This is a genomic window from Sphingosinicella xenopeptidilytica (assembly GCF_042676985.1).
In the GTDB taxonomy this organism is placed as follows: domain Bacteria; phylum Pseudomonadota; class Alphaproteobacteria; order Sphingomonadales; family Sphingomonadaceae; genus Sphingosinicella; species Sphingosinicella xenopeptidilytica.
Genome location: NZ_JBHTIK010000002.1, coordinates 282562 through 394786, shown reverse-complemented (window position 1 = coordinate 394786; position 112225 = coordinate 282562). Strand labels below are relative to the sequence as shown.

The 112225-nt window shown below is 66.4% G+C and carries 111 protein-coding genes (2 of these 111 running past the window's edge); 42 read left to right on the top strand and 69 right to left on the bottom strand.

The genetic code is table 11. The features are described 5' to 3' along the window. The 5 genes from lptG to ACFQ00_RS04745 all read left to right on the top strand — a co-directional run. A protein-coding gene (gene lptG, locus ACFQ00_RS04765) for an LPS export ABC transporter permease LptG (protein WP_381486960.1) crosses the window boundary here: on the top strand, positions 1-388 show its 3' portion. 722 nt of this gene lie to the left of the window's left edge; only the last 388 of its 1110 coding nucleotides appear in the window; its start codon lies off the left edge, out of view; its stop codon occupies positions 386-388. A gap of 47 nt (positions 389-435) precedes the next feature. Further along, positions 436-1923, top strand: coding sequence for a lipopolysaccharide biosynthesis protein (locus ACFQ00_RS04760; protein ID WP_381486957.1), 1488 nt, complete (start codon positions 436-438; stop codon positions 1921-1923). Positions 1924-1935: 12 nt separating this feature from the next. Continuing rightward, entirely contained in the window at positions 1936-3102 is a 1167-nt protein-coding gene (locus ACFQ00_RS04755; RefSeq protein WP_381486954.1) for a hypothetical protein, read from the top strand. A 74-nt stretch (positions 3103-3176) separates the two neighbouring features. Next, positions 3177-3950 (top strand): sterol desaturase family protein, encoded by a 774-nt coding sequence (locus ACFQ00_RS04750; RefSeq protein WP_381486951.1) that lies wholly within the window; start codon positions 3177-3179, stop codon positions 3948-3950. Positions 3951-3958: 8 nt separating this feature from the next. Further along, on the top strand, positions 3959-5104 hold the full coding sequence (locus ACFQ00_RS04745; RefSeq protein ID WP_381486949.1) for an N-acetyltransferase: 1146 nt from the start codon (positions 3959-3961) through the stop codon (positions 5102-5104). Here ACFQ00_RS04745 and ACFQ00_RS04740 read toward each other — a convergent pair. From ACFQ00_RS04740 to ACFQ00_RS04700, 9 genes are all read right to left on the bottom strand, one after another. Next, complete coding sequence (locus tag ACFQ00_RS04740) at positions 5101-5871, bottom strand: exodeoxyribonuclease III (protein ID WP_381486945.1); 771 nt, start codon at positions 5869-5871, stop codon at positions 5101-5103. The genes ACFQ00_RS04745 and ACFQ00_RS04740 overlap by 4 nt on opposite strands. Positions 5872-5921: 50 nt before the next feature. Further along, positions 5922-6251: an iron-sulfur cluster insertion protein ErpA gene (gene erpA / locus ACFQ00_RS04735; RefSeq protein ID WP_374599315.1), complete on the bottom strand. Its 330-nt coding sequence runs from the start codon at positions 6249-6251 to the stop codon at positions 5922-5924. A 63-nt stretch (positions 6252-6314) separates the two neighbouring features. Next, complete coding sequence (locus ACFQ00_RS04730) at positions 6315-7457, bottom strand: M23 family metallopeptidase (protein WP_381486941.1); 1143 nt, start codon at positions 7455-7457, stop codon at positions 6315-6317. 108 nt (positions 7458-7565) lie between these two features. Continuing rightward, positions 7566-8363, bottom strand: a complete 798-nt coding sequence (locus ACFQ00_RS04725) for a ferritin-like domain-containing protein (RefSeq protein WP_381486939.1) — start codon at positions 8361-8363, stop codon at positions 7566-7568. Then, positions 8356-8817, bottom strand: a complete 462-nt coding sequence (locus ACFQ00_RS04720; RefSeq protein WP_381487852.1) for a peroxiredoxin — start codon at positions 8815-8817, stop codon at positions 8356-8358. Before ACFQ00_RS04720 ends, ACFQ00_RS04725 begins: the two co-directional genes overlap by 8 nt. Further along, a complete protein-coding gene (locus ACFQ00_RS04715; RefSeq protein WP_381486936.1) occupies positions 8817-11579 on the bottom strand; it encodes a bifunctional [glutamine synthetase] adenylyltransferase/[glutamine synthetase]-adenylyl-L-tyrosine phosphorylase in 2763 nt (920 codons plus the stop codon). Before ACFQ00_RS04715 ends, ACFQ00_RS04720 begins: the two co-directional genes overlap by 1 nt. Before the next feature lie 14 nt (positions 11580-11593). Then, positions 11594-12340: a NepR family anti-sigma factor gene (locus tag ACFQ00_RS04710; protein WP_381486933.1), complete on the bottom strand. Its 747-nt coding sequence runs from the start codon at positions 12338-12340 to the stop codon at positions 11594-11596. 24 nt (positions 12341-12364) lie between these two features. Continuing rightward, entirely contained in the window at positions 12365-12505 is a 141-nt protein-coding gene (locus tag ACFQ00_RS04705; RefSeq protein WP_374594443.1) for a hypothetical protein, read from the bottom strand. 69 nt (positions 12506-12574) lie between these two features. Beyond that, the gene (locus ACFQ00_RS04700; protein ID WP_381486929.1) at positions 12575-13369 is read right to left on the bottom strand and encodes a response regulator; all 795 of its coding nucleotides are present in this window, start codon (positions 13367-13369) and stop codon (positions 12575-12577) included. Positions 13370-13498: 129 nt separating this feature from the next. On the opposite strand from ACFQ00_RS04700, the gene ACFQ00_RS04695 reads away from it, so the two are divergent. Together ACFQ00_RS04695 and ACFQ00_RS04690 are read left to right on the top strand one after the other, a co-directional pair. Then, positions 13499-15172, top strand: coding sequence for a sensor histidine kinase (locus ACFQ00_RS04695; RefSeq protein ID WP_381486926.1), 1674 nt, complete (start codon positions 13499-13501; stop codon positions 15170-15172). Between the two features lie 254 nt (positions 15173-15426). After that, positions 15427-15522: an entericidin A/B family lipoprotein gene (locus ACFQ00_RS04690; protein ID WP_381487849.1), complete on the top strand. Its 96-nt coding sequence runs from the start codon at positions 15427-15429 to the stop codon at positions 15520-15522. A 25-nt stretch (positions 15523-15547) separates the two neighbouring features. Here the strand turns inward: ACFQ00_RS04690 and tatC are convergent, their stop codons facing one another. The 8 genes from tatC to argS all read right to left on the bottom strand — a co-directional run bounded on the left by tatC (position 15548) and on the right by argS (position 22047). Beyond that, positions 15548-16324, bottom strand: coding sequence for a twin-arginine translocase subunit TatC (tatC, locus tag ACFQ00_RS04685; protein ID WP_381486923.1), 777 nt, complete (start codon positions 16322-16324; stop codon positions 15548-15550). Then, the gene (gene tatB / locus ACFQ00_RS04680; protein WP_381486920.1) at positions 16321-16650 is read right to left on the bottom strand and encodes a Sec-independent protein translocase protein TatB; all 330 of its coding nucleotides are present in this window, start codon (positions 16648-16650) and stop codon (positions 16321-16323) included. Before tatB ends, tatC begins: the two co-directional genes overlap by 4 nt. 23 nt (positions 16651-16673) lie before the next feature. Further along, positions 16674-16901 carry a twin-arginine translocase TatA/TatE family subunit gene (locus ACFQ00_RS04675; RefSeq protein ID WP_381486917.1) on the bottom strand — a complete coding sequence of 76 codons (228 nt, stop codon included), beginning with the start codon at positions 16899-16901 and terminating at the stop codon, positions 16674-16676. Between the two features lie 82 nt (positions 16902-16983). Continuing rightward, positions 16984-17622, bottom strand: coding sequence for an SMC-Scp complex subunit ScpB (scpB, locus tag ACFQ00_RS04670; RefSeq protein WP_381486914.1), 639 nt, complete (start codon positions 17620-17622; stop codon positions 16984-16986). Further along, positions 17619-18380 carry a segregation and condensation protein A gene (locus tag ACFQ00_RS04665; protein ID WP_374594458.1) on the bottom strand — a complete coding sequence of 254 codons (762 nt, stop codon included), beginning with the start codon at positions 18378-18380 and terminating at the stop codon, positions 17619-17621. Before ACFQ00_RS04665 ends, scpB begins: the two co-directional genes overlap by 4 nt. After that, a complete protein-coding gene (nagZ, locus tag ACFQ00_RS04660; protein WP_381486910.1) occupies positions 18377-19384 on the bottom strand; it encodes a beta-N-acetylhexosaminidase in 1008 nt (335 codons plus the stop codon). The genes ACFQ00_RS04665 and nagZ overlap by 4 nt, the downstream gene beginning before the upstream one ends. A 7-nt stretch (positions 19385-19391) precedes the next feature. Next, positions 19392-20309: an SPOR domain-containing protein gene (locus ACFQ00_RS04655; RefSeq protein WP_381486908.1), complete on the bottom strand. Its 918-nt coding sequence runs from the start codon at positions 20307-20309 to the stop codon at positions 19392-19394. Position 20310: 1 nt separating this feature from the next. Then, positions 20311-22047, bottom strand: coding sequence for an arginine--tRNA ligase (gene argS, locus ACFQ00_RS04650; RefSeq protein ID WP_381486905.1), 1737 nt, complete (start codon positions 22045-22047; stop codon positions 20311-20313). Positions 22048-22257: 210 nt separating this feature from the next. On the opposite strand from argS, the gene ACFQ00_RS04645 reads away from it, so the two are divergent. Beyond that, a complete protein-coding gene (locus tag ACFQ00_RS04645) occupies positions 22258-23919 on the top strand; it encodes a GGDEF domain-containing protein (protein ID WP_381486902.1) in 1662 nt (553 codons plus the stop codon). On the opposite strand, the gene ACFQ00_RS04640 is transcribed toward ACFQ00_RS04645, so the two are convergent. The 20 genes from ACFQ00_RS04640 to ACFQ00_RS04545 form a co-directional block, all read right to left on the bottom strand. After that, positions 23920-25080: a deoxyguanosinetriphosphate triphosphohydrolase gene (locus ACFQ00_RS04640; RefSeq protein WP_381486899.1), complete on the bottom strand. Its 1161-nt coding sequence runs from the start codon at positions 25078-25080 to the stop codon at positions 23920-23922. Then, positions 25080-26366 (bottom strand): SPOR domain-containing protein, encoded by a 1287-nt coding sequence (locus ACFQ00_RS04635; RefSeq protein ID WP_381486896.1) that lies wholly within the window; start codon positions 26364-26366, stop codon positions 25080-25082. The genes ACFQ00_RS04640 and ACFQ00_RS04635 overlap by 1 nt, the downstream gene beginning before the upstream one ends. After that, on the bottom strand, positions 26363-27490 hold the full coding sequence (locus ACFQ00_RS04630) for a CaiB/BaiF CoA transferase family protein (protein WP_381486893.1): 1128 nt from the start codon (positions 27488-27490) through the stop codon (positions 26363-26365). Before ACFQ00_RS04630 ends, ACFQ00_RS04635 begins: the two co-directional genes overlap by 4 nt. A gap of 130 nt (positions 27491-27620) precedes the next feature. After that, positions 27621-29114 (bottom strand): cell division protein FtsZ, encoded by a 1494-nt coding sequence (gene ftsZ, locus ACFQ00_RS04625; protein ID WP_381486891.1) that lies wholly within the window; start codon positions 29112-29114, stop codon positions 27621-27623. 114 nt (positions 29115-29228) lie between these two features. Continuing rightward, positions 29229-30500: a cell division protein FtsA gene (ftsA, locus tag ACFQ00_RS04620; protein WP_381486888.1), complete on the bottom strand. Its 1272-nt coding sequence runs from the start codon at positions 30498-30500 to the stop codon at positions 29229-29231. Beyond that, entirely contained in the window at positions 30497-31378 is an 882-nt protein-coding gene (locus ACFQ00_RS04615; RefSeq protein ID WP_381486885.1) for a cell division protein FtsQ/DivIB, read from the bottom strand. The genes ftsA and ACFQ00_RS04615 overlap by 4 nt, the downstream gene beginning before the upstream one ends. Further along, positions 31375-32283: a D-alanine--D-alanine ligase gene (locus ACFQ00_RS04610; RefSeq protein WP_381486882.1), complete on the bottom strand. Its 909-nt coding sequence runs from the start codon at positions 32281-32283 to the stop codon at positions 31375-31377. Before ACFQ00_RS04610 ends, ACFQ00_RS04615 begins: the two co-directional genes overlap by 4 nt. Continuing rightward, a complete protein-coding gene (murB, locus tag ACFQ00_RS04605; RefSeq protein WP_381486879.1) occupies positions 32280-33188 on the bottom strand; it encodes a UDP-N-acetylmuramate dehydrogenase in 909 nt (302 codons plus the stop codon). Before murB ends, ACFQ00_RS04610 begins: the two co-directional genes overlap by 4 nt. Further along, a complete protein-coding gene (murC, locus tag ACFQ00_RS04600; RefSeq protein ID WP_381486876.1) occupies positions 33185-34597 on the bottom strand; it encodes a UDP-N-acetylmuramate--L-alanine ligase in 1413 nt (470 codons plus the stop codon). Before murC ends, murB begins: the two co-directional genes overlap by 4 nt. Further along, on the bottom strand, positions 34594-35727 hold the full coding sequence (gene murG / locus ACFQ00_RS04595; protein ID WP_381486873.1) for an undecaprenyldiphospho-muramoylpentapeptide beta-N-acetylglucosaminyltransferase: 1134 nt from the start codon (positions 35725-35727) through the stop codon (positions 34594-34596). Before murG ends, murC begins: the two co-directional genes overlap by 4 nt. Then, the gene (locus ACFQ00_RS04590; protein WP_381486870.1) at positions 35724-36887 is read right to left on the bottom strand and encodes an FtsW/RodA/SpoVE family cell cycle protein; all 1164 of its coding nucleotides are present in this window, start codon (positions 36885-36887) and stop codon (positions 35724-35726) included. The genes murG and ACFQ00_RS04590 overlap by 4 nt, the downstream gene beginning before the upstream one ends. After that, entirely contained in the window at positions 36884-38218 is a 1335-nt protein-coding gene (murD, locus tag ACFQ00_RS04585) for a UDP-N-acetylmuramoyl-L-alanine--D-glutamate ligase (RefSeq protein WP_381486867.1), read from the bottom strand. The genes ACFQ00_RS04590 and murD overlap by 4 nt, the downstream gene beginning before the upstream one ends. After that, complete coding sequence (mraY, locus tag ACFQ00_RS04580) at positions 38215-39285, bottom strand: phospho-N-acetylmuramoyl-pentapeptide-transferase (RefSeq protein ID WP_381486864.1); 1071 nt, start codon at positions 39283-39285, stop codon at positions 38215-38217. The genes murD and mraY overlap by 4 nt, the downstream gene beginning before the upstream one ends. Position 39286: 1 nt before the next feature. After that, on the bottom strand, positions 39287-40654 hold the full coding sequence (locus ACFQ00_RS04575) for a UDP-N-acetylmuramoyl-tripeptide--D-alanyl-D-alanine ligase (protein ID WP_381486861.1): 1368 nt from the start codon (positions 40652-40654) through the stop codon (positions 39287-39289). After that, positions 40651-42066 (bottom strand): UDP-N-acetylmuramoyl-L-alanyl-D-glutamate--2,6-diaminopimelate ligase, encoded by a 1416-nt coding sequence (locus ACFQ00_RS04570; protein ID WP_381486858.1) that lies wholly within the window; start codon positions 42064-42066, stop codon positions 40651-40653. Before ACFQ00_RS04570 ends, ACFQ00_RS04575 begins: the two co-directional genes overlap by 4 nt. Before the next feature lie 3 nt (positions 42067-42069). Next, complete coding sequence (locus tag ACFQ00_RS04565; protein ID WP_381487846.1) at positions 42070-43683, bottom strand: peptidoglycan D,D-transpeptidase FtsI family protein; 1614 nt, start codon at positions 43681-43683, stop codon at positions 42070-42072. Between the two features lie 80 nt (positions 43684-43763). After that, positions 43764-44279 (bottom strand): hypothetical protein, encoded by a 516-nt coding sequence (locus ACFQ00_RS04560; RefSeq protein WP_381486855.1) that lies wholly within the window; start codon positions 44277-44279, stop codon positions 43764-43766. Then, positions 44276-45220, bottom strand: coding sequence for a 16S rRNA (cytosine(1402)-N(4))-methyltransferase RsmH (rsmH, locus tag ACFQ00_RS04555; protein ID WP_381486852.1), 945 nt, complete (start codon positions 45218-45220; stop codon positions 44276-44278). The genes ACFQ00_RS04560 and rsmH overlap by 4 nt, the downstream gene beginning before the upstream one ends. Then, on the bottom strand, positions 45217-45690 hold the full coding sequence (locus tag ACFQ00_RS04550; protein ID WP_381486848.1) for a division/cell wall cluster transcriptional repressor MraZ: 474 nt from the start codon (positions 45688-45690) through the stop codon (positions 45217-45219). The genes rsmH and ACFQ00_RS04550 overlap by 4 nt, the downstream gene beginning before the upstream one ends. A gap of 285 nt (positions 45691-45975) precedes the next feature. Then, positions 45976-46239 carry a hypothetical protein gene (locus ACFQ00_RS04545; protein ID WP_381486845.1) on the bottom strand — a complete coding sequence of 88 codons (264 nt, stop codon included), beginning with the start codon at positions 46237-46239 and terminating at the stop codon, positions 45976-45978. A 196-nt stretch (positions 46240-46435) separates the two neighbouring features. Between ACFQ00_RS04545 and ACFQ00_RS04540 the strand changes: the two genes are divergently transcribed. Next, positions 46436-47719 (top strand): acyl-CoA dehydrogenase family protein, encoded by a 1284-nt coding sequence (locus ACFQ00_RS04540; RefSeq protein WP_381486842.1) that lies wholly within the window; start codon positions 46436-46438, stop codon positions 47717-47719. Beyond that, positions 47719-49230 (top strand): acetyl-CoA acetyltransferase, encoded by a 1512-nt coding sequence (locus ACFQ00_RS04535; RefSeq protein ID WP_381486839.1) that lies wholly within the window; start codon positions 47719-47721, stop codon positions 49228-49230. Before ACFQ00_RS04540 ends, ACFQ00_RS04535 begins: the two co-directional genes overlap by 1 nt. Positions 49231-49304: 74 nt before the next feature. Here ACFQ00_RS04535 and ACFQ00_RS04530 read toward each other — a convergent pair whose 3' ends face one another. Then, positions 49305-50138 (bottom strand): THxN family PEP-CTERM protein, encoded by an 834-nt coding sequence (locus ACFQ00_RS04530; RefSeq protein WP_381486836.1) that lies wholly within the window; start codon positions 50136-50138, stop codon positions 49305-49307. Positions 50139-50441: 303 nt separating this feature from the next. Between ACFQ00_RS04530 and ACFQ00_RS04525 the strand changes: the two genes are divergently transcribed. Both ACFQ00_RS04525 and ACFQ00_RS04520 read left to right on the top strand, forming a co-directional pair. Then, positions 50442-51602 (top strand): 6-phosphofructokinase, encoded by a 1161-nt coding sequence (locus tag ACFQ00_RS04525; RefSeq protein WP_381486833.1) that lies wholly within the window; start codon positions 50442-50444, stop codon positions 51600-51602. A gap of 62 nt (positions 51603-51664) precedes the next feature. Continuing rightward, positions 51665-52357 carry a head GIN domain-containing protein gene (locus ACFQ00_RS04520; protein ID WP_381486830.1) on the top strand — a complete coding sequence of 231 codons (693 nt, stop codon included), beginning with the start codon at positions 51665-51667 and terminating at the stop codon, positions 52355-52357. Positions 52358-52364: 7 nt separating this feature from the next. Here ACFQ00_RS04520 and ACFQ00_RS04515 read toward each other — a convergent pair whose 3' ends face one another. The 4 genes from ACFQ00_RS04515 to ACFQ00_RS04500 form a co-directional block, all read right to left on the bottom strand. Then, complete coding sequence (locus ACFQ00_RS04515; RefSeq protein ID WP_381486827.1) at positions 52365-53129, bottom strand: response regulator; 765 nt, start codon at positions 53127-53129, stop codon at positions 52365-52367. A gap of 4 nt (positions 53130-53133) precedes the next feature. Continuing rightward, positions 53134-54540: a magnesium transporter gene (gene mgtE / locus ACFQ00_RS04510; protein ID WP_381486824.1), complete on the bottom strand. Its 1407-nt coding sequence runs from the start codon at positions 54538-54540 to the stop codon at positions 53134-53136. 88 nt (positions 54541-54628) lie between these two features. Beyond that, entirely contained in the window at positions 54629-54844 is a 216-nt protein-coding gene (locus tag ACFQ00_RS04505; protein ID WP_381486821.1) for a DUF2061 domain-containing protein, read from the bottom strand. Positions 54845-54911: 67 nt separating this feature from the next. Next, entirely contained in the window at positions 54912-55661 is a 750-nt protein-coding gene (locus tag ACFQ00_RS04500) for a GGDEF domain-containing protein (protein WP_381486818.1), read from the bottom strand. A 134-nt stretch (positions 55662-55795) separates the two neighbouring features. Here ACFQ00_RS04500 and purE point away from each other — a divergent pair, with 134 nt between their 5' ends. Next, positions 55796-56284, top strand: coding sequence for a 5-(carboxyamino)imidazole ribonucleotide mutase (purE, locus tag ACFQ00_RS04495; protein ID WP_381486815.1), 489 nt, complete (start codon positions 55796-55798; stop codon positions 56282-56284). Continuing rightward, a complete protein-coding gene (locus ACFQ00_RS04490; RefSeq protein WP_381486812.1) occupies positions 56281-57345 on the top strand; it encodes a 5-(carboxyamino)imidazole ribonucleotide synthase in 1065 nt (354 codons plus the stop codon). Before purE ends, ACFQ00_RS04490 begins: the two co-directional genes overlap by 4 nt. Here the strand turns inward: ACFQ00_RS04490 and ACFQ00_RS04485 are convergent. From ACFQ00_RS04485 to ACFQ00_RS04450, 8 genes are all read right to left on the bottom strand, one after another. Beyond that, positions 57326-57541 (bottom strand): ribbon-helix-helix domain-containing protein, encoded by a 216-nt coding sequence (locus ACFQ00_RS04485; RefSeq protein WP_381486809.1) that lies wholly within the window; start codon positions 57539-57541, stop codon positions 57326-57328. The two genes, ACFQ00_RS04490 and ACFQ00_RS04485, sit on opposite strands and share 20 nt — an antisense overlap. Before the next feature lie 3 nt (positions 57542-57544). After that, the gene (gene phbB / locus ACFQ00_RS04480; RefSeq protein ID WP_381486806.1) at positions 57545-58267 is read right to left on the bottom strand and encodes an acetoacetyl-CoA reductase; all 723 of its coding nucleotides are present in this window, start codon (positions 58265-58267) and stop codon (positions 57545-57547) included. 61 nt (positions 58268-58328) lie between these two features. Beyond that, positions 58329-59348, bottom strand: coding sequence for a ferrochelatase (gene hemH, locus ACFQ00_RS04475; RefSeq protein WP_381486803.1), 1020 nt, complete (start codon positions 59346-59348; stop codon positions 58329-58331). Continuing rightward, positions 59348-61612 carry a xanthine dehydrogenase family protein molybdopterin-binding subunit gene (locus ACFQ00_RS04470; protein ID WP_381486800.1) on the bottom strand — a complete coding sequence of 755 codons (2265 nt, stop codon included), beginning with the start codon at positions 61610-61612 and terminating at the stop codon, positions 59348-59350. The genes hemH and ACFQ00_RS04470 overlap by 1 nt, the downstream gene beginning before the upstream one ends. 44 nt (positions 61613-61656) lie before the next feature. Beyond that, on the bottom strand, positions 61657-62229 hold the full coding sequence (locus ACFQ00_RS04465) for an HD domain-containing protein (RefSeq protein WP_381486797.1): 573 nt from the start codon (positions 62227-62229) through the stop codon (positions 61657-61659). A gap of 13 nt (positions 62230-62242) precedes the next feature. After that, positions 62243-63964 (bottom strand): class I adenylate-forming enzyme family protein, encoded by a 1722-nt coding sequence (locus ACFQ00_RS04460; protein WP_381486793.1) that lies wholly within the window; start codon positions 63962-63964, stop codon positions 62243-62245. 1 nt (position 63965) lies between these two features. Beyond that, entirely contained in the window at positions 63966-65102 is a 1137-nt protein-coding gene (locus ACFQ00_RS04455; protein ID WP_381486790.1) for an acyl-CoA dehydrogenase family protein, read from the bottom strand. Between the two features lie 9 nt (positions 65103-65111). Beyond that, a complete protein-coding gene (locus tag ACFQ00_RS04450) occupies positions 65112-66299 on the bottom strand; it encodes an acyl-CoA dehydrogenase family protein (protein WP_381486788.1) in 1188 nt (395 codons plus the stop codon). Between the two features lie 103 nt (positions 66300-66402). On the opposite strand from ACFQ00_RS04450, the gene lgt reads away from it, so the two are divergent. The 7 genes from lgt to ACFQ00_RS04415 all read left to right on the top strand — a co-directional run bounded on the left by lgt (position 66403) and on the right by ACFQ00_RS04415 (position 72945). Continuing rightward, positions 66403-67242 (top strand): prolipoprotein diacylglyceryl transferase, encoded by an 840-nt coding sequence (gene lgt / locus ACFQ00_RS04445; protein WP_381486785.1) that lies wholly within the window; start codon positions 66403-66405, stop codon positions 67240-67242. Beyond that, on the top strand, positions 67239-68249 hold the full coding sequence (locus ACFQ00_RS04440; protein WP_381486782.1) for a class I SAM-dependent methyltransferase: 1011 nt from the start codon (positions 67239-67241) through the stop codon (positions 68247-68249). The genes lgt and ACFQ00_RS04440 overlap by 4 nt, the downstream gene beginning before the upstream one ends. Beyond that, on the top strand, positions 68246-68770 hold the full coding sequence (locus ACFQ00_RS04435; RefSeq protein WP_381486779.1) for a GNAT family N-acetyltransferase: 525 nt from the start codon (positions 68246-68248) through the stop codon (positions 68768-68770). The genes ACFQ00_RS04440 and ACFQ00_RS04435 overlap by 4 nt, the downstream gene beginning before the upstream one ends. Then, positions 68767-69531, top strand: a complete 765-nt coding sequence (gene pgeF, locus ACFQ00_RS04430) for a peptidoglycan editing factor PgeF (protein ID WP_381486776.1) — start codon at positions 68767-68769, stop codon at positions 69529-69531. The genes ACFQ00_RS04435 and pgeF overlap by 4 nt, the downstream gene beginning before the upstream one ends. Before the next feature lie 101 nt (positions 69532-69632). Then, entirely contained in the window at positions 69633-70565 is a 933-nt protein-coding gene (locus ACFQ00_RS04425; RefSeq protein WP_121052045.1) for a ribose-phosphate pyrophosphokinase, read from the top strand. Position 70566: 1 nt separating this feature from the next. After that, complete coding sequence (locus ACFQ00_RS04420) at positions 70567-71133, top strand: DNA-3-methyladenine glycosylase I (protein WP_381486772.1); 567 nt, start codon at positions 70567-70569, stop codon at positions 71131-71133. Positions 71134-71151: 18 nt separating this feature from the next. Further along, the gene (locus tag ACFQ00_RS04415) at positions 71152-72945 is read left to right on the top strand and encodes an ABCB family ABC transporter ATP-binding protein/permease (protein WP_381486769.1); all 1794 of its coding nucleotides are present in this window, start codon (positions 71152-71154) and stop codon (positions 72943-72945) included. Here ACFQ00_RS04415 and ACFQ00_RS04410 read toward each other — a convergent pair whose 3' ends face one another. Beyond that, positions 72946-73743, bottom strand: a complete 798-nt coding sequence (locus tag ACFQ00_RS04410; RefSeq protein WP_381486766.1) for a PEP-CTERM sorting domain-containing protein — start codon at positions 73741-73743, stop codon at positions 72946-72948. It abuts the gene before it with no gap. A 259-nt stretch (positions 73744-74002) separates the two neighbouring features. On the opposite strand from ACFQ00_RS04410, the gene ACFQ00_RS04405 reads away from it, so the two are divergent. Then, on the top strand, positions 74003-74488 hold the full coding sequence (locus tag ACFQ00_RS04405) for a pyridoxamine 5'-phosphate oxidase family protein (protein WP_381486763.1): 486 nt from the start codon (positions 74003-74005) through the stop codon (positions 74486-74488). 64 nt (positions 74489-74552) lie between these two features. Then, positions 74553-75332, top strand: coding sequence for a hypothetical protein (locus tag ACFQ00_RS04400; protein WP_381486761.1), 780 nt, complete (start codon positions 74553-74555; stop codon positions 75330-75332). A gap of 4 nt (positions 75333-75336) precedes the next feature. On the opposite strand, the gene ACFQ00_RS04395 is transcribed toward ACFQ00_RS04400, so the two are convergent. Both ACFQ00_RS04395 and ACFQ00_RS04390 read right to left on the bottom strand, forming a co-directional pair. Then, positions 75337-76821 (bottom strand): replicative DNA helicase, encoded by a 1485-nt coding sequence (locus ACFQ00_RS04395; protein WP_381486758.1) that lies wholly within the window; start codon positions 76819-76821, stop codon positions 75337-75339. Between the two features lie 170 nt (positions 76822-76991). Beyond that, positions 76992-79313 (bottom strand): patatin-like protein, encoded by a 2322-nt coding sequence (locus ACFQ00_RS04390; RefSeq protein ID WP_381486755.1) that lies wholly within the window; start codon positions 79311-79313, stop codon positions 76992-76994. Positions 79314-79421: 108 nt separating this feature from the next. Here ACFQ00_RS04390 and ACFQ00_RS04385 point away from each other — a divergent pair, with 108 nt between their 5' ends. Beyond that, complete coding sequence (locus tag ACFQ00_RS04385) at positions 79422-79853, top strand: MAPEG family protein (protein WP_381486753.1); 432 nt, start codon at positions 79422-79424, stop codon at positions 79851-79853. Positions 79854-79863: 10 nt separating this feature from the next. Here the strand turns inward: ACFQ00_RS04385 and cysS are convergent, their stop codons facing one another. The 3 genes from cysS to radA are packed head-to-tail and all read right to left on the bottom strand — an operon-like array spanning position 79864 to position 83324. Further along, the gene (gene cysS, locus ACFQ00_RS04380) at positions 79864-81243 is read right to left on the bottom strand and encodes a cysteine--tRNA ligase (RefSeq protein WP_381486750.1); all 1380 of its coding nucleotides are present in this window, start codon (positions 81241-81243) and stop codon (positions 79864-79866) included. Positions 81244-81285: 42 nt separating this feature from the next. Continuing rightward, the gene (locus ACFQ00_RS04375; protein ID WP_381486748.1) at positions 81286-81921 is read right to left on the bottom strand and encodes a CvpA family protein; all 636 of its coding nucleotides are present in this window, start codon (positions 81919-81921) and stop codon (positions 81286-81288) included. A gap of 17 nt (positions 81922-81938) precedes the next feature. Beyond that, a complete protein-coding gene (radA, locus tag ACFQ00_RS04370; protein ID WP_381486745.1) occupies positions 81939-83324 on the bottom strand; it encodes a DNA repair protein RadA in 1386 nt (461 codons plus the stop codon). Between the two features lie 158 nt (positions 83325-83482). On the opposite strand from radA, the gene alr reads away from it, so the two are divergent. Genes alr through ACFQ00_RS04350 form a run of 4 tightly spaced genes read left to right on the top strand, consistent with a single transcriptional unit; the run spans position 83483 to position 86509 of the window. Beyond that, positions 83483-84505: an alanine racemase gene (gene alr, locus ACFQ00_RS04365; protein WP_381486742.1), complete on the top strand. Its 1023-nt coding sequence runs from the start codon at positions 83483-83485 to the stop codon at positions 84503-84505. Next, complete coding sequence (locus ACFQ00_RS04360) at positions 84502-85287, top strand: MlaE family ABC transporter permease (protein WP_381486739.1); 786 nt, start codon at positions 84502-84504, stop codon at positions 85285-85287. The genes alr and ACFQ00_RS04360 overlap by 4 nt, the downstream gene beginning before the upstream one ends. Further along, complete coding sequence (locus ACFQ00_RS04355) at positions 85284-86042, top strand: ABC transporter ATP-binding protein (RefSeq protein WP_381486736.1); 759 nt, start codon at positions 85284-85286, stop codon at positions 86040-86042. Before ACFQ00_RS04360 ends, ACFQ00_RS04355 begins: the two co-directional genes overlap by 4 nt. 29 nt (positions 86043-86071) lie before the next feature. Next, positions 86072-86509, top strand: coding sequence for an iron-sulfur cluster assembly scaffold protein (locus ACFQ00_RS04350; RefSeq protein WP_381486733.1), 438 nt, complete (start codon positions 86072-86074; stop codon positions 86507-86509). Here the strand turns inward: ACFQ00_RS04350 and ACFQ00_RS04345 are convergent. Next, complete coding sequence (locus tag ACFQ00_RS04345) at positions 86493-86966, bottom strand: methyltransferase family protein (protein WP_381486730.1); 474 nt, start codon at positions 86964-86966, stop codon at positions 86493-86495. The genes ACFQ00_RS04350 and ACFQ00_RS04345 overlap by 17 nt on opposite strands. Before the next feature lie 79 nt (positions 86967-87045). Between ACFQ00_RS04345 and ACFQ00_RS04340 the strand changes: the two genes are divergently transcribed. Beyond that, positions 87046-88863, top strand: a complete 1818-nt coding sequence (locus ACFQ00_RS04340; RefSeq protein ID WP_381486728.1) for a monovalent cation:proton antiporter-2 (CPA2) family protein — start codon at positions 87046-87048, stop codon at positions 88861-88863. Here the strand turns inward: ACFQ00_RS04340 and ACFQ00_RS04335 are convergent. Next, the gene (locus tag ACFQ00_RS04335) at positions 88860-89741 is read right to left on the bottom strand and encodes a LysR family transcriptional regulator (protein ID WP_381486725.1); all 882 of its coding nucleotides are present in this window, start codon (positions 89739-89741) and stop codon (positions 88860-88862) included. The genes ACFQ00_RS04340 and ACFQ00_RS04335 overlap by 4 nt on opposite strands. A gap of 130 nt (positions 89742-89871) precedes the next feature. Here ACFQ00_RS04335 and ACFQ00_RS04330 point away from each other — a divergent pair, with 130 nt between their 5' ends. The 5 genes from ACFQ00_RS04330 to ACFQ00_RS04310 all read left to right on the top strand — a co-directional run bounded on the left by ACFQ00_RS04330 (position 89872) and on the right by ACFQ00_RS04310 (position 94343). Continuing rightward, a complete protein-coding gene (locus tag ACFQ00_RS04330) occupies positions 89872-91371 on the top strand; it encodes a CoA-acylating methylmalonate-semialdehyde dehydrogenase (protein WP_381487843.1) in 1500 nt (499 codons plus the stop codon). A gap of 4 nt (positions 91372-91375) precedes the next feature. Continuing rightward, positions 91376-91768 (top strand): RidA family protein, encoded by a 393-nt coding sequence (locus tag ACFQ00_RS04325; RefSeq protein ID WP_381486722.1) that lies wholly within the window; start codon positions 91376-91378, stop codon positions 91766-91768. After that, positions 91765-92913 (top strand): acyl-CoA dehydrogenase family protein, encoded by a 1149-nt coding sequence (locus ACFQ00_RS04320; protein WP_381486719.1) that lies wholly within the window; start codon positions 91765-91767, stop codon positions 92911-92913. The genes ACFQ00_RS04325 and ACFQ00_RS04320 overlap by 4 nt, the downstream gene beginning before the upstream one ends. Beyond that, complete coding sequence (locus tag ACFQ00_RS04315) at positions 92913-93245, top strand: DUF423 domain-containing protein (RefSeq protein WP_381486716.1); 333 nt, start codon at positions 92913-92915, stop codon at positions 93243-93245. The genes ACFQ00_RS04320 and ACFQ00_RS04315 overlap by 1 nt, the downstream gene beginning before the upstream one ends. Positions 93246-93317: 72 nt before the next feature. Next, complete coding sequence (locus tag ACFQ00_RS04310; RefSeq protein ID WP_381486713.1) at positions 93318-94343, top strand: NADP-dependent oxidoreductase; 1026 nt, start codon at positions 93318-93320, stop codon at positions 94341-94343. Here ACFQ00_RS04310 and ACFQ00_RS04305 read toward each other — a convergent pair. The 5 genes from ACFQ00_RS04305 to ACFQ00_RS04285 all read right to left on the bottom strand — a co-directional run bounded on the left by ACFQ00_RS04305 (position 94340) and on the right by ACFQ00_RS04285 (position 98637). After that, positions 94340-95866, bottom strand: coding sequence for a methyl-accepting chemotaxis protein (locus ACFQ00_RS04305; RefSeq protein ID WP_381486710.1), 1527 nt, complete (start codon positions 95864-95866; stop codon positions 94340-94342). The genes ACFQ00_RS04310 and ACFQ00_RS04305 overlap by 4 nt on opposite strands. Continuing rightward, positions 95863-96168: a hypothetical protein gene (locus ACFQ00_RS04300; protein WP_381486708.1), complete on the bottom strand. Its 306-nt coding sequence runs from the start codon at positions 96166-96168 to the stop codon at positions 95863-95865. Before ACFQ00_RS04300 ends, ACFQ00_RS04305 begins: the two co-directional genes overlap by 4 nt. A gap of 67 nt (positions 96169-96235) precedes the next feature. After that, the gene (locus ACFQ00_RS04295; RefSeq protein WP_381486705.1) at positions 96236-96877 is read right to left on the bottom strand and encodes a trimeric intracellular cation channel family protein; all 642 of its coding nucleotides are present in this window, start codon (positions 96875-96877) and stop codon (positions 96236-96238) included. After that, positions 96874-97812, bottom strand: coding sequence for a metal-dependent hydrolase (locus ACFQ00_RS04290; protein ID WP_381486702.1), 939 nt, complete (start codon positions 97810-97812; stop codon positions 96874-96876). The genes ACFQ00_RS04295 and ACFQ00_RS04290 overlap by 4 nt, the downstream gene beginning before the upstream one ends. Before the next feature lie 48 nt (positions 97813-97860). Beyond that, a complete protein-coding gene (locus tag ACFQ00_RS04285) occupies positions 97861-98637 on the bottom strand; it encodes a class II aldolase/adducin family protein (RefSeq protein WP_381486697.1) in 777 nt (258 codons plus the stop codon). A gap of 151 nt (positions 98638-98788) precedes the next feature. On the opposite strand from ACFQ00_RS04285, the gene ACFQ00_RS04280 reads away from it, so the two are divergent. Then, positions 98789-100411, top strand: coding sequence for an alkaline phosphatase D family protein (locus ACFQ00_RS04280; protein WP_381486694.1), 1623 nt, complete (start codon positions 98789-98791; stop codon positions 100409-100411). 337 nt (positions 100412-100748) lie between these two features. Here the strand turns inward: ACFQ00_RS04280 and aroB are convergent, their stop codons facing one another. Beyond that, complete coding sequence (gene aroB / locus ACFQ00_RS04275) at positions 100749-101837, bottom strand: 3-dehydroquinate synthase (protein WP_381486691.1); 1089 nt, start codon at positions 101835-101837, stop codon at positions 100749-100751. Next, on the bottom strand, positions 101834-102412 hold the full coding sequence (locus ACFQ00_RS04270; RefSeq protein ID WP_381486688.1) for a shikimate kinase: 579 nt from the start codon (positions 102410-102412) through the stop codon (positions 101834-101836). The genes aroB and ACFQ00_RS04270 overlap by 4 nt, the downstream gene beginning before the upstream one ends. Before the next feature lie 101 nt (positions 102413-102513). Here ACFQ00_RS04270 and ACFQ00_RS04265 point away from each other — a divergent pair, with 101 nt between their 5' ends. The 4 genes from ACFQ00_RS04265 to ACFQ00_RS04250 are packed head-to-tail and all read left to right on the top strand — an operon-like array spanning position 102514 to position 106254. After that, positions 102514-102654 (top strand): hypothetical protein, encoded by a 141-nt coding sequence (locus tag ACFQ00_RS04265; RefSeq protein WP_381486685.1) that lies wholly within the window; start codon positions 102514-102516, stop codon positions 102652-102654. Beyond that, positions 102635-104410, top strand: a complete 1776-nt coding sequence (locus ACFQ00_RS04260; RefSeq protein ID WP_381486682.1) for a hypothetical protein — start codon at positions 102635-102637, stop codon at positions 104408-104410. Before ACFQ00_RS04265 ends, ACFQ00_RS04260 begins: the two co-directional genes overlap by 20 nt. A 41-nt stretch (positions 104411-104451) precedes the next feature. Beyond that, entirely contained in the window at positions 104452-105300 is an 849-nt protein-coding gene (locus tag ACFQ00_RS04255; protein ID WP_381487840.1) for a tyrosine recombinase, read from the top strand. A gap of 9 nt (positions 105301-105309) precedes the next feature. Beyond that, positions 105310-106254 carry an acetyl-CoA carboxylase carboxyltransferase subunit alpha gene (locus tag ACFQ00_RS04250; RefSeq protein WP_381486679.1) on the top strand — a complete coding sequence of 315 codons (945 nt, stop codon included), beginning with the start codon at positions 105310-105312 and terminating at the stop codon, positions 106252-106254. 12 nt (positions 106255-106266) lie between these two features. On the opposite strand, the gene phaR is transcribed toward ACFQ00_RS04250, so the two are convergent. Beyond that, positions 106267-106809, bottom strand: coding sequence for a polyhydroxyalkanoate synthesis repressor PhaR (gene phaR / locus ACFQ00_RS04245; RefSeq protein WP_381486677.1), 543 nt, complete (start codon positions 106807-106809; stop codon positions 106267-106269). Here phaR and ACFQ00_RS04240 point away from each other — a divergent pair. From ACFQ00_RS04240 to ACFQ00_RS04230, 3 genes are read left to right on the top strand one after another with little or no spacing between them, the layout of a single operon-like run. After that, positions 106808-107896, top strand: a complete 1089-nt coding sequence (locus ACFQ00_RS04240; RefSeq protein WP_381486674.1) for an alpha/beta hydrolase — start codon at positions 106808-106810, stop codon at positions 107894-107896. The genes phaR and ACFQ00_RS04240 overlap by 2 nt on opposite strands. A 39-nt stretch (positions 107897-107935) precedes the next feature. Continuing rightward, entirely contained in the window at positions 107936-109105 is a 1170-nt protein-coding gene (locus ACFQ00_RS04235) for an acetyl-CoA C-acetyltransferase (protein WP_381486671.1), read from the top strand. A 13-nt stretch (positions 109106-109118) separates the two neighbouring features. Next, entirely contained in the window at positions 109119-109868 is a 750-nt protein-coding gene (locus tag ACFQ00_RS04230) for a methyltransferase domain-containing protein (protein WP_381486668.1), read from the top strand. On the opposite strand, the gene ACFQ00_RS04225 is transcribed toward ACFQ00_RS04230, so the two are convergent. From ACFQ00_RS04225 to ACFQ00_RS04215, 3 genes are all read right to left on the bottom strand, one after another. After that, on the bottom strand, positions 109759-110040 hold the full coding sequence (locus ACFQ00_RS04225; RefSeq protein ID WP_381486666.1) for a hypothetical protein: 282 nt from the start codon (positions 110038-110040) through the stop codon (positions 109759-109761). The genes ACFQ00_RS04230 and ACFQ00_RS04225 overlap by 110 nt on opposite strands. Positions 110041-110116: 76 nt before the next feature. Next, positions 110117-111334 carry a spinster family MFS transporter gene (locus ACFQ00_RS04220; protein ID WP_381486663.1) on the bottom strand — a complete coding sequence of 406 codons (1218 nt, stop codon included), beginning with the start codon at positions 111332-111334 and terminating at the stop codon, positions 110117-110119. Positions 111335-111378: 44 nt separating this feature from the next. Then, positions 111379-112225, bottom strand: partial view of a TonB-dependent receptor gene (locus tag ACFQ00_RS04215; protein WP_381486660.1) — the 3' end only. Its footprint extends 1466 nt past the window's final position; 847 of the gene's 2313 nt are visible here — the last part of the coding sequence; its start codon lies off the right edge, out of view; its stop codon occupies positions 111379-111381.

Below are 112225 nucleotides of genomic sequence, written 5' to 3'. Positions count from 1 at the left end.
TATCGAGCCCGACCGCTTCACGATGCGCGCACCCGATCCGGACCGGACGAACATCGCCGACCTCTGGAAGCAGACACGGCTTCTGGAATCGGTGGGGCGCGGCACGGATTCGCTGCGCGTCGCGCTCTATCACAAGGTTTCGCTGCCGCTTTCGGCCGTGCTGATGCCGTTGCTCGGCGCAGTGACGGCGTTCGGCCTTGCCCGATCGGGCAAGCTCTTCGCGCGCGCCGTCGTCGGCATGGCGCTCGGCTTTGCGTATTTCGTCGCCGACAATTTCATGGTGGCGATGGGCGAGTTCGGCTCCGTACCGCCGTGGGCGGCGGGCTGGGCGCCGTTCCTGCTGTTCTTCCTCGTCGGCGAAGCCGTGTTGTTCAGGACCGAGGAATGACGCGTACCGACAGTTCGGGCGGGAAGAGAATCAGCAAGAAAACGGTTGTGAAAAGTGCAGGCGTCGTGGCGATGGCCCGGCTCGGCGCACTGATCGAAGCCGTCGCACAGCCCGCCTACGTCTGGATGTTCGGCCTCGCCACCTACGGCATCTATATGGCGCTGTGGGCGGCTGTGAATATCGTGTCGAACGTCGCCGATCTTGCCATGACGAGCGCCATGCAGCGCGCCATCCCGCAGGCGACGACCGAAGAACGCGCGCACAGCGCCCTGAAGACCGCGCTCATTCTCGGCATGGTGCCGAGCATCGTGATCGCGATCGGCGTCAGCCTGTTCGCGTCGCCGGTCGCGGCGATGTTCAATGCCGCGCCGAAGGACAGGGACTCGCTCGTGCTCGCCGTCACCGTGTTCGCGTGGGCGCTGCCGATGTGGACCTTCGTCGAACTCGCGACATCGGCGTCGCGGGCACGCAAAGCGTTCGGGCCGGAAGTGCGCCTCAGGATCTTCTGGGAACAGATCGTCCGGCTGCTCATGGCCGGCGCCGCATGGCTCGCTGGGTGGATGACGATGGGCCTCATCATCGCGCATCTTGCCTCGCTCGCGATCACCGCCCTGCTCGGCTGGAGGCTGCTCAGCCGCTATTACGATGTGCGCCTGCTGATCCGCGCGCCGTTCGACCGGGAGGTATTTCGCGATCTCCTCGCCACCGGGTTTGGCATCCTACCCGCCAATATTGCCGCGCGTGCCTTTTCCGACGTGCCGCCGCTGCTCCTCAATATGATGCTGCCGGGCGCGGCGGGGGCCAGTGCCGCCGGGCTCTTCGGCATTGCGCGCAAGATCGCCTCGATCCCGCTCATCGTGCGCCACAGCCTGCATTATGTCATCCAGCCGCTCGCCGCCGAACAGGCCATGCACGACAAGCAGCACATCAACCCCATCTACGGCTTTGCCTCGCGCCTTTCGATGATCCTGCTGCTGCCGATGTCGCTGCTTCTGGCGCTGCTCGCAGGACCGATCCTCCTGCTGTTTCCGCCAGAGGCCGCAGCAGCGGCCCCTCTCATCGTGGTGCTGACGCTGGCGCGCGGTATCAACTCCATCGCGGGGCCCGCGAACGGCATCCTCCAGATGCTGCAGCCGCGCATCCTGCCGACGGCGAACGCCGTACTCGGCATCGCCGTGTGGGCTCTCGTCACATGGCTGCTGTGGAACGGCAACGGAGCGCTGGCGATGGCGTGGGGTGTCGCCTGCGGCGTGTTCGTCATGGAATGGCTGGCGCTCATAGAACTCTGGCACACGGACCGCATCCACCCGTTCGCACCTCCGTTCGCAGCGGGTCTTGGGTTGATGGGGGGACTGACGCTACTGATATGGGCCGCCCTCGGCAGCCACCAGCCATTTCCCTTGTGGCTCGACATCGTCCTGCCTATCGTTGCGGCGTTGGTTCTGGTCTGGCTCGGCCTGCGTTTCGTGCTGACGGCACGCGAGCGGCAAAGCCTCGGCAGGATCGGGACAAGACTCGGGCTAAACCAGCCCTGAACAGGACGTGGCATGAGCCAGAGACGTGTCGCTTTCCTGTTCGTCGGCGGCGCCCATCAAGTGCTCCACAGCGCGTCGGTAGCCGCGGAGCTTGGCCGCGATCCGCGCTTCGACGTCACCTGTTTCGTCGCGCAGGAAGAGGAACGCGGGATGCTGGAGCAGATCGCGCGCGCATGGCCCGATTCGCGCCTCTCCATCACGGATCTTCCCGCGCCGCTCTGGTCCTCCCTCATCGGACGGCTCTGGCCGAAACTGCGGGCGATGAAGCTGCCCCGCCTGCTGGCGAACCGGAAGCGTCTGTTTGCCTTTGATGCGATCGTCCTCACCGAGCGGACATCGACCATCCTGAAAAAGCTGCCCGGCTGCCCGCCGCTGATCCACATCCCGCACGGCGCCGGAGACCGGGCGCGCGGGTTCGAGCCGCGACTTCGGCTGTTCGACCTCGTCATCGTATCGGGTGATAAGGACGCACACCGGATGACGGGCGAAGGCCTTGTCGCGGAGTCGCGCATCGCAGTTTCCGGTTCGACCAAGCTCGATGCGCTGGATCGGCTCGGCGTGAACAGGCCGAAGCTGTTCGACAACGACAAACCTGTGGTACTCTACAACCCGCATTTCGAAATCGCGCTCAGCTCGTGGCCGCGCTGGGGGCAGCAGATTATCGACGCTTTTGCGGCTCAATCCGATTTCAACCTGATCGTTGCGCCCCACATCCGCCTGTTCGAGGGCGCGTCAGCAGCGGACCGCGCAGCGCTGGAGGCGCGTGCCATCCCCGGCCGCATCATCGTCGACGCCGGCTCGGCGCGCTCGTGCGACATGACCTATACCAACGCCGCCGATATCTATGTCGGCGATGTCAGCAGCCAGGTTTACGAGTTCCTTGCCCGCCCCCGCCCCTGCGTGTTCCTCGACAGCACGGGCGCAGACTGGAAGGATGATCCGAACTACGCCTTCTGGCATCTCGGCGATGTGGTGACGGACCTGTCCGACGTTCTTTCCGCCACTGCACGCGCGGCCGCGACACACACCGCCTACAGCGCGCGTCAGAACGCCGCTGTATCCGCCGCCGTTGGCGGCAATTGGCACGGAGCATCGGCACGGGCAGCGGCGGCGATCGCGGGGTTTGTTACCGGCGCACCCGCATCCGGGGCACTGGCATCGACCACAGTGCGGTCCTAAATATGCCGTATTGCCGCGAAATAGAGACGGTATCAGGCTGCGGCTAGTGCCGTGAATTGTGCAGGATCTTAGGTATGCAGATGCTCAAGGGCTATCGGCTCGGCATGTGGAGCAAGAGCCACAACCTCTCGAAGATGACGTTCCGCGAGCTCGTCGTCGCCTATTTCCAGTACTACGCGATTCAGGCGTATCTGCTGCTGGCGGTGGCATCGCTCTATGTGGCGTGGGCCTACCCGACGACGCTGCTGCGCGGTGGAATCTCGGCCGCGATCGCCATCGCGGCCTATCCGCTGGCGTGGTTCCTGCTGCACCGCTACGTGCTCCACAGCCGCTGGATGTTCAAATCGCCGCTGACGGCGCGGACGTGGAAGCGCATCCACTACGATCACCACCAGGACCCAAACCACCTCGAGGTGCTGTTCGGCGCGCTCTACACGACGCTGCCAACCATCGCGATCGTCACGATTCCCGTCGGCTACGCGATCGGCGGCATCGGCGGCGCTGCGTGGGGCTTCGGCGCGGGCCTGCTCACCACCTGTTTCTACGAGTTCTGCCACTGCATCCAGCATCTTTCCTACAAACCCCGGTCGCCCTGGCTCGTGGAAATGAAGACGCGCCACATGGAACACCACTTCCATGACGAGGACGGCAACTTCGGCATCACCAACTTCGTGTGGGACAAGCTGTTCGGCACCTACTACCAGCGTGGCGAGCGCCCGGAGAAGAGCGAGACGGTGTTCAACCTCGGCTACACGACCGAGGCTGCCGAGAAGTGGCCGTGGGTGGCCTCGATGTCCGGCGGCGTCGCCGAGGGCCATCCGCGCCAACGCATGAAAAAAGCGGCCTGATTCTCGGCATGGGGGGCGGCATCGACATCCGGCCGGTCGCGAGCACGGCCGACCGCAAGACGTTCATCGACCTGCCGTGGACGCTCTACGCGCACGATCCGAACTGGGTGCCGCCGCTGAAATCGGAGATCGCCGGCCTTATCGGCGGCGCGAAGAGCAATCCGTGGTTCGAGCACGCCGAGGCCGCATTCTGGCTCGCCTACAAGGACGGGAAACCGGTCGGGCGCATTTCCGCGCAGGTCGACCAGCTCGTTCTCCAGCACATGGGCGCGGGCACCGGCCAGTTCGGCATGTTCGAATGCATCGACGATCCGGCGGTTGCCACGGCGCTGCTGGAGACGGCGGAAACCTGGCTGCGGCAAAAGGGCATGACGCGGTCGCTCGGCCCGTTCAGCCTTTCGATCTGGGATGAACCCGGCCTCCTCGTCAGCGGCTTCGAACTGCCGCCGACGGTGATGATGGGGCACCACCTGCCCTACTACGAAGCGCTGATCGAAGATCGCGGCTACGCCGGCGTGAAAGACCTACACACCTACGAATTGCCGATCGCCACCGGCTTCCCGCCCGCGTTCAACCGGATCGTTGCGGCGGCGGAGAAATCCAGCCGCATCCGTATGCGCAATGTCGACAAGTCGCGTTTCGATTCCGAGGCCGCGCTGATCCTCGATATCCTGAACGATGCCTGGTCCGACAACTGGGGCTTCATCCCGCTGACCCCTTCGGAAGTGGCGTATGTCGGCAAGAAGCTGAAGCCGATCGTCTTCGAGGACCTGATCCGCATCTGCGAGGTGGACGGCGAACCGGTCTCCTTCATGATCACGCTGCCGGACGTCAACGAGATGACCGCCGACCTCGACGGCAAGTTGCTGCCGTTCGGCTGGGCGAAGCTGCTGTGGCGGCTGCGCGCGCCGAAGGTGCGCCGTATGCGTGTGCCGCTGATGGGCGTGCGCAAATCGATGCAGGGCAGCCGCCTCGCCAGCTTCATGGCGCTGATGATGGTGGAGCACATCCGCCGCGCCGCCGTGAGCGTTTATGGCGCAACGCAGGGCGAACTCGGCTGGGTGCTCGACGACAACGGCCCGATGAAATCGATCGCCGAGATCATCGAATCGAAGATCACGAAGACGTACCGGGTCTACGAAAAAGCGCTTTAGGCGATTTCGATCCAGACCGGCGCGTGATCGGAGGCTTTTTCCGCGCCCCGTGCTTCCCTGTCCACGGTCGCGTTGGTCAGCCGGTCTGCGACACGCGGGCAAAGCAGGAAGTGATCGATGCGCAGGCCCGCGTTCCGCGGCCAGCAACCCGCCTGATAGTCCCAGAACGTATAGAGATGATCGTCTGCCGGATGCACGGCGCGCAGCGCTTCCGTCCAGCCCTGATGGACGATGCGGCGTAGTGCGGCACGGGATTCCGGCTGCACGAGCGCGTCGTTCGCCATCGCCTTCATACTGAACACGTCGCGGTCTTCGGGCGCCACGTTGTAGTCACCGGCAAGCACCGTGGGCGTTTCGGAGGCGAGCAGCAGTGCCGCGCGCGCCTCCAGCCGCTTCATCCATGCGAGCTTGTAGTCGAACTTCGGCCCCGGCTGCGGATTGCCGTTCGGCAGGTAGATGGACGCGATGCGAACACCGTTCACATCGGCTTCGAGGTAACGCGCCTGCTCGTCCGCGTCGTCGCCGGGAAGCCCGCGCTGCACCTCCGTCGCCGGCTCGCGGCTGAGGATGGCGACGCCGTTGAAGCTCTTCTGGCCGTGAACGAGGACATGGTAGCCAAGCGCCTCGATGTCTGCTGCCGGGAAGCGCTCGTCGACGCACTTCACCTCCTGCAAGCAGGCGACGTCCGGCTTTCGGCTTTCCAGCCATTCGAGAAGGCGCGGCAGGCGCGCGGCGATTCCGTTGACGTTGAAGGTGGCGATGCGCATGGCGCAGGGCTAACGCCCCGCGCGCGCCGGGTCAAACCGGGAAGCCCGGATCAAACCGAGAAGGACGTACCGCAGCCGCAGCCCGACGCTGCGTTTGGGTTGCGCACCTGAAAGGACGCGCCGCCGAGGCTTTCGACGAAATCGACTTCCGACCCTTCCAGAAGATCGAGGCTGACCGGATCGACGACGAGCTTCACGCCCGAGGTTTCGGTGGTGAGATCATCCGCCGCGATCGCGGTTTCGAGGCCGAAGCGATATTGGAACCCCGCGCAGCCGCCGCCTTCCACGGAAAGCCGCAGGATCGCGGGCACGCCGCCCTGCCGGGTGGCGATGGCGGCAACGCGCGCCGCGGCGGCTTCGGTGAGATGAAGTGCGCTCATGCCCTAGAGATAGGGGTTTGCGGTGAGCGGTTCAATGACGCGCACTGCAGATGACAGGAACGATCAGTTCCCGGTCGGCTCCACCGGACCACCGACCGCGATGGTGCCGGCGCTCTGCTGCGCCGCGAGCACGCGGTCGCCGGCTTCGAGGAACGGCATCGGGTTCACCTGGCTGCCATCGATCAGCACCTCGTAGTGAAGATGGCTGCCCGTGGAACGGCCCGTGGAGCCCATGCCGCCAATCTGCTCGCCGCGGGCGATGCGATCGCCCTTCTTCACGTCGATGCGCGACATGTGGCCGTAGCGCGTGACGATGCCGGCGCCGTGGTCGATCTCGACATATTTGCCGTAACCGCCCGGATGATAGCGCGCATCGATGACAACGCCGTCCGCCGCCGCGTGGATCGGCTCGCCGACCGGGCCTGCGAGATCGACGCCCTTGTGCATCGCTGTGTCGCCCGTGAACGGATCATAGCGAACGCCGTAGCCCGAGGTGTAGGTGTAGGCCTTCACCGGCTTCAGCGACGGAATGGCGCTCATGCCCTTTTCGAGCAGATCGAGCTTCTGCCAGCTGACGAACAGCGCCTTGAACTGCGGCTCGGCGCCCGCGAGCGGCGAATCCGCCTTCTCTTCGGGGCCGCCCATGCCGAACGTCGACTGTTTTAGAAAACGCGCAGGCTGAAGGCCGAGACGGCGAATGAGCGCGCTCGATTTCTCGAAGCGGGCCTCGGCAGCCGTGCGGGCGTGATCAGCAAGCGCAAGCTGTGCGCGGTCAAGCTCGGCGAGCGGCTTCAGGACCGCGGACGCACCCGCAGCGGCAGGCGCCGCAAGCGCGGGCATCAGCGCCCCGAGTTGCGACGGGTCCGCTTTGCCGGAAACGAGCTGGGCGAGGAACTGCTGGCGCTGCTCGACGCGCGCCGTCGTCTTGGCGACACCCTGGCGCAGCGCGGCGAGTTCGGCGCGCATGGCGGTGACTTCATTCTCCGCCGACGCTTCGATGGTGCTGCTGCCGATCATCGCGCTCGTCGCCACTGCCGTGTAGGTGAGCAGCGCGGCAAGGCCGGTGAGGCCGATGACCTGCGCGCGCGTCGTCAGGCGGTACACCTGCATACCGACATCGCGCTTGTAATGAAGGAATTCGCGCTCGGGCAGCCGCTTTGCGACCTTGTCCCGGAGCCCGGATGCGACCGTGTTTATATCCAGCACCAAATAAGACCCCCGCACTGCGCAAACGCGATGTTCGCGCAATAGATTCGTCTAACTCGTGTTTGTGGACCCCATGCCCCGAGCCCGGGTCGTTAGGTGACAAGCGGTCTAAGCGCTTGCAAGTGAATCATAAAACGCCGGGGTCAGACCGGCCTCGATTCGCGCCGAGTCGTTGAAAGGGCGTTTGAGCGCACCTTTGAATCGGGAACCGACGAGGTGCTGGAACGTTTGGACCGGTTCGATTCGCAGTTCGTCGCAAAGGTGCCGGAACCAGCGATTCCCTACCGAAACGTGAACGATTTCATCGTGGTAGATCACGTTCAGAATGTCCGCACTAAGGTCGTCGCCCGCCGCGCGCAGGCGGGATTCGGTCGCGGGCGTCACATCGAGACCCCGCGCCTCGAGCACCTGCGGGACCACGGCGAGCCGAGCGAGCAGGTCGTCGGCGGTCGCCATCGCCGCCTCCCACAGGCCGTCGTGTGCGGGGAGATCACCGTAGGCGGCACCAAGGTCGGAGAGCCGATCGGCGAGCAATCCGAAGTGCCGCGCCTCATCGTCCGCCACCGCCACCCAATCGTCGGTGAAGGCGCGCGGCATCGCTCCGCCGAAGCGGCCCGCAGCGTCCCACGCGAGATCGATGGCGTTGAACTCGATGTGCGCGAGTGCGTGGAGCAGGGCGATGCGGCTGCGCTCCGAGCCCGCCCGGCCCCGCTTCGGCATCCGCGAGGGCAGCAGCAGTTCGGGGCGCGGGGGACGCGCGGGGCGATCCGGCATCGGCACGTCGTAAACGGCAGCAAGGTCGCCCGCACGCCAACGCGCTGCATGATGCCGCGAAAGCCGGGCCTTTTCCGCCGGATCGGCCGTCAACAGAACCTCGGCCGCAGCCGCGCCGATCGCCTCAGCCAAGCGCCTGGGCCGCCTTCAGCACGGCTTCGGCGTGGCCGGGCACCTTCACATTGTGCCACACCTCGGCGATCTTGCCGTCGCGGCCGATGAGGAAGGTCGCGCGCTCGATGCCCATGTATTTGCGGCCGTAGAGCGTCTTTTCGACCCAGACGCCGTAAGCCTCGATGGCCTTCGCATCGGGATCGGAGCCGAGCTTCACGCCGAGATCGTGCTTCGCGCGGAACTTCCCGTGTTTCGCGACCGTGTCCTTGGAAACGCCGAGCACGGCGGTATCGGCTTTCGCGAACGCAGGCAGGAGCCCGGTGAAGTCGATCGCCTCGCGCGTGCAGCCGGTCGTATCGTCCTTGGGATAGAAATAGAGCACGAGCTTCTTGCCCGCGAAATCCTTCAGGGACAGCGGGCCATCCTCGCTATCGAGCGTGAAGGCGGGGGCTTTCGAACCGGGCTTCGTCATCATCGTGCCTTTCGTTTGACCGCGAACACCGCCTCCCAGGCGGAAAGAACGGCCCTTTTGGCGTCCTCCAGCGCGGCTTTCAATGCGTCGAAATCAGCCATGCTCGTGGCGGCCGCCATCATCGCCTTTGCCGCCGCGGGCTGCTTCGGCGGTTCGTCGCCCTCGATCAGCCGAAGCACGACGAGGAGCCGCGTCATCAGGTCGTGAGCGCCGAGCACGTCTTCGGGCAGCGCGCCCGCCTTCACGAAATGCGCCGTCGCCGCGCCGAGATCGGGATCGAAGCCCTCGCGGCGCGAAAGCTGCAGGAAATGCACCATGAATTCGAGATCGATAAGCCCGCCCGGGGCGTGCTTCACATCCCACAGGCCGCCGTCGCGGTGAGCCTTCACCATGTCGCCGCGCATCTCCAGCACCTCGGCCTTGAGGCGCTCGGGATCGCGGGGCTTCACCAACGCGGCGGCGATACCGGCCGAGACGACTGCTCGGTCTTCCTCCGCGCCGTAGACGACGCGCGCGCGGGTGAGCGCCATGTGCTCCCAGCTCCAGGCTTCCTCAAGCTGATAGCGCGCGAACGTATCGATATTGACCGCGAGCAGCCCCTGCTGGCCGGAAGGGCGCAGGCGCGTGTCCACCTCGAACAGTGGTCCCGCCGCGGTGCTGACGGTGAGCGCGCCCGTGAGGCGCTGGCCGAGCCGGTTGAACCATGTCGTCGCGGGCAGTGCCTTCGCGCCATCCGACATCGCCTCGTGATGGCCGCTGAACAGGAACACGAGGTCGAGATCGGACTTCTCGGTGAGGATCGCGCCGCCGTAGCGGCCGAAGCCCAGCACCAGCAGTCGCCCGCCGGGGACGCGACCGTGCGTTTCGGCGAACTCGGCCTGCACGGCCTCGGCGAGGACGGCGATCGCGGCGTCGGCAAGCTTGGCGTGATCGCGCCCGACGCGGATCGGGTCCGCGCCGCCCTCGATGATCTGCACGCCCAGCTGGAAGCGCCGCTCCGCCACGAAGCGGCGCACCTCATCGAGCTTCAGTTCGAGCGCATCGTGGCGGCGCAGACGCGCGCGCAACATGTCGGTGAGGTCTTCGGCGCACGGCAGCGGCGCGAACGCCTCGTTCGACAGCATGATGTCGACGATCTCCGGCCGCCGCGCGAGCTTGCCCGCGAGCACCGGCGCCAATTCGAGCACGCGCGCGAGCAGCAACGCGACACGGGGGTTCGCCTCGATGAGCGCGAAGAACTGGATCGAGGAGGGCAGCGCGCCGAGGAAATCGTCGAAGCGCAGCAGTGCCTCGCGGCCCGTTCCCGCTTCCGCGAAGGCTTTGACGAGGCCGGGGAGCGCGCTTTCGAGCTCGCGTTGCGCCGCGTCGCTGCGAAGCGCGCGATAGCTGCGGTCGCGCCAGCGGGCGATGAGGTCGGCGAGGTCGGCGTGCGGGCCGATGCCGGCTTTCTTCAATGCCGCCTTGAGCTGGGCGGGCTGGCGCGGCAGCCGGTCCACCTCCGCCTCGGCGATCAGCGCGTCGTAGATGCGGCCGACGGCTGTCGCATGGCGCTTGATCTCGCGCTCCATCGCCGCCCAGTCGCGGTAGCCCGCGAGCGCTGCCAGATCCTTGCGTTCGGGCGCGCGTGTCGGGATCTGGTGCGTCTGCGCGTCCTCGAGCATCTGGAGCCGGTGCTCCGCTGTACGCAGCACGCGGTAGGCGGCGGCGAGCGTTTCGGCCTCATCGGGCTTGATGCGCTCCGCCGCGACCAGTGCCGCGAGCGCATCGAGCGTCGCGGGCTGGCGCAGCGTCCAGTCGCGTCCACCGAAGATCAGCTGGTGGATCTGCGCGAAGAACTCGACCTCCCGGATGCCGCCGCGTCCGCGCTTCAGGCAATAGCCGGGGCCGACCTCCTGCCGCTCGTCGTAGTGGTCGCGGATCATCAGCGACATGTCCTGAATATCGCGCACCGCCGTGTAATCGAGCGAGCGGCGCCAGACGAAGGGCTCGATGGCGGCAAGGAAATCCTTACCCATCTTCACATCGCCGCCCACGGCGCGCGCGCGGATGAATGCCGCGCGCTCCCACGCCAGCGCTTCGGACTGGTAGTAGGTCTCAGCCCCCCGGATCGGCATGGCGATCGGTGTCACCTCGGAGGCCGGGCGCAGCCGGAGGTCGACGCGGAACACGTAGCCGCCCGAATCGCGTGTCTGCATCAGCTCGACCATGCGGCGGGCGATGCGGACGGCGGTGTTGTCCGGGTCGTCGCCCTCGCGCACGGCAAGCCGATCACGGTCGTAGAGCAGGATCAGGTCGACATCGCTCGAATAGTTGAGCTCGCGGCTGCCGAGCTTGCCGAGCGCGATGGCGGTGAAGCCGTCCGGCCCGGCACCGGGAATGCGTTCGTCGACAGCGATGCGGATCGCGCAGTCTATGGCGCGGTCGGCGAGGTCCGACAGCGCCGCCGTCACCTTTTCGAGCGGCCAGCGGCCCGAGATGTCGGCGAGCGCGATGGCGATCGCGGCGATGCGCTTCGCCTCGCGCAGAGCCGCGCCATCGGCGGGACCGGCGAGCAGCGCGAGTGCGGTTTCCATCAGCGGCTCGGGGCCCTCCGCGAGATAGCGCAGAAGAACCTCGTCCTCGCGGCGCATCAGCGATCGCAGGTACGGAGAGTGCGCCCATGCGCGAGCGCAGGCGTCTACATCCTCGGGCGTACCGGCAAAGCCGGCTTCGGCAAGGATACGTTGAAGTTCGGCCGGCAGCGCTGGCGTCGTCTCCGCCAAGGAGAACCCTTTCGTTATTCGCGCGCCAGCTGATCCACCTGTCCCATGATCTCGTCAAGCGCCGTCGTGCCGGAGACTTTCGAACCACGCCGCGACGGCAGCTTCCCCTCGGCGATCACCAGCTCCAGTGCGGCGCGTCCACGCGCGACGCGGCTCTTGATGGTGCCGACCGCGCAATCGCAGATCGTCGCCGCCTCTTCATAGGCAAACCCGCCAGCACCGACGAGGATGAGCGCCTCGCGCTGTGCGGAGGGCAGTTCGAGGAGCGCGCGCTGCAGATCGGCGAGTTCGATCTGCTTGTCCTGCCCGGCGGGCGCGGAAAGCAAACGATCGGCAACAAGCTCGTCCCATTCGCCCTTGAAGCGCGCACGGCGCATCTGGCTGAGGAACAGGTTCCGCAGGATGATGAAGGTCCACGCACGGATGTTCGTCCCCGCCTGAAAGCGATCCCGCGCTGCCCACGCCTTCAGCAGCGTTTCCTGCACGAGGTCGTCCGCCATGTCGCGATTGCCCGAAAGCGAGCGCCCGAAGGCGCGCAGCTGCGGGATGATCGCCGAAAGCTCGTCCTTGAACGCCTTGTCGGAAAGCTGCCCCGTCTTCGTCTCTGCGGGGCTCGCCTCGAGCCGCGCGAGAAGATCGAGAAACATCTGCGGCAGCGGCTGCGTCGCTGCATCGGCATACGCCGAGCGCAGGAAACCCCCGATCACATCCGCACTCATGGGACTGGTGCCGTCCTGACGGCCGATCTTTTGTTCGATCATGTCTCTCCCCCTCGGGCTCCGGCTTCAGCGCGACCAGAAAAATAGCAGCGCCGCGAAGATCACAACGACCATCGTGACCGAAAACAGCAGGATGTAGCGGACGATATGAGGGGTTTCCCCTGCCCTCGCCTGGTTCGTCCTCAGTGTTTCGTGGTCCTGTTCCATGGCCGTTGGCTCCTGGTTGTGAAGGCTATGCCCCTGCCCGCCCATGCACAAGGCGGCGAAGGCGGACCGTCATCGCATCGCCGCGGTGCTGTTGAAGAAAAGCGCCTGCGCGATCGCCGCCGATACGGTCGAACGCTGGAACGGCTTTGTGATGAGGAAGGTCGGCTCCGGACGCTCGCCGGTGAGCAGGCGTTCCGGAAAGGCCGTGATGAAGATCACCGGCACGGAGAAGCGGCCGAGAATGTCTTTCACCGCGTCGATCCCCGAGCTGTCGTCGGCGAGCTGGATGTCCGCGAGCACAAGCCCGGGCTCGGTATCGATCGCGAGCGCCACCGCCTCGTCGCGCGTTACCGCGATGCCGGTCACGTCGTGGCCGAGATCGCGCACGATGCTGTCGAGGTCCATGCCGATGATCGGCTCGTCCTCGATGATAAGCACACGCGTACGCGTCTGCCGGCTGATCTCGTCCATCGCTTCCTTCACGAGACCCGAGACACTGTCCGGGTCCAGATCGATGAGATAGCCGACATCTTCGTGCGAAAAGCCCTCCATCGCGGTCAGCAACAGTGCCTGCCGCGACAGCGGCGTGATTGCGGCGAGACGTTCGTGGGCGGCGCGCTCGAAATCGGACGCGGCCGGCTCTTCGGAATCAACATCGATGTTCGAAGAGGCCCAGATGGCGTGGAAAACGCGATAGAGCGCCAGCCTTTCATCCACATCGCGCGGGAAATCCTCCGGCGCGCTCACGATCGCTTCCAGCGCCGCGCGCACATAGGTGTCCCCATCGCGCTGCGTTCCCGTCAGCGCCCGCGCATAACGGCGGAGCAACGGGAGATGCGGCGCGAGCTTCGCTGCCAATGTCATGTGTTCGTCTGCCTCCTCGAAACCCGGACCACCCCCGAATGGTGGCCGCCCCACACGAAAGTGGCGACAAGCATTGGAACGGTCGAGGCTTTCTTTTGTTTCGCCCCATATCTAAGTTCGTTGAGGACGATGGCTGAAAAACCAGAAATCCAGGGTTCGCGCCAAGATTCAGGCCAAAGTTCAGGCCAGAGTTCAGGCGCACGGCGCTCGCTGTCGTTTCAGCTTGCCGTCGCGCTCACACTGGCTCTGCTGCCGATCGGCATTCTCGCCGCCGTGCTGGCCGCCGACGGCATCCGCAGCGCGCGTGAAGCCGAGCTGGTGCGCGCCGAAAACCAGTTCCGCGCCACTGCCCGCGTCGTCGACGATCTGCTCAGCGTCGATTTCCTCGTCCTGCGTGCACTGCTTCGCAACGAGAGCGGCCTTCACGAGGGTCGAACGTGCAACGCAGAGGCGGCAAACGCGCTCGACGATGCGGAAACCTTCGATGCGATCGTCTGGGCCGACGGTCTTGGCCGACCGATCTGCGAAAGCCGCGGCGGCATCAAACCATCCGCTGCCGAGCTCACCCGCCTGGCGGCGGAAAGCGAGCGCGAATACCTGATCTGGCCGGGGGGCGACCACGTGTTCTTCGCGGTGCGCGAAGAACCGGAAACGGGAAAGCCCGGGCTTGTCGTTGCAACGGCATCGGTTTCGCGCCTGAAAGCGCGCCTGCGCGAGATCGCGGCGATGGAAGGCGCGGCCACCGTATGGCTGGGCGACAAGCCCATCCTCGGCAATCCGCCGGATGACACCGCGGCGCCAGGCGGACTCCTCACCGTGCGGCGCCTCGCGGAGTCCGGCGGGCGCGATCAGGTGGTCGCGGCGGGACCGCTTTCGATCGCGCCGTTCGCGCTCACCACGGTCGTTCCCGCGACCCGTCTTGCGGTTGCAGACGTGCTGGCGATCGCTGCCCCTTCGCTGATGTGGATCGCCGCGCTGCTCATCGGCTGGATGGTCGTGCGGCGCTTCGTCGTGCGCCCGCTGCAAAACATGGCAAGCGGCGTACGCGCATATGGTGCGGGAGATAATCTTGTGCGCCTTTCGGGGCGCGCCGGACAGACCGACGAGATGCAGGCCTTCGCCGAAACCTTCGACGCGATGGCGCAGGACATGGCGGAAGCGCGGCAGGAGGTGGACGCCGCGCTTACCGAGCAGCGCCGCCTGACGCGCGAAGTCCACCACCGCGTGAAAAACAACCTGCAGATCATCGCCAGCCTGATCAGCATTCAGGCGCGCGAGGCGGACGGTGCCGAGGTCGCACGCGCCTATGCCAGCATCCAGATGCGCGTTGGTGCGCTGTCGATCGTGCACCGCTGGCTTTACGAGGAAAGCGACACGCAGGGCGTCGATTTCACGGCGCTGACCCACGATCTGTGTGCCAGCCTCCAGCAGATCATTCCAACCGCGAAGCTCGTCGAGCCCCGCATCAACACGCACCTCGAGCGCCTGCACATCAGCCAGGATGCCGCCGTGCCGCTCGCGTTCCTCATCACCGAGGTGATCGCGTTCGCCGCCCGTCTTGCCGCGACGCAGGGCCGCGGAAAGATGGTGATCGACATTCATGTCCGCCGCACCGAAAGCGGCGGCGAACTCCAAATCTGCTCGGATGCGTTTGGAGAGGACGATCCGCTGGCACCGACAGAGACACGTGCCGCCGCACGCATCGTGAACGGCATGGTCCGCCAGCTCCGCGGGCACCTCAACTTCGATGCCGATGTGCCCTGCTATACTGTGGGATTCCCCCTGAAGTCGCGGGCGGGATAAATTTCTTTCAGGCGATGGAACCATGCCAGCGATTCGCCGTTAATGCGGCACGGACAGCGAACTTTGCCCCCCGCTCTCGCTGTCCCACCAGAGCCCGGTTGCCTGCTCCCCCCGCCGGCATCGGGCTCTTTTCTTTTCTGTGCTGCCCCCGGAACGGTTCGATGAAACCTATTGAGGCCACGACCGTTTTTGATGGGCAGTTTGTCTGGAGAATGAACATGCGCACGAAAACGGGTACGAAACTCGCAGTTATCATGGCCCTGCTGGCCATCACCGCCTGCAACACGGTCGAAGGCGTCGGCAAGGATGTGAAATCGGCCGGTGAAACGGTCGAGGACGCGGCCAACTAAGGTTGGAATGGAGACGGGGGCGCGGCTATTCCGCGGCGTCCCCGACTTCCTCGGACGACGCAAGTCGCGCGGCGCGGCGATCGGTGAGAACAATGCCGATGATGCCCGCCTCGTAAAGAACCATCAGCGGGATCGCGAGCAGCAGCTGCGAAATCACGTCTGGCGGCGTCAATACCGCGGCGACCACGAAGGCCCCGACGATCGCATACCGGCGGAACGCGCGAAGCTGCGCGACATTCACGATTCCCGCACGCGCCAGCAGCATCAGCAGCACCGGCAGCAGGAAGCAGAAGCCGAACGCGAAGATCAGCCCCATCACGAACGACAGATAATCGTCCATCGCGGGCAATGCCTGCTGAGGAATGCCCGCCTCCGTCGTCTGGAAACCCAGCAGGAAGGTGAAGACCGTGGGCATCACCACGTAGTAGGCAAGCGCCGCGCCCATAGTGAAAAGGATCGGCGTGGCGATCAGGAAGGGCAGAAACGCCCGCTTCTCCGCCCGGTAAAGCCCCGGAGCGATGAACAGCCAGATCTGGTTCGCGATGATCGGAAACGCGATCAGGAAGGCCGCGAACAGCGCCACCTTGATCTCCACGAAAAACGCTTCGTAGAGCTTCGTGTAGATGAGCTGCGAGGCCTTCGCCTTCACCAGCGGCTGCACGAGGAAGGCGAAAATGTCGTCCGCGAACGTGAAGCAGACACCGAACGCGAGCATGAGCGCGATGACGCAGTAAAGCAGGCGCTGGCGCAGCTCGATCAGGTGATCAAGCAGCGGGGCTTTGCTGTCGTCGATGTCTCTCATGCCTGCGGCTTGCCGGTATCGGGCGCCGTTTCAGCAGGTGGCGCGTCTTCGACGGGGGCGTCCGCTGCCGGTGTCGGCGGTTCGGGCGTCGCAGGGTGCGCCTTCATGATCGCGGCGTTCTGCGCTTCCCACTGCTTCTGCATTTCTTCCATCTCCGCCTCGCGGATCATGGCGTCGACACCGGTGCGGAAGTGCCGCGCGGTCGCGCGCGCCTTGCCCATCCAGTTGCCGACCGTGCGCAGCAGGCGCGGCAAATCCTTCGGCCCCACGACGAGGAGCGCGACGATCGCGATCAAAAGGAGTTCGGGCGCGCCGACGTCAAACATCTAACCGTCCGGCTGGAGGACACTCAGCTACGCGGCGTTTCCTGCGGCGTTTCGCTGCGGATCGTCTGATCGGGCGAAGTCTGCCCGATCTGGCGCGGCTGGGCGGGCGTTTCGTCCTCGGCGAGCCCCTTCTTGAAGCTCTTGATGCCCTTGGCGAGGTCTCCCATCACGTCCGAGATTCGGCCCTTGCCGAACAGCAGGATGACGACGATGCCGACGATCAGCCAATGCCAGATGCTGAAACCACCCATGGTCCGTACTCCGTTTCCGCCGTCCGCGATATCGGCAGCGAGTCCGCCTCTGTCTAGTCCCACATTCGCAAAAATGCGAATCCTAGAGCGCCTCGTCGTCCATTTCTTCCTCGGCGTCCGTCTCGTCGACCTCCGGGGTTTCGGGCGGCTTTTCGAACTGGAGCTGGTTCATCGCGGCGTCGATCGGTTCAAGGAGCCCCGCGGCCTTCAGCTCGGCGAGGCCCGGCAGATCGCGGCGTGTGGAGAGCCCGAAGTGGACAAGGAAGCCCTGCGTCGTCGCATAGAGCAGCGGCCGCCCCGGCACCTCGCGGCGGCCCGCCGGGCGCACCCAGCCCGCTTCCATCAACACGTCGATCGTGCCCTTCGAGATGGAAACACCCCGGATTTCCTCGATCTGCGCGCGCGTTACCGGCTCGTGGTAAGCGATGATCGCCAGCGTTTCGAGCGCCGCGCGCGAGAGCTTGCGCGTCTGGTCCTCGTCGCGCCGCAGGATATCGCCGAGGTCCGCCGCCGTCTGGAAATGCCACTTGCCGCCCCGCTGCACGAGGTTGATACCGCGCGGCGCATAGCTTTCGGCAAGCGCATCGAGCAGCGGCTGCACCGGCGTGCCTTCGGGCAGGAATTCGGCGATCTGCTCGCGCGTCAGCGGCTTGTCGGCAGCGAACAGCGTCGCCTCGATGATGCGCTGGAACCGGAGATCGTCGTCAATCGCGTCGCTCATTGGCGCTTTCTGAGAAAGAGGGGGGCGAAGCTGTCCGCCTGCGACAGCTCGGTCTTGCCGAGCCGCGTCAGTTCGAGCGCGGCAACGAAGCTGCTCGCGACACTCGACCGGCGGAAGTCGTCGTCGGTGATGCCGTCCGGCAGGAAGCTCGACAGCACGGTCCAGTCGAGCGCGGTGCCGAGCATCGATTCGAGGCGGTCCAGCGCCTCTTCGAGCGAGAACACCGGGCGGCGGCGCACGGCATACTCGCGCGGCACCTGCCGGCCCTTGATCGCGCCGTAGGCCTTCAGGAGGTCGTAAAGTTCGCAATCCCACGAGGCGTTCTTCACCACACGCACGCCCTCAGGCGCGCCGCGCATGAGGACGTCGCGCCCGATCTGGTCACGCGCCATCAACCGCGCGCCCGCCTCGCGCATCGCATCGAGGCGTTGCAGGCGGAGTTGCAGGCGCAGCGCCAGTTCTTCGGCGCTCGGTTCTTCCTGTTCCTCCTTCGGCAGCAGGAGGCACGACTTGAGATAGGCGAGCCATGCCGCCATCACGAGATAGTCGGCAGCAAGCTCCAGCCGCAGCTTCTTCGCGTCGGCGATGAAGACGAGATACTGCTCGACAAGTTCGAGGATCGAGATTCGCGCCAGATCGACCTTCTGCGCGCGCGCGAGGTGCAGCAGCACGTCGAGCGGCCCTTCCCAGCCCTCGATATCGAGGTTCAGGCGCTCGCTTTCGTTGCCGTTGAAGTCGATCGAAACGATCTCGGTCATGCGGCGGAGACTAACAGCGCGTCCCGCCTCGCGACAAGCGTCGCGACATCGGTTTCGCCCTCGGCCTGCGCCCACGCCATCGCGCGCGCCAGGCGGTCGAGCGCCTCCGCCGTCATCGGCGGCGCGGTTTCGCAAAGCAGGGCGTTCTCCGCGAAGTCGCCGCTGCAGTGGAGCGCGAGGTCGCAGCCCGCCGCGAGCACACCCGCAAGCCGCTGCGGGAGCGTACCGCCAAGTGCGCTCATGCCGAGGTCGTCGGCCATCAACAGCCCGTCGAAGCCGATCGTGCCGCGAATCGTCTGTTCGACGACGATCTTCGATTGCGAAGCACAGGCATCAGGGTCGAGCGCTTCGTAAAGCACATGCGCGGTCATCGCCATCGGCGCGGATGCGAGCGCGCGGAACGGCGCGAAATCGGCTTCGAGCGCAGCGATGCCCGCCGTCACCACTGGCAGTTCAAGGTGGCTGTCCGCCGCCGCGCGCCCATGCCCCGGGATGTGTTTGACCACGCCGACGACACCGCCCGCGCGAAGGCCGCGCAGCGTCGCGTCGCCGAGCGAGGCGACCGTACCGGGTTCGAGCGCATAGGCGCGGTCACCGATGATGTCGTGCGCGCCCGGCACAGGCACGTCGAGCACCGGCAGGCAATCGACGCTGATGCCGAGGTCCGCGAGCGTCACGGCGATGGCCTTGGCATTGAGCCGCGCCGCCTCGATGGCAGTGACAGGCGCTATGCCGAACACCTCGCCGAAACGCCGCGCGGGCGGAAACAGCGGCCAGTGCGGCGGCCCGAGCCGCGCGACGCGCCCGCCTTCCTGATCGATCAGGATCGGCAGATCATCGCGCCCCGAAAGCGCGCGGAGGTCGGCCGTCAGCGCGCGCACCTGCTCCGGCGTGTCGATGTTGCGTGCAAACAGGATGTAACCCGCCGGGTCCGCCGCCTTGAACAGCGCGCGTTCGTCGGTTGTGATCGTCAGGCCCGAAAGGCCGAGCAGCAGCGGCGTCACGCGCGGCTCAGCGCACGATCACGCACTGTTCGCCCGCCGCCTGCACGGCCGCGCAGACGCTGCCCGCCTGCGCTTCGGAGGCGATACCGCCCGCGCGCAGACGGTAAAGCGTCTTGCCGCCGCTTTCGACCGGCTGCACCGACTTGCGAAGCCCGCCGAGCGCGCCGACACGTCCCGAAAGCTTCGACCACACCTGATCCGCGCTCGCCGTGCTGTTGAACGCGCCGAGCTGGACCGTGACGCTACCCGCCGCCTTTGCAGGCTCGGGTTTCGCGGCCGCAACCTTCACCGGCGCAGGCTTGGCCGGCTCCGGCTTCGGCGCCTCTTTCGTCGCGGGCTTCGGCGTCTCCACCTTTTGCACCGGCTTCGGCGTTTCCTTGACCGAGGCCTTGGCAACCGGCTTTTCCACCGGCTTCGGCAGGGCCTTCTCGGCCACCTTCGGCTGCACCTTCTCGGCAGGAAGCACCTTCTGCGCGGGCGGCGGCACCGTCACGCGCGCCGCCGTGCCGGGCTCAGGCACCGGCGCACTCTGCACGGGCGCCGCCGGAATCACCGGCACAGGCTCTTCGGGGATCACGTCGATCGCAATCTCGCTGTCCGGATCCTGCCCCTCGGCGACCGAGTGCGTCAGGCTGTCGGCATCGACATCGAGCCCTCCGGGATTGTCGGGGCGGACCTTGTAAGCCCCCTCCGGCGCCTGAATGAGCGGGACTTCATCCACGGCGGCAACGTTGTCGGCCGTGCGTCCGCCGCCGATCCAGTCAGCAACGAACCAGAGCACGGCAACGAGCGCCACGACGGCGGCGCCCACGATGATCAGGCCACGGTAGGGAAACCCGCCGCTCTCCTCTTCATCCTCGGGTTCCGCGGGTTCGAGCCACGGCAGCGCTTCGTCTTCCTCGTCGTCCCGGTAACCGCGCGCCATCTCAGTGCATCTCCTCGACCGGCGTTACACCCATGACATGGAGGCCGTTTGCGATAACCTGCCCCAGCCCACGCGCCAGCGCCAGCCTCGCATTGGTGATGCCGGGATCATCCGCGATCAGATAGCGCTTCGAAGGATCATCGTTGCCCCGGTTCCAGTTGGCGTGGAACGCGGCGGCGAGATCGCCGAGGTAGAAGGCGATGCGGTGCGGCTCGTGCGCGTTCGCCGCCGCCTCGACGATACGCGGCCACTGCGCGGCAAACCGCACGAGATCGAGTTCGGTCTCGTCGAGCCGGGCGAGATCAGCCGCCGTCGGCGCGCCGACGGTAAAGCCGGCCTCCGCCGCGCGGCGTGCGAGCGAATGGATACGGGCGTGCGCGTATTGCACGTAGAAAACCGGGTTGTCCTTCGATTGCTCGACAACCTTGGCGAAATCGAAGTCGAGCGGTGCATCAGCCCGGCGCGTCAGCATCATGAAGCGCACCACATCCTTGCCGACCTCGCGCACCACGTCCGCGAGCGTGACGAACGAGCCCGAGCGCTTCGACATCTTCACCGGCTCGCCCGCACGGAACAGGCGCACCATCTGCACCAGCTTCACGTCGAACGGCTTGCCGCCGGTAAGCGCCGCGACCGCCGCCTGAATACGCTTCACCGTACCCGCATGGTCGGCGCCCCAGATGTCGATAAGCTGGTCGGCACGCTCGGCCTTGCGCTTGTGGTAAGCCATGTCGGCGCCGAAATACGTCCACGAGCCGTCGGATTTCTTGAGCGGACGGTCGACGTCGTCGCCGAACGCGGTGGAGCGGAACAGCGTCAGTTCCACCGGTTCCCAGTCGTCGGGAAGCTCGCCCTTCGGCGGTTCGAGCACACCTTCGTAGACATAGCCCTTTGCGCGCAGTTCGGCCTCGGCGCGGTCCGCCTCGCCCGCCGCCTGCACCTCGGCTTCCGAGGAAAACAGATCGTGGTGGATGCCGAGCAGCGCAAGGTCTGCCTTGATGAGCGCGAGCATGGCATCGACGGCGCGCGTGCGGAACAGCGCCAGCCATTCGCTCTCCGGCTTGCCCACATGAGCATCGCCGAATTCGGCCGCGAGCGCCTCGCCGACCGGCTTCAGATAGTCACCCGGATAGAGACCTTCGGGAATCTCGCCGATATCCTCGCCCAGCGCCTCGCGGTAGCGCAGGTGCGCCGAGCGTGCGAGCACGTCCACCTGCCCGCCCGCGTCGTTCACATAATATTCGCGCGTCACCTCGTGGCCCGCGAATTCGAGCAGCGCGGCGAGCGCGTCGCCGACGACGGCGCCCCGGCAGTGGCCCATGTGCATCGGCCCCGTGGGGTTCGCCGACACATATTCGACGTTGACGTGAACACCCTTCCCCACGCCCGTGCGGCCATATTCGCCACCCGCCGCAAGAATGGCGTTCAACTCGCCGATCCAGACGGCGGGATCGAGGCGGATGTTGATGAAGCCCGGCCCTGCAACGTCCACGGACGCGACACCCGCCGCCTTGGCAAGCTCTCCGGCCAGCGGCTCGGCGATGGCGCGCGGCGGCTTGCCCGCGGGCTTCGCGAGCACCATCGCGGCGTTGGTGGCGAGGTCGCCGTGCGACGGATCACGCGGGGGCTCCAGTGCCACCGCCTTGCGGTCGAGCCCGGCCGGGATCGTCCCCGCCGCTTCCAGCGCATCGAGCGCGGCGTGGACCGCCGCCGTATAAGTTTCAAAAACAGTGCTCACGACCAGGCCTGCTATCTGCAAAGATGAGATTTGCCCGGGGCCTTACACCGCTTTCACCGCGCGCGCCAAGCATCCGTCGCCGTTTCCTGGCCGGAGCGTGCCGCAGGCGCTGGGCGCATTTCGAAATTCATCCGTAACGGTTTCTTATCGCCCTCGGCGCATGGTGGGCTGACAAGAGCCCCCTTCCACGAGTATGCGTGCGCCGTCCTTATGTACCGCGTAATTGCCTTTGCGTTTCTGTTGCTTATCGCCGCCGCAGCGGGCGGTGAGGCGCGCGCGGATGCCCGCTTCTGCCATGCGGTAACGGACCTTTCGGCGGCGAGTCCGGGCGCATTCGATTGTTCCGCCGAGCCCGCCGACTATCGTCAGCGCAGCCTGTGGCTGAAGATCGAGGCGCCCGCCGATTCGCGGATCGTCTATGTTCATCAAACGCGCTTCGAGCGGCTGACGGCGGTTTTCCTGTATGCCGACGGCCGAAGCGCCTCGCAAACCGTGCGCCGCGGCAACTACGGAACGCACTGGCGGATCGGCGGGCAGATCGCGTTCGAACCGCCGATGCTCGCCGCGCCGGTGAAGACCGTGCTTCTGCGTTTCGATGGGCTTGCGAGCCACGAACTGCTCAGAATCCGTCTGCCCGATCCCGATGAAGCCAACGCGCAGGCGGCCGTGTTGCCGGTGATCGTCGGCAGCGCGATCACGCTGCTCGCGCTCGGCGCGCTTTACACGCTGTCGGTGGGCGTGGCGCTGCGCCGCGTATACTTGCTGTGGCATGGGCTCTGGGCGGTCACGATGGTCGCGTGGGGCCTGCTCTGGTCACAGCTCGCGCTGATCGTCGCGCCTGATCTCGCGGGCTGGTCCTCGCAGATTTGCACCTTTCTCGCCTGCCTTGCCGTTACGCTCGCCACGGTCAGCGGTGTGATGGCACTGGGGAAGGACATGGGGCCGCGCGCGCTCCGCATCGGTACGCTCGCGCTCGGGCTCTTCATCATGCCTTTCGGCATTCTCGTCTCGCTGGAAACGGGACCAGCGCTTGGCTGGCAGGTCGTGGTTCTCGGCGCGCTCACCCTGTCGGTACTCGCGCTTGTGACGCTCAGCCTCGTCAACGCCTGCCGCGCCGGAAACGCCGATGCGAAGGCGCTTGCCTGGGCTTGGGCGCTGCCGATGGCAACGCTTGCGCTGGTTCAGGTCGTCAATGTGGACGACTGGCTCTATGGCGGCGGCTCCCAGGTGGTGATGCTCGTTGCCGCGGCATTGCAGACCGTGTGGCTTTCGATCGCCGTCACGCTGCGGATCGCGCACCTCCGGGAGGAGCGCGACAGGGCGCGCGCAGCCGAAGCGCGCATGAGCGAGCTTGCCAGCCGCGATGCGTTGACGGGCCTCCTCAACCGGCGCGGTTTCGTGGACCGTGCCGAGTTCATGATCGAGGGCCGCGCCGCGCCGGGCGAGCACTTCGGCCTGCTGCTCATCGACGTCGACCATTTCAAGCGCGTCAACGACAGCTATGGACACGAAGCGGGCGACGCCGTGCTGTGCCGGATCGCGCGCCGCCTCGAACGCTGGGAAGGGCCGCTGTGCGTCGCGGGACGCATCGGCGGCGAGGAGTTCGTGCTCGGCGTCACCGGGCTCACCCCCATCGGCATCCGCCAGTTCGCCGAAAGCGTGCGGCGCGGCATCGCCGATCTGCAGCATCCCGAGCTTCGTACCGGCCATGCCGTCACGGTCAGCATCGGCGTCGCATCGGCGGACCACGCGCTCAGCTTCCAGCGCCTCTACGGCTGGGCCGATCAGGAACTCTACAAGGCGAAAGCAAACGGCCGGAACCGCGTGATCTTCCGGGGAAGCGACCGCAACGCGCAGGCGGTCGCCGGCTGATCAGATAATCGCGCCCGGCGGGAAGGCGATTTGTCCGCCAAGCGCCTCGAAGCTCTTCAGCGCATAGCGATCGGTCATGCCCGCTATGAAATCGGCGATGTGGCGCGCGCGCGCCGGTTCGTCCTCGGGCAGGCGCGCCAGCCAATCCGCGGGCAGCTTCGAAGGATCGTCGTGGAGCTTGTCGAACAGTTCGCCCGTTACCGCGGCGGCAGGCTCGCGCATCGCGAGGTTACGCGCGTGGAAATACATGTTCGCGTAGAGGAAGCGCTTGAGGTCGCGCTCCGCCGCCTGCATCGCCTCCGAGAAACCGACCACGGGCGCTCCCGCCCGGCGGATGGCATCCACATCGGCAGGCGCGAGCACCGCGAGACTTCGAACGGTTTCCTCGATCAGGTCGTCGGCCATCCGCCCGATCTGGAACCGTACGAGTTCTGCGGCGAGTCTGTCGTCGGGGGCGCCTGGATGCCGCGCGCGCACTGCGTCCAGACATTCGGCGACGAGCGGCACTGCCGCCGCGACCTCGCCGAGCGTGAACAGCCCGGCGCGGAGGCCGTCGTCGAGATCATGGTTGTCGTAGGCGATGTCGTCGGCAAGCGCGGCGAGCTGAGCCTCCGGCCCGGCGTGCGTTCCGAGGTCGAGATCGTGGAGCGCGTTGTAGTCGCCCAGTGCCCAGCCCGGCGCCGTCACCGGTCCATTGTGTTTGGCGAGACCCTCCAGCGTCTCCCACGAGAGGTTGAGCCCATCGAAATCGGCGTAGCGGACCTCGAGCGCGGTCAACATGCGGATCGTGTGACCGTTGTGGTCGAACCCGCCCCACGGCGCCATGCGCTCGGCAAGCACGTCCTCGCCGACATGGCCGAACGGGGGATGCCCGAGGTCGTGCGCGAGGCAGAGCGCTTCGGTCAGGTCTTCGTTGAGCTGCAGCGTGCGCGCGATGGCGCGGCCGATCTGCGCGACTTCAAGACTATGCGTCAGCCGCGTGCGGAAATGGTCGCCGTCCGGCGACACGAACACCTGCGTCTTGTGTTTCAGGCGGCGGAAGGCCGTAGAATGGATGATGCGATCGCGGTCGCGCTGAAACGCATCGCGGCGCACGCTCGGGCTTTCGGAATGAAGCCGCCCCCGCGAAGCTGCAGGGTTCGAGGCGTACGGCGCCAGCATCAGAGCGGCGCGATGGCGGACCCGGCCGGCGCGCGGTTGATATAGGAGTCCACACCCGCCGCCTTCAGCCGCCGCGACACCTTCTGCGCGTCGTCCGCCGAGCGGAACGGGCCGATCAGCAGGCGGTGCGTGCCGGCGGCATTCTGCACATAGGCGTTGTAGTTACCGATCGTGCTCGCCTTGCGCTTGAAGCGCGCGAGATCGCTCGAAACAAGCGCACGGTCCGGGCTGCTCGAAAGCTGCAACCAGACATACGCTGCCTTGAGCTGCGCCGCCGAAAGCTTCGGCAGCCCGGCGGGGAGCGGTTCCGGCTTCGGCGCGGGTTTGGCTGTAGCAGGCTTGGCAGGCGCAGGCGCAGGCTTTTCGGGCGCGGGCTCCAGCACACGCGGCGGCGCTGTTTCGATCACTGCCGCCTCGACTACAGGTTCGGGCGGCGGCGGTGGCGCCTGTACGACCGCCGGGGCCTGCGCCGGTTTGCCGACATCGGGCAGGATGCCGAGATGCACGGCAGCCGCCTTCGCCGCCGGGGTCGGCAGGCTGGCGATACGTTCGAGGACGTCGCCCGCCGCGGCGGCGGCCTGCGGGCTGAGATTTGCGGTTGCGATGCGCCGCGCGAGATCGCGCCGCCCGCCGAGCGCGTGGACGAGCACCAGCGTGCGCTCGAAGCTCGCCTGTCCGGACGCTTTTTCCGCTTCGGGCTGCAATATCTGCATCGCCGCCTCGTTGTCGCCGCCGATCGCAAGGCTGAGCGCCAGATGCTCGATGATCGATCGGTCGCCCGGTACGCGCTGCATCGCGTCCGCATAGGCGATCTGCGCGTTGCGGCTTTGCCCGAGCAGATCGAAAGCGAGGCCGCGCTGCATGGCGATCGCCGCGGCCGGTCCGCCCGCCGCCTCGGCGAGCGCGAACGATTTCTGCGCCTCCGTCGGCCGGTTCTGCTGCACGAGCGCCGCGCCGACCGCAAGGTGGGCGAGCCCGTCCTTCGGCGTCGCGCGCACCCAGCGCTCCGCATAGGAGAGCGCCTGCGGCATCCGCATCGCGAGCGCGACCTCGGTCGATGCCCGGAGCGCAGGCACGAAACCGGGATCGATGCCGAGCGCGCGCTCGTAGAAGCTCAGCGCCAGCATGAAATCGCCGGAATTGCGGGCATGATCGCCGATGGTGACAAGCCGCGCCGGATTGTTCAGCGCCGCGACCGTACCGTCATCCTTCTCCTTGCGCGCCTGTGCAAACGACGGGTCCGCCGTCGCCGCGAGCAGCAGCAGGGCAGCAGCGGCGCGCATCATGTGGCGATCGCCTTCGCGCCCGCCAGCGCCGCGATCTCGGCCTCCGAATAGCCGAGTTCGCCGAGGATCGCCGCCGTGTCCGCCCCGGAACGCGGCGTCGGGGTCGGCGTGTCGGTCCGCGTTTCCGAGTAGCGCGGCGCGGGCGCGGGCTGTGTCATGCCGCCCACATCGACGAACGTACCGCGCGCCGCGTTGTGCGGATGCAGGGGCGCCTCGGCGAGCGACAATACCGGCGCGAAGCACACGTCCGTGCCTTCCATGAGCGCGCACCACTCCGCGCGCGTCTTCGTGAGGAACAGCGCCGTCAGCTTGGCCTTGAGCGGCCCCCAACGCGACGGGTCCATCTGCGCGTCGAATTCAGGATCGTTCTCAAGCCCCGCGATGCGGCGAAGCGCGGCGTAGAACTGCGGCTCGATCGCACCGATCGAGACATGACCGCCGTCCTTGCATTCGTAGGTGTCGTAGAAGTGCGTGCCCGTATCGAGCAGGTTGACGCCGCGCTCGTCCTTCCACGCGCCCTGCCCGAAGAAGCCCCAGATCATGCCCATCAGCACAGCGGAGCCATCGGTCATCGCCACGTCGAGCACCTGGCCCCTACCCGTCTTCTGCGCCGAAAGCAGCGCCGCGGCCATGCCGAACGCGAGCATCATGCCGCCCCCGCCGAAATCGCCGACCATGTTGATCGGCGGCGTCGGCTTCTCGCCCGCACGGCCATAGGCGTGAAGCGCGCCCGAAAGCGCGATATAGTTGATGTCATGACCCACGGCATTCGCGAGCGGACCCGTTTGCCCCCAGCCCGTCATGCGGCCATAGATGAGGCGCGGATTGTCTGCCAGCAGCACGTCGGGGCCAAGCCCCAGCCGCTCCATGACGCCCGGGCGCAGCCCCTCGATCAGGCCGTCAGCCGTCTTCACCAGCTTGCGGATGACCGCGATGCCCTCAGGCGATTTCAGATCGACGACGATCGAACGGCGCGATCGGCCGAGCACCGTTTCCTGCATTCCGCCCGGCCGATCGACGCGGATCACCTCCGCGCCGTGATCGGCAAGCATCATGCCCGCGAAAGGCCCCGGTCCGAGCCCCGCCATTTCGATGATACGAACGCCCGAAAGCGGTCCCGCCATGCCTCTCCCTTTCCTGTCATCGATTTGCGACGCAGCGTCGATGCGGTCAAGCGGTGCGCGTCCGCAAGGTCACGAAACAGTGAGGGCCGGGTCTGCCGCCCGGCCCTCCTTGTCCTGCCCGATCCTGGGATCAGTCGTTGACCTGACGGCGGAAGAACCGCGGGATCTCCAGCGGATCCTGCCCGGCCGGTTCCTCGGCGATGGGCTGCGGCTCCTCAGCGCGCGCCTTGTCGGCACCCCGGCTGAGGTTCATCATGCGCTCGAACAGCGTCGGACCCGGGCGCGGCTCCTCGCGCGCGGCGCGCGGCGCCACATACGGGCGCTCGACCGGCTCGTTGATCGGTGCGGGCGGCGCCTCGGCAACCACCGGCTCCGGCGCGGCTTCGCGCACAGGCTCCGGCATACGCAGCGGCATCACATTGTCCGAAAAGCCCGGCTGTGCTTCCTCGAAAGGCTCGGCCTCGGCGACGAGCACCGGCTCCTCCGCCATTACCGGCGGCTCGAGCACGATCTGCCGCTCCTCGGGCGCCAGCGGTGCGGGCGCCGGTGCGGCAGCCGCGACAGGGCGGACGATCGGCGCCGCAGGGGCAAAGCTGCCCGCGACCGAACCGAAACCGCTGACCGTCGTCGCCGGCCGCGCGGGTTCGGCAACCTTGGCGGTGGCATCGATACCGGTCGCAACGACCGACACGCGCATCTTGCCATCGAGGTTCGCGTTGAATGCCGAGCCGACGATGATGTTGGCGTCGGGGTCCACCATCTCGCGGATGTGGTTCGCGGCTTCATCGACTTCCATCAGGCGAAGGTCTTCGCCGCCGGTGATGTTGATGATGACGCCCTTGGCGCCGCGCATCGAAACTTCGTCGAGCAGCGGGTTGGCGATCGCCTTCTCCGCCGCCTCGATGGCGCGGTTCTCGCCCTCGGCCTCGCCGGTGCCCATCATCGCCTTGCCCATCTCGCTCATCACCGTGCGGATGTCGGCGAAATCGAGGTTGATGAGGCCCGGCATGATCATCAGGTCGGTGATGCCGCGCACACCCTGGTGCAGCACCTGGTCGGCCATCGCGAACGCGTCCTTGAAGGTCGTGTTGGCGTTGGCGATCAGGAACAGGTTCTGGTTCGGAATGATGATCAGCGTATCGACATGCTTCTGAAGCTCGGCGATGCCCTCTTCAGCCGAACGCATCCGGCGCGCGCCTTCGAACGCGAACGGCTTGGTGACGACGCCGACCGTGAGGATGCCGCGCTCACGCGCTGCCTTGGCGACGACGGGCGCCGCGCCGGTGCCGGTGCCGCCGCCCATGCCGGCGGTGATGAAGCACATGTGGGAGCCATCGAGCGCCGTTTCGATCTCGCCGAGCGTTTCTTCCGCGGCGGCTCGACCGATTTCGGGACGCGAACCGGCGCCGAGTCCCTGCGTGATCTTGAGGCCGAGCTGGAGTCGGGTTTCCGCCGTCGCCGCCGAAAGCGCCTGCGCATCGGTGTTCGCCACCACGAAATCGACGCCTTCGAGGCCGGACGAGATCATGTTCGCGACCGCGTTGCCGCCCGCGCCGCCGACACCGATCACGGTGATCCGCGGCTTCAGCTCGGTGAGTTCGGGACGTTGCAACTCAAGACTCATGATGCTCTCCTTCGGCGCCGGCGCCCCCCACAAGAGCGCATTTGTTAAACACTACGACAGGATCGATTCCGCGTGAATCCCCAAGACGAAAAAAAATCAACATCTGGTATGTCGTCACAGGCTGGACCTCAGCACTTCGATCATCCGGCCCCACGGCGAGCGTGACATGCGCATCTGCCCACCGTCGCGAACGCTGCCCGCCCAGAGGTCTTCGCGGTCCTCGGCACCATAAAGCGCGAGGCCCGTGAGCGTCGAAAACGCGCTGCCGATCTGCGCCTCCGGAAGGCCCACGAGACCGCGCGGACGGCCGACGCGGCAATGCCGCCCGAGCAGGCCCTGCGCGAAGTCCGCGATGCACTTGAGTTCGGCGCCGCCGCCCGTCAGCACCATCTGACGTCCGCGCGGTCCCTTGAAGCCCATTTCGTTGAGGCGTTCCCCCACGTCGGAGAACAGCATGTCGAGCCGGTCGCGAATCACGGCGACGATCTGCGCGCGCGGCACGCGCGTCGGCTCGATGTCGTCGTCCTCGGAGATGGGAAGGATCTCGATCATGTCGTGATTGTCGCGCGGGCTCGTCGTCGCCGATCCGTAGAGCGTCTTCAGCCGTTCGGCGTGGATGCGCCGGGTGGAGAAGGTGGAGGCGATGTCGGCGGTGATATCCTCGGAGCCCATCGGAATCACCGAAAGGCCGACAAGCATCCCGCGCACGTGGACGGCAACGTTGGTGACGCCCGCGCCGATCTCGACAAGCGCGACGCCGAGTTCGCGCTCCTCGGGGGCGAGACAGGCGAGGCCCGCCGCGATCGGCGAGGCGACGATCGTCTGCACGCCGAGGTCCGCCGTGCGCACGCACTGGTCGAGATTGCGCACCGGCGGCGTGTCCGCCGTGATGATGTGGATGTCGACGCCGAGCCGGTCGGCATGGAGGCCGAGCGGGTTCATCACGCGCGTCGTCTCGTCGAGCGTGTAGAGCGCGGGCTGCGCGTGCAGGATCGTGCGCCCGCCCGCGTCGAGCTGCGCGCGGCCTTCGGAGAGCACGTGATCGATATCGCCGCGCTCGATGCGCTGGCCACCGATATCGACCTCGACCGAAACGATTTCGCTGTCGAGCCCGCCCGCCGAGACGCTGACGACAACGTTCTCGACCGTGACGCCGGCATTGCGCTCGGCCTGCTCCATCGCGGCGCGGATCGCGCTTTCGGTCCGCTCCAGATCGGCGACGAGGCCCTGCCGCAGCCCGGTGCAGGCGCGCTGACCGGTACCGATCACGCGCGGCGGGCTTTCACCGTCGCTGACGGCAATGAGCGCAGCCACCTTCGACGAGCCGATATCGAGCGCCGCAATCGTCCGTTCGCCCCGGCTGCCGGTGCCCCGCCCAACTCTCATATTTCCGTTCCGCCTGCTGCTGGTTGGGTGGTTGGCTGTGCGACCGTGGGCTTCTTGTCGTTTTGCGAGATACGCACGGTCAGCCGATCGGCGAGGCGCATGTCGAAACGGCTGAAGCCCTTGTCGACAAGCCCCGAATCGCGGTCGATCCGCACGAAATTTCCAAGCGCGGCGCGCGCTTCGGCATAGTCATCGGGGAGCGCCAGCGTCTCGCCTGATTTCAGTTTCAGGTCCCAGCGCCGCTCGCCGATCCACACCGCGCCTGCAACGTGCTTCGCCGCCGCCGGATAATCGTGGAGCAGCGCGATCAGGTTCGCCGCCTCGGTATTCGCACCTTTGCCGACCACGATCGGCAGCTTGGCGTAGCGCGTGATATTGTCGGAGGGCAGCACCGCGCCTTCGGTATCCACAAGCCGATGCTCGCCGCGATATTGCCAGATCGCGTAGGGCCTCCGCTCGGTGATGCTGATCGCGAGCGTATCGGGAAGGCGGCGGCCGACGCTCGCGTCCTTCACCCACGGCAGCATCAGCAGCCGTTCGCGCACATCGTCGAGATCAACGAGCAGCATCGAGTCCGAAGCGCCGTCGAGCGCCGCCGTGTAGACCGGCAGGCGGCTCATCGTCTTGAGGCCCGTCACCTCGACATTCTTCACCTCAAAGCCTGCATCGGCGACGCCCACGGCGGCAGCCATCCAGAGCTTGTCGGGAAGCTGGTAGAGCCAGGCCGCAAACAGCGCGATGCCGGCAGCGCCCAGAGACACCGCCGGCGCCATCAGCCGACCCGATTTTGGCCCCTTCGCCCGCACGCGCGGCGCGGGCGGTTTGGCCCTTTGCGGCGGCGGGCGCTTGCCCCGTTTGAGCGTGATCTTCTCGCTCACGCCGCGTCTTCCAGAATGCGCGCGACGAGCGTGTCGTAATCGATGCCGCGATATTTGGCCTGCTCGGGGACGAGGCTGAGCGGCGTCATGCCGGGCTGGGTGTTCACTTCCAAGAGGTAGAGGCCGGCGAGCCCACGGCTTTCATCGTAGCGGAAATCGGAGCGGCTGACGCCTTTGCAGCCGAGCACGCGGTGCGCCTTCAGCGCCATCGCCATCGCCTCGGCGGCGACGTCCTCCGGAATCTCCGCCGGGCATTGGTGCACGGTGAGGCCATCGGTGTACTTGGCATCGTAGTCGTAGAAGCCGCGCGTCGGGATCAGTTCGGTCACGGCGAGCGGCTCGTCGCCCATCACCGCGACGGTGAGTTCGCGGCCCGGAATGAACGGCTCTGCGAGCAGCTTTTCGAACTGTGCCCACGGCCCCGGCGCGTCCGCGGCTATGGGCGTGCCGTAATTGCTCTCGTCGGTGACGATCGCGACACCGACCGAAGAACCCTCGTTCACCGGCTTCAGCACATAGGGGCGCGGCAGCGGATCGCGGTCGTGCACGCTGGCGGAATCGACGACGACACCTTCAGGCATACGGATTCCGGCGGGCACGAGGATACGCTTCGTCAGCTCCTTGTCGATCGCGATGACCGACGTCGCCAGACCCGAATGCGTATATTTCACCCCCAACACGTCGAGCATTCCTTGAACCGTGCCGTCTTCCCCGGGCGTTCCATGCAGTGCATTGAACACGACGTCAGGCTTGATTTCGCTCAGCTTTGCGGCAACGTCGCGTCCCATGTCAACAGCGTAAACATCGTGACCCAAACGCTTCAGCGCGTCGGCGATTCCCTTGCCGCTGGTCAGAGAGACCTCGCGCTCGTTCGACCAGCCGCCCATCAGCACCGCAACCTTCATTTCGCCACTCCCACGCGCTGGATTTCCCATTCGAGTTCAACGCCCTGCGTTTCCTTGACACGGCGGCGCACATCCTCGCCGAGCGCTTCAATGTCGTCGCTGGTGGCGCTGCCTGTGTTGATCAGGAAGTTGCAGTGCTTCTCGCTGACCTGCGCGTCGCCGCGCTTGAGCCCCCGGCAACCGGCGGCATCGACGAGCCGCCACGCCTTGTCGCCGGTCGGGTTCTTGAAGGTCGATCCGCCGGTCTTTGTGCGCAGCGGCTGCGAAGCCTCGCGCGCCTCCGCGATGCGGTCCATCTCGGCGCTGATCGCGGCGGGATCGTTCGGGTGTCCGCGAAACGTGGCGGCGATCACCACCGCACCTTCGGGGAGCGCGCTGTGCCGATACGTGTAGCCGAGGTCGTCGCGGCTCAGGATTTTCCGTTCACCCGAACGCAGCACCACCTCGCAGTCCACGAGGATATCCGCCGTCTCACGCCCATAGGCGCCGCCGTTCATGCGCACGAACCCGCCGACCGTGCCGGGAATCGAACGCAGGAATTCCAGCCCGCCGATCCCCGCATCGCGCGCCGTCGAAGACACCAGAATGCCGGAGGCTCCGCCGCCGCAGCGCAGTGTCACCTCATCGAGCCGCTCAACCGCCGCAAACGCCTTGCCCAGCCGCACGACGACGCCGGGCACGCCGCCATCGCGCACGATGAGGTTGGAGCCGAGCCCGAGCGCCATCACCGGCACGTCCGGCTCAAGCGCCGCGAGGAACCCCGCGAGATCATCCGCATCCTTCGGCTCGAACAGCCATTCGGCGCTGCCGCCGGACTTGAACCACACGAGCGGCGCCAGCGGCGCGTCCGGAGTCAGCCGCCCCGCGGCGGCAGGGATCGTGCGTTCGGCCGCGGCCGCCGTCACGCTGCTCCCCGTTCGCGGCGGATCGCGTCCGCGAGGCCCGCCGCCCACTTGGTGATGTCGCCCGCGCCGAGACAGACGACCATGTCGCCCTCGCGGATCGTGGCCGCTAGCTTCGCTGCCAGATCTTCGGCACCCTCTACGGTGTAGGCATCGCGGTGGCCGGAGCGCTTCAAACCGGCAAGCAGATGCGCGGCGTCCACGCCATCGATCGGCGTCTCACCCGCCGCATAGACGGGCGCGACATACACGGTGTCGGCATCGTTGAACGCGGTCTGGAACTCCGCCATCAGGTCGCGCAGGCGCGTGAAGCGGTGCGGCTGCACCACCGCGATCACGCGGCCCTTCACGCCTTCGCGCGCGGCGGCGAGCACCGCCTTGATCTCGACCGGGTGATGCCCGTAATCGTCGATGATCGCCGCGCCGTCCACCTCACCCACCTTGGTGAAGCGCCGCTTCACGCCGCCGAACTTCGCGAAACCGCTGCGAATGTCCTCGCCGGAAATCTGCAGCTCGAGCGCCACGGCCACCGCCGAGAGCGCATTCTGCACATTGTGCCGCCCCGGCATCGGCAGTTCGAGCCCGTCGATGCGGCGCTGGTTGCCGTCGCGGTCCGTGATGAGCACGTCGAAGCGGTTGCCGCCCGGCACCGGCGTCACGTTCTCGCCGCGCACGTCCGCCTGCGCCGAGAAACCGTAGGAGACGACGCGCCGATCGCGCACGCGCGGCAGGATCGCCTGCACCTCCGGGTGATCGATGCACAGGATCGCCGCGCCGTAGAACGGCACGTGCTCGACGAAATCGACAAACGCCTGCTTGATCTGGTCGAAGCTGCCGTAGTGGTCGAGGTGCTCGGGATCGATGTTGGTGACGATCGCGAACGTCGGCGGCAGGCGCAGGAAGCTGCCGTCGCTCTCGTCGGCCTCCACGACCATCCAGTCGCTGGTGCCGAGGCGCGCGTTGGAGCCGTAACTGTTGATGATGCCGCCGTTCACCACCGTCGGGTCGAGTCCGCCCGCGTCGAGCAGCGCCGCGACCATCGAGGTCGTCGTCGTCTTCCCATGCGTGCCCGCCACCGCGACCGTGGATTTGAGCCGCATGAGTTCCGCGAGCATCTCCGCGCGGCGCACCACGGGGATGCGTTTCTCAAGCGCGAGATCGACCTCGGGATTGCCGCGCCGGATCGCCGTCGACGTCACCACTACCGCGGAATCGCCAAGGTTCTCTGCCTTGTGCCCGATGTGGACAGTGATGCCCTTCTTGCGCAGCCCCTCGATCACATAGCCTTCGGCAATGTCGCTGCCTTGCACCTTGTAGCCGAGGTTGTGCATCAGCTCGGCGATACCGGACATGCCGATGCCGCCGATGCCGACGAAGTGAATCGTTCCGATATCGCGGGCGATGCCCGTCATGCGCTGGCTCCGATCTCAGGGGTTTCGAGGGCCAATGGCACACCGGCGAGCCGCAGGGCAAGGTCGGCGAGCGCCCGCGATGCGTTCGGGCGGCCGACCGACAGGGCACGCCGTGCCGCATTGGCAAGCGCGCCCGGATCGAGCGCCATCGCCTCGATCTGCCGCGCGAGTTCCGCGGGCTTGAAGCCCTTCTGCCGCATCATGCGCGCACCACCCGCCGCCACGACTTCCCGCGTATTCGCGGCCTGATGATCGTCCGTCGCGATCGGCAGCGGCACGAGGATCGCCGGGCGCCCCGCCGCGCACAGCTCACTCACCGTCGAGGCGCCCGCGCGCGCGATTACGAGATGCGCCCACGCCATCGCAGACGGCATGTCGTCGATGAAGGTGGAAAGGTCGGCGGGGATTTCGAGCCGCCGGTATTCAGCGCGAACCTGCTCGATATCCTCGGCACGGCATTGCTGCATCACCTGCAGACGGTGCCGCAGGCTCGCATCGAGCTGCCCGAGCCCCGGCGGCACCACCTCGCCGAAAATGCTCGCGCCAAGGCTTCCGCCTGTGACGAGCACATGGAAGATGCCGTCCGTCTCCAGCGCAGGATACGCCGCCTTGCCGATCTCCACGATCGCATCGCGCACGGGGTTGCCGACGAGCGCGACCTTGTCGGCAAGTTCCTGCTTCACGCGCTCGGTATCGGGAAACGAGGTCGCGATCACGTCCGCCTTGCCCGCGACGAGCCGGTTCACGCGGCCAAGCACTGCGTTCTGCTCGTGGATGATCGTCGGCACGCCCGCCTTCTGCGCGGCGAGCATCGCGGGGAGCACGGGATAGCCGCCGAAGCCGATCACCGCGGCAGGCACGTCCTCCGCGATCAGCCGCGACACGGCCTTGCGCCCGGCGCGAATCTTCAGCCATGCACCCGGCCACTTCAGCGGATTCTTGCCAAGTGTAGACGCCTCGATCACATGCCGCGGCCCTTTGGTGAGGATGCCTTGCAGCCGCGCGCCGCGCTCGTCAGTGATCAGCGAGACGGTATGGCCGCGCGCGATCAGCTCTTCGGCAAGCGCGTGCGCGGGCATCATGTGCCCGCCGGTGCCGCCCGCCGCGACATAGAAGTGCCGCCCGCTCATGCCGTGCGCCCCCGCGGGACATAGGGCGAGGACTTGAGGAAGCGGTTGCGCCGTGTGAGCGCGAGCAGCAGCCCCATGCCCATCGAAAGCGCAAGGAACGACGATCCGCCGTGGCTGATGAACGGCAGCGTCATTCCCTTCGAAGGCAGGAGGTTCAGGTTCACGCCGATGTTGATCATCGCCTGCCCGCCGATCTGCGTGATGAGCCCCGCCGCGCCTAGGAACACGAACGGGTCTTCCTCTTCGAGAAGCTGGAGCAGCACGCGCACGATCATGGCGAGGAACAATATGGCGATGGCGGCGCAGGCGATGGCGCCGAATTCCTCGCCGATCACCGAGAAGATATAGTCGGTGTGCGGCTCGGGCAGCGAGAACTTGTTCTGCCCCTCGCCCGGCCCCGCGCCGAACAGCCCGCCCGCGCGAAAACCGTCGAGCGCCTTGTCGATCTGGTAGGTATCGCCGTCGCCGGTGAGGAAGCGGTCGATGCGGCTCGTCACGTGCGGCACGAACAGGTAGGCGACGACGAGCGCCGCGACACCCGCCGCGATCACGATGCCGAGGATCGCGAAGCTCATCCCGGCCAGCACCGCCTGCACGAGCCACACGCCGACGAACAGCGCCGATTGCCCGATATCGGGCTGCATCACCAGCATGGCCACGACCAGCACGAGCAGTCCGCACGACACGCTGAGCGCGGGCACATCGCCGTCATCGAAGCGCGAGGCGAGCAGCCAGGCGCTCGTCACCGCGAACAGTGGTTTCAGGAATTCGGAGGGCTGGAGCTGGAAGCCGCCGAGCGCGAGCCAGCGCACCGCGCCATTCGCTTCCGCGCCGAAGAACGGCACCGCGGCAAGGCCGACGATAAATACCAATGTGCCGATCAGCGACAGCCGCTTCGCCCACGGGACCGTCAGCATCGAAACGCCGAGCATCAGCGGCACGCCGAGCAGGATCCAGAAGAGCTGCCGCTTGAAATAATACATGTCGTCGAGCTTCACGCTACCGCCCGAATAACGGTGCGCCGCCGCGGGAGACGCCGCCGCGACGGCGATGAGCCCGATGCCGATCAGCACGAGCACGAGCGCCAGCAGCGGCCGGTCGATGGTCCAGAACCAGCGGCCGAGAAGCGTCTTGTCCGCGCGGCCGAGAGGCGTGCTCATGCGCCGAGCTCCTGCACCGCACCCTTGAAGACGTCGCCGCGCTGCTCGAAATCGCGGAACTGGTCGTAGGACGCGCAGGCGGGAGACAGGAGCACGACCTCGCCCGACTTCGCGGCGGCCGCCGCGAGCTGCGTGGCGCGCTCCACCGTACCCGCCCGGATCACGGGAACATAGGCGCCGAGCAGATGCGCATAGACCGTTTCGGCATCGCCGATCACATAGGCGGCGCGGACGTGATCAAGATATGGCAGGCACGCATCGAGTTCGTCGGTCTTGCGCTTGCCGCCCACGATCCAGTGGATCGCAGGGTAAGCGGCGAGCGCAGGCGCGGTCGAGGTCGGGTTCGTCGCCTTGCTGTCGTTGACGTAGAGCACGCCATTGATCTCGGCGACGCGCTCCATGCGGTGCGGCAGACCCGGATAGGTTTCAAGACCAGCCTTGATCGCTGCGGCATCGAGACCAAGCGCCTGCGTTGTCGCGATGGCTGCGACCGCGTTCTGCGCATTATGCGGTCCGGCGAGCGAAGGCCAATCCGCCTGATAGCCGAGCGGTTCACCATCGATGTACGCCGCGCCGTTCACCAGCGAAATGCCTTCGGCAAGAACGGTATCGAGAGATACCGGAACGCCGCCCCGCCCCTTCGCGATGGCCGCCGTATAATCGTCGTCCGACATGAAGATGGCGGTGGCGCCCTCATCCTGCATGTCGAACAGGCGTTCCTTCGATGCGGCGTAGCCTGCCATCCCGTCGTATCGATCGAGGTGATCGGGTGTGATGTTGGTGAGGATCGCCACGTCGCAGGCGAGGCTCTGCGTCAGGTCGATCTGGAACGACGAGAGTTCCAGCACGTAAACGCCACCTTCCGGCAAGGCATCCTGCGACAGGATCGGCAGGCCGATATTGCCGCCCATCGTTGCGGGGACACCCGCGTGCGCGAGGATATGGTGCACGAGTGCGGTCGTCGTCGATTTGCCGTTGGTGCCGGTGATGCCGACGACCTTGTGCGGCGGCAGCTCGGCGCGCGCATGGGCGAAGAGTTCGATGTCGCCCAGCACCGGCACCCCCGCTGCTGCGGCGCGCGCGGCCAGCGGATGCGTGTTGAGCGGAACGCCGGGCGACACGACGATGCCGTCGAAGGCGGAAAGGTCCGTCGTATTGAGATCGGCCACGTGGACCTGAACGTCCTCGATGGCGGCACGCTTCTTCGCGTCGTCGTCCCAAACCGTCACCGTCGCGCCGGCCGGCCGCAAGGCCGCAACGACGCTGAGCCCGGTGCGGGCGAGGCCGAAGACAGCGTAGTGCCGGGTGGAGAAGGCGCGCGCGGTGATCATCTGAGTTTCAGCGTGGCGAGGCCGGCAAGCGCCAGCACGATGGAAACGATCCAGAAGCGGATGACCACGGTCGATTCGGGCCAGCCGAGCTGTTCGAAATGGTGGTGGATGGGGGCCATCTTGAAGACGCGTTTACCGGTGAGCTTGAAGCTCGCCACCTGCACGATCACCGAGACGGTTTCCAGCACGAAAAGACCGCCGACAAGGATCAACACGATTTCGTGATTCGTGACGACCGCGACCGACCCCAAGGCCCCGCCGAGCGCGAGGCTGCCGGTGTCACCCATGAACACGGCGGCGGGCGGCGCATTGTACCAGAGGAAGGCGAGGCAGGCGCCGATCAGCGCGCCGAGGAACACGGTGAGATCGCCCGCGCCGTTCACGAACACGATGCCGAGATAATCGGAAAACCGGATATTGCCGACGAGATAGGCGATGAGCGCGAAGGTGAGCGCGGCGATGATCACCGGCATCGTCGCCAGCCCGTCGAGACCGTCGGTGAGGTTCACGGCATTGCCGAAGCCGGTGACGATGAACGCCGCGAACAGGATGTAGAACGGCCCGAGATTGAGGCCGAAGTTCGTGAACGGGAAGAACAGGCGCGTGTCGGTCACATCGGTGATCGCCCAGCAGGCGATGCCCGCGATCAGGAATTCCAGCAGCAGCCGCGTGCGCCCGGAAACGCCCTTGTGGTTCCCTTTCGAAACCTTCGAATAATCGTCCGAAAAGCCGATCGCGCCGAAGCCCAATGTCACGAACAGGCACGCCCACACGAACGGATTTTCGAGGTTCATCCAGAGCAATGTCGAGATGGTGAGCGAGATGAGGATCATCAGCCCGCCCATCGTCGGCGTGCCGCGCTTGGTGAGGAGGTGGCTGGCAGGCCCGTCCTCGCGGATCGGCTGACCCTTGCCCTGTTTCAGGCGCAGCCAGTCGATCATGCGCGGCCCGATGATAAGCCCGATGGCGAGCGCGGTGATGACCGCCGCGCCGGACCGGAACGTGATGTAGCGGAACAGGTTCAGGATGCCGGGGAAGTCGAGCGCTTCTGCGAGAATATAGAGCATATCAGTTGATCCCCCGCAGCGCGCCAGCAACCCGCCCGAGCCCGACACTGTTCGATGCCTTGAGCAGGATGGCGTCGCCGGCTGCGATGATGTCCGAAAGCGCCGCGCGGGCACCAGCGGCGTCGCTTACGCGAACCACCGCGATTCCGCGAGGGAGCGCACCCTCCAGCGGAAGCGTTTCGTCGCCCACGAGCACCGCCACATCGACTTTCGCCGCGCTCACGTGCGGCGCGAGATCGGCGTGCAGCCGTTCGCTCGCATCGCCGAGTTCGCGCATCGGCCCCAGCACGGCGATGCGGCGCGCCGCCTTCGCAGCACCGAGCACCGCGAGCGAGGCCGCCATCGATGCGGGATTGGCGTTGTAGCTCTCGTCGATCAGCAGCGCCTCGCCGTCCTTCGCGGGGATCCGGTACTGCGCGCCGCGCCCTTCGAGGCCCTGCATCTGCGAAAGCCCGAGCGCTGCCGCCGCGAGATCGACGCCCGCCGCGTGCGCCGCCGCGAGCACGGCAAGGCTGTTCGCAATCCAGTGCGCGCCGGGCAGCGGGATGCGGTACGCAACGCGGTTTCCATCGACATCCGCAATCACGGTCGATCCGCCCGCGTCGCTCGCCGACTGGACTGCGCGGACATCCGCGCCCTCACCGCTGCCGAAGCTCAGGACACGCGCCGCGTGCCGTTCCGCCTTCGCGCGCAGGCGGGCGTAGTGCGGGCTGTCGAACGGCAGCACGGCAACGCCGCCCGGCTCAAGCCCTTCGAAGATCTCGCCCTTGGCGTCCGCAATCGCCTCCTCGTTCTCGAAGAACGCGAGGTGCGCGGAGGTGACCCACGTCACCACGGCGACGTGCGGGCGCACGAGCCGCGTCAGCACCGCGAGTTCGCCCGTGTGGTTCATGCCCATTTCGAACACCGCGAGCCGCGTGTCCCGCGGCATCCGGGCGAGGCTGAGCGGAACGCCGGTGTGGTTGTTGTAGCTCTTCACCGACCAGTGCGTGTGCTCGGGCTCGATTTCCTGGAACGCGTGGCGGAGAGCCTCCTTCACGCTCGTCTTGCCGACGCTGCCGGTCACGCCCACGATCGTCGCGCCCACCCGTTCGCGCCCCGCGCGGCCCAGCGCCTGCAGACCCTCGAAGCTGTCGGCGACACGCACGTGCGGATACGCGCAATCCTCGCTGACGATAAAGCCCGCCGCGCCTTTCTCATGCGCGCCTTCAACGAAATGATGCCCGTCGGTCGCCTCGCCCTTCATCGCGATGAACAGTTCGCCGCCGATGATTTCGCGCGAATCGAACGTCACGCCCTCGGCAACGAAGTCGCCGCTCCGGGTTCCGCCGGTGGCGCCCGCGATTTCGGCCGCCGTCCACAAGCTCATGCGGCGCACTCGCGCGCGACCGCCACATCATCGAACGGCAGGATGCGATCTCCCACGATCTGCCCCTGCTCGTGCCCCTTGCCCGCGATGAGCACGATGTCGCCCGCGCCCGCCGCCGCGATCGCCGCCGCGATGGCGCTGCGCCGGTCGCCGATCTCGGTCGCGCCCGGCGCCGCCGCCATGATCTCGGCACGGATCGTCGCCGGGTCTTCGGAGCGCGGATTGTCGTCGGTCACGTAAACGACATCGGCGAGCTGTGTCGCGACCTTGCCCATCTCGGGCCGCTTGCCCTTGTCGCGGTCGCCGCCCGCGCCGAACACGATATGCAACCGATCCTTCGCGTGCGGGCGCAGCGCCTCGATCGCCGCGCGGATCGCGTCCGGCGTGTGCGCATAATCCACGTAGATCGGCGCGCCCGCGCGCGTCAGCGCCGCACGCTCCAGTCGCCCGCGCACGGGCACGAGCCGCGAGAGGTGCCCGAGCGTCGTCGCAGTGTCGCCGCCCGTCGCGATCACCAGCCCCGCGGCGACGAGCGCATTCGCCGCCTGATACGCACCGATCAGCGGCAGCTCGACCTTCTTCTCGACACCGCCCGCCGCGATCATCAGCGTCTGGCCAAGCTGGTTCGGCGTCCGCGAGACGAGCCGCAGCGCCTCGCCCTTCGTTCCGACGGTCAGCACCTTCAACCCGCGCGCCTGCGCCGTCGCGATCACCTGATCGGAGACCGTATCGTCGGCCCAGATCACCGCCGTGCCGTCGCCGTCCGTCACCTCGGTGAACAGACGCAGCTTGGCCTCGAGATAGGCCTCCATCGTCTCATGATAATCGAGATGATCGCGGCTGAGATTGGTGAACGCACCGGCGCGCACCGGCAGCCCCTCGGTGCGGTATTGCGCAAGCCCATGGCTCGACGCCTCGAAGCTCGCGTGCGTCACGCCCTCGCGCGCCAGCCCCGCCATGTTCGACAGGAACGTCACCACATCGGGCGTCGTGAGGCCGGTCGAGATCTGCTCGTCAGCCGTGGTCACGCCAAGCGTACCGATCGACGCGGACACATGCCCAGCCATGCGCCAAAGCTGACGCGTCAGTTCCGCCGTCGAGGTCTTGCCGTTGGTGCCCGTCACCGCGACCGTCGTCGCGGGGAACGGCGCAAAGAATTTCGCCGCCAGCGCGGCGAAGCGCCGGCGCGGTTCGGCGTCGGCAATATGCAGCGCGCCCTCGACCTTCGCCTCGGGCCGGGCAACCACCGCCACCGCACCGAACTTCACCGCCTCGGCAATGAAATCCTCGCCGTTGAAGCGCGTGCCGGGGAAGGCGCCGAAGATCGTGCCGGGCGCGACCTTCCGGTGATCGATCGCAAAGCCGGTGACGGTTGCTTCGTTGCCGCTGTTCACGAGATCCTTGAGGCGCATTCCCTATCCGGTCGGCTGCTTGCCCTGGACATAGGCCAGGTATGGGTTGAGATCGACATCGCGCACATCGCTCGGCGCGACACCGAGCACCGGCGCGATGCGGCTGATAACCTTTGAAACAACCGGTGCGGAATTCCAACCCGCGCCACGGAAGCCATAGGTTTCCTTGGTTCCCTTGGGCTCGTCGAGCATGGCGATCACAACATATTTCGGATCGTCCATCGGGAACGCCCCCGCGAACGTCGTCACCATCGCGTTGCGGTTGTAGCGGCCGCCATCGGGCTTTTCCGCCGTGCCGGTCTTCCCGCCCACGCGATACCCTTGTGCTTCGGCCTGCTTGCCAGTGCCATGCGTCACCACGAGACGCAGCATTGCCCGCATTGTCCGCGACGCTTCTTCGCTGAAGACACGGCGGCCCTTCCCGACCCCTCCGCCTTGAACCTTCAGAAGCGTGGCGGGCCTCCAGACGCCGCCGTTGACGAGTGCCGCATAGGCACTGGCAAGATGGAGAGGCGTGACCGCGATGCCGTGGCCATAGCTCACGGTCATCGTGGCGAGTTCGCCCCATTGAGCCGGATAGAGCGTGCGCCCACGCTCCTTGAGTTCGATCTCGGCGGGCGCCATGAAGCCGAGTTCCTTCAGGAATTCCTGCTGCCGCGCCGAGCCGATCTGCTGCGCGATCTGCGCCGTGCCGATGTTCGACGAGTACATGAAGATCTCGGGGATCGTCAGCCAGCGTGCCTTGGGATGGTCGTCGCGAATACGGAAGCGGCCCATCTGCAGCGGATGCGTCGCGTCATACTGCTGCGACATCGAGGTGATGACGCCGCTATCGAGCGCCATGCCCATGGTCAGCGCCTTGAAGGTCGATCCAAGCTCATAAACGCCGAGCGTCGCGCGATTGAAGATCGCATCGGGGCTGACGGCACCGGCCTTGTTCGGATTGAGTTCGGGCAGCGATGCGAGCGCAAGCACCTCGCCTGTGTGCACGTCCATCACGATGCCCGAAGCACCGATGGCGCTGTGCTTCGTCATCGCCGTCTGAAGCTCGCTCTCGACAGCGTGCTGCACGCGCGCGTCGATGGCGAGTTCGAGCGGCTTGTCGCGCATCTCGGGATCGGTGAGCCGGTCCTGATAGGCTCGCTCCATGCCCGCCTGCCCGACACCGTCGACATTGGTGTAGCCGATGACATGCGCAGCAAGGAACTGGTTGGGGTAGATGCGCTCCTGCTCGCGCTCCAGCACCAGCCCCGGCTCGCCGATCGCGTTGATCGCCTTCGCTTCCGCCGGAAGAATCCGTCGCTGGATGTAGCGGTATTTCCCGTGGTGGGTGAGTTCCTTGTAGATCGGCAGCGCGCTCGGGCGGCCGAGGATATTCGCAATCCTGCGTGCCAGCACCTCGGGATCGCCGACCACCGCGTGCGGGCGCACGGCGAGCGCGAAGGCATCGAACGTGGTGGCAAGGTCGGCGCCGTTGCGATCGACGATGTCGGCACGCGGCGGCGCGAACGCGATCTGCCGCGTCGCTGCAACCGCGCTCGACCCGGTAAGGGAAAGCTCGCCAAGGCGGAGCCCGATGATGCCCACCAGCGCGGTGAACAGCATGATGCCGATCATGAGCCGTTGCCGCGACCGCGCAAGCTGCGCCTGCCGTTTTCCGGCAAGCTGGATTCGAAGCTGGCGCTGTGCGGCCGGGCTCACCGCAGCGACACGCGCGTCAGCGACGCGCGCTCGTCGTCCGCAGCCGCGTCGATCTCGGCCACGAAGCCCGCGGAGAACAGGCCCGGTTCCGCGCGTTCACGCAGCACGGGAAGCTTGGCCCTTGGCGCCGGGTCCACAGACGCGACGCGCACCTCGCGCTCGGCAGGCGCCGGCAGTTCGACACTGGCAAGGCGCACATCCGCCGGCATCGCGTCCGGCTGGTGCGGACGCACGAGGCTGGCGAGCTGCACTTCGCTTTCCAGAATCTGCCCCGATTTCGGCGCGCCGAGCGCCAGCGCCGACGCGTTCCAGCGCTCGAGCTGCGGCAGGTTGGAGCGAACGCGGAGTTCCGCTTCCAGCGCGCGGATGTCGCGGCGATCAGTGGCGATCTGCCGTTCCAGCTTCGAGATGCCACTGCGTTCGGCGCCCACGCTGTAGCTGACGAGATAGAGGCCGAGGCCCGCGCCCAGCGTCACGAGGGCAAGACCGGCGGAGCCAAGCGAGCGGATCATGCGTCATCCTTCCATGCGGGGGCATCGGTGCGCGTGCCGATACGAAGTGTGGCCGAGCGGGCGCGCGGGTTCGCGGCGATTTCCGCTGCATCGGGACGGACGGCTTTCGCCGCCTCGAATGTCGGCGCGGACCCCCCGATCCGCGCCTCGGGCAGGTGGCGCGAGCCCTGCGGGTCACCCCCGCTGCGCGTGCGCAGGAAGCGCTTCACCGCCCTGTCCTCAAGACTGTGGAAACTCACCACGGCGAGCCGGCCGCCGGGACGCAGCAGCCGTTCAGCCGCGCGAAGGCCGGCATCGAGTTCGCCGAGTTCGTCGTTCACCGCGATGCGCAGCGCCTGAAAGGTGCGCGTCGCCGGATCCTTGGGCGCGCCCGGCCGGTGGCCAAGCGCCTTGCGGACGATCGCTGCGAGTTCACCGGTGCGCGCAATCGGCCGCGCGGCCACGATGTGGCTCGCAACGCGGCGGGAGCGCGGCTCCTCGCCGTAGCGGTAGAGGAGGTCGGCAAGCGCCGTTTCGTCCATGGTGTTCACGAGATCGGCGGCGCTCGGCCCCTCATTCGACATGCGCATGTCGAGCGGGCCGTCGGCCTGGAACGAAAAGCCGCGCGCCGCCTGATCGATCTGCATCGAGGAGACGCCGATATCGAGCATGATCGCGTCCACGGTCGAAACGCCGCGCGCCTCGAGCGCGCGGTCCATCAGCGAGAAGCGCTCGTGGATCAGCGTCAGCCGATCCGGATTCGCGCTCGCCAGTGCCTCACCGGCGGCAATGGCGGTGGGGTCGCGGTCGAACGCATAGACATGCCCGGCACCCGCTGCGAGCACCGCATTCGTGTAGCCGGCGGCACCGAACGTGCCGTCGACGACGCTTGCACCAGAGGTGGGGGAAATACCGGCGAGCACTGCTTCAAGGAGAACGGGGATATGAGGGGCCGCCGTCATATCGTCTCTCCGCGCTCTTTCAAGAGATTGCGGACATGAAAAATCGTGGCGGGGTCGGCACGGTCGGAGGCGAGCAGCGCTTTCGGGTCCCAGATCTCGAAATAGTCGGCGAACGCAAGGAAGCAGGCGAGCCGATCGATGCCGGCGGCCTCACGGGTGGCGGCGGGGAGCACGATCCGCCCGTTGGCATCATAGGGGAGCGGTTCGACGAAGCTGAATTCGCGCTGCAGGGCGACGGCGCGTTCCGTCTCCTGCTCGGGCGTGAAACGGCGCTCGATCTGCTGGTAGATGAAGTCGTTGTAATAGGCGTCGTAGGCGCGGATGTGGTTCGGCTCGAACCGCAGGGACAGGGTGACTTCCTTCACGGCGGAGCGCGCTTCGATGGTGGAACGGTAGCCGGCAGGGATCGACAGTCGCCCTTTGGCGTCGACTGCGTTGATCGCAAATCCCTTGAACAAATCCCGTTTCACGCGCGGCTTCCAATCAGCGGGTAACGCAATCCCCGGCCGCGAAACCCGAAAGGCTAACGCGTTAGGCCAGTACCGAGGGCTGAATCCCCGCTCCCCTGTGGAAAACGGAGTATCATGGGTATTTCATGGGTTTCAATGGGAATTTATGGGATTGGATGTTTTTCGCGTGGATTTTCCCTGAATCGCGTGGGTTTACGCAGGTGAAACAATAGCAGTCAGGCCCGCGCGCGGTTGCGTGCAGGCCTGTGGATAAGTCGGTGTGTGAAATGCGGCGGTGAGTCGCCGTCAGATTTCGGTCAAATCCTTGCTCTCGTCGATCACGAGAGGGTCGGTCAGCGGCTCCGGCGTATCGAGCGGGGGCGTTTGCAGCACCGAGGGCGGCTGCTCAGGTGCCGGCCCGGAATTCTTGTCGGCGCCCGGCGCCACGCCCAGCGTCGCGAGCGGATCTTCCTTCGCTTTCGGCTCGGGTTCAGCCGGCGGGCGCAGCAGGATCGCCGCCGCCATGACCAGCAAAAACACCAAAGCAAGGCCGGTGAGGCCCAGGCGCACTCGATTCATTGTATCCTTGTCTTCAGTTTGTCGGGCGACCCCTCCACGCGCGACTGCGAGCCTATAGGTAGTGCAGGCTGCCGCCCGTGTCGAGTGATCCCCATTTACGCACGCCTCGCCTATCATCCTTCGGAAGTGACAGCGGGCGCTTCGAGTTTATGGATAGGCGGGAAACGACAGACGAAGGAACGGCGCCATGAACTTCGAATATTCCCCGAAGACCCGCGAGATGATCGACCGCGTCCGCGCGTTCATGGACGAGCACATCTACCCCAACGAGCAGCGCTACGCCGACGAGGTCGCCTCGGGCGAACGCTGGAAGGTGCTGCCCGTGATCGAGGAGCTGAAGCCGAAGGCGCGCGCGGCGGGACTCTGGAACATGTTCATGCCGCCGAGCCACGGCGGCAAGCCGGTGAGCGAATTCGCCTTCGAGGGCACGACGCTCACCAACCTCGAATATGCGCCGCTTGCGGAGGAGATGGGCCGCGCCCTCTGGTCGTCGGAGGTGTTCAACTGCTCCGCGCCCGATACCGGCAACATGGAAGTGCTGATGCGCTACGGCACACAGGCGCAGCAGGAAAGATGGCTGCGGCCGCTGATGAACGGCGAAATCCGTTCCGCCTTCCTGATGACGGAGCCTGCCGTCGCCTCGTCCGACGCGACGAACATCGAAACGCGCATTCGCCGCGACGGCGACCACTATGTCGTCAGCGGCCGCAAATGGTGGTCCTCCGGCGTCGGCGATCCGCGCTGCAAGGTCGCGATCGTGATGGGCAAGACCGATCTCTCGGCGCCCAAGCACCTGCAGCAGTCGCAGATTCTCGTGCCGATGGACGCACCGGGCATCAAGGTCGAGCGGATGCTGAACGTGTTCGGCTACGACGACGCACCGCACGGCCACGCCGAGGTCTTTCTCGACGACGTGCGCGTGCCTGCGGACAGCATCCTGCTCGGCGAGGGACGCGGCTTCGAGATCGCGCAGGGCCGCCTCGGGCCGGGCCGCATCCACCACTGTATGCGCACGATCGGCGCTGCCGAGCGCGCACTGGAGCGCATGGCGCGGCGGCTCTTGACGCGCGAGGCCTTCGGCAAGCGCATCTCCGAGCACAGCGTCTGGGAACAGCGTGTCGCCGAAGCGCGCACGGATATCGAGATGACGCGCCTCCTCTGCCTCAAGGCCGCGGACATGATGGATCGCGTGGGCAACAAGGCAGCGCGGCTCGAGATCGCGATGATCAAGGTCGCAGCCCCGCGCATGGCGCTGAAGATCATCGACGATGCCATTCAGGCGCACGGCGGCGGCGGTGTCAGCCAGGACTTCGGCCTCGCGAGCTCTTACGCGGGCATCCGCACGCTGCGCCTCGCGGACGGGCCGGACGAGGTGCACAACCGCGCCATCGCCCTTCTCGAATACAAAAAATACGCGGGCAACAGCGCGGGCGGCGAGGCACCCAGCACCGAAGTACCGGGCATACGCTGATGTCCGCCGGGCCGCGCACGCCTGTCCTCGTCGGCGTCGGCCAGCACGTCGTCCGGGAAGACGATCCGGCCCGGGGGCTATCGCCGGCGGACCTGCTTGCGGAGGCGGCGCGCGGCGCGATCGCAAACAGCGGCGCGGATGCCGCCGGTGCGATCGACACGCTCGCCGCCGTCCGGCTGTTCGCCGATTCCGGCGGTGCCCTCCCGTCCCCTTTCGGCACCTGCCGCAACCTGCCCCATGCCGTTGCCCGGCGCATCGGCGCGCAGCCGCGCGAACTCATCTACGGGCCGCTCGGCGGCAACACGCCGCAGATGTTCGTGAACGGGCTCGCCGAGCGCATTGCGAAGGGGCAATCCGATGTCGCGCTGCTCGTCGGCGGCGAGGCATTGCGGACGCAGGCGCGCGCGGAAAAGGCCGGCCTCAAGCTCGACTGGAGCGAGGATGCACCGTCGGACCCGACGCCTTACGGCGAGGAACCCCGTTACGCGAACAGCCACGAGATCCGCCACGGCATCGCCCTGCCCACCAGCGTCTACCCGTTGTTCGAGAACGCGTTCGGCGGTGCGATGGGCTGGTCGCCGCTGCAGCACCGCGCCGAGATCGGCCACCTGATGGCGCCGTTCAGCGCGGTCGCCGCGGAAAACCCGTTCGCGCAGATCCGCAAGGCTTATGGAGCGGGGGCGCTCGTCGAGCCCGGCGAGGACAACCGTATCGTCGCCTATCCCTACACCAAGCACCTGTGCGCCAACATGTTCGTCGATCAGGCGGCGGCGGTGCTGATGATGTCGACCGAGGCTGCCGACCGGCTCGGCGTGCCCGCCGCGCGGCGTGTCTATCTGCACGGGTCGGCGGACACGCATGAGAAGCTTCTGGTGAGCGAGCGCGTCGACTACGCGACCTCCCCGGCCATCTACATCGGCGCGGCGCACGCGCTGGCGCAGGCGGGCATCACACCCGGTGAACTCAGCTACATCGATCTCTACAGCTGCTTCCCCGTGGCGGTGGAAATTGCCGCCGCAATGATCGGCCTGCCGACCGAGGACCCGGCCAGCCTGACGCTCACCGGCGGCCTCCCCTACTTCGGCGGCCCCGGCAATGCCTATTCGCTGCACGCGATCGCGGAAGTGGTGGAGCACTGCCGGGACGATGCCGGCGCATGGGGCTTCGTGTTCGCGAACGGCGGTTTCCTGACGAAACACAGCTTCGGCGTCTACTCGACAACGCCGGGCTACAACGGGCGCAGCGACCCCGCCTCGTATCAGGCCGCGATCGACGCCATGGCCTCACCCCCGTTCACGGAAACGCCCGCGGGCGAGGGACGGCTGGAGACGTTCACTGTCGTGCATCACAAGGGCGCCCCGAAGTTCGCGATCATCATCGGGCGCCTCGATAGCGGCGAGCGTTTTCTCGCGCAGATGCACACCGGGCTCGAACCGCTGATGGAAACATCGGTCATCGGCCACCGGCTGCGCGTTTCCCCCGGAGAGCCGAACATCGCCGCGCTGATCTGAACGGGCGGCACGTTTCCCAAAAAGGAAAGGCGCCGACGGTCTCCCGTCAGCGCCTTCCGGTTCGGGCTTGGAGTTCAGGCCTTGCGGCGGCGACGCGCCAGACCGAGACCCGCAAGACCAAGGCCGAAGAGCGCAAGCGCGGCCGGCTCCGGCACGTGGGTGATGTTGAACCCGAAGTTCACGACGTTTTCCTGCTCTTCGCGGGTCAGGAAGCCGACGCAGCCGGAAGCCTGGCCGACGGCCGCGCAGGCGTCGTCCGAAAGCGTGCCGATCGCACCGCCGAGGTCGAAGAACGAGAACTTGTAGGTTTCGCCGTCAAGTTCGAAATACTGCGTCAGGCTGCCCGCCGAAATCACGAAGATGTCGCGGCAGCCGGGGCCCTGCGAGCCTTCGCGCACACCGTCGGCGCAGTAATCGGGTCCGGGCATTTCCGGATTGTTGTTCGTCTCGAGGAAATCGATGACGAACGACAGCACGAACGGATCGACGGCACCGATCACCGGATCGACCGACGTGAGCGCGACATCGATCTTCATCGAAGACGTGTCGAGGCGCTGCCAGTTCTCACCCGAGCGATTGTTGATGACGTTGTTCGAGTGCGTCAGGCTGTTCGCGGCAGCATCGGCACCGTTCGTGAACACGGTGCCCAGCGCCGGCGTCGCGCCGATCGTCAGGGCACTGCGGCCACCGCCGGGCGAAATCGTGCCGGTCGGACGGCCCCACGAAATCTGGAGCGGACCCCAGATGAAGCCGCCGGGCGTTCCGAGATCCGGCGACGCAGACGTGAACGAAGCGGAGACATCATAGCTCCATTCGTTCACCACGACGGCCTGTGCGGAGGTTGCGAAAGCCGTGGCGGCGACGAGCGCGGCAGCCGGCAGAACCTTGGTGAGAAACGCTGACTTCACTCTACCTACTCCTGAAAGAACCAATCGGCGGCACCTCTGCAATCCCTGTGCCAGAACATAAAAAATCCAATCAAAGCATTGAAAAAGAACATTTTTCTAAAAGGAAGATGACCGAACCCGAGCCCTCCGATACCTGAATGTAAGAATTGCCAACGTTCCCAGCGCCCGCACCAAGGGAATTGGCGGCCTTCCTTGCCGAAAGGGTCCGCGCGCGGAACAAAATTAACCATTAAGTCATTAGAATTTCTGCGAATTTTTTTCGGCGCGTATCACGACGGACCGACAGTGTAAAAAATCACGACAGTGCCCGCCCCGCCCTCGACACCACCGACCACGAGCGGCATGGTCCCCACAAAGCAGGAGAAGATGATGCGCCTCGGCATTCTGACAGGCGGCGGAGACGTACCCGGCCTCAACCCCTGTATCCGTGCCGTCGCCCTGTCGGCAGACGACCGCGGGTGGGACGTCGTGGGCTTTCGGCGGGGGTGGCAGGGGCTGCTCGACATCGATCCCGACGATCCTGCCTCGATCGCGGCGAACACCGTCGCACTCGGCCGCGAACGCGTGCGCGGGCTCGATCGGCTTGGCGGCACCATCCTCCACACCTCGCGCTGCGATCCGCGCACCGCAAAGGGCGGCGACCGGACGCCGCATGTGATGCACGTGCTCGAACGCCTCGGGATCGACGTGATGATCACGCTCGGCGGCGACGGCACGCTGCGCTTTTCCGCACATCTCGACAGCCTCGGTGTTCCGGTCATCTCCATCCCCAAGACGATGGACAACGATGTGAACGGCACCGACTACTGCATCGGCTTCTCGACCGCCGTGACACGCTCGGTCGCGGCGATCAACGCGCTGCGCACGACAACGGAGAGCCACGAGCGGATCGCCGTCGTCGAGCTGTTCGGCCGCCGCTCCGGCGAAACCGCGCTCCTCGCCGGCTTCCTCGCGCAGGTGGACCGCACCGTGATCGCCGAGGTGCCCGCCGATCTCGACGCACTGCTGCCGCTGCTCGCGCGCGACAAGGCGACCAATCCGGCGAACTACGCAGTCCTGGTGGTCTCCGAGGGTGCAAGCCTCGTCGGCGGAGCCGCGGCGGACCTGTCCAGCTCCGCGACAGCGCGCGACGACGTTGGCGTCGGCCACCGCATCGCGCGCGCCATCGAGACGGCGGGCGGCGGCGGCACCGTGCTTCAGGAACTCGCCTACCTGATGCGCGCGGGCGAACCCGACGCGCTCGACCGCATGGTCGGCCTCGCCTTCGGCGCGCTCGCCGTACAGCTGATCGAACGGCGCGAGACCGGCCGGATGGTGACGCTGACCAGCGGCAACTATTGCCATGTTCCGGCGAACAGCGTGCTTCAGGGCGCGAAACATGTCGACGTCGACCGGCTTTACGACCGCGATCAGTACCGCGCACGGCTGAAGAGCGTCGAAGGTATGCCGATGTTCCTCTATTGAGGGTCGACAGACATGCGGACCCGCTGTATTGTTACAGCAACACAGTTTGGAGATCGTCCCTCATGAAACGCGCTCTTCTCGTCACTCTTCCGCTCCTCGCGCTCGCCACCCCCACCCTTGCCGCCGAGCAGAAATACACGGTCACGGGTTTTGAAGGCATTTCCGTTTCGGTGCCGCACAAGGTGATCGTGGCCACCGGCAAGGCGCCAAGCGTGCGCGCCGTCGGCGACCAGAAATCGATCGACCGTCTGGAGGTCGAGGTGACGAGCGGCACGCTGCGTATCCGCGAGAAGAAATCGGATACGTGGTTCTCTTGGAAAGACGGTGAGATACTGACCATCTACGTCACCACGCATACGCTGGGCAGCGCCCGTCTCGCCGGATCTGGCGATGTCGCCGTGGATCGCATGAAAGGCCAGGACGTCAAGCTCTCGCTTGCAGGCTCCGGCGATCTCAACGTCGGCGTGGTGACGGCAGACCGCTTGGATGTCTCCCTTGCCGGATCGGGTGACATGGCGATGACCGGCACGTGCGGCGCGGCGACGTTCTCCATCGCGGGCGCCGGCGACATCGACGCGCCCGGTCTCAAGTGTCAGTCGCTCACCGGCAAGATCGCGGGATCGGGCGACATCACCACCGATGTCGTCAAACATGCGAAGCTCAGCATTGCGGGCTCCGGCGACATCAAGATCCTCGGCAAACCGCAATGCGAAGTGAAGACGCTCGGCAGCGGCAAAGTCAGCTGCGGCGCGTGACGCTGCGCTAGCGAAGTCTCAGCGACTGCGCGGCGTGCCGGAAGGTGGCATCCTGCGCGACGGTTTCGAAGCGGTCGATATAGGGACGAAGGCGTGCCTGCCACGGGTCGCCGAGCCTGTCGACGACACCCGCCATCGCTTCAAGGCGGCGGAGCTGCGCGAGCCCGTTCGAGCGGGCGAGGAGCGCAAGCACGCCGTCGATCACACCCAGAAGCCGCAGCGCCTCAGCCGCTGAACGCCCGTATTCGCCGCCCACCGCGTCCAGAAGATCCTCCACCGTCACAGCGGTGCGCGCCGTGATGCGGTCGAGCGATCCGTGCAGGTGGGAAATCGGGGTTTCCGGCGCGCCGCTCCGCGCAAGGCTTTCGCGCGCTGCGACGCGGACGTGCGCGGGTAGTCCGTGGAACGGCCCCTTCATCCAGTGATCGAGCCGCGCGCGAAACCGATCGAAGCCCACGCCCTTCACGAGGAAATCGTCGATGCCCGAGGCGACCCCGGCCTTGATCAGCTCGGCGGTATCGTCCGCGCTCATCAGGATGATGGGAAAGTGCTTGAGGCCCCGCTCCATGATCCGCTCGGCGAGTGCGTAGCCCGAAAGGCCGGGCATGTTGAGATCGGTGACGAGCAGCGCCGGCTCCTGCTGGGCGATGCGCTTGAACGCCGATTCCGCATCGCCGAACAGCGTCGCCTGATAGCCCGCCGCTTCCACTGCGCGGCCATAGAGTTTGGCAACAAGCCGCTCGTCGTCGACGAGGATGACCTCCGCCGTCACCGGCCTAACCCGTAAGGCCCGTCGCCGCGGCGAGGCCGAGGAAGAACAGGAAGCCCATCACGTCCGTCGTCATCGTGACGAACACGGGCGAAGACACCGCCGGATCGACATCCATGCGATCGAGCGTCAGCGGCACCATGACACCGGCGAGGCCTGCGACGAGGATGTTGCCGATCATCGCCGTGGCGATGACGAGGCCGAGGTGGACGTTCGTGAAGTAGAGCCCGGCCGCCACGCCGACGAGAAACGCGATCGCAGCGCCGTTGATCAGCGCGACGCGGATTTCCTTCAGGATCGTGCGCCGCGTGTTCGCCTCGGTGAGCTGATCTGTGGCGAGCGCGCGCACCGTCACCGCCATCGTCTGCGTCGCGGCATTGCCGCCGAGCGCCGAAACGATCGGCATCAGGATGGCAAGCGCGACCATCTTCTCGATCGTACCCGCGAAGAAACCGATGACGATCGAAGCAATGATCGCGGTGCCGAGATTGACGACGAGCCAGCGCAGCCGCGTCGACACGATCTCGCGCACGCTGTCGTTGATGTCGCCGTCGCCGGCGCCCGACAGGCGGAGGATATCCTCGTCCGCCTCTTCCTGAATGATGTGCACCACGTCGTCGACGGTGACCACACCGACGAGGCGCCCGGAGGTATCCACAACCGCCGCCGAGATCAGCGCGTACTTCTGGAAGCGCAGCGCCACCTCTTCCTGGTCCATGTCGACCGGGATCAGCGTCTGCTCGCGCTTCATCACGTCGGTGACAAGCACGTTGCGCGGCGAGCGCAGCACCAGAGAGAGACGCATCGTGCCGACGGGCTTGTGCGACGGATCGACGACGAAGATTTCCCAGAAGTCGCTGGTCACATCGTCGCCCGCCTGCCGCAGGAAATCGATGACCTGACCCACGGTCCAGTATTCAGGCACCGCGATCAGATCGCGCTGCATCAGACGCCCGGCGGACTCCTCCGGGTAGCTCAGCGCCTCTTCGATGGCGGCGCGCTCGTCAGCGGGGAGCGAGCGGAGGACCTCGGCCTGGTCCTCCTCGTCCATGTCCTCCAGGATGGCGACCGCGTCGTCGGTCTCCATCTGCGTGACGACATCGGCGACCTGACCCGGATCGAGCACATCGATCAGCTGTTCGCGCACGACCTCGTTCATCTCCGAGATCACGTCGGCGTCGAGCACAGCCCCGAGCGCGGCGGCGAGCGGCTGGCGCTCGCCCGGCTCCACCTGCTCGATAAGGTCGGCAATGTCGGCGGGGTGCAGCGGCTCGGCGAGTTCCTGCACGCGCGCGGTATCGCCGGCGGCGAGCGCTTCCGTCACTTCATCGACGAATGCGCCCGTCAGCCGGTTGTCTTCCAGCGCCTCGCGCGGCGCTGGAGCCGGATCCTTATCCTGAACATCATCGGACATGCCGCCGCTTATAGCGCGCGGAGGTTACATTTCCATCGTAAGGCGCCCTCCGCGGGGCGATGCGAACGCTTTTTCTTTCAGGGGTTTTTCAGGCTGCGGCCGAGGCCCGGAAATGCCCGCTCCGCAGGGGTACGGTGGCCCACGCCTTCTCGTGGAAAAAGAACGCGACAGCGTTCACCATCGGCTCGATGAGCGCGATGCCACTAGCAACGGCGACCGACCCGGTGAGCAGGTAGGCGACCGTGAACCCGATCGTCAGGTGCAGCGCGAGATAAGTGCCGGTCTTGGCAAGATCGCGAGACATTTCAGGGTTCCTTTTCACGAACCCTTTATTGCAATTCGTTCGCAGCAATAAAAACGAAGACTTCCGATCAGTCTGATCGGGTTTGCCCACGCTTGTCGGCCTTGTGCGCGTACATCGCGCTGTCCGCGAACCGCAGCACGCCTTCCACGGTCTCGCCCGGCGACAGCACATGAAGGCCTGCCGAAATCGTGATGGTGAAGCTCTCGCCCCGCACACGCACCGGCGTCGCGGCAACCGCCGTCACGATCTGGTCCAGCTTCGCCTGCGCCTGCTCGGCATCGACATGGCGCAGGATCACAGCGAACTCGTCGCCGCCAAGACGCGCCACCGTATCGGATTCGCGCAGTTTCGCCTGCAGCGTCTCACCGATGTGGACGAGTGCTGCATCGCCCGCGAGGTGGCCGTAGCGGTCGTTGATGGCTTTCAGCTTGTCGACATCGATGAAGATCAGCGCCGCGCGAACCCCGTGCCGCCCGACCTCCGCGAGCGTGCGGGCAAGGTCGCGGATCAGCCCGCGCCGGTTGGCGACGGGTGTCAGCTCGTCGGCCTCGACCAGCCGCTCTAGTTCCTCGATGCGCCGCCGCGCGATGGCAAGCGTGCGGCGAAGCTCCTCGGTTTCCGCGAGCAGCGCGACGAACGCGTCGCGCAGATGCTCTGGCAACGCCGCCGCCGCGACCTCCGCGATGGCGGTGGCAGGCTCGGCCTCGGGAATGCCGGCCAGCGTTTCGGTAACGGCAGGGAGGGATGCAAGTGCGGCACGAGTCTGCACGCGCCCATAGGCACGCGCGGCGCGTCCGCCTTCATCGATCCGCGTCATCCCTTTCTCCCGGCCGGATTTTTCGGCCACGATTGGCATTCTGCCCATAAAATAATGTGCGTAAGGTGAACATAGACAGCGAGGCGAGCCGAAAGTAGGTTGCGCCGCTTTCGGGGAAGGACGCGCGGGAAAGCATGTCGGAAACACAGCCGCTGGTCGGCATCATCATGGGCAGCCAGTCCGACTGGGAAACCATGCGCCATGCCGCAGAGACGCTTGAAGCGCTTGAAATCCAACACGAAACGCGCATCGTTTCAGCGCACCGGACGCCGGACCGCCTCTATGGCTACGCGCACGGCGCGGCCGCCCGGGGCCTCAAGGTGATCATCGCGGGCGCCGGCGGCGCAGCCCACCTGCCGGGCATGACGGCATCGATGACCGCGCTCCCCGTGCTCGGCGTTCCGGTCGAATCGAAGGCGCTGAAGGGCATGGACAGCCTGCTGTCCATCGTCCAGATGCCCGGCGGCATCCCCGTGGGCACGCTCGCCATCGGCAAGCCCGGCGCCATAAACGCCGCGCTGCTCGCCGCCGCGATCCTCGGCACGCACGATGCCGACGTCCATGAGCGGCTGGTCCAGTGGCGCACGAAGCAGACCGAGGCGGTCGCCGAAAAGCCCGAATGATTGCACCCGGTTCCACGATAGGCATCCTCGGCGGCGGCCAGCTTGGCCGTATGCTCGCGATGGCGGCGGCAAGCATGGGCTACCGCGTGCACATCTTCGCGCCGGAGGCCGAACTTCCGGCGGGCGACGTTTCCGCCGCCGTCACCCGCGCGGCCTACACCGATCATGCCGCGCTCGAAGCCTTCACCGCCGCGGTCGATGTCGTGACCCTCGAGTTCGAGAACGTCGACGCCGCGAGCCTCGAATTCCTCGAATCCCGTGTGCCGACACGCCCCGGCGCCCGCGCGCTGCGCATCGCGCAGGACCGGCTTGCCGAAAAAGACTTCTTCACCGGCCTCGGCGGCCGCGCCGCACCGTACCGCGCCGTTTCCTCGCGCGCCGAGTTGGAAGCAGCCGTGCGCGAGATCGGCACCCCCGGCATCCTGAAGACGCGCCGTTTCGGCTACGACGGCAAGGGGCAGGTCCGCATCCACGCCGATACGTCCCTTGATGCCGCATGGACCGATATCGGCGAAAACCCCTCGGTCTACGAAGGGTTCGTCAGCTTCGACGCCGAGTTCTCGATCCTCCTCGCGCGCGCCGAGGATGGCAGCAGCGTCGTCTACCCGGCGCCGCGCAACACGCACGAAGACGGTATCCTCGCGCTATCCGAAGTGCCGGCACGCGCCGTGCCCGCCGCCCACATAGAGGAAGCCGCCGCGATGGCGCGCAAGGTCGCGGACGCGCTTTCCTATGTCGGGCTCATCACGCTCGAATTCTTCGCCTGCGCCGACGGCCCGGTGTTCAACGAGATGGCCCCGCGTGTCCACAACAGCGGGCACTGGACGATCGAGGGTGCACACACCAGCCAGTTCGAGAACCACATCCGCGCCATCTGCGGGCTGCCGCTTGGCGAAACCGGCCTCAGCGCCCGCGCCGTGCGCATGAAGAACCTGATCGGCGAGGATGCGAACGACTGGGCGGCGATCCTCGCGGACCCGCGCGCCCACCTGCACCTCTACGGCAAGAGCGAGGTGAAGCCCGGCCGCAAGATGGGCCACGTCACCTGGCTTGAGGACTAAGCCGCTCGAACAGCCAAACCCGGATCGCGCTTGAAAGGTTCGTGGTCCGCGCCTCGTCGATCTCGGCGACAATCGCGTTGACCGAGCGCCCCTCGGCGTCTGCCGCCGCGACGAGCGCATCCCAGAACACGGGTTCGAGGCTCACCGAAGTGCGATGCCCGGCGATCGTCACCGAGCGCTTGATGAGCCCCGACACGTCTCAATACATGTGCTGGCCGCCGTTGATCGACAGCGTCGATCCGGTGACGAAGCCCGCGTCCTCGGCGCAAAGGAAACCGACGCCGCGCGCGATCTCGCTCGCCTTGCCGAGCCGGCCGACCGGGATCTTGGCAACGATCTTCTCAAGCACGGCTTCGGGCACTGCCGCCACCATGTCCGTATCGATATAGCCCGGCGCAAGCGCGTTCACCGTGATGCCGAAGCGCGCGCCTTCCTGCGCCAGAGCCTTCGTGAAGCCGTGGATGCCGGATTTGGCGGCGGCATAGTTCACCTGGCCGTACTGGCCGCCCTGCCCGTTGATCGAGCCGATGTTGACGATACGCCCGTAGCCCCGCGACCTCATGCTGTCGAACACGGCCTTCGCCATGTTGAAGCAGCCGCCGAGGTTCACATCGATCACCTCTTGCCAGCTCTTGCGGTCCATCCTCGTCAGCGTGCCGTCGCGCGTGATGCCCGCGTTGTTGACGAGAACGTCGACCGGGCCGAGGTCGGCCTCCACCTTGCGCACGCCCTCCGCGCAGGCCTCGAAATCTCCCACGTCCCACTTGTATGTCGGGATGCCCGTGCGCGTGGTGAACTCGCGCGCCTTCTCGTCGTTGCCCGCATAGTTCGCGGCAACCTTCATGCCCATTTTCTGGAGTTCGAGGCTGATCGCCTCGCCGATGCCACGCGATCCGCCGGTGACGATAGCTACGCGACCCATGATGACTCTCCTCCCAAGTGCAATTGGCCGGTACTGCTCACTTTTTTCAATTCTGTTGCAATCAATGACCCGATTCGCGCCAACCGGCAAGTTCGCGCACGACGAGTTCTTTCAGCATATGCATTCCGGCCGGTGCAGCATTGAGACAGCGCAAATAGGCGAAGTGCGTGCCACCCGCATGAAGGAACGTCTCACGCCCCTGAATCGCGATTTCTTCCAGCGTTTCGAGGCAATCGGCACTGAACCCCGGCGCGATCACCGCAACCTTGCGAATGCCCTCTCCGGGCAGCGCCTCAAGCGTCTTGTCGAGATAGGGCTTCAGCCATTCGGCCTTGCCGAACCGCGACTGGAACGCCGTGCGAAAACCTGCCTCATCCCGCCCCAGCGCCTCGCGGAACAGCCGCGCCGTTTTCTGCGCCTGACAGTGATACGGATCGCCGAGTCTAAGCGTGCGCTCGGGCATACCGTGGAACGACGCGACAACAACGTCCGGTTCGAAATCGAGCGCCGCGAGTGCCGCGCGCGCATCCTCTGCAAGCGCGGCGATGTAGAGCGGGTCGTCGTGATAGGGCGGCAGGAAGCGCAGCGCAGGCTGCCAGCGCATCGCCTTCAGGCTCTCGCCCACCTTGTCGACGACGGTCGCCGTCGTCGCCGCCGAATATTGCGGATAGAGCGGCATCACGAGGATACGCGTGCAGCCTGCGGCCTTCAGTGCGGCGAGCCGGTCCGGGATCGAAGGATTGCCGTAGCGCATGGCGAAATCCACCGTCACGTCGGGAAGCGCGGCCTGCAGCGCCGCCGCCTGATCGGCCGTGATGACACGGAGCGGCGAGTCTCCCCGCGCGCGGTCCCAGATCGAAGCGTAGAGCGCCGCGCTTTTCGCCGGGCGCGTGTTGAGAATGATACCGCGCAGGATCGGCTGCCACAGGAACGCCGGGATCTCGACGACGCGCTGGTCGGACAGGAACTCCTTCAGGTAACGCTTCACCGCTGCCGGCTCCGGCGCATCCGGCGAGCCGAGGTTGACGATGAGCACGCCGACCTTGGGATCGGCGATCGGCGGATGACCTTGCGGCGGCATCAGTAGCGATAGAGCGGCAGATCGCGCAGGCGCTCGCCCGTCGCCGCGAAGATCGCATTGACGAGCGCGGGGGCGAGCGGCGGCACGCCGGGTTCGCCGACCCCGGTTGGGGGCGCATCCGAGTCCATGATGTGCACATCGATCTCGGGCGCCTCGTCGAGCCTCAGCAGCGGATACGTATCGAAGTTGAGCTGCTCCGCCTCGCCGTCCGTGAAGCGCACCTGCCCATGCAGCGCGGCGGAAAGACCGAAGATGATCGCGCTTTCCATCTGCGCCTTAATGATGTCCGGGTTCACGACGCGCCCGCAGTCGATCACGCAGGTCACGCGCTTCACCGTCACCTGCTCGATGCTCGGCGCCTCGACCTCGACGACCTCGGCGACGAGCGAGCCGAAGCTCTTGTGGATGGCGATGCCGCGGCCGACGTGATCCTCGCTCACCGCCGAGAACGCACCGCGCGACGCGGCGGTCTTCAGCACTTCGGCCTCGCGTGAGCCGTCCTCCATCATGCGCAGGCGGAACTCGAAAGGATCGACGGCGGCGGCGTGCGCCAGCTCGTCGACGAAGCTTTCGCAGAAGAACGCGGTATAGCTGTGTCCCACCGAGCGCCAGTAGCCGATCGGAACCGGCGTCGGCACGTCGACATGCGCGGCGCGGAACACAGGCACGGCGTAGGGAAGCGCAAGCGCGCCCTCCAGCATCGCCGCGCTGTCGCCGCCGCTCGCGAGCGCGGGAATGTTGCGCGACATGAAGCTCTCGCCGAGATTGGGCGCGGCGATCTTGATATCGAACGCCCCGATCTTCTTGTCGGCGTTCACCGTGCCGCGCAACCGCGCCTTGGCGGGCGGGCGGTACATGTCGCGCGCCATGTCTTCCTCGCGGTGCCAGATGAGCTGCACGGGGCGTCCCGCGTCGCGCGCGATCAGCGCCGCCTGCACCGCTGCATCCACCTCCGCCTTGCGCCCGAAGCCGCCGCCGAGCAGCGTCGGGAACACCGTCACGTCCCGCTCGGCGATGCCGAGCGCGTCGGCGACGCGCCACACGACGAGCGTCGCGGACTGTGTCGGCACCCACACCTCGACCTTGCCATTCTCGAAGCGCGCCGTCGCCGTCATCGGCTCCATGCAGGCGTGCGCAAGGAACGGCACCGAATAATCCGCCTCGATCTGCTTGCCGACGGCGAGGCCGTCGTCGATGTCGCCGCTCGATTCGAAGATCGTGCCGTCGTCGCCGTGGAGCGCGCTGTCGAGCGCCTCCTCGATCGCGAGGCTGTCGGCCATCGTCTCGCCGGGCTCGAAATCAGGATCGACGAGGTCGAGCGCCTGCCGCGCCGCCCACCACGTGTCCCCCGTCACCGCGTACCAGCGCGGACCCGTCACGAGCCCGATCACCCCGCCCTTGCGGGCCGTCTTCGGAAGCTGCGCCGCGGTCAGTTCCTTCGCGCCGTGCGGCACGCCCCGGATCGCCGCGTAGATCATGCCCGGCAGGCGGATGTCCGCGCCGAACTGCGCGCTGCCGTCCACCTTCGCGGGCGTGTCGAGGCGCGGCATCGGCTTGCCCAGAAATGGCCCGGTGCCGTCCTTGCGCCATTCCGGCGCATCGGGGGCGTCGTCGGGATCGATGTCGGCGAGCAGGTCCTTGAACGCGATCTTCTTGTTCCCCGGCGCGACGACGAAGCCGTTCGCCGTGTCGCACGCCGCCACGTCGACGCCCAGCCGTTTCGCCCCCGCCGCGCAGAGCAGCGCACGTGCCGCCGCGCCCGCCGTCCGCAGCGGCTCCCAATAGGCCATCACCGAGGTCGAACCGCCGGTCAGCTGCAGCGAATAGCGTTCGACCATCGTTGTCGCCGCCCAGCGCACGATGCCCTGCAGGAAGCCCGGCGCTTCCGCCGCCATGCCCTCCGCCATCGCGCGATTGGCGTAGACCGGATGCAGCGGCGCGGGCTCCACCGAGATCGTCTTCCAGTCCGCGCCGAGTTCGTGCGCCAGAAGCTGCGGCAGCGAGGTATAAACCCCCTGCCCCATTTCCGCCTGCGGCACCGCGACGACGACACGACCATCCGCGCCGATCTTGAGCCAGGCATTGATCAGCGTCTCATCCTCGCGCACGGCGAGATTGAGCGGCACGCGTCGCGGCCACACGGCGTAACCAATCGCGAGCCCCGCACCCGCGCCAATGCCGATCAACAGCTTGCGCCGCGAAATCTGCGGCAGCTTGGGGAGTTCCCGCTTGCGGCGGGCCGGCGGCGGTGTCTTGGCGTCCATCCCTGCGGTTTATCGCGGACGAAAGAGCCTGTCGATGCGGCGTCTCAGATCAATGTGTGCGGGTTCGAAAACACCTTCACCACTTCCGGCTCGAAGCTTTCGAGGCTGTCGACATCGAAGTCCGGATCGAACGCCGGGGCATCCCATTCATCCACCAGGCGGCAGGCAAAGCCGTACCACGGCGCGTCCTTGAACTGCATCCGCATGTCGGTCGGCTTGCCGAGGTGGTTGTAGTAATACTGCCCCTGAAAATGCTGGTGCCAGAAAACGGCATGATAAATGCCTTCGGACACGTACGGCTTCAGCGTTTCCGCCGCGATCGGGCCGTGGTTCGGCACCGACATCACCTTCCCGATATCGTGGCAGAGCGCCGCAACGACCTCCTCGTCACTCGCTCCCGAGCGGCGCGCAAGCGTCGCGGTCATCAGCGCATGGGTAAGCTGGTCCGCCGCAAACCCCAGCGTCATGTCGCCAAGCCGACGCAGCGTATCGATCGTCTGCATCGGCGCCGCCGCCTTCTGGTGCGCCATGTGCTCGCGCGCGATGATCATCCAGTCATCCAGCGTCCCGTCCTGCATCCGCCGGAATGTCGCCTGACCCTTCATCATCGTCGCCATGACCTCTCTCCCTTCAGGCCGCCTCCGCAACATGTCGTTCGCGGTAAATCTTGCGCAGGCTCACCTTGTCGATCTTCTCCGATCCCAGACGCGGCAGCGGCTCCTCGGAAATCCAGAGCCGTGCCGGCACCTTGAACGCCGCGAGGTGCTGGCGCGCGAAATCGATGATCGCCTCCGGCTCCGCCTTCTCGCCGGGTTTCAGGTATACCACGGCGCCCACGATTTCACCGAGCCGGTCGTCGGGAAGCCCGAACACACTCGCCGCCATCACCGCCGGATGCGCATAGATCGCGGCTTCCACTTCCTGGCAGCTGATGTTCTCGCCGCCGCGGATGATGATGTCCTTCTTGCGGTCGACGATGAACAGGAAACCGTCCTCGTCGAGGTAACCGACATCGCCGGTGTGGAACCACCCCGCCTTGTCGAAAGCCTCCGCCGTCTCCTTCGGCCGCCGCCAGTAGCCGCGCACGTTCGCCGCCGAGCGGATGCACACCTCGCCCACCGCGTGCGGCGCAAACGCAGTGCCGTCGTCGTCAAGGATCGCGATCTCGACGACGGGTTTCGAGGCGCGACCCGTCGAGGTCGGGCGCGCGAGGTAGGACTCGCGCAAGATACCGGCGCCCACGCCGTTCGTTTCCGTGAGACCGTAGCCGATCGCGGGCTTGCCGGTCGGGATCGCTTTCGCCAGCCGCTCGACATGTTCCGCGGGACGCGACGCACCACCCGCCGCCCAGTCGGTCACGGTCGAAAGGTCATATTTGTCTCGCTCCGGATGCGACATGATTTCGTGCGTCATCGTCGGTACGCCGACGAAATAGGTGCACTTTTCCTTGTCGATCAGCCGGATCGCCTCGCCCGCGTCCCAGCGGTGCATCATGATGAACTTGCGTCCGATCGCCACCGACACGAGCATCAGCGGCACGAGCCCGGTCACGTGAAACAGCGGCACGGTCAGCAGCATGATCTGCTGCGGCGGCACGTGTGCGCCCGCCGCCTCCGAGAGCTTCAGCAACGCAAGGCCCTGCACGAGGTAGGAGAAGGCCCCGTGCACGACGCCGCGATGCGTCGCCACCGCTCCCTTGGGGAAGCCGGTGGAGCCCGACGTGTAGAGGATGCTGACATCGTCGTCCGGCGCAATCGGCGGCAGGTACCACGTGTCCGTCGGGCCGCTTTCGAGAAGATCATCGAGGAGGTTCGCGCCTTGCTCGGCGGCAACACCGTGGCTGGTGCGGACGGCAACGATCGGCACCGACAGCCCCTCGATCGCGCCGAGCCGGCGTAGCCGCTCCTCGTCCGCGATCACCAGCCGCGCGCCGCTGTCGGATAGTCCGTAGGCCAGCTCTTCGGGCTGCCACCACGCGTTCATCGGCACAACTACCGCGCCGAGATGCACAAGGCCGATATAGGCCATGATCCATTCGGGATAGTTGCGCATGGCGATCGCGACGCGATCACCCTTGGCGATGCCGTATTTGTGCTGCATGGCCGCGGCGATCCGCAGCGCCTTCGCGTAAACCTCGGCGAAGGTCAGGCGCTCCTCGCCGTAGACGAGGAATTCGCGCGCACCGTTGTGGGCAACGAAATACTGGAAGAACTCGCGCATTGTCGGCGGAGCATTCTTGAAGACCTTGAGCGGAATGCCCCGCACTGCCTTCTCGATCACCTCCAGTTGGCCGCCAGGCGCGGTGATCGCCGCGACGGCCTTGTCCTGCGCCTTGTCGAGTTCGGTCAGCATTTCAGTACCCTAGCATACGCGCGAGACGATCGCCATGAAACGACAGGTCGCCGAAACTGGTTTCGGCGGCGCGGGCGCGCTTCATGAAGAAGCCGATGTCGAATTCGTCGGTCATGCCGATGCCGCCGTGCATTTGCACGCCTTCGTTGGTCGCAAGCCGCACTACCGCGCCCGCCTTCGCCTTGGCGAGGCTGGCGTAAAGCGGCGCATCCTTGTCGCCTGCATCTAGCGCCTGCGCGGCCTTGAGCGTCGCCGACTTCGCCAGCTCGATCTCGCAATAGAGCTGTGCGGCACGGTGCTGGAGCGCCTGGAAGCTGCCGATCTTGCGGCCGAACTGCTCGCGTTCCTTGAGGTAGCCGACCGTCATCGAAAAGCTCTGCGCCGACACACCCACCATCTCGGCGGCAAGGCAGGTGCGCCCGGCATCGAGCACGCGGTCGAGGATCGCCGCGCCTTCGCCGACTGCGCCGATCACGTCCGCTCCGTCCACCTGTACGCCGTCGAAACGGATATCGGCAGCGTTGCGGCTGTCGACCGTGGCGGTGCGCTTCACCGCGACGCCCGCCGACTTCGGATCGACAAGGAACAAGGTGATGCCGTCACGGTCCCCATCCTCACCCGAGGTCCGCGCCGCAACGATCAGCCGGTCTGCCACATGCCCGTCGAGAACGAAGGTCTTGGCGCCGGTGATGCGGAAACCGTTCCCGGCCGCCTCTGCACGTGTACGGATCAGATGCGGCGAGTGGCGCGACGCCTCGTCGCTCGCGAGCGCCAGCAGAAGATCGCCCGCCGCGAGCTTCGGCAGCAGCGCCGCCTGCTGATCCTCGCTCGCACCGGCGAGTGCCGTCGCACCGAGCACGGCAGTCGAAAGGAACGGCGACAGCGACAGGTTCCGCCCCACCGCTTCCTGGATGAGGTTCGCCGCAACGAGCCCAAGCCCGCTGCCGCCGTGGGCTTCGGGCACGAGCACGCCCGCAAAGCCCATCTCCGCCATCTTCTTCCACAGATCGCGCGAGAAGCCGGTCGTATCGCCCGCATCGCGCAGCCTGCGAAGCTCCGAAACCGGCGCTTCGGATGCGAAGAAGCCATCCGCCGCCTCGCGGATCATCGCCTGTTCGTCATTGAGAACCAGTGCCATCTTCACCCCTTACGCATCGGGCAGCGCGAGCACGCGCTTGGCGATGATGCCCAGCTGCACTTCCGCCGTACCGCCCTCGATCGAGTTTGCGCGCGAACGCAGCCAGGCCTTCGCCATGTCGCCGTCGTGTGCACCCTCGCCGTCCCACAGCAGCCCGTCGCTACCGAACACGCTCATCAGCAGTTCTTGCCGCGACTTGTTCAGTTCGGAACCGACGTGCTTCAGCATCGAGGAGAGGTGGCCGATGTCCTGCCCCGCCTTCGCCTCGTCCTTCACGCGTTCCATCGTGAGCGCGAAGCACAGCGTATCGATGTCGTGCCGCGCAAGATCCACACGCAGCCCCTCGTCGGCGAGCGCACCGTCCGCTCGCGTGCCGACGCGCTTCTTCGCGATCTGCGCTGCCGTATCGCGCCCTCCGGAGCCGAAATCGGCGCCGATCGAGCTGCGTTCGTGGGTGAGCAGATACTTGGCGATCGACCAGCCCTTGCCGCGCGTGCCGACGAGATTTTCCTTCGGCACCTTCACGTTGTCGAAGAAGGTCTGGCAGAACGGCGAATAGCCGCTGATCAGCTTGATCGGCGAGGTCGAAACACCTTCGGACGCCATGTCGAACAGGAGGAAACTGATACCCTCATGCTTCGAGGCATCAGGCTCGGTGCGGACGAGGCAGAAGATCCAATCAGCCTGATCGGCATAGCTCGTCCAGATCTTGGAGCCGTTCACCAACCAGTGGTCGCCCTTATCCTCGGCCTTTGTCTTCAGCGAGGCGAGGTCGGAACCCGCGCCCGGCTCCGAATAGCCCTGGCACCAGCGAATCTCGCCGCGCACGATCTTCGGGATGTGCTCCTTTTTCTGTGCCTCATTGCCGTATTTCAGCAACGCCGGCCCCAGCATCCAGATGCCGAACGAAGAGAGCGGCGGACGCGCATGGATGCGCCGCATTTCCTCGGCGAGCACCTTGGCTTCCTCGGCGGAAAGCCCGCCGCCGCCATATTCCTTCGGCCATTCCGGCACCGTCCAGCCGCGCGCCGCCATGCGCTCCAGCCACAGCCGCTGCGCATCGTTCTTGAAGCGGACATTGCGCCCGCCCCAGCAGACATCGGCCTCTTCCAGAACCCTCTCGCGCATCTCCGGTGGGCAATTCGCCTCCAGCCATGCACGTGTTTCGCCGCGAAACTCTTCCAGCGGCTCGGCCATAGGCCAAAACCCTCCCCGCATCCGATTGCCTTATGCTCTCCCGGCACTATGGTGCGCGGCGTCCACAGGGGCAATCCCGTCGTTTTTGAGGGCAGACAGCCGTATGTTCGCAATCGAGGCCGCGCTCACCTACCCCAGCATCGATCCGGTCTGGTTCCACATCCCCCTGCCCTTCACCGAAACCCGGCTGCCGATCCGCTGGTACAGCCTCGCCTATATCGGCGGCATCGTCGTCGCATGGTGGTATCTCTTGAAGATGCTGGCAAAACCCGGCGCCCCGATGGCGCGGCGCCACGCCGACGATCTCGTCACCTGGGTCACGCTCGGCATCATCCTCGGCGGCCGTGTCGGCTATGTGCTGTTCTACGATTACGCACGCTTTTTCGGCTCCGAAGGTCACATCACCGACGTGTTCAAGCTGTGGGAAGGCGGCATGTCGTTCCACGGCGGCGCGGCGGGCGTTTCAATCGCACTTCTCATCTACACATGGCAGCAGAAACTGAGCTGGCTACGTGTGCACGATTATATCGCCTGCACCATCCCGTTCGGCCTGTTCTTCGGGCGCATCGCCAACTTCATCAACGGAGAGCTTTGGGGCCGTGCGACGGACGTGCCGTGGGCGATGAAATTCCCCAGCGGCGGCGATGTGCTCCGCCACCCGAGCCAGCTCTATGAGGCGGGGCTTGAAGGCATCGTTCTGTTCGCCATCCTCTGGTATCTCTTCTGGAAGACCGACGCCCGCTACAAGCCCGGCCTTCTCGTCGGCACGTTCATGCTCGGCTACGGCGTGTTCCGCTTCATCGTCGAATATTTCCGCGAGCCCGATGCCCAGCTCGGCACGCTGTCGTGGGGTCTTACCATGGGCCAGACGCTGTCGAGCGCGATGATCGTCGCCGGCGTTTATTTCGTCGCCACGGCGGGGCGGCGCGCGCTCGCGAAATGACGCCGCTCGGGCGCAGGCTCGCCGCGGAGATTGCAGAGCGCGGCCCGATCGGCGTGGACCGCTACATGGCGGAATGCGTCGCGGCCTACTACGCGGGACGCGATCCGTTCGGGCGCGGCGGCGATTTCACGACCGCGCCGGAAATCAGCCAGATGTTCGGCGAGATCATCGGCCTGTGGATGGCGGACCTGTGGGACCGCGCCGGACGGCCCGCCCGCGTGAACCTCGTCGAACTCGGCCCGGGACGGGGCACGCTGATGGCAGACCTGCTGCGCGCCGCGCGCGCGCTGCCAGCCTTCGCCGAAGCGATCCGCGTGCATTTCGTGGAAACGAGCCCCGCCCTGCGCGCGGCGCAGGCTGAACGTGTACCGGCAGCCGCATGGCACGATGATCTGGCAGAGGTGCCGCAAGGCGCACCGCTGCTCGTCGTCGCCAATGAATTCTTCGATGCCCTTCCCATCCGGCAGGAGGTACGCGTGGATGGCGTCTGGCAGCAGCGGCGCATCGGCGTTTCGACGGATGCCTTCGTCTTCACCCCCGAAGGCGATGAGATCCGTGAAACGGCGCCCGCGCGCACCGAATACGCAGGCGCCCTCGCTTTCCGGATCGCGGCGGACGGCGGCGCGGCACTCCTCATCGACTACGGCTACGAAGGTCCCGCCGAGGGCGATTCCCTGCAGGCACTCGCAGCCCATGCCGCCGCCGATCCGCTCGCGGCACCGGGCGAGCACGATCTCACTGCACACGTGGACTTCGCCGCGCTTGCCGAGGCGGCGCGTGCGGCAGGCGCGCAGGTTTCGCCGCTGGCACTACAGGGCCCGTTCCTGCTCGCGCTCGGCATCGAAGCCCGCGTCGAGCGTCTTTCGCGCGGCCTCGACCCGGAAGCCCGCCATGCTATAGCGGGCGCGATACGGCGGCTTACCCTGCCGCAGGCCATGGGGAGCCTGTTCAAGGTGCTTGCATTCACACACACGGATTGGCCCGAACCGGCGGGCTTCGGCGCATGAGCGACATCGTTTTCCGCACGCCGACACCCGCCGATCTGCCCGCGCTCTGCGAACTCGGCCGCCAGACGTTCATCGAGACGTTCGGGCACCTTTACGCGAAGCACGATCTCGACCACTTCCTCGTAACCGTATTCGGCCCCGATGGGATGCCGGTGGAGTTTGCGGACCCGGCTTACGCCTTTCGCATCGCCGAGACCGACGGGCAGATGGTCGCATATTGCAAGCTCGGACCGCCCTACCTTCCCGTGGAGGACGACGGGCGCAGCAAGTGCGAGCTTCGCCAGCTGTACATCCTGAAGGCGTGGCACGGGCGCGGCATCGCGCAGCCCATGATGGCCTGGGCGCTCGAATGGGCGAATGCGGGCGGCTGGCAGGACATGTACCTCACCGTATGGTCCGAGAACTACCGGGCGCAGAAGGTCTACGAGAACTACGGCTTCGAGAAGGTCGGAGACTACCGTTTCATGGTGGGCGAGCAGGCCGATCACGATTTCATCTATCGCAAGGTGTTGCGTTCATGAATGTTACCGTCCTTCACACCGCAGCGCTGGACGGCCTCCCCCACGGCTTCCTTGGGCGTCGGGGCGGCGTTTCCCAAGGCGTCGTCGCCGGGCTCAACGTCGGGCTCGGCTCGCAGGACGACCGCGCCGCCATCGCAGAGAATCGTCGGCGTGCCGTGGAAGCCGTGCTGCCAGGCGCAAAGCTCGTGACGCTGCATCAGGTGCACAGCCCCGACACCATCACCGTGACCGCGCCGTATCCAGACGATGCTCGCCCGCACGCCGATGCGCTCGCAACGGCAAAGCCGGGCCTGCTGCTTGGCGTGCTGACGGCCGACTGCGCGCCCGTGTTGCTTGCCGACCGTGAGGCGGGCGTCGTCGGCGCCGCCCATGCCGGGTGGAAGGGTGCGCTCGGCGGCGTTACCGACAGTGTCGTCGCGGCAATGGAAAAGCTCGGCGCGCACCGGGAGCGCATCGCGGCGGCCGTCGGCCCCTGCATCGCACGCGCCTCCTACGAGGTCGACGAGGGCTTCTTCCGCCGCTTCTGCGAGGCGGATCCGGAAAACGAGCGCTTCTTCCTTGGTGGACGCGCCGGGCACCACCAGTTCGACCTCGAAGCCTATGTGGGCGCACGGCTCGCGGCGGCGGGCATCGGGCGCGTCGAACTGCTTGGCGAGGACACCTACGCAAACCCGGAGGCCTACTTCAGCTTCCGCCGCGCGACGCATCGGGGTGAGGCCGATTACGGCCGGCAGATCGCGCTGATCGGGCTTCCCGCCTGACCCCGCCTGCAACACAGATGTCATAGGCGTTGCCCGCGCCGCCTGCGGCGGCTAGTGAACCGACCGACTCGTCACCGCCACAAAACAGGGATTCGCGCGCCATGAAGCTGCTTGCGGGCAACAGCAACCTTCAGCTCGCGGGCGATATCGCCCGTTACCTCGACATGCCGCTGACGCAGGCGAGCGTTCGCCGCTTCGCGGACGAAGAGGTGTTCGTGGAGATCCACGAGAACGTACGCGGCGAAGACGTGTTCGTGGTCCAGTCGACCGCCTTCCCGGCGAACGACAACCTGATGGAGCTCCTGATCTGCATCGACGCGCTGAAGCGCGCGAGCGCGAAGCGCATCACCGCCGTCGTCCCCTACTTCGGCTATGCGCGGCAGGACCGGAAGCCCGGTCCGCGGACGCCCATCTCGGCGAAACTCGTCGCCAACCTCATCACTGTCGCGGGCGCCAACCGCGTGCTTTCGGTCGATCTGCACGCTGGGCAGATCCAAGGCTTCTTCGACATCCCGACCGACAACCTCTACGCCGCCCCCGTGATGAGCGATGACATCCTCGCCCGTTACGGCTCGGAGAACATGATGGTCGTATCGCCCGACGTCGGCGGCGTGGTGCGCGCCCGCGCGCTTGCCAAGCGCCTCGACAACGCCCCGCTCGCCATCGTCGACAAGCGCCGCGAACGCGCCGGCGAATCCGAGGTGATGAACATCATCGGCGACGTCGAGGGCCGCTTCTGCATCCTCGTCGACGACATCGTCGATTCGGCAGGCACGCTCTGCAACGCTGCCGCCGCACTCCGCGCCGCGGGCGCGAAGGCCGTCGTCGCCTATTGTACCCACGGCGTGCTCTCGGGCGGCGCCGTCGCCCGCGTCGAGGGGTCGGAGCTGATGGAGCTCGTCATCACCGACTCGATCTCGCGCCCCGAAATCGCGAACGCGAAGAAGCTGCGTCAGCTGACGATCGCCCCGCTGCTCGGCGAGGCCGTCCGCCGCATCGCCGACGAATCGTCCGTCTCCAGCCTGTTCGACTAGGATGGACGCGCGGCCCCGCTGTTTCGGCAACAGTCCGGGCAAGGACTTCTACGCGCATTACCACGACGACGAGTGGGGCGTTCCCGTCCACAACGACCGCACGCTGTTCGAGATGCTGATCCTCGAAGGCGCGCAGGCCGGGCTCAGTTGGGAAACCGTACTGAAAAAGCGCGAAGGCTACCGCGCCGCTTTCCACGATTTCGATCCCGCCCGCGTCGCCGCAATGACCGACGCCGAGCTTGAAGCGGTGCTCGCCACGGGGAACATCGTCCGCAATCGCCTGAAGGTCTGGTCCGCGCGCCGCAACGCCGCCGTGTTCCTCGAGATGCAGCGCCAGCACGGCAGCTTCGATGCGTGGCTCTGGGCCTTCGTGGACGGAAAACCCCTCGTGAACCGCCCCAAAAGCTTCAAGGACGTCTCCGCTTCCACCCCGCTCAGCGACGCCATTTCAAAGGCGCTGAAGAAGGCGGGCATGAACTTCGTCGGCTCGACGATCATCTACGCCTACATGCAGGCGGTCGGCCTTGTGGACGATCACGTGAGCACCTGCTGGAAGGCGCCGGCCTGAGCGCCTATCTGTAAGGGCATGACCGTCTCCAAGCAGCATCCGCTGCGCCGCTTCCTCCCTTACCTCTGGCCCGCCGACAAGCCGGGCCTCAAGGTGCGCGTCGTCGCCGCGCTCATCCTCGTGCTCATCGCCAAGGCGACGATGCTGATCATGCCGTTCGCCTACAAGGGCGTGATCGATTCGATGGCGACGCCCACGAACGAGGGCTTCCTGCTCGGCGTCGGGCTCGTGTTCGCCTATGCGGCGGCACGGTTCGGCGGCGTGCTGTTCGACAATGTGCGCAACGTCATTTTCGAACGCGTAGGCCAAGTCGCCGGCGCCGATCTCGCGTCCGAGGTCTTCGCGCGCATCCACGAACTCAGCCTGCGCTTCCACCTCGAACGCCGCACCGGCGCACTCACGCGCATCATCGAGCGCGGCACCAAGAGCGTCGACACGATGCTCTACTTCCTCGCGTTCAACATCGCGCCGACAATCATAGAACTCATCGCCGTCTGCGTGATCTTCCAGATCAAGATGGGCTTCGAGATCGTCGCGGCGACGCTCGTGATCGTCGCGCTTTACATCTGGTTCACGCGGCGCGTGACGGAATGGCGGAGCGAACTTCGCCGCCGCATGGTGGATACCGACAACCGCACAACGCAGCGCGCGGTGGACTCGCTCCTCAACTACGAAACGGTGAAATACTACAGCGCGGAAACGCTGGAGCGGGACCGCTACCGCCAGTCCCTCACCGCCTATGCGAACGCCGCGATCAAGAGCGAGAACTCACTCGCCGCGCTCAACATCGGCCAGTCGCTGATCACCAATATCATGATGGCCGGCGCGATGGCCTATACGGTGTGGGGCTGGAACCAGGGCCGGTTCACTGTGGGCGACGTGGTGCTCGTCAACACGCTGCTCATGCAGCTGTTCCGCCCGCTCGATATGCTCGGCTGGGTGTACCGCGAGATCAAGCAGGGCCTCATCGACATGGAAGCCATGTTCGGCCTGCTCGATACCGAGGCCGAGATTGCCGACAAACCGGGCGCCCCGCCGCTTTCCGTTGTGGCGGGCGAAGTGCGCTTCGAGACTGTCGATTTCGGCTACGATCCCGAACGGCAGATCCTGCACGGCGTCAGCTTTGCGATTCCGGCCGGGGACACGGTTGCTGTCGTCGGCGAATCCGGCGCGGGCAAGTCGACACTCTCCCGCATCCTCTATCGCTTCTACGACATCCAGGCCGGGCGCGTGACGATCGACGGGCAGGATATCCGCGCGGTGACGCAGGCGAGCGTCCGTGCCGCGATCGGCATCGTCCCGCAGGACACGGTGCTGTTCAACGACACGATCGGCTATAACATCGGCTACGGCCGCGCGGGCGCCATGCAGGCGGAGATCGAAGCCGCCGCGCGGCAGGCGCAGATCCACGACTTCATCGTCTCGCTGCCGCAGGGCTACGACACGGTCGTCGGCGAGCGCGGCCTCAAGCTCTCAGGCGGCGAGAAGCAGCGCGTCGCCATCGCGCGCACGATCCTCAAAGATCCACCCATCCTGATCCTCGACGAGGCGACGAGCGCGCTCGACAGCCGCACCGAGGCCGCAATTCAGGATGCGCTCTCTGACGTTTCGGCCCGGCGCACGACCCTCGTCATCGCGCACCGTCTCTCCACCATCGTCGATGCCGACGAGATCCTCGTGATGGACAAGGGCCGCATCGCCGAACGCGGCCGCCACGACGATCTGCTCGCCAAGGATGGCCTCTACGCTGAGATGTGGACCCGCCAGCAGGCGGAGGATGCGGCTCCGACCGAGGCCAGAGCCGCCGAATAGTCAGGCTGCGCGGCGGCGACGCAGCGCGAGAGCAGCGAGACCCAGACCGAAGAGGCCGAGCACCGCCGGTTCCGGCGTCTCCACATCATCGAGATAGATGTAATTGAAATTGAGATTGATGCCGTTGAACGACATTTGCGGAAGTGCCCGCATTTCAGCAGCGCTGGTCGGCGCGCCATGCGTGAACCGCAGCGTCACAAGTTTCGAGGGCGAGGTTTCGATGAGCCTGCCGAGATCAGGAAAATCATCCCCATCAAGAAGAAGGGGCAGGGCCGGCAAGAGCACCCCTTCGAGAAAACTCAGCTGAAACAGCGAAATGAAAACATTCTCACCCAGATCACGATCGAACGCGACCTCGCGCACCAGCTCGGAACCATCGAAGTACGCGCCGCCAGCGGCACTGAACTGATCCGTCGCGCGTGTCCCGCTGATCGCATTGTCGAGCAGGAAGGTCTGCCGCAGGCTCGCCGGGCTGTTGCCAATGGTCAAAGGCGCAAAGCCGGGACCGAAGATGACCGCGCCAAACTCGATGAGCGAACCTCGGAACGAAACGGTTTCCCCGATCGAAGGCGCCGGCAGTGGTGTCGTTATCTTGGTGCCGGCATCCGGGTCGATGATCCAGTACGCCGCGAAATCGGAGAAGTTGGCGATCGGTGCAGCGAAATCCGGCGGCGTGGAGCCGGGAGGTGTCGGCGCCTGTACCAACTGGCCAAAGGTGATAATCTGAATCGGCGCGGCCTGCGCAGCACTTGCTGCGGCCAGAGTGAAGGCCGTAGCGGCAACCAGAACTGATTTCATGCAAACCCCCGACTGCATTTTTCCTGTTAACCACAACCAAGCAACGCATGTGCCAATGGCGGTTATCAGCCATTTTCTGGTACCCACTGACACCAATGTGTAAAGGCCGGCGACAGTCGCCAGCTTGTCGCTGACTATGATTGCCGGCTGGAAGCGCACCACATGGCGCGTACGAAGCCCGTTTCATCGGTGATCGCGTCGCTCTACGGGAACTGCGCCATAGCCTGCCTGTTCGCCACCCATGACTGGGAGAAACGACATGGCAAACGAAGCCGAAATGGAAGCCAAATTCTGGAAGGCCCTGAAATCAGACCGCACGATGATGATCGGCCTGAATGGGGTGGAGGACGGCCATACGCGTCCGATGACCGCGCTGGTTGAGGACGAACGAAACCCGATCTGGTTTTTCACAGCGCGCGACAATGCGCTGGCTCGGGCACTCGATACCGGACATCGTGCGATCGCCTCATTCGCAGCAAAGGGCCATGATCTGTTTGCGACCGTTCACGGCACGCTTTGGCTGGACAATGATAAATCCGTGATCGAGCGGCTTTGGAACCCCTTCATCGCCGCTTGGTACGAAGGTGGAAAGACCGATCCGAAACTTGCCTTGCTTCGGCTGGATACGGATTACGCGGAGATCTGGCTTAACGAGAACAGCCTGTTCGCCAGCGTAAAGCTGTTGTTCGGGATCGACCCGAAAGAGGACTATAAAGACAAGGTTGCCGAAGTTAACCTGAATTAGGAACGGCAATTGTCGCCTGAGCATCCGGCCTGTAAATTGCCGTTCGATCCGCTTGGAGAATGCGATGCTCATGCGTACTGCCGCAATTGTTCTGGTGTCCTTGGCGTTCGCCGGATGCGATGCGCCAAAGGCCGAAAAAGCGGATGCCGCGGCGCAAACGAACGCGGCCGCTCTCGGGACGGATACTTCGATTCCCGCGAGCGACCTCCTCGTGAAACGCGAAACGGCCGAACTGGATTTCCTTTGGCGCGCGCCGCCCGAGCTTGCCGAAGCGCCGACGCTGCTCGAAACGCTTCGCGCCCAGGCGCTGGCGAGCGCGGAAGAGATGCAGGCGGGCGCGGTGGAGGACATGAAGCTGCGGCCGGCGGACGCGCCGAAGATATCCCATTTCTTCGTGCAGGACTGGACGGTTGCGGCCGACACTCCCGCCCTGCTGAACGTTCGTGCCGATATCTCGATGTACACGGGCGGCGCGCACCCCAACCACGGCTTCGCGGTCAAATACTGGGACAAGGCCGAGCGCCGCGAAATGAGCTTCAGCGATCTCTTCACAGACTGGCCCGCAGCCGAAAAGCTGCTCACCCCCGCTTATTGCACCGCGCTCGATGCGGAGCGCGTTTCGCGGCGCGGCGCGATCGAAAATGGTATGTTCGACGACTGCCCACCGATCGGCGAGCAGCCGGTGGCGGTGGTGTCGTGGCCGGGGCAGGACATCTCGGGTTTCCGCGTGCTGCTCGCCCCCTATGTGGCGGGGCCATACGCTGAGGGCGATTTCGAGATCGATGTGCCGATGGCGGACGCGCTTCGCGCCCTTATCAAACCGCAATATCTGAAGGCGAAATAGGCGCTTATTCGTAGTCCCGTTCCGGGAGGTGCGCGTCGTCGGCAAGATCGCTGAAGCGCGTGTGGATGGCTTCGAAATGCAGATCGACGATGCCCGTGGAGCCGTGACGCTGCTTCGCCACGATCACCTCGGCGCGCCCCCGGATGGTGATGCCGCGCTCCATCCACTTCTCGAACTTCTCGGTACCGTCCTCGGGCTTTTTCTGGGCGTGGTAATATTCGTCGCGATAGACGAACAGCACGATGTCGGCGTCCTGCTCGATAGTGCCGGATTCGCGAAGGTCGGCGAGCTGGGGCCTTTTGTCCTCGCGCTGCTCGACGGCACGTGAAAGCTGTGACAGCGCGATCACCGGCACGTTCAGTTCCTTGGCGAGTGTTTTCAGACCGCGCGTGATTTCCGAGATTTCATTCACGCGGTTGTCGTTCGCCTGCCGGCTGCTGCCTTGCAGAAGCTGGAGATAATCGACCACGATGAGCCCCACACCCTTCTGCCGCTTGAGGCGCCGCGCGCGCGAACGCATCGCCGCGATGGTGAGGCCGGGAGTGTCGTCGATATAGAGCGGCAAATCCTGCAACGCGGCGGACGCGCGCACCAGATCACGAAACTGTGCCTGGTTGATCTTGCCCATGCGTAGGTCTTCGGAGCTGATCCGCGCCTGCTCGGCAAGGATACGCGTCGCGAGCTGGTCGGCCGACATTTCGAGGCTGAAGAACGCGACACCTGCACCGCTCGTCTTGTCGATCTGGTCGGCACGGTCCTTCATCAGCCGTTCGGCGGCCGAAAAGGCAATGTTGGTGGCGAGCGCGGTTTTGCCCATCGCGGGGCGCCCGGCAAGGATGATGAGGTCAGACCGATGCAAACCACCGATTTTGGTGTTGAGCGCATTGAGGCCCGTGGTGATGCCGGAAAGATGCCCGCCCGATTGCTTGGCGCGCTCCGCCATCTGCACGGCGAGCGTCGCGGACTGGGCGAAGCTCTTCACAGAGTTCGAGACCTCGCCTTCTTCGGCAACCTTGTAGAGCGCGAGTTCTGCCTGCTGAATCTGATCGTGCGGGTTCACGTCCTGCGAGGTGTCGGCCGCGCTCACCACCATCTCACGCCCAACGCGCACGAGTTCGCGCAGCAACGCGAGATCATAAATCTGCGCCGCAAAGTCCTTCGCGGCGATCAGCGCGGCGGATTGCTCAGTGAGCTGGGCGAGGTACGCCGGGCCGCCAAGCTCGGCGAGCGCGGGGTGCTCGGCGAATAGCGGCCGCAGCGTCACCGGGGTCGCGAGCATGGCGCGATCGACGAGCTTCAGGATCGCCGCATAAATCTCGCCATGAACCGGCTCGAAGAAATGCTCGGGGCGCAGCTTCAGCTGTACGTCCTCGGCAAGCCGGTTGTCGATCATCATGGCGCCGAGCAGCGCCGCCTCCGCATCAAGGTTGTGCGGAAGAGTCAGCGAGTCAGCGGCAGGAGCCGGTACGGCGCGAAGCGGTGTCAGCATAGGCGCACTATACAGGAGATTGTGCGCGACGTCGCAAGCCTATCGGCGAAATATACGTCGGGGCGGTTCTGTGGATAAGCTGCGCCCCGCCCCTCCCGACTTCGCTCGGGGTGGTGACTGTTTAAGCTTAACCCCTTGTCATTCCGAGTGAAGTCGAACGCTGCACAGATCTACCCGATCTCCTTGCGCAGTTCTTCGATCAGGTCCGGGATGGCCCCCAGCCGCGCCTCCTCGGCATCGAGGATGGCGTGGAAGGCCCGTTTCTTGATGCCTGTCACGAACCCGGCGTCGAGGCGTTTGCCTTCGGGAAGCGCCGAAACGACAATGTCGATCACGCGGTCGACACCGTGAAGGCGTCCCCACAGATAGTCGTTTTCGCGGTAGGCGCGGCTGAAGAAGGCGCCGAAACTGTTGAACTTGATGCCTTTCAGCGTCGCCAGCGCGCCGCCTTCGCGGATCGCGCGCGCGTCGTCCGGCGAGATGCGGTCCACCTTGATCTCGTCGAACTCGTCGAGCCCCTCGCCCTGCAGCAGCGGGAAGGTGGCGATGTCGTAGAAGGGAAAGCCGAGATAGGCCTTCAGGAGCTGGGCGCGAAGGTCCGGCGCCGTGCAGTCCGTGATGATCGCGGCAAGACGGGCATCGCCGAGTGCGTCGAAATCAGTGAGGCCAAGCGCCTCGCCATAGGCCTCGATCACGGGCACCGCGTCCTCGTTCGCAAAGGCTGCGGGATCGCGCACCCACGGGCCGTAGAAGGCGAGCCGGCGCCGATCGAGATAGGGCGCGAGCAGTTCATACAGCGAGGCCTTGAGTGCCTCGACCTTCTGCAGGTCTTCTGGGCCGCCCGCATCACCCCACTCATTGACGCGGCGGACGATGAAGCGCAGCCGACGAACGCGGAAGCCGAGGTCGTAACGGCGGAGGAACTGCACGAAGAGGTCGGCGTCGGCATCCTTCGGGCGCGTCGTCTGCGTCACGCGGTCCATGCCGCTGCGCCGGATGTGCCGCCACACCTCCTTGCGGACGCGCTCTGCGACATCGCGTTCGTGCCCGCCGAGATCGGCGAACAGCCGCGCCATCTCCTCAACGATCTGGCTGAGCTTCAGGTGCGCATAGGAGGGATAGGTGAAGCCGGCGCGCAGCACGGCCTCGGCATTCGCCTGCGCGCGCCATTGCTGGAGCTTGGCGGGCGACACTTTCGCGCGCAGCTGGCGGCGGCCGATCGCGTCTTCGATCGCCTCGTCGACGGTGGCGCGTATGCCCTCGACCACATGGCTGAGGCGGCGGACGCGCGCGGACAGGCCGGCGAGGTGATCGAGATCGTCGCGGATCGGCTGTTCGCGCGGAATGTCGGAGAGCGAGCGCAGGATCGTCGAGAAGAAGCCGGGGGGCTTCGAAGCATCCATGCGCGTGCCGATGCTGCGGATGCCGGGCTTCGGATCGATGTAGACGAAGCGTCGGTCGATCTCACGATGCGCCGGGCGCTGGCGAAGAGCGGCAATGGCCGGCGCGAACGGCGCGTTGTTGAGGATGCTGCCATCGAGCAGCACCGCGTGCGACGGATCGAGACCACTCGTCGCGCGGTGCGGAAACACGCGCGACAGGAAGGCCGTGCGCTCCGGCCAGGGCTTGCCGTCCTTCGCCAGTACCCGGTCGAGCTCGCTCGGCTGGAACGGTGGGAAGGCCCCGGGGAAGGAGGCCGTTGCCCGCGCCGCGAAGGTGAGCGAAGGGATGTCGGCGAGAGTCCGCTCCGCGCCACGCTCGCTCGAATCGCGGAAGGTGATGAGCTTCCGGTGCTCCACCTCCATCACCTCTTCGGGGCTGTGGAGGCGCAGGCGCTCCGGGTAGCCGTGATAGTCGGTGACGGTGACGAACAGATCGAGCGGCTGGCCGGGCGGCAGCAGCGGCGAGGCCGCCTTCGTCTCCGCCATCGCCTCGAACGCGCCCATCAGCAGCTCGGTGAAGTGCTCGCCCGAGAACGGCGGCTCGAACCAGCGCGAGCGGATGAAGCGCGAAACCTTGATGCGCAGTTCCTCGCGCGCGCCCTTCTCGACGATCTCGTCGAGCGGGTCGATCTGCCCGCGCGCCATCCACAGCAGCGGCCGCGCATAGAACTTGCTCCAGCGCGATTTGGGTACCGCCTCGGGATCGAGAAGTTCGTCGGCATCCGCCTTGTCGAGCCAGAGGTCGGCGAGCGGGGCGAGGCTCTGCCCCGTGGAGATCGCCTGCGCGAGGAAGATACCATTGATCCCGCCCGCCGATGCGCCCGCAACGATATCGACGAGCACGCGCAGGCGGACGTGTTTGCCGATCTCGTCGAGCAGATCGTGATAAACGGGTTCCGTATCCCCGCCCGGCAGCTCCGGATCGGCATCGTGCCAGCTGCGGCTGGCGCGCAGCAGCTTCCAGATCTCCTGCGTGATGCCATGCATATAAACGGCAAGGCTGATGCCGCCGTAGCAGACGAGCGCCAGCCGAAGCTCTTTCTCACGCATAGGCGGACCATATCGGCCCGGACTCGCCCTGTCGACCGTGAGGGTTGCGCTTGGGCTCCCGAAAGCGCAGCATCCACGCTGGGAGATACAACAGGGGGAGGATCGCCCATGACCTTGAACAGCAACGTGATTTCGATGCTGCAGACCATCGTCGCGATGGGGCTGCTCAATCTCGTGATGTTCGTCTGGATGTACGCAACGCGCATTCCCGCGATGAACCAGGCGAAGATCGATCCGCAATCGGCGCAGCACCCGGGTTCGCTGAACACGCTGCCGAGCGAAGCGCGGCGGGTGGCCGACAACTACAACCACCTCTTCGAGGCGCCGACGATCTTTTACGCGATGGTCATCGCCATCGTCCTCCTCGGCCACGCCGACCAGTGGCACGTGCTCTGCGCATGGGCCTACGTGATCCTGCGCGCGCTCCATTCGCTGGTGCAGGCGACGTTCAACCGCGTGATGCTCCGCTTCGCGCTGTTCGGCCTCTCTTGGGTGGCGCTCGGCATCATGATCGTCCGCGAGGTCGCGGCGCTCTACTGAGCGCCGCGCCTCAAGCGCGCCGCCAGACCGTCGTCCCGTCGGGCTTGTCCTCGAGCAGGATACCCTCCGCCTTCAATTGATCGCGGATACGGTCGGCCTCGGCCCAGTTCTTCGCGGCTTTAGCGGCGGCGCGGGCATCTATCCGCATTTCGATCTCGTCACCAGATGACAGCGCGATGGAGCCCATGCTGGTTTCGACGATCATTGGTTCAGGTCGAACGCGACCAAACCATGCATCCGGGGAATGCGAAAGTATCCCGAGCATACGAGCACCTCGCCAGAGGCGTTCAAGTTTGCGGCTGTTCGCAAACTCGGACAAAATGGCAATAGCGGCCGGAGTGTTGAGGTCGTCGGCTAGCACTGCTTCAACTTCAACATCGCCAACGGCGTCAACCTGTTCATCTTCCAACAAGCGATACCAGCGATCCAGCATCGCCTTCGCTTGCTCGATCAACCGGTCGTTCCAATCCAGCGGCTGCCGATAATGCGCCATCAACAGCGCTAACCGCAGCGTCTCGCCCCTGTGGCCTTGCTTCAGCAGTTCGCCCACCGTCACCACGTTGCCGAGTGACTTCGACATCTTCTCCTTGTCCATGGAGAGGAAGCCGTTGTGCATCCAGATCTTCGCGAGCGGTGCGCCGTCGTGGGCGCAGCGGCTTTGCGCGCATTCGTTTTCGTGGTGCGGGAACTGGAGGTCTAGGCCGCCGGCGTGGATGTCGATGGTGGTGCCGAGGTGCGCCTCGATCATCGCCGAGCATTCGATGTGCCAGCCGGGGCGCCCGCGACCCCAGGGCGAAGGCCAGCCCGGCTGGTCCGCCGCGCTCGGCTTCCACAGCACGAAGTCGCCGGGGTTCTTCTTGTAAGGCGCCACCTCGACACGCGCGCCGGCGATCATCTCGTCCATCGGGCGGCGCGAGAGCGTGCCGTAGTCGGCATCCTTCGTGATGTCGAACAGTGCATGGCCATCAGCCGCATAGGCCGCGCCCTTCTCGATCAGTGCCGCGATCATCGCGACCATCTGTTCGACATGCTCCGTGGCGCGCGGCTCGTACGTCGGCCGCTGCACGCCAAGCGCACCCATGTCGGCGCGGTAGAAATCCTCGTAGCGCTTGGTGATCGTCTCGATCGGCACGTCCTCGGACTCAGCGGCCGCCATGATCTTGTCGTCGATGTCCGTAAAGTTCCGCGCGTAGTGGACGGCATTCTCGCCGTAAGTATGGCGGAGCAGTCGGAACAGCACGTCGAACACCACCGCGGGCCGAGCGTTGCCGATGTGCGCGCGATTGTAGACCGTGGGGCCGCACACATACATCGTCACCCGGTTCGGATCGGCGGGTGTGAAGACGTCCTTCTGGCGCGTCAGCGTGTTGTAGAGGCGAATTTCGGTCATGGCCGCGCCCCTAGCGCGAATCCGGCGCGAAGGAAACTCCGGCTAAATCTCGGTGCCGCTCGAATCGTCCAACAGATCGTCGAGCGCGTCGCGCTCTTCGTGGGTGTAGCCCTCGCCACCACTCGTATCGCTGTAGTGCTGATCTTCGGGGGCGGTGCGCGGCCTGTCGTCGCCGAGCCCCAGCCCCTCCTGCCGGTCTTCGGCATAGTCGATGATCGCGCGGCTGGTGATGTCGAGCAGCGGCTCCGTTTTCGCGGCGAGCAGCCATTCCGGCAGCTTCTCGTTCCCGCCCCAGATGAGCGCGTGGCCGCGCGTGACGACGAGAAAGACGAGGCTGACGACGATGAGCCCCTTCACGGCGCCGAAGCCGAGCCCGAGCACGCGGTCGATCGGCCCGATGACCGAGCGCTTGGTGCGATCGCCGAGCAGCCGCCCGACGAGGCGGAAGATGAAGAAGGTGCCGAAGAAGATGACGAGGAAGGCGATCGCCGCCGCCGCGACCTCGCTGCCGACCATTCCCGCCGCGATCAGCTTGCCCGCCGGGTAGAAGAGCTTGAGCGCCACGACCGCCGCGACCCATGCGAGCAGCGTGAGAATCTCGGTGACGAAACCCCGGATCGCGCCGAGCGCGGCAAGCGCGCCCACGATGAGCAGAACGACGATGTCGAACCCGGTCATGTCCATATTTCGCGGCCCTAATCGGAGCCGCAGAGGTGGTCAACAAGCCCCGACAAATGTTTGAAGCCTGTGGCTTTCATACCATTGGGCACGCCGTCTCCCTTTGCGGTCGCGCCGCCCGGCAGGAAGGCGCGCTCGAAGCCGAGCTTCTGCGCTTCCTTGAGCCGGAGCCCGAGGTGCGGCGCGGCGCGAACCTCGCCCGAAAGCGCGATTTCGCCGAGCGCCACCGTATCGAGCCGGATCGGCCGCTCCGCCATTGCCGAGGCGAGCGCGGCGGCAACGGCAAGGTCCGCCGCCGGGTCCGACACACGCAGGCCTCCCGCGATGTTGAGATAAACCTCGCACGTCGAGAAATTGAGCCCGCAGCGCGCCTCCAGCACCGCAAGGATCATCGCGAGCCGCCCCGAATCCCAGCCGACCACCGCGCGGCGCGGCGTCGCGCCCGAAGGCAGGCGCACGACGAGCGCCTGCACCTCCACCATCACCGGCCGCGTGCCCTCGATCGCGGGGAACACCACCGATCCCGGCACCGGCGCCTCGCGCTGCGTGAGGAACAGCGACGACGGGTTCGAGACCTCTTCGAGGCCGAGCGCGCCCATCGCGAACACACCGATCTCGTCGGTGCCGCCGAAGCGGTTCTTCACGGCGCGGAGGATGCGGTACTGGTGCGAGCGCTCGCCTTCGAAATAGAGCACGGTATCGACCATGTGTTCGAGCACGCGCGGCCCCGCGATCTGCCCGTCCTTCGTCACATGCCCGACAAGCACCACCGCCGCGCCTTCGGACTTCGCATAGCGGATCAGCTCCTGCGCGGCGGCGCGCACCTGGCTCACCGTGCCCGGCGCGCCCTCCAGCATGTCCGAATGCATGGTCTGGATCGAATCGATGATGAGGAGATCGGGCGCGGTCCGCTCCGCGAGCGTGGTCAATATATCGCGCACCGAGGTAACGCTGGCGAGCGCCACGTCGGCCTTGCCGAGCCCCAGCCGCTGCGCGCGCAGCCGCACCTGATCCGCCGCCTCCTCGCCCGAGAGGTACACGATGCGCCGCCCCGCCATCGCCATCTTGCCCGCCACCTGCAAAAGCAGCGTCGATTTGCCGATGCCCGGATCGCCGCCGATCAGGATCGCGCTGCCCGGCACCACGCCGCCGCCGAGCGTGCGGTCGAGTTCCGCGATACCCGTCGGCAGCCTCGGCGGCAGCGGCGTATCCTCATCCAGCGATTGCAGGCGAAACGCCGCACCGCCGCGCGAAAGCGATTGCTTCGCCGAGAACGGCGTCACCACCGCGCCCGCATCCTCGACGATACTGTTCCACTCCTTGCACTCGCCGCACTGCCCCGCCCAGCGCGGGCTCACCGCGCCGCACGCCTGACAGACAAACTGGGTTTTCAGCCGCGCCATTCAACACCCAAGATCAAGAACATAAAAAGAACATATCGATCGCCCACACGAAACACAACTCCCTCTCCCCGCCGGGGAGAGGGTTGGGGAGAGGGGATACCCGGCACCCCCAACAGGCATTTGCGCATCCCGCCTGCCCCCGCTATCCGTCCTCACACATGATCCCGCCGTCTCCTCTCCGCCTCCGCATCGACCTCGACGCACTTGCCGCCAACTGGAGGCAACTCCGCGCGCTCGCGGGCGTGGATACGGGCGCCGCCGTAAAGGCGAACGGCTACGGCCTCGGCGCGAAGGCCGTGACGGACCGGCTTTATGTCGAAGGCTGCCGGACGGTCTATGTCTCCAACTGGCAGGAGGCCGCGGCGCTTGCGGGACGCGCGCCCGACCTGCGCGTGAAGGTGCTGCACGGCATCGATGCCGCCGATCTCCCCGCCGCGCTCTCCATCGACGCGGACCCCGTGCTCGGCAGCCCGGAGCAGGTGGCGCTGTGGCGCGCGCACGGCCAGGGTCGGCGCTGCGACATCATGGTGGACACCGGCATGAACCGCCTCGGCTTCGATTGGCGCGGCTTCTGCACCGAAATGTTCGCGGGGATGGATGTGGACACTGTTCACTCACACCTCGCCTGCGCCGACACGCCGGAGCATCCGCTGAACGGGCTGCAGCGCGATCGCTTTGAAGAGGTGGTCGTAGCGCTCGGCATACGCGGCGCGCTTGCGAACACCGCGGGCATCTTCCTTGGGCTCGACTACGCCTTCGGCCATGTGCGCCCCGGCATCGGGCTTTATGGCGGCAGCGCGGGGTTGCACCAGGTCGTGTTTCCCACCGCGCGCGTCATCCAGTGCCGCGACGTGCCCGCCGGGGACGCCGCAGGCTACGGCGCGACGTGGACAGCGCCGCGCGACAGCCGCCTCGCCGTGCTCAACCTGGGCTATGCGGACGGGTATCTGAGGGGCTTTTCCAACACAGGTGCGGCCCTTGTCGGCGGCAAGCGGGCGCCGGTCGTGGGGCGCGTGTCGATGGACATGATCATCATCGACATCACGGACACCCATGCGGTCGCACCCGGAGACTGGGTGGACATCCCCTACAACCTCGCCGAAGCCGCCGCGCAGTCCGGGATTTCCGAGTATGAGTTGCTGACTGGGCTCGGCGCCCGCTATGAGCGCGTCTACACATGAACGCACTCGTCAACTTCTTCGCCCGCCCGGGCCGCGCCACGCTCGGCGCACTCGCCAGCATCGGGCGGGTCGCGCTGTTCACGCTGCGCGCACTCGGCGCCGCCGTACGTCCGCCTTATTATTTCGGCCGCCTCATCGAGCAGATGCTGATCATCGGCTGGTTCTCGCTGCCGGTCGTCGGCCTCACCGCCGTTTTCACCGGTGCGGCGCTCGCGCAGCAGATTTTCGTCGGCGGCAGCCGCTTCAACGCGGAAAGCACGGTGCCCGCCGTCACCGTCATCGCCATCGTGCGCGAACTCGGCCCGGTGCTCGGCGGGCTGATGGTGGCGGGGCGCGTCTCCTCCGCGATGGCGGCCGAACTCGGCACGATGCGCGTCACCGAGCAGATCGATGCGCTTACGACGCTGCGCACCGATCCGTTCCAGTATCTGATCGCACCGCGGCTCATTGCCGCCGTGATCGTGCTGCCGCTCCTCGTGCTCGTCTCGAACGCGCTCGGCGTGATGGGCGGCTTCCTGATCGGCACGCAGCGCCTCGGCTTCAACGTCACCTCCTACCTCGCCACGACGCGCCAGTATCTCGAGTGGGACGACGTCTCGTCGAGCCTCGTGAAGGCGGCGGTGTTCGGCTTCATCATCGCGATGATGGGCTGCTACCACGGCTTCCGCAGCATGGGCGGCGCGGCGGGCGTCGGCCGCTCGACGACGAACGCGGTGGTCAGTGCGTTCGTGCTCATCCTGCTCGCGAACCTCATCATCACCGTGCTGGTGTTCGGCACATGAAGGGCGGCAGCATTGAACTCATCGGGGTCCGCAAGGCGTTCGGGCCGAAGGTCGTGCTCGATCACATCGACCTGAAGGTGGAGCCGGGCGAATCGCTCGTCGTCATCGGCGGTTCGGGCACCGGCAAATCGGTGATGCTGAAATGCATTCTGGGCATCCTCCCCACGGACAGCGGCACGATCCGGCTGGATGGCACCGACCTCGCCTCGGCCTCTCGCGCGGACCGCACCGAACTGCGGAACCGCATCGGCATGTTGTTTCAGGGCGGCGCGCTGTTCGATTCGCTGCCCGTGTGGCGCAACATCACCTTCGGGCTGACGCGCGGCCGCGCGACGAACGCGAAGGCAATGCACGCGAAGGCGGTCGAGCTGCTCGCGAAGGTCGGCCTCGATGCGCCGGTCGCGGACTTGAAGCCCTCCGAGCTTTCGGGCGGGATGCAGAAGCGCGTCGCGCTCGCCCGCGCCATTGCGGCGGAGCCCGAGATCATCTTCTTCGATGAGCCGACCACGGGCCTCGATCCGATCCGCGCCGACACCATCAACCGGCTGATCCGCAGTCTCGTCACGGACCTCGGCGTTACCGCCGTCACCATCACGCACGACATGGCGAGCGTGCGCCGCATCGCCGACCGCATCGCCATGCTGAAGGACGGGCGCATCCACTGGGAAGGCAAGGTCGCCGACCTCGAAAACAGCGGCAACGACTATGTCGACCGCTTCGTCCACGGCCGCGCCGACGACGGCGAGACTGGATAGCGGCGCCTCGCCGCCCTATATCGGCCGCGATGTCCGAACCGCTCTACAACACCGCGATCCTGCGCCTCGCCGCAACGATCCCGCACCTGACGCGCCTTGCAGAGCCGCAGGGTACGAGCCGCAAGGTCTCGCCGATCTGCGGCAGCCGCGTCACAGCTGACGTCGATCTCGACAGCGAGGGCCGTGTTGCGACATTCGGGCAGGAGGTGCGCGCCTGCGCGCTCGGGCAGGCCTCGGCCTCGATCCTCGGCACGGGCGTGCTCGGCAAGTCTGCGTCAGAGCTTCGTAATGCTCATACCGCGCTCACCGCATTCCTGAAGGGCGAAGGCAGCGTCCCGGCAGGCTGGCCCGACCTCGAAATCTTCCGCCCGGCGCAGGCCTACAAGGCCCGCCACCCTTCCATCCTTCTCGCCTTCGATGCAGCCGCGAGCGCGGCGGAGGACGCAGCCGTCACAGCCAGCGCCTGACCTTGTCCTTGTAAGCGCGGTAGTCGTCGCCGAACTTCGTTTCGAGATAGCGTTCCTCGCGCGCGATCACCTGCCGGTCGATCAGGATCACCACAAAGGGCAGCAGCAGGAGCGTTGCGAGACTGTCGAAGATGAGCGCGAGGCCCGCGAAGATCAGCGCCATGCCGAGGTACATCGGGTTCCGCGTCCAGCGATAAACACCGCTCGCCACGAACGCCGTCGTCTGCCGCCATGGCTCGGGGTTCGTGCCCGCGCGGCGGAATCGCAGCAGCGCCGCGGAGATGAGGCCGAGCCCCCCGATGGCCAGAATCATGCCGGCAATGCTCGCCGCCTTGATGTCGAGCCCGATCGGCGGATCCCCGAGCAGCCGCCCGATTCCCAGCCCCAGAAGCAGCATCCCGGCGTAGACGAACGGCGGCGGGAAGCGTACCTGTGGGCTGTCCTCGTCGATCTTCATAACCGGTGCCGATGCCTCCGTTTCGCTTTCTTCGTATCTACCGGCGTGTCCCGCGCATCGCAAATCGGGGCACGCGCTGATGGCGGTTGGCGGCGATTCGACCCTGCTTCGGGACGGTGTGGTGTATCTTGCGGCAGCGGTCGCGGTGGTGCCGCTGTTCCACCGGCTGAAGCTTGGCGCCGTGCTCGGCTACCTCGTCGCGGGCATGATCATCGGGCCGCATCTGCTCGGCCTCGTCACCGATCCCGAGACGACGCTCGGCTTTGCCGAGTTCGGCGTCGTGCTGCTGCTGTTCGTGATCGGACTCGAACTGCGCCCGAAGCGGCTATGGGATCTGCGCTACGATATCTTCGGGCTGGGCAGCGCGCAGGTGCTGCTCTGCGGGTTCGCGATCACCGGCGCGCTGCTCGTCACGACCGAGTTCACATGGCAGGCCGCGCTCGTCATCGGCCTTGCACTAGCGCTGTCTTCCACCGCGCTCGACGTGCAGATCCTCCGCGATCAGGGCAAGATCAACACGCCGCTCGGCACGCGCATCATCTCGATCCACCTGATGCAGGACCTCGCGATCGTCCCGCTGCTGATCGTGACGACCGCCCTCTCCCGCACACCGGTTGCCGAGGCACCGGAGGGATGGGAACTCGTCTGGAAGTCGCTCGTCGCGATCGGCGCGCTGGTGCTCGCCGGGCGTTTCCTCGTGAACCCGCTGTTCCGCCTGATCGCGCAGACGGGCACGCGTGAGGTGTTCGTGATCGGCGCGCTGCTGATGGTCGTCGGCTCCGCGTTCCTGATGGCAAGCTTCGGGCTTTCGATGGCGCTCGGCGCCTTCATCGCGGGCGTGATGCTCGCGGACAGCCCCTACCGACACGAGGTGGAGGCGGACATCGATCCGTTCCGCGGCCTCCTGCTCGGCTTGTTCTTCATGGCCGTGGGCATGATGCTCGACCTCTCGATCATCCTGCAGCAGCCCGGCCGCATCCTCCTCTACGTCACGATCCTGCTCGGCGTGAAGTTCGCGGTGATCGCCATCCTCGCGCGTCTGTTCGGTTCGAACTGGCGGGATGCAGCGCTCACCGGCGTCCATCTGGCGCAGGGCGGCGAGTTCGCCTTCGTCGTGCTCACGGCGGCGGAAAGCGGCCTGCTGCTCGCCTCCGAAGCCTCCAGCCTGTTCGCCGCCGCCGTCACCGTCTCGATGGCGCTGACCCCGCTTCTCATCGCTGGCGTCGACAGGCTCGTTGAGCGCGAAAGTGAAGACCACGACGTCGAAGGCCCGGAGAAGGCCGAGAACGCGCCCGCGATCATCGTTGGCTACGGCCGCTTCGGCCAGACGGTGAACCAGCTTCTCGCCGCACGCGGCATCCCGGTCACGCTCATCGATCGCAAGCCGGGGCAGATCGAGCTTTCGGGCCGCTTCGGCCGCAAGGTCTACTACGGCGACGGCACCCGCCTTGATGTTCTGCGTATCGCGGGCGCGGAGGAAGCGCAGCTTCTCGTCTACTGCAACGACGGCCACCAGATGACGAACGAGATGCTGGGCGCCGTGCGACGCGCCTTTCCGAATCTCAAGGTGCTGGTCCGGGCATTCGACAGGCGCCACGTCATGCAACTCGCCAATGCCGATTGCGACGTCGTGGTTCGCGAGGTCCACGAAAGCGCGGTAAAGATGGGCCGCTCCGCCCTGAAAGCCGCCGGCGTGGATGAAAAGACCATTGATGCGATCGAGGCGGACTATCGCGAGCGCGACAGCGAGCGCCTCGCCCTCCAGATCGCCAGCGGAGACCTTCGCGCGGGGCTCGATCTCACTTACGGCACCTTCCCGCTGCCCGCGAACGAAGGCCTCGGAGAAATCCCCTACGCGCTTGAGGACGACAGCCCGCAATCAGGGCATATCGCCTAGAGCAGCACGTCGCGCCGCCGCGCCACCACCTCATCGATCCACTGCGAAAATGCCGCGATGCGCGCAAAACGGCGCATGTCGCGGTGCATCACCAACCAGAAGCTGCGCCTGATCGACACGTCCTCCGCCAACACCGGCACGACACGCGCATTCTGCGCCGCCATGAATCGTGGCAACACGCCGATGCCGCCCCCGCCTGCGACCATCTCGTACTGCGCGCTGATGCTGGTGCTGCGGATGGCGGGCTCGAGGCCCGGCAGCACCTCGCCCAGATAATCGAGTTCGGGCGTGAAAATGTGATCGGGCACATAGCCGACGATGCTGTGATCGAGGAGGTCGGCGCGCGCGTCGGGCATCCCCGCGTTTTCGATATAGGCCGGGCTCGCATAGAGGCCGAGCCGGTAGTCGGTAAGCTTGCGCGCCACGAGCGGGCCGTGCTGTGGGCGCGCGAGCATGATGGCGATATCCGCCTCGCGGCGCGACGGGCTGAGCACGCCGCTCCCCGCAACGAGATCGATGACGATGCGCGGATGGCGGCGGTGGAAATCCGGAAGCGCGCGCGCCACGATCCACGTGCCGAAGCCTTCGACGACGCTCACCCGCACCATGCCGCCCGGCCCCGCCTCGCCGGAAACCTCGCCGCCGAAGCGCAACGCCGCCTGCTCGGCCGCCTCGGCATGTTCGACAAGGGCGCGGCCCCGCTCCGTCAACACATAGCCCGCCGGGCCCTGCTCGAAGAGCGTCGCATCGACATCGCGCTCCAGCCGCGCCAGTCGCCGGCCGATCGTCGTCGCGTCCACGGCGAGTTCGCGCGCCGCCGCATTTAGCCGCTGCGTGCGTGCGACGCACAGGAAAATGCGCAGGTCATCCCAGTTCACATGGCCTCCATACTGCAAAATCGCAGCTATGTAATGCGAATCTGGGGAATTGCCCGCGGGAAGGCGAAAGCAGATAAGCGCGCCAACGCCACTTTCGGCCTATCCTTGGGGAACGAGCATGTCCGGCACCTTGCGCGAAATCGACCTTTTCATCGGCGGCGAGACCGTCCGCAGCACGAGCGGCCGCTTCGGCGACGTGTTCAACCCCAACACCGGCAAGGTGCAGGCGCGCGTCCAGTTCGCGACCGACGCCGAGATCGCCCGCGCGGTCGAGGTGGCGAAAGCCGCGCAGATCGGCTGGGCCGCGACCAATCCGCAGCGCCGTGCCCGCGTGATGTTCGAATTCAAGCGCCTGATCGAGCGCGACATGGACAAGCTCGCCGAGCTGCTCTCGTCCGAGCATGGCAAGGTCATCGCCGATTCGAAGGGCGACATCCAGCGTGGCCTCGAGGTTATCGAGTTCTCCTGCGGCATCCCGCACGTGCTGAAGGGCGAATATACGCAGGGCGCCGGCCCCGGCATCGACGTTTATTCGATGCGCCAGCCGCTCGGTGTCGTCGCGGGCATCACGCCGTTCAACTTCCCGGCGATGATCCCCATGTGGATGTTCGGTGTCGCCATCGCTGTCGGCAACGCCTTCATCCTGAAGCCCTCGGAGCGCGACCCTTCCGTGCCGATCGAGCTTGCCAAGCTGATGATGGAAGCGGGCCTTCCGGCGGGCGTGCTCAACGTCGTCCACGGCGACAAGAGCGCGGTGGATGCGATCCTCGACCACGCCGATATCCACGCCGTCAGCTTCGTCGGCTCGTCGGACATCGCCCATTATGTCTACCAGCGCGGCGCGGCAGCCGGTAAGCGCGTGCAGGCGATGGGCGGCGCCAAGAACCACGGCATCGTCATGCCCGACGCCGATCTCGATCAGGTCGTGAACGATCTCGCGGGCGCCGCCTTCGGCTCGGCGGGCGAGCGCTGCATGGCGCTTCCGGTCGTGGTGCCGGTTGGCGACAAGACCGCCGCGAACCTCCGCGAGAAGCTACTGCCCGCAATCGCCGCGTTGCGCGTCGGAGTCTCCACCGACGCAGAGGCGCACTACGGCCCGGTCGTCACCGCCGCGCACAAGGCGAAGATCGAGAACTACATCCAGATGGGCGTCGATGAAGGCGCCGAGCTCGTCGTCGACGGCCGCGGCTTCAGCCTGCAAGGCCACGAGGACGGCTTCTTCGTCGGACCGAGCCTGTTCGACCGCGTGAAGACGAACATGCGCACCTATCAGGAAGAAATCTTCGGCCCCGTGCTGCAGATGCTCCGCGCCGACAGCTTCGAAGAAGCGCTGCAGCTCCCCACGCAGCACCAGTACGGCAACGGCGTCGCCATCTTCACGCGCAACGGCCACGCCGCCCGCGAATTCGCGGCGCGCGTCAACGTCGGCATGGTCGGCATCAACGTGCCCATCCCGGTGCCGGTCGCCTACCACACCTTCGGCGGCTGGAAGCGCTCGGCGTTCGGCGACACCAACCAGCACGGCATGGAAGGCGTGAAGTTCTGGACCAAGGTGAAAACCATCACCCAGCGCTGGCCGGACGGCTCCGCCGACGGCGGCAACGCCTTCGTCATCCCGACGATGGGATAAACAGGTGCCGCGCCAGCGCACCGGGTCCGCCTCACCTTACGAGGCTGAAATCGGCTTCTCCCGCGCCATTCGCGCGGGAGACCGCATCCTCGTTTCAGGGACTGCGCCGGTCGAGGCCGATGGCCATTCGACGCCGGGCGATGCCGAAGCGCAGGCCCGGCGCTGCTTTGCGATCATCCTTGCCGCGATCGAACAACTCGGCGGCAGCGCCGCGGACGTCGTGCGCACACGCATGTTCATCACCGACCCCGCCGATGCCGAGGCTGTCGGCCGCGCCCACGGCGCCGTTTTCCGCGAAATCCGCCCTGCCGCGACCATGGTCGTGATCGCTGCGCTGCTGCGCCCGGAATGGAAGGTGGAAATCGAGGCCGAGGCCATTATAGGAACGAGCGCATGACCCAATTCGATCTCACCGACGACCAGCGCGCGATCCAGGAAATGGCGCAGCGCTTCACCGCCGACGCCATCACGCCCTTCGCGGCGAAGTGGGACGAAGACCACGTCTTCCCGCGCGACACGATCAAGTCCGCCGCCGAACTAGGCTTCGCGGCGATCTACGTGTCGGAAGCCTCGGGCGGCATCGGCCTCGGGCGGCTCGAATCCGCGCTCATCATGGAAGCGATGGCCTACGGCTGCCCGGCCGTGTCGGCGTTCATCTCGATCCACAACATGGCGTCGTGGATGATTGACAGCTTCGGCTCCGAAACCGTGAAGACGAAGTACCTGCCGAGCCTCGTCACGATGGACCGGATCGCGAGCTACTGCCTCACCGAGCCGGGCTCGGGGTCGGATGCCGCCGCGCTCAAGACCAAGGCGGTGCTGGACGGCGACCATTATGTCGTCACCGGCTCGAAGGCGTTCATCTCGGGCGCCGGGCAGAACGAGGTGTACGTCACGATGGTGCGTACCGGCGGTGAGGGCCCCAAGGGCATCTCCTGCCTCGTTATTGAGAAGGACATGCCGGGCGTCAGCTTCGGCGCCAACGAGCGCAAGATGGGCTGGCGCGCGCAGCCGACCGCGCAGGTCAATTTCGACGGCGTACGCGTTCCGGTCGAAAACCTCGTCGGCGGCGAGGGTGACGGCTTCAAGATCGCCATGGCCGGCCTCGACGGCGGGCGCCTCAACATCGGCGCGTGCAGCCTCGGCGGCGCGCAGCGCGCGATTGACGAGGCGCTTGCCTATACGCGCCAGCGCAGCCAGTTCGGCAAGGCGATCGCCGATTTCCAGAACACGCAGTTCCGCCTCGCCGACATGGAGACGGAGCTTCAGGCCGCGCGCATCCTGCTCTACGCCGCCGCCGCGAAGGTCACGGCGAAGTCACCCGACAAGACCAAGTTCTCGGCGATGGCGAAGCGCTTCGCGACCGACACCGGCATGTCGGTGGTGGACCGCGCGCTGCAGATGTTCGGCGGCTACGGCTATCTGCAGGATTATCCGGTCGAGAAACTGTACCGCGACCTGCGCGTCCACCAGATCCTCGAAGGCACAAACGAGATCATGCGCGTCGTCATCGCACGCGAACTCATGCGGGCCGCGAACTGATGGCGCCGCTCGCCGCGCTCGCTGCTCTCAATGGCCTCCTCGCCGTTGCGGTCGGCGCGTTCGGTGCGCACGCGATGACGGATCCACAGGCGAAGGCCTGGGTCACGACCGGCGCCGTCTATGGCCTTGCCCATGCGGCGGCGGCGCTTGCCGTGATCACGCGCGCGCCCGCGGCGGCATGGAGCATGACGCTCGGCGCGCTTGTCTTTTCTGGCACGCTCTATCTGATGGCACTCGGCCTGCCGCGCTGGCTCGGCGCGGTGACGCCAATCGGCGGCGTGCTGATGATCGTCGGCTGGGCGCTCCTCATTTGGCACGCGCTGCGCGCCTGACGCCTTAAATAGCGGTGCCGCGTGCCGAAACACGCTAGCTTCCCCTCGATTCGAATCGAGGGAAGACACGCCATGACCATCTCGCAGCAATGGACACTTGCCAGCCGCCCACAGGGCGCGCCCACGGCGGACAATTTCAAGTGGGTCGAGGCCGCGCTTCCTGCGCCCGGCGAAGGACAGGTGCTCGCCCGCACGCTGTGGATGTCGCTCGATCCCTACATGCGCGGCCGCATGTCGGAGGGCGCCTCCTACGCTTCGCCCGTACCGATCGGCGGCGTGATGGAAGGCGAGACGGTCGGCGAGATCATCCAGTCCCGCGACAGCCGCTTCAAGCCGGGCGACATCGTCGCCGGGCGCTCCGGCTGGCAATCGCACTGGGTGCTTCCCGCCGCTGAACTGCGCCCGCTCCCCAAGGGCCCCTTCCCGCTCTCCTACCACCTCGGAATGCTCGGAATGCCCGGCCTCACCGCCTACACGGGCCTCATGCGGATCGGTCAGCCGAAAGCGGGCGAAACCGTCTGCGTCGCCGCCGCCTCGGGCGCAGTCGGTGCAATCGTCGGACAGATCGCGCAGCGTCTCGGTTGTCGCACTGTCGGCATCGCGGGCGGCAAGGCGAAGTGCGATTTCGTCGTGAATGAACTCGGTTTCGACACCTGCCTCGATCACCACGACCCCGCCCTCCCCGCCGCTCTCAAGGCCGCCACCCCGAACGGCATCGACATCTATTTCGAGAACGTCGGCGGCAAGGTCTGGGAAGCCGTTCTCCCCCGCCTCAACGACTTCGCCCGCGTTCCCGTCTGCGGACTCATCGCCGGCTATAACGCGGCGAGCCGCGACGAGCTTTCGGGCAACATCCTGATGGCCGAACTGATGCGCGCAGTGCTCGTGAAGCGCCTCCACCTCGAAGGCTTCATCGTCAGCGATTACTGGGCCGAGACGATGCCGAAGTTCGCTGCCGACATGACCCGCTGGCAAGGCGAGAAGCCCTTCGTCTACCGCGAGGACGTGACCGAGGGGCTGGAGAACGCGCCCAAGGCCTTCATCGGACTCCTCGAAGGCAAGAACTTCGGCAAAGCCGTGGTGAAGGTGGCGGACTAAGCCGCGCGGAGTTCCGCGAGGACGCTTCGCACCGTCTGATCGAGTTCATTCGATCGCTCCGACACGCTGGTCGCGATCTGGTCGGCCTGCTGCATCGCGTTCGCGACTTCACCAAGAACGCGGCCAAGCGCCTCAACGTCGCCCGACGCAGCGTCGATCTGCACGGCCATCTCATCGGCAGCGGACGCGATCTCGGTCGTTGCCCGGATCTGATGGCTGACAGCATCCGCGATGCCCGCGGTCGAGGTGTCGATCGAATGCACCTTGCCTGTTGCATCCGAGATCGCGCTCGAAACGCTGGCGGTCGCCGCGCGGATGTCCGCGAGGTGGCGCTCGATCTGACGCGTCGCGTCTGCGGTCTGAGACGACAGCAGTTTCATCTCGTTCGCAACGATCAGGAAGCCCGACCCGTCACCAGACTGACGCGCGGCCTCGATCGCCGCGTTGAACGAGAGCATGTGACTCTGCGCAGCGACCTGCGAAATGATACCGAGAATCTGGCTCGCGGCATCGACGGTGTTGCCGAGCGCCTTGATCTCCGGCTCCAGCTGCTGCGTCGCGCTTGCCGCTTCCCGCGCCGTGTCGCGCGCCTGCCCTGAGTTCGTGCCGACGGCGTGGATCGATGACACGAGCGCGCCCGTGTCGGCGACGACGGCCCGCACTTCCTGCTCGGCGCGCCGGTGAGATTTGCGCAGCTGCTCGGAACGGAGAGCCGCACCGGAGAGCAGGCGCACCAACTCCTCCTTGCTGCTCGCGAGCTGTACACCCATGCTGTTGAGATCGGAAACAATCGCGCCGAGCCGCGCCTCCAATGCATCGGCGACGAGGCGCCTGCGGTCAGCCGACTCGGCAGCACGGCGCATACTTTCTTCCGCGACGCGATGATGTTCCGCTTCCGCCTGCGCAATCTTCAGTGCCTTCAGATTGGCTTCGGCCTCGCCCCTCGCCACATCGGCTTCCACGCGCAGCGCAAGGCTGCGCTGCGCCTCTTCCGCCTTGCCGTTGACGAATTCAGAGAGCTGACCGACGATCCACAGCAGCATCCCCGTTTGCAGCACCACGATCACGGCATGTAGCAGAACCCGCGGAATGTCGCCGCCACCGGCGAAGACCCAGTCCGGCGCGAGAACGCTGAGCGCAAGATGATGAACGGCGATAAGCCCGGCAGCCGCGATCAGTGCGCGGCGATCACACAGGACTGTGAGCCCGGCCAGCATGGCGAAGAAGTACATGTGCATGTCCATCTGCCACGGGTGGCCGTTCATCAGGTACAAGAACAGACCCGGAAAACACACTGCCGTTAACGCCAGCGCGGTACGCTGGGCGGCATCGACCACCGGAGACCGCAGAACCCAAAGCGTCGGAACAACAGTAAGGGCGAGCGCAATGGCGACAACCGAGAACGTCTCAGCCTTGCCGGTCATTACGCCGACGGCACCAAGGGCAATGCAATTCGCTGCGAACGCGCCAACGAGAAGCCGCGCACCGGCGCGGCGGATCGGGAAAAGGGCGGCGGCGCTCATGCCCGCCTCACCGTTCGGGAAGCGCACGCATTGTCCGTGCCGACAAGCGGCAGCGGCAAGGCTCCTGCGCGAAACAGCGCGGCGACCATCGCCCCCGGCGACCCACTTGCAACGATCGCGCTGCCGTCAGGACTGATCTGCAGGATGCGCGCATCGACCGCGCTGAGGTGGGGTACAAGACGCCCCGCGTCGTCGCCCTGCAAATCGACACCCCTGACGAATGCCGTGGGCGCGGAAAGCCAGAGCGCAAGCGGCGCTGCGGCAATGCATATGAGTTGAACGAAAGCCCGCACCTTCACCATACGCAACTCCCTGCCTGTTCAAAGGCTTAGAGCTTAAATGGTTAAGGACACGTTTGCCGTGGCGCGCTCACTCACTTCCAGGTGCGCGCGGCGCCGTTACCCCGAAGCGGACGCTGACCATCCGCAATGCGAATGTCGCCAACGCGCCCACAATGCCCACGGGGGCCGACGGCAGGCCGAGCGCGTCACCCACGACGACGACCGCAGCGCCGAGCATTGCCGCGAGCGCATAGAGTTCGCCGACCTTGAGCACGCGTGGCACCTCTGCGAGGAGGACGTCGCGGAGCGCGCCGCCACCAACGGCTGTGAGCACGCCGAGCAGCACCGCGGGGAGCGGATCGATACCGTAGGTAAGCGCCTTGCGCGCACCGGCGACGGCGAAGAAGCCGAGCGCCATCGCATCGAACAACATCACGGGCTGGCTCGCCCGTTCGATCAGGCGGTGCCCGAAGAACACCACGGTCGCGGCCGCCAGCGCGGAGGGCAGGTATAAGGGATTCGCCAACGCCGCAACGGGGGTCGCGCCGATGAGCATGTCGCGTGCCATGCCGCCCGCGAGGCCGGTGACAATTGCCAGTACGAACACCCCAAACACATCGAGCTTGTGCCGCACAGCGAGCAGCGCGCCGCCAAGCGCGGAAACGAAAATCCCGGCAAGATCCGCCCAGAGCACGACGGGACCGAGCACGACCGGAGGAAGTTCGTTCATTGCGCCGGCTCCTGCACGGTCGCTTCGACGCGGAACAAGGCTGGGCCTCGACTTTCCATGAAACGCGCGTCGTTGAGCACAATGCGGGCGGCACCGCTTTCCCGCGTCACCTCGGCGAACGGCAGGCGCGACCAGTAGAGGAAGTCGGCGATTTCCTTGCTTTGCGCGGCAGCAGCCGGGATGGCCGGGTCGTCCATGTGCGTCGCGAACGGCGCCTGCAGAGACAGGTGCGGCGGGAGCAGGCTCGCCTCACCGTAGCCGTAGCGGCCTCCCACGTCGTAGATCATCTGGCGCCGGAACGGGTTGATCGGCGGTGTGTTCGCCACGACCTGTTGCGGCTTTCCATAGCCCGCGGCATCCGCGGCTTCGGCCGTTTTCACCTCCGCGACGTGGCTGCCGTAGCCCATCAGACCGATATAGGCCGCCACGACAGCAAGTGCCGCACGCGCCGGACCCTCGCGCTTTCGGCGGCGGGCAAGGAACACACCGAGGCCGAGCGCAAGCCAGACCCACAGGTCGATAATGAACAGCGTGTCGCCGTAGAACCAGCGCTCGGAAAACGGCATCAGCAGGCGGATGCCGTAGACGTTCAGGAAATCGAGCGCCGGATGCGAGAGCACGCCGATCGCCGAGAGCACGAAGAGCCAGCCGAGATGCACCGGCAGCCGGCTTTCCGGCCGGGTTCCGCGTCGCCCCTGCCAGCGATCGAATGCCTGCATCGCGAGGCCGAGGCCGGGAATCATGATCGCCCACGCCAGCGGCCCGTGCGTGATGCCGCGCCGAAATGCAAGGTTCTCGCCAAACGCGACGCCGATCACATCGATGTCGGGCAGGTTCGCTGCAATGACGAGCGTGGCGACACCAAGCCCCGTCCTGCGTTTCAGCCCCGCTTCGCCGAGCGCCCATCCGGCGAGTGCGTGTGTGAGATTATCCATTGGCCGCGCACCTTATTGGGCGGTGCGCTCGCGTTCAACGGCGCTCGGTCAGTTACGGAACGAGGGGTCGATACGGTCCAGCTTCCGAAGCAGTGCGGGCCATGCGAGCATCTTGTTGAGGAGCATCATCCCCTGCCCGCTCGACTGGTCCTTCACCTTTTCGGGCGTGCCCTGCGGCGGCGTATTCAGGTTTTCGCGCCCGGCAGCGAGCATGTGGACCTGCGCTTCGCAGGCGCGCTCCAGAAAATACATGCGCATGAACGCGTCCGCCACGGTCTCGCCCACGGTGAGCGTGCCGTGGTTGCGCAGGATCATGGCGTTCTTCGTACCCATGTCCGCGACCAGCCGCTCGCGCTCATCAAGGTCGGTCGCGATACCTTCATAGTCGTGATAGGCGACGTCGTGCTGCGCGACCATCGCGGTCTGCGTGTGCGGCAGCAGGCCGAAATCCATCGCCGAAACCGCCTGACCATAAGGCGTGTGCAGGTGGACGACGGCCTTCGCATCCTCGCGCGCCATGTGGATCGCGGAGTGGATGGTGAAGCCCGCTGGATTGGTGACGTAGGGCGTCTCGCCGATGGCGTTGCCGTGCACGTCGATCTTCACGAGGCTCGACGCGGTGATCTCCTCGAACATCAGGTTGTACGGGTTTATGAGAAAGTGATGCTCCGGCCCCGGCACGCGCACCGAGAGGTGCGTGAAGATGAGGTCGTCCCACCCGTAGTGCGCGACGAGGCGGTATGCCGCCGCGAGATCGACGCGGGCGCTCCACTCCTCGTCCGAAACCTTGCTCTGCACCGACGGCATCTGGATCGCGGTGGCCATGATCGTCTCCCCGGCATTGTTCAGCCTTTCACCAAGTGTGCCCCAGCCGGCGCGCAATGCAAAGCTGGCAGGTTTTGGGGTTTGGGGCGCGTGATCTCAGTGTCACATTCCGGGCCTAACAGGCTGCCGAACGCTACCCTGAAAGGCCACCATGAGCATCAACCTCCGCCGCCGCGATCTTTTCGGTGCTGGTCTCGCCGGTCTCGCCACCATCCCCGGCCGCGCATGGGCGACCGCGCTGAACCGGGGTTTCACGCACAGTGTCGCGAGCGGCGAGCCGTCGCAGACCAATGTGCTGCTGTGGACACGCTATGTGCCCGCCGGAGACGCAGCGGCGCTCACCGCCGAGGTCGCCGAAGACGCGGGCTTCACGCGGATCGTGACGCGGAGCGAAACGGCGGCGGCGGCTTCGACCGATTACTGCGCCCGTGCCCGCGCCGAAGGGCTGGAGCCGGGACGCTGGTATTACTACCGCTTCCGCACGGCGTCGGGCGAAACCTCACCCACGGGCCGGACGCGGACGCTGCCGGCGGGGCGCTTGGGACGCTTCAACATCGCGGTCTTCTCCTGCTCCAACCTGCCGTTCGGCCTGTTCAACGCCTATGCCCACGCGGCGGAGCGGCAGGACATCGACCTCCTCGTCCACCTCGGCGACTACATCTACGAATATGGCCGCGGCACCTACCCGAGTACCGCCGACGCCATGCCCGGGCGCATTCTTGAACCAGCGAACGAGATCGTGACGCCCGCCGACTACCACGCACGCTACGCCACTTACCGCCGCGATCAGGACCTGCAGGCGCTGCACCAGCGCTTCCCGATGATCTCGATCTGGGACGACCACGAGTTCGCGAACGACACGTGGAAGGACGGCGCGCAGAACCACCAGCCAGCGACCGAAGGTCCGTGGGAGACGCGCAAGGCGGCGGCGAAGGCGGCGTACCGGCATTGGCTGCCGATGTCTGACGAACCCTACAAGGCCTATGAGATCGGCGACCTCGCAACGCTGATCCGGCTCGATACGCGCGCCGAGGGCCGCGACAAGCAGCCGGAACTCGCGGACGCCTTCAAGCTCGCCGACGACCCGGCGAAAGCGCTCGCCGCGTTCCGCGATACCGTGTGGGCAGACCCCGCGCGGCAGATGCTCGGCGCGCCGCAGGAGGCGTTTCTTGCGGATACGCTCAGCCGTTCCGTGAAAGGCGGTACGCGCTGGCAGGTGGTGGCGCAGCAGATCCTCGCGGGCGAAACGAAGACCCCCGTGGATGCCGACGCCTCATGGCTCGGCGGCACGCCGCCCGACTATGTGAAGCAGCGTTTTCAGGCGGGCGTGCTCGCCGGAAAAGTGGGGCTGCCGTTCAACTTCGATTCGTGGGGCGGCTATCCGGCGGCGCGGGCGCGCTACCTCGGCGCAGCGCAGGCGGCCGGGGCGAACCTGCTGAACCTCGCCGGGGACAGCCACAACGCGTGGGCTTACGACCTCGCGAACGGCGGCAAGCCGGCGGGCGTGGAGTTCGGCGTTCAGGGCGTCACTTCGCCCGGAATGGAGAGCTACATGCGCGGGGCGGACCCGAAGCAGGTGGCACAAGCGCTGGTTGGCGCGAATCCCGAGCTCAAATGGTGTGAAACCCAGCACCGGGGCTACATGACGCTGTCGCTGACGCCCGACGCTGCGCAGTGCGACTGGCATTTCCTCGAAACGATCCGGGCACGATCGACGGCGATTGCGGCGACGCACAGCGCGTTGGTGCGGCCGGGCACAAACCGCATCGCGTGACCGGGCTTGTAAAATAGGACGGGAGCGGCTGGGGTGGTCGCTCCGGTGCGCCGCTGAGGCCCGGATTTCCAGAGAAATTGATGAAGTTGAGACATACCCCGCGCGGGCGTGCGTGAGTTTGCGCGCGTTTCGTGCGCGCCGGCACTCTGCGCGTTCGATGTTGACGATTTCCATGCGCGCAGCCCGCCGCGCGCTTCAAAGAGCAGCGGCCCTGCCTTGCATGGGCAATCCTATTTCGGAAGCGTCTTTATCCATTCGTCATACCGGCGAAGGCCGGTATCCATGCGACGCTGGTTATGGATCCCGGCCTACGCCGGGATGACGAGAAAAGGAAGGCTCAGAGCCTCGACGCGAGGAAGGTCGCGACGTCTGCGAGCGCCACGGTCTTGTCGAGATAGGCGTCGCCGATCGCGCGGGCGAGGACGAAGGGGGTGGTGCCGCCTGCGGCTTTCTTGTCCTGCTGCATGTGGTGGACGAGGGCTTCGACGTTGAAGCCGAAGCCCGCCGGGCTGACAGGCAATCCTGATGCGGCGAGGTGCGCCTCGGCACGGGCGGCGTCTTCGGCGCTGCACAGGCCCCGATGCGCTGAGAAGGCGAAGGCCATGACCATGCCCATCGCGACGCCCTCGCCGTGGAGCAGGCGATCGGAGAAGCCGGTTTCGGCCTCGAACGCATGGCCGAAGGTGTGGCCGAGGTTGAGGAGCGCGCGGCGGCCGCTCGTCTCGCGCTCGTCCTCCGCGACGATCGCCGCCTTCATGCGGCAGCTGTGCGCGATGGCGTGGACCTGCGCGGCGCGGTCTCCGGCGAGGAGCGCGGTGCCGTTTGCCTCGCACCACGCGAAGAACGCCGCGTCGCCGAGGAGGCCGTATTTGACGACCTCGGCATAGCCTGCGCGCATCTCCCGGGGGCCGAGCGTGTCGAGAAGCTCGGGATCGATGAGCACGCGCGAGGGCTGGTGGAAGGCGCCGACGAGGTTCTTGCCCGCCGCCGCGTTGATCGCCGTCTTGCCGCCGACCGACGAATCGACCTGCGCCAGAAGTGTGGTCGGGATCTGCACGAATTCGCAGCCGCGCCGCGCGACGGCGGCGGCAAAGCCGGTGAGATCGCCGATGACGCCGCCGCCGAAGGCGATGACGGCATCGCCACGCTCGACACCAGCCGCGAGGATGCGCTCGACGAGCGTTTCCAGCGAGCACCAGTTCTTGGTCGCCTCGCCTGCCGGGAAGATCACGGGATCGATCGGGCGGCCGAGCGCGGAAGCCAACTTTTCGAGGTGTGCGGCGGCAACGGTCTCGTCAGTGATGACGAGTTGCGGACGCCCACTCTTCGGCAGCGCGATCTCGCGCCCCGCTTCGGCGAGGATGCCCGTCGCAATGACGATATCGTAGGCGCGCGCGCCAAGCTCGACCCGAACGATTTCCTTCACGCGGTTTCCCCCAGACGGCGGAGCTCCGCCACAATAGCATCGACGGCGACATGATGCGGCGCCGGCTGGCTCGAGATGCGGATCGGCGCCTCGGCGTAAAATGGATTGCGCACGGCAGCGAGATCGCGAAGCACCTGCCCGGCATCCTTGTCCTTGAGCAGCGGGCGATGATCCCGCTTCGCCACCCGCTCAACAAGCGTCTCGATATCGGCATCAAGCCAGACCGCGATGGCGCTTTCAAGCACGCGCGCGCGCGTTTCGGGATCGACGAACGCGCCGCCGCCGGTGGCGATCACCTTGGGCATACCGGAGATGAGGCGCGCGATCACACGGCGTTCGCCTTCGCGGAAATGCGCCTCACCATAACGCGCGAAAATCTCCGAAACCGTAAGGCCCGCAGCCTCCTCGATCGCCTCGTCGGCATCCACGAATTCAAGGCCGAGCCGCTTCGCAAGGCGGCGCCCGATCGTGGTTTTCCCTGCGCCCATCAGCCCCACCAGCACGACGGAACGGCTGACACCACGCCTGCGGCGAACAGGCGGTGGGGAGGCGTTTTTTGGTTCGCAAGCGTTCATCGCACTCGCTATACACAGGCGCCTCGCCGAAGGCCAAGCGCGCTCCGCCGTGCCTGCGCTTGCAGCGGACCGAAACCAACGCGATTGCTCCGGAGATGCGATTGTCCCGCCTGTTATTCTGGCTGTTTGTCATCATCCTCGCCGTCGTCGTCATCGGCGGCGTTGTGCTGATGTTCGTCGATATTCCGCACACGACTGAGCGCGTGGAGCAACCGGTTTCGAATGAAACGCTGGGTCTCTAGCACCGCCCTTGCCGCGCTCTTGATAGCAACGGCGGCATCCGGACAGGATGCCCCGAAGTCGCTGCTGCCTGACGTGTTCGGCGCGCCGCCGCCCGAAGCGCCGCCCCCGGCGCCGCGGCCTGTGGCACCCACTGGGCCCGACACGGACGAGGCGCCAGCCGCCACGGCTGAGGGCGTGCCTGTACCGGGGCTTCCCGGTACGCCTGCACCAGCAACGCCGGTTGCCGCCGATCCCTTCGCCGGCCCGGCGCGCGCGGGCAACTTTGATGTCGCGGGGCCGCTGACCGCGCGGCTCGGCGGATACGGCGTCGGCGCATTCCAGAACAGCGATGGGCGGTTCCTGAACGGGCTTCTGCAGCGCACCAAGCCGCCGATCGCATCGCGCTGGGGCCATATCGTGCTGCGCCGTGCGCTGCTTTCGCACGTGCCGACGCCGCAGGGGGTACGCCCGGCCGATTGGCTCGCCGAACGCGCGCTGCTGCTGCTGCGCATGGGCGAGGTGGACGGTGCCAAGCTGCTCGTCGATGCGCTGCCGCTCGATCGCTACACGCCGAGGCTCTACGCCGTGGCGAGCCAGGTGCACCTCGCCGCCGGGGACCTGCCGGCGCTCTGCCCGCTCGCGCCGAATGCGAAGGCGTTTTCGAAGTTGCCGTTCTGGGAAGCCGCGAACGCGATCTGCGCAGGGCTTGAAGGCGACGACATCACCGCCGCCGCGCAGTTCGACCGGCTGCGCGCGCGCCGCGCCATGCCGATGATCGACATCGTGCTCGCCGAGCGCGCGGCGACCGTGGTGACGGGCGAAGGCCGCGGCGCCAATGTCGATTGGGACGAGGCGAAGTCCCTCAGCGCATACCGTTTCGGGCTGGCGACGGCTGCGGGGATCGAGATTCCCGAAACGCTGCTGGCGCATCCGTCGGTGGCGCTTTCCGGGTGGATGATGCGTGCGCCGGGGCTTTCGATCGCCGAGCGCTCGAACGCGGCGCCGATCGCCGCTGCCTACGGCATCGCTTCGGCGCGTGAACTCGCCGCGATCGCCGCCGCGCGCATCGCCGCGATCGAGCCGGGCGCGGAGGGCGAAGACGCGATCGCCGATATCCGTGCCGCGTATGCGGGTCGCAACGCCGAAGAGCGTATCGCCGCGATGCAGCGTATCTGGCGGGCGGCTGAAACACCGCAGGAACGCTATGGTGCACTCGTGCGCACCGCCGCCGCCGCCGCGCGCATTCCGCCCGCAGCCGCACAGGCCGACGATGCGCCCGGCCTCATCGAATCGATGCTCTCGGCCGGCTATGTGCGCGAGGCGCTGAAGTGGTGGCCGGTGCTGGCGGACGGGCCGGAGGACGCGCGGCGCGCAGCGTGGCCGTATCTCGCGCTCGCCGACCGCACCGGGAAAATCGCGAACGGCGACGTCGGCGAGGCGCGCGCGTGGCACGGATCGCTTTCGGGCAAGCGCGGTGATCGCAAGGCCGCGATGTTCGCCGCCGCGATGCAGGCGCTCGACCCCAAGGGCGACTGGAGCGGCCTTGCCGAAGACTTCGGCGTCAAGGCGCTCGACAATCGCTATACGCGGCGGATCGCGGCGGCGGCGGTGGAAAAGCGGCGCGGCGAAGTGGCGATCCTGGCCGGGGTCGGCCTGCAATCGAGCTGGGCGGGCGTATCCCCGGCGCAGCTTTCGGTCGTCGTCGGGGCGCTCAATCGCGCGGGGTTCACGCGCGAGGCGCGGATGATGGCGATCGAGGCGGTGACGCGGAGTTGAGCCTCCCGGACGACGCCCGCGCGATCGCGCTGTTCCTCGACATGATGGCCGCCGAGCGCGGCGCGGCGGCGAACACCATCGCCGCCTATGGCCGCGACCTTGCGCAGGCGAGCGAGGCGCTTTCGGGCGGGCTTGCCGCCGCTGACGCGCGGACGCTCGAACGGCTGATCCACGAATGGCGCGATCTTGCGGCAACGAGCCTTGCGCGCAAGCTTTCCGCGGTACGGCGCTTCTTCGCGTTCCTCGTTTCCGAAGGGCTGCGCGCCGACAATCCGGCGGGCGACCTCGCGTCTCCCACAAAGGGCCGGCCGCTGCCGAAGACGCTGTCGCGCGAGGAAGTGGACCGAATCTTCGCCGTCGTCGAGGAGGAGGCTGCGTCAGGCCCGGCGGGGCTGCGGCTGAAGGCGCTGATCGAACTGCTCTATGGATCGGGGCTGCGCGCGACCGAACTCGTCTCGCTGCCGCGCGCGGCGATCAAGCCGGGCACGCCCTATGCGGTGCTGAAGGGCAAGGGCGACAAGGAACGCATGGTGCCGGTGTCCTCGCGCGCCGGCGAAGCCGTGGCGGCGTGGGCGGCGACGCTGGCGCCGGGCGAGAAATACCTGTTCCCCTCCGGCAATACGCACATGTCGCGCGTGCGGCTGTTCCAGATCGTGAAGACGCTGGCGGCGGCGGCCGGAATCTCGCCGCTGCGCGTCTCCCCGCACGTGTTGCGCCACGCCTTCGCGACGCATCTGCTGGAGGGCGGCGCGGACCTTCGCGCGCTGCAATCGATGCTGGGCCACGCCGACATCGCGACGACGCAGATCTATACGCACGTGCAGTCCGCGCACCTCGTCGAACTCGTCAACCGCGCGCATCCGCTTGCGGGCACGGGCCAAGACGATTAGGCGGGGGCGATGATTACGTATCTCGAATTCGAGAAGCCCGTCGCCGAACTGGAGACGCGCATCAAGGAACTGAAGGCGTCGGCCGGCGAAGGCGCGGTCAACATCGACGCCGAGGTGAAGAAGCTGGAAGCCAAGGTCGAAGCGCAGCTGAAGGCGATCTACGCGAAGCTGACGCCGTGGCAGAAGACGCAGGTGGCGCGCCACCCGGCGCGGCCGCACCTGAAAGACATCACCTCCGCGCTCATCACCGACTTCACGCCGCTCGCGGGCGACCGCAAGTTCGGCGAGGACTGCGCGATCATCGGCGGACCTGGGCGCTTCCGGGGCCGGCCGGTGATGGTGATGGGGCACGAGAAAGGCTCCGACACGGCGAGCCGCCTCAAGCACAATTTCGGCATGGCGAAGCCCGAAGGCTACCGCAAGGCCGTGCGCCTGATGGAAATGGCGGACCGCTTCGGGCTGCCCGTGATCAGCTTCGTCGACACCTCGGGCGCGTTTCCCGGCATCCACGCCGAGGAGCGCGGACAGGCGGAAGCCATCGCGCGTTCCACAGAAGCCTGCCTGAAGCTCGGCACGCCGATGGTCGCCGCGATCGTCGGCGAAGGCGGATCGGGCGGTGCTGTGGCGCTGGCGACCGCGAACCGGATCATCATGCTCGAACATTCCGTCTATGCAGTGATCTCGCCCGAAGGCTGTGCTTCGATCCTGTGGCGTACATCAGACAAGGCGGCGGATGCGGCAGCGGCGATGAAGCAGACCGCGCAGGATCTGAAGGCGCTGAACCTGATCGACGTGATCGTGCCCGAGCCCGTGGGCGGCGCACACAGAAGCCCGCAGGCGGCGATCAAGATGCTGGGCGATGCGGTCGAGACGCAGCTCTCGACGATGGACGGCATGGGCACCGACGCCGTGCGCGACGACCGGCGCGCGAAGTTCCTCGCGATGGGGCGCTGACGCCCCTTCCCTTTAATTCTTGCCGAGCTTGTCCAGTTTCGCCTGCAGCTCGGCCATCTCGCGCTTGAGATCGGCAAGTTCGGAGGCTTCGTCGGCAGGCGAGGCGCCTTCCGGATTTTTGCCCGACATCATGCTGGCGGCCGCCTCGAACATCGCCATGTTCTGCTTGGCGATCGCCTCGAACGGGTTGAACGCGCCCGCCATCGATTTGCGGAACTGTTCCTGATTGCGCCGCAGCGCCGCCATCGAGGCTTCGAGATAGGGCGGCACCATCGATTGCATCGAATCGCCGTACATCGCGATGAGCTGGCGGAGGAACGGCGTCGGCAGCATGGTCTGGCCGCGGTTTTCCTCTTCCATGATGATCTGCGTGAGGACGGAGCGCGTGATGTCGTCCCCCGACTTTGCATCGACGACCTTGAAGTCCACGCCCGCACGCGTCATCTCGCCGAGGTGATCGAGCGTGATGTAGCTCGACGAGCCGGTGTTATAGAGACGGCGGTTGGCGTATTTCTTGATGATGATCGGGTCGGATTTGGTTTCTTCGTCGGACATGAACGACCTCGATGCTGCGGGTGCGAAAGCCATAGCACGCGGCGATGCTGCGCAGCAACACGCAGCATCGGGCGCCCCGCGCGGCCCGCATCCGCTGCCGCTGTTCCTGGATCACGCCCGGCAGGCGATCGGCGAGGATCGGGCGCGCATGGAACGCTTTCTCGCCGCGCTCAACGCCTACCAGCAGTCCGGCTGGCGGCGCGACCTGCCGGAGATGCCGGTGATCGCATCGTCGGGGAGCGCGGTGCTGCGCGATTACGGCGGCAGCGGCCGACCCGTCGTGTTCGTGCCGTCGCTGATCAACACGGCCAACGTGCTCGACCTGACGGTAGAGCGCTCGCTGCTGCGGTATCTCGCGGGTCGGGGTGTGCGGCCGCTGCTCGTCGACTGGCAGTCGCCCGGCGCGGCGGAGGCCGGGCTCTCCGTGGGCGGGTACGTGACACAGCGGCTGCGGCCGCTGCTCGACAGCGTGGGCGAACCGCTTGATCTCGTGGGCTATTGCCTCGGCGGTACGATGACGCTCGCCGCCGCATCGCATCCGCTGGTGCGGCGCGTGGCGACGATCGCCGCGCCGTGGGATTTCGCGGGCTATCCGGCAGCGCGGCGGCAGGACTTGCTCTCCTACTGGCGCAGCCTCGCCCCTTCCCTCCCCGCGCTCGGCGGGATACCGATGGACCTGATCCAGCCTGCGTTCTGGTCGCTCGATCCCGCGGGCGCAGTGGCCAAGTATGAGCGCTTCGGGCGCCTTGATCCGGCCTCCGAGGAGGCGCGGCTGTTCGTCGCGGTCGAGGACTGGGCGAATACCGGCCCCACGCTCACCATCCCCGCCGCGCGCGAATGCTTCGAGGACTTCTTCGGCGCCAACGTGCCGATCGAAGGTGGATGGCGCGTGGGCGGCGAAATCGTGCCCCCGCCGCGCAAGCCGACGCTCAACATCGTTTCGCGCACCGACCGGCTGGTGCCCGCCATCGCGGTGGAGCCGTTCGGCGAAACGCGGCTGATCGATGCCGGGCACGTGGGGATGATGGTGGGATCGAACGCGCGCGCGCAGCTCTGGCAACCGCTCGCCGATTGGCTCACGGCCTGAAGCGCACTACATAGGCCGGGAAATCGGAAAGGATTCCCCATGGACGCAGTCATCGTCGCCGCAAAACGCACCCCGGTCGGCAGCTTTCTCGGCAGCTTCGCGAATACCCCCGCGCACGAACTGGGGCGCATCGCCATTTCCGCGGCGCTCGCCGAGGCGGGCGTGGAAGCCGACGCGGTTTCCGAAGTGATCCTCGGTCAGGTGCTGACAGCGGCGCAGGGCCAGAACCCGGCGCGGCAGGCGGCGATGGCCGCGGGCATCGCCAAGGAAACGCCGGCGTGGAGCGTCAACCAGGTGTGCGGATCGGGCCTCCGCGCCGTCGCGCTCGCCGCGCAGGCGATCGAGAACGGCGACGCCAGCATCATGATCGCGGGCGGTCAGGAATCGATGAGCCTCGCCCCCCATGCCCAGCACCTGCGCGCCGGACAGAAGATGGGCGCGATCGAATTCGTCGACACGATGATCAAGGACGGCCTGTGGGATGCCTTCAACGGCTATCACATGGGCATCACCGCCGAGAACCTCGCCGAGAAATATCAGGTCGACCGCGCGGCGCAGGATGCGTTCGCGGTTGCCTCGCAGAACAAGGCCGAAGCTGCGCGTGCCGCCGGGCACTTCAAGGACGAGATCGTCCCCGTGACGATCAAGGGCCGCAAGGGCGACACGGTCGTCGATCAGGACGAATATATCCGCGCAGGCGCCACGATCGAAGGCCTGCAGGGTTTGAAGCCCGCCTTCAAGAAGGACGGCACGGTGACAGCCGCGAACGCCAGCGGACTCAACGACGGTGCGGCGGCACTTGTGCTGATGTCCGCCGACGAGGCCGCGAAGCGCGGTGCCAAGGTGCTGGCGCGCGTCGCATCGTGGGCGAGCGCGGGCGTCGATCCGGCGATCATGGGCATCGGGCCGGTTCCCGCCTCGAAGAAGGCGCTGGCGAAGGCCGGGTGGAGCGTCGCCGATCTCGATCTCATCGAAGCCAACGAAGCGTTCGCGGCGCAGGCGCTGTGCGTGGGGCAGGAACTTGGCTTCGATCCCGCGAAGCTCAACGTCAACGGCGGCGCCATCGCGATCGGCCACCCGATCGGCGCTTCGGGCGCGCGCATCCTGACGACGCTGCTCCACGAGATGCAGCGCCGCGACGCAAAGAAGGGCCTCGCCACGCTCTGCATCGGCGGCGGCATGGGCATCGCGCTCTGCGTCGAGCGGTAGCACCGACGGCGCCATGAGGCCGGGCCTCGACGCGCTGAGAGCCTATTACGCGGGCGCGGACGGGCGCCGGACCGCGCGGCTGCTCGCGCAGATCGTCGCCCCCGCCGTCCGCACCGATGCCTCGGCGCGGCTGCTCGCGCTCGGTTATCCGGCGCCGTTGCTGCAAGGCCTCGATCCCGCCCGCGTCGAGCGATTGTGCATGGTGATGCCCACCGATCAGGGCGCGCGGGCATGGCCGCGCCGGGGACCATCATGCGCTGTGAGCGCGCGCGAAACCGCGCTGCCTTTCATGGAGGCGCTGTTCGATCAGGCGCTGCTGGTGCACGCGCTCGAATTCGCCGATCCGCCGAAGCTGCTGCGCGAGCTGTGGCGCGTGCTGGCGCCCGCGGGCGAACTCATCCTGATCGTGCCGAACCGCGCGGGGGTGTGGACGCACTTCGAATCGACCCCGTTCGGGCAGGGGCAGCCCTATGGCCGCAACGGACTCGGCACGCTGCTGCGCGAGGCGATGTTCGAGCCCATCGCGTGGAAGACGGCGCTGGTGGCACCGCCGGTGCGTGGCCTCAAATGGCTCGACAGGCCGCTGACACGCCTGCTGCCCGCGCTCGGCGGCATTCACTTCGTGCTTGCACGGAAGACGGACGGGCTTGCGATCAGCCCCGTGGGCCGCGCGCACCGCGCGTCACACGCAGGAGCCGCCGCTCGGCAGCCAGCTCCGGACTTGCCGCGCGAACCCCATCGACGAGCGCCGCCCCGGCCATGAGCACGGCGAGCATACACGCCGCAAAGAGCGCCCAGCCGAAGCCGCCGGGATAGGCATTGAGATACGCCTCGCCGCGCAGCGCCGCACCGAGAGCAAGCGCATAAATGATCACCCCGGCCTCGAAGCCGTTGGTGATCTTGAACAGCCGTCCGATGCGAGCCAGCTTACGCATGGCGTATTGATACCACCGCGGCGACCGTCGCCAAGGTGGAAATTTACAATTCGTTAACTTTTGGCGGCCGAGCGCCTCAGTTGTGCCAATCGCGCTCGATGCGGCGGGAGGCGAGCCAGAGGAAAACGGCGGCGAGGAGGTAGAAGCCGAGGCCGGTGAGGATGGCGTAGCGGAGCGATTCATCGCCGAAGCGGCTGCCGTAGAGGTCGGAGACGGCGCCGAAGAAGAGCGTTCCCGCACCGATGCCGAGGAGGTTGTTGACGAACAGGAAGCAGGCCGAGGCGGTCGCGCGCATCGTGGGCGGCACGAGGCCCTGCACGGCGTTGATGACCGGGCCGAGCCACATCAGCGCAAGCGCCTGCGGCACGAGGAACAGCACGAATGCAAGCGCGAGCGAGGATTGCAGGATGCCCGCCGCATAGAAGGGCACCGCCACGACGAAGGCCGCCGCCGGAACCAGCACATAGGCGCGCTTGCTGGCGCGGCCGAGGCGATCGCCAAGCCAGCCGCCCGCCCACACGCCCGCGATGCCGCCGAAGAACAGGATCGCGCCCATGTACAGGCCGATCTCTGCAAGGCCGAGCCCGAGGCTGCGCCCGAAATAGGACGGCAGCCAGAACATGAGGCCGTAGCCGCACATCGAGCTGCAGGAGGCGCCGAAGGAAATGAACCAGAACGTCGGCTTGCCGACCACGGTGGCGAGCACGTGCCGCACCGGCGGGCGTTCCCCGGCGGGTGGATCGAAACGGCCGCGTTCGGGCTCCGGCACGCCGAGCTTGAACACGGGCACGATGAGGAGCCCCGCAAGGCCCACGGCGATGAAGGCGAAGCGCCAGTCGACTTCGCTCGCGACCCAGCCGCCGAGCATCACGCCGAGCGCCGAGCCTATGGGTATGCCGAACGAAAACACGGCAAGCGCGCGGGCACGCTGATCGGGCGGGAAATAATCGGCGATGAGCGAATAGGAGGGCGCAACACCGCCCGCCTCCCCCACCCCGACGCCGAGACGCGCGAGGAAAAGCTGCCAGAAGTTGCCGGCAAGACCGCACGCCGCCGTGAACAGGCTCCAGAGGCCGAGCGAGATGGCGATGATGCGGCTTCGGCTCAGCCGGTCCGCCGCGACGGCGATCGGGATGCCGAGGCCCGAATAGAAAAGCGCGAAGGCGAGCCCGCCCATCAGGCCGAGCTCCGTATCGGAAAGGCCTAGGTCCGCCTTGATCGGCCCCGCGAGGATGCCGATGATCTGCCGGTCGATGAAGTTGAACGTATAGACGAGCAGAAGAAGCCCCAGCACGCGGGTTTGCGTGCCGGGGCGAGGGTTGGGGGTGGAGGAACCGTTCAGAACTTGTACCCGGCCGTGACGAACACCTGGCGGGGGTTGCCGTAGTAGGCCGTGAGCACGCCTTCGTTGCCGAGCGTCGGGATGAGGGCGCCCGCCAGTGTGCGGTTATAGGCGCCGGTGTCCGGATTCTGGCTGAGGAACACGTAGCCGGAGGTGATGTACTTCTTGTTCAGCATGTTCTTGCCGTGGAGGCCAAGGCTGAAGCGGTCGCTGTCCGACGTCCAGACCAGGCTTGCATCCCAGAGCGAATAGCCCTTCTGGTCGAGCCCCTCGGCGGGCAACTCGAACTGGTAGGTCTTGCTGCGGTAGGAAAGCGTCGTGCTGACATTGAGCGTTCCCGAAGAGACCGGTACAGCGTAGGCGAGCGTACCCGATGCCGTCCACTTCGGCGTGTTCTGCACGTTGCGGCGATCGGCAACGTCGATGCCGCGGCTGTCGATGAACCGCTTGTAGTCGGCATTGATGTAGCCGAGCGCCCAGTTGAAGCTGAGCTGATCATCCGTGGCGCCGAAGCTTTCCGCGAGGATCGCATTGCCTTCGAACTCGATGCCCTGGATGCGCGCCTTGCCGGCGTTCGTCGTCACGCCGATGAAGGTCTGCTGGCCGCCGATGACGGTGCCGACCGAACCGGGGATCTGCACGTCCTTGTAATCGGCGTGGAAGGCCGCGAGGCTGAAACGGACGCGGCGATCGAACAGCGAGGCCTTCCAGCCGATCTCGTAACTGTCCACGGTTTCGGGAGCGAACGAGAGGAAATCGAAGATCTCGTCATAGCTGCGAACACCGTCGCTGTTCGCGTCCGGTGCCGCCGTGCTGACGCCGCGCGGATCGAAGCCGCCGCCC

Bases quoted from the DNA above. Each gene is read 5' to 3' on its own strand.
- ACFQ00_RS04755 (WP_381486954.1), top strand. From the start codon at position 1,936: ATGAGCCAGAGACGTGTCGCTTTCCTGTTCGTCGGCGGCGCCCATCAA.
- ACFQ00_RS04750 (WP_381486951.1), top strand. From the start codon at position 3,177: ATGCAGATGCTCAAGGGCTATCGGCTCGGCATGTGGAGCAAGAGCCAC.
- ACFQ00_RS04745 (WP_381486949.1), top strand. From the start codon at position 3,959: ATGGGGGGCGGCATCGACATCCGGCCGGTCGCGAGCACGGCCGACCGC.
- ACFQ00_RS04740 (WP_381486945.1), bottom strand. From the start codon at position 5,871: ATGCGCATCGCCACCTTCAACGTCAACGGAATCGCCGCGCGCCTGCCG.
- erpA (WP_374599315.1), bottom strand. From the start codon at position 6,251: ATGAGCGCACTTCATCTCACCGAAGCCGCCGCGGCGCGCGTTGCCGCC.
- ACFQ00_RS04720 (WP_381487852.1), bottom strand. From the start codon at position 8,817: ATGACGAAGCCCGGTTCGAAAGCCCCCGCCTTCACGCTCGATAGCGAG.
- ACFQ00_RS04710 (WP_381486933.1), bottom strand. From the start codon at position 12,340: ATGATCGAACAAAAGATCGGCCGTCAGGACGGCACCAGTCCCATGAGT.
- ACFQ00_RS04705 (WP_374594443.1), bottom strand. From the start codon at position 12,505: ATGGAACAGGACCACGAAACACTGAGGACGAACCAGGCGAGGGCAGGG.
- ACFQ00_RS04700 (WP_381486929.1), bottom strand. From the start codon at position 13,369: ATGACATTGGCAGCGAAGCTCGCGCCGCATCTCCCGTTGCTCCGCCGT.
- ACFQ00_RS04695 (WP_381486926.1), top strand. From the start codon at position 13,499: ATGGCTGAAAAACCAGAAATCCAGGGTTCGCGCCAAGATTCAGGCCAA.
- ACFQ00_RS04690 (WP_381487849.1), top strand. From the start codon at position 15,427: ATGGCCCTGCTGGCCATCACCGCCTGCAACACGGTCGAAGGCGTCGGC.
- tatC (WP_381486923.1), bottom strand. From the start codon at position 16,324: ATGAGAGACATCGACGACAGCAAAGCCCCGCTGCTTGATCACCTGATC.
- tatB (WP_381486920.1), bottom strand. From the start codon at position 16,650: ATGTTTGACGTCGGCGCGCCCGAACTCCTTTTGATCGCGATCGTCGCG.
- ACFQ00_RS04675 (WP_381486917.1), bottom strand. From the start codon at position 16,901: ATGGGTGGTTTCAGCATCTGGCATTGGCTGATCGTCGGCATCGTCGTC.
- scpB (WP_381486914.1), bottom strand. From the start codon at position 17,622: ATGAGCGACGCGATTGACGACGATCTCCGGTTCCAGCGCATCATCGAG.
- ACFQ00_RS04665 (WP_374594458.1), bottom strand. From the start codon at position 18,380: ATGACCGAGATCGTTTCGATCGACTTCAACGGCAACGAAAGCGAGCGC.
- ACFQ00_RS04655 (WP_381486908.1), bottom strand. From the start codon at position 20,309: ATGGCGCGCGGTTACCGGGACGACGAGGAAGACGAAGCGCTGCCGTGG.
- ACFQ00_RS04645 (WP_381486902.1), top strand. From the start codon at position 22,258: ATGTACCGCGTAATTGCCTTTGCGTTTCTGTTGCTTATCGCCGCCGCA.
- ACFQ00_RS04640 (WP_381486899.1), bottom strand. From the start codon at position 25,080: ATGCTGGCGCCGTACGCCTCGAACCCTGCAGCTTCGCGGGGGCGGCTT.
- ACFQ00_RS04635 (WP_381486896.1), bottom strand. From the start codon at position 26,366: ATGATGCGCGCCGCTGCTGCCCTGCTGCTGCTCGCGGCGACGGCGGAC.
- ACFQ00_RS04630 (WP_381486893.1), bottom strand. From the start codon at position 27,490: ATGGCGGGACCGCTTTCGGGCGTTCGTATCATCGAAATGGCGGGGCTC.
- ftsZ (WP_381486891.1), bottom strand. From the start codon at position 29,114: ATGAGTCTTGAGTTGCAACGTCCCGAACTCACCGAGCTGAAGCCGCGG.
- ftsA (WP_381486888.1), bottom strand. From the start codon at position 30,500: ATGAGAGTTGGGCGGGGCACCGGCAGCCGGGGCGAACGGACGATTGCG.
- ACFQ00_RS04610 (WP_381486882.1), bottom strand. From the start codon at position 32,283: ATGAAGGTTGCGGTGCTGATGGGCGGCTGGTCGAACGAGCGCGAGGTC.
- murC (WP_381486876.1), bottom strand. From the start codon at position 34,597: ATGACGGGCATCGCCCGCGATATCGGAACGATTCACTTCGTCGGCATC.
- murG (WP_381486873.1), bottom strand. From the start codon at position 35,727: ATGAGCGGGCGGCACTTCTATGTCGCGGCGGGCGGCACCGGCGGGCAC.
- ACFQ00_RS04590 (WP_381486870.1), bottom strand. From the start codon at position 36,887: ATGAGCACGCCTCTCGGCCGCGCGGACAAGACGCTTCTCGGCCGCTGG.
- murD (WP_381486867.1), bottom strand. From the start codon at position 38,218: ATGATCACCGCGCGCGCCTTCTCCACCCGGCACTACGCTGTCTTCGGC.
- mraY (WP_381486864.1), bottom strand. From the start codon at position 39,285: ATGCTCTATATTCTCGCAGAAGCGCTCGACTTCCCCGGCATCCTGAAC.
- ACFQ00_RS04575 (WP_381486861.1), bottom strand. From the start codon at position 40,654: ATGAGCTTGTGGACGGCGGCCGAAATCGCGGGCGCCACCGGCGGAACC.
- ACFQ00_RS04570 (WP_381486858.1), bottom strand. From the start codon at position 42,066: ATGCGCCTCAAGGATCTCGTGAACAGCGGCAACGAAGCAACCGTCACC.
- ACFQ00_RS04565 (WP_381487846.1), bottom strand. From the start codon at position 43,683: ATGATCGGCATCATGCTGTTCACCGCGCTGGTGGGCATCATCGGGCTC.
- ACFQ00_RS04560 (WP_381486855.1), bottom strand. From the start codon at position 44,279: ATGATCCGCTCGCTTGGCTCCGCCGGTCTTGCCCTCGTGACGCTGGGC.
- rsmH (WP_381486852.1), bottom strand. From the start codon at position 45,220: ATGACGGCGGCCCCTCATATCCCCGTTCTCCTTGAAGCAGTGCTCGCC.
- ACFQ00_RS04540 (WP_381486842.1), top strand. From the start codon at position 46,436: ATGAACTTCGAATATTCCCCGAAGACCCGCGAGATGATCGACCGCGTC.
- ACFQ00_RS04535 (WP_381486839.1), top strand. From the start codon at position 47,719: ATGTCCGCCGGGCCGCGCACGCCTGTCCTCGTCGGCGTCGGCCAGCAC.
- ACFQ00_RS04520 (WP_381486830.1), top strand. From the start codon at position 51,665: ATGAAACGCGCTCTTCTCGTCACTCTTCCGCTCCTCGCGCTCGCCACC.
- mgtE (WP_381486824.1), bottom strand. From the start codon at position 54,540: ATGTCCGATGATGTTCAGGATAAGGATCCGGCTCCAGCGCCGCGCGAG.
- ACFQ00_RS04505 (WP_381486821.1), bottom strand. From the start codon at position 54,844: ATGTCTCGCGATCTTGCCAAGACCGGCACTTATCTCGCGCTGCACCTG.
- ACFQ00_RS04500 (WP_381486818.1), bottom strand. From the start codon at position 55,661: ATGACGCGGATCGATGAAGGCGGACGCGCCGCGCGTGCCTATGGGCGC.
- purE (WP_381486815.1), top strand. From the start codon at position 55,796: ATGTCGGAAACACAGCCGCTGGTCGGCATCATCATGGGCAGCCAGTCC.
- ACFQ00_RS04490 (WP_381486812.1), top strand. From the start codon at position 56,281: ATGATTGCACCCGGTTCCACGATAGGCATCCTCGGCGGCGGCCAGCTT.
- phbB (WP_381486806.1), bottom strand. From the start codon at position 58,267: ATGGGTCGCGTAGCTATCGTCACCGGCGGATCGCGTGGCATCGGCGAG.
- hemH (WP_381486803.1), bottom strand. From the start codon at position 59,348: ATGCCGCCGCAAGGTCATCCGCCGATCGCCGATCCCAAGGTCGGCGTG.
- ACFQ00_RS04470 (WP_381486800.1), bottom strand. From the start codon at position 61,612: ATGGACGCCAAGACACCGCCGCCGGCCCGCCGCAAGCGGGAACTCCCC.
- ACFQ00_RS04465 (WP_381486797.1), bottom strand. From the start codon at position 62,229: ATGGCGACGATGATGAAGGGTCAGGCGACATTCCGGCGGATGCAGGAC.
- ACFQ00_RS04460 (WP_381486793.1), bottom strand. From the start codon at position 63,964: ATGCTGACCGAACTCGACAAGGCGCAGGACAAGGCCGTCGCGGCGATC.
- ACFQ00_RS04455 (WP_381486790.1), bottom strand. From the start codon at position 65,102: ATGGCACTGGTTCTCAATGACGAACAGGCGATGATCCGCGAGGCGGCG.
- ACFQ00_RS04450 (WP_381486788.1), bottom strand. From the start codon at position 66,299: ATGGCCGAGCCGCTGGAAGAGTTTCGCGGCGAAACACGTGCATGGCTG.
- lgt (WP_381486785.1), top strand. From the start codon at position 66,403: ATGTTCGCAATCGAGGCCGCGCTCACCTACCCCAGCATCGATCCGGTC.
- ACFQ00_RS04440 (WP_381486782.1), top strand. From the start codon at position 67,239: ATGACGCCGCTCGGGCGCAGGCTCGCCGCGGAGATTGCAGAGCGCGGC.
- ACFQ00_RS04435 (WP_381486779.1), top strand. From the start codon at position 68,246: ATGAGCGACATCGTTTTCCGCACGCCGACACCCGCCGATCTGCCCGCG.
- pgeF (WP_381486776.1), top strand. From the start codon at position 68,767: ATGAATGTTACCGTCCTTCACACCGCAGCGCTGGACGGCCTCCCCCAC.
- ACFQ00_RS04425 (WP_121052045.1), top strand. From the start codon at position 69,633: ATGAAGCTGCTTGCGGGCAACAGCAACCTTCAGCTCGCGGGCGATATC.
- ACFQ00_RS04420 (WP_381486772.1), top strand. From the start codon at position 70,567: ATGGACGCGCGGCCCCGCTGTTTCGGCAACAGTCCGGGCAAGGACTTC.
- ACFQ00_RS04415 (WP_381486769.1), top strand. From the start codon at position 71,152: ATGACCGTCTCCAAGCAGCATCCGCTGCGCCGCTTCCTCCCTTACCTC.
- ACFQ00_RS04410 (WP_381486766.1), bottom strand. From the start codon at position 73,743: ATGAAATCAGTTCTGGTTGCCGCTACGGCCTTCACTCTGGCCGCAGCA.
- ACFQ00_RS04405 (WP_381486763.1), top strand. From the start codon at position 74,003: ATGGCAAACGAAGCCGAAATGGAAGCCAAATTCTGGAAGGCCCTGAAA.
- ACFQ00_RS04400 (WP_381486761.1), top strand. From the start codon at position 74,553: ATGCTCATGCGTACTGCCGCAATTGTTCTGGTGTCCTTGGCGTTCGCC.
- ACFQ00_RS04395 (WP_381486758.1), bottom strand. From the start codon at position 76,821: ATGCTGACACCGCTTCGCGCCGTACCGGCTCCTGCCGCTGACTCGCTG.
- ACFQ00_RS04390 (WP_381486755.1), bottom strand. From the start codon at position 79,313: ATGCGTGAGAAAGAGCTTCGGCTGGCGCTCGTCTGCTACGGCGGCATC.
- ACFQ00_RS04385 (WP_381486753.1), top strand. From the start codon at position 79,422: ATGACCTTGAACAGCAACGTGATTTCGATGCTGCAGACCATCGTCGCG.
- cysS (WP_381486750.1), bottom strand. From the start codon at position 81,243: ATGACCGAAATTCGCCTCTACAACACGCTGACGCGCCAGAAGGACGTC.
- ACFQ00_RS04375 (WP_381486748.1), bottom strand. From the start codon at position 81,921: ATGACCGGGTTCGACATCGTCGTTCTGCTCATCGTGGGCGCGCTTGCC.
- radA (WP_381486745.1), bottom strand. From the start codon at position 83,324: ATGGCGCGGCTGAAAACCCAGTTTGTCTGTCAGGCGTGCGGCGCGGTG.
- alr (WP_381486742.1), top strand. From the start codon at position 83,483: ATGATCCCGCCGTCTCCTCTCCGCCTCCGCATCGACCTCGACGCACTT.
- ACFQ00_RS04360 (WP_381486739.1), top strand. From the start codon at position 84,502: ATGAACGCACTCGTCAACTTCTTCGCCCGCCCGGGCCGCGCCACGCTC.
- ACFQ00_RS04355 (WP_381486736.1), top strand. From the start codon at position 85,284: ATGAAGGGCGGCAGCATTGAACTCATCGGGGTCCGCAAGGCGTTCGGG.
- ACFQ00_RS04350 (WP_381486733.1), top strand. From the start codon at position 86,072: ATGTCCGAACCGCTCTACAACACCGCGATCCTGCGCCTCGCCGCAACG.
- ACFQ00_RS04345 (WP_381486730.1), bottom strand. From the start codon at position 86,966: ATGAAGATCGACGAGGACAGCCCACAGGTACGCTTCCCGCCGCCGTTC.
- ACFQ00_RS04340 (WP_381486728.1), top strand. From the start codon at position 87,046: ATGGCGGTTGGCGGCGATTCGACCCTGCTTCGGGACGGTGTGGTGTAT.
- ACFQ00_RS04320 (WP_381486719.1), top strand. From the start codon at position 91,765: ATGACCCAATTCGATCTCACCGACGACCAGCGCGCGATCCAGGAAATG.
- ACFQ00_RS04315 (WP_381486716.1), top strand. From the start codon at position 92,913: ATGGCGCCGCTCGCCGCGCTCGCTGCTCTCAATGGCCTCCTCGCCGTT.
- ACFQ00_RS04310 (WP_381486713.1), top strand. From the start codon at position 93,318: ATGACCATCTCGCAGCAATGGACACTTGCCAGCCGCCCACAGGGCGCG.
- ACFQ00_RS04305 (WP_381486710.1), bottom strand. From the start codon at position 95,866: ATGAGCGCCGCCGCCCTTTTCCCGATCCGCCGCGCCGGTGCGCGGCTT.
- ACFQ00_RS04300 (WP_381486708.1), bottom strand. From the start codon at position 96,168: ATGGTGAAGGTGCGGGCTTTCGTTCAACTCATATGCATTGCCGCAGCG.
- ACFQ00_RS04295 (WP_381486705.1), bottom strand. From the start codon at position 96,877: ATGAACGAACTTCCTCCGGTCGTGCTCGGTCCCGTCGTGCTCTGGGCG.
- ACFQ00_RS04290 (WP_381486702.1), bottom strand. From the start codon at position 97,812: ATGGATAATCTCACACACGCACTCGCCGGATGGGCGCTCGGCGAAGCG.
- ACFQ00_RS04285 (WP_381486697.1), bottom strand. From the start codon at position 98,637: ATGGCCACCGCGATCCAGATGCCGTCGGTGCAGAGCAAGGTTTCGGAC.
- ACFQ00_RS04280 (WP_381486694.1), top strand. From the start codon at position 98,789: ATGAGCATCAACCTCCGCCGCCGCGATCTTTTCGGTGCTGGTCTCGCC.
- ACFQ00_RS04270 (WP_381486688.1), bottom strand. From the start codon at position 102,412: ATGAACGCTTGCGAACCAAAAAACGCCTCCCCACCGCCTGTTCGCCGC.
- ACFQ00_RS04260 (WP_381486682.1), top strand. From the start codon at position 102,635: ATGAAACGCTGGGTCTCTAGCACCGCCCTTGCCGCGCTCTTGATAGCA.
- ACFQ00_RS04255 (WP_381487840.1), top strand. From the start codon at position 104,452: ATGATGGCCGCCGAGCGCGGCGCGGCGGCGAACACCATCGCCGCCTAT.
- ACFQ00_RS04250 (WP_381486679.1), top strand. From the start codon at position 105,310: ATGATTACGTATCTCGAATTCGAGAAGCCCGTCGCCGAACTGGAGACG.
- ACFQ00_RS04240 (WP_381486674.1), top strand. From the start codon at position 106,808: ATGAACGACCTCGATGCTGCGGGTGCGAAAGCCATAGCACGCGGCGAT.
- phaR (WP_381486677.1), bottom strand. From the start codon at position 106,809: ATGTCCGACGAAGAAACCAAATCCGACCCGATCATCATCAAGAAATAC.
- ACFQ00_RS04235 (WP_381486671.1), top strand. From the start codon at position 107,936: ATGGACGCAGTCATCGTCGCCGCAAAACGCACCCCGGTCGGCAGCTTT.
- ACFQ00_RS04230 (WP_381486668.1), top strand. From the start codon at position 109,119: ATGAGGCCGGGCCTCGACGCGCTGAGAGCCTATTACGCGGGCGCGGAC.
- ACFQ00_RS04225 (WP_381486666.1), bottom strand. From the start codon at position 110,040: ATGCGTAAGCTGGCTCGCATCGGACGGCTGTTCAAGATCACCAACGGC.